Consider the following 115,343-nt stretch of genomic DNA (forward strand, 5'->3'; position numbering starts at 1 on the left):
CGCGGCTTCCGCATCGAGCTCGGAGAGATCGAGTCCGCCTTGCGGCGGCAGCCCAACGTGAAGGACGCGGTGGTGACGGCCATCGAAGACGCCGGCCGAAAGCGGCTGGTCGCGTACGTCGTGCCCGCCGCCGGCGCCGTCACCTCCGGGGTTCGGCTCGAGCATCTGCAGACCTGGGAGACCGTCTACGACGACACCTACAGCCCACCCGACGCCGACCGCTCGTCCCGCCTGGAGGACGATTTCAGCGGCTGGAACAGCAGCTACACGGGCAGGCAGCTCCCCGAAGAGGCGATGCACGAGTGGGTGGACACGACGGTGGCGCGCATCCAATCGCTCGCCCCCTCGCGCGTGCTGGAGCTGGGCTGCGGCACCGGGCTCTTTCTGTTGCGGCTCGCCCCCGGCTGCGAGGTCTATCACGCGACCGACATTTCGAAGGTCGCCGTCGAGACCCTACGGCGCGAGGTTCGTGCGCGAGGGCTCGCGCACGTGGAGCTCACACAAGCCGAAGCCAGTGAGCTGGAAGGTGCTCCGGGATCGTATGACGTCGTCGTCCTGAACTCGGTCGTCCAGTATTTCTCGAGCATTGAGTATCTGGTCGCCGTCCTCGAACGAGCCTGGCGCGTGCTCCGGCCGGGGGGCGCGATCTTCCTCGGGGACGTGCGCAGCTTGCCGCTCCTCGAGCTGTTCCACACCTCGGTGGAGCTCGCGAAAGCTCCGGCCACCCGATCGAGCGCCCAGCTGCGGAGGCGCATCCGGCACGCGATGGCGCACGAGAACGAGCTGGTCCTTCACCCGGCGTTCTGGAGGACCGTGGAGCGTCACGTCCCGGGGCTCGTGTGCGAGCGCATCCTAAGCAAGCGGGGCCGCCACCACACCGAGCTGAATCAATTTCGTTACGACGTCGTCCTCCGTCGCGAGCCGACCGCCTCCACTCGCGGACCGCGGCGAACGAGCTCGGCCACGCTGGACGAGCGCGAAGGATCGATGCTCGCGCGCGGCGAGCCGAATGTCGAGGACATCCGGTACGGTCTGGAGGCGGAGCGGCCACCCCGCCTCCAGCTCCAGCGGGTGGCCGATGCGAGGCTCACCCGGGACGTTCGGGCGCTCGAGCTCCTCGCAACGGCGGAGGAAACGACGACCGCCGGCGATCTGCGAAAGATGCTCGATGAGGGCGACGCGGGCGCGGCGCTCGATCCGGAGTTTCTCTTCGCCCTGGGCGACGATCTCGGATACGAGGTGGACCTCGTCGCGCGCGACGATGCGCCCGGCTATTTCGATGCACGATTTCACGCTCGCAGCGTAGACGGCGCGGGCTCCCCCGAGCGTGCGGCGGCCGAGATCCGCGTGGCCGACGGGCCCGAGGCTCGGCACCTCTCGAACGAGCACGACGTACCGACGGGCGATTACGCCACCCAGCCCCTTCGCCAGCGGCTCGCCGCCGCACTGGTCCCCACCTGGAAGAAGGGGATCAAGCAGACTTTGCCCGACTTCATGATCCCCTCGGCGTTCGTCCTCCTCGACGCCATCCCGATCAGCGCCCACGGAAAGGTCGAACGCTCGGCGCTGCCCGCCCCCGCGGAGCTCTCCGAGACCGAGGTGCCGTACGCGGCACCTCGCTCCGCCGCGGAGAAGACGTTATCCGAGATCTGGTCCGAGCTCTTGGGGGTGGAGTCGGTGGGGATCCACCATAGCTTCTTTGCGCTCGGCGGAGACTCCATCCAGACCATTCAAGCGATCGCCCGCGCGCGGCAGCGCGGCCTGAACTTGACCGTCGAGCAGCTCTTTCGAAACCAGACCATCGCCGAGCTGGCAGGGGAGCTCCAAACGGTGCCGCCCATCGCAGCAGCGCAGAGCCCGGGGGCGACGGCCGAAGAAGGGCGGCGAACGCACTTCGCGGACGACGTCGACCTGCCTGCCTCCGTCCAGGTGGAGGACGTCTATCCAGCCTCGCCCATGCAGGCCTACATGCTCGACCGGCTGGAGAACCATCCGGAGGCCGGGCTCTACTCGCTGTTCGTCGTCTTTTCCCTGCGCGGCCCATTGGACGTCTCCGTGCTGCAACGCGCCTGGCAGAGCGTCCTCGAGCGGCACCCGGCCTTGCGAACCACGTTCGCAAAGGGGCGGTCGGGCGGGTACATGCAAATCGTTCACGCGCACGCCGAGCTTCCCATCGACGAGCACGATTGGCGCCATGTGCCACCCGCCGAGTTCGAGGCCAAGCTGTGGACCTATATCCTCGCGGGCCGCGCGCGACCTTATTCGCTCGATCAATGCCCGCAGATGCGCGCCGCGGTCTTTCGAGCGAAGGACGACCTCGATTGGTACGCATTCCCATTCAATTACGTTCAGCGCGACGGCTGGAGCACGATGGTCGTCATGAACGAGGTGTTGGCGTTCAGCACGGCGTACGCCAATGGACAACAGCTGGTGCTCGATCGCGCGTCTTCGCCCCGGCAGCACATCGAGCGACTGCTGGAGGTCCAGCGGCAGGACGGGGGGGCGACGGAGGACTTCTGGCGCAACAAGCTCCGAGGTTTCCGGGAGCGAACGAACCTCATCGATCGAATGGGCGGGCTGAACGGCGAGGCCCCCGAGCCCACGTTCGCCAAGCAGCATATCGTGTTCGACGCCAATCTCAGCGAGCGCCTCGGCGCGCTCGCGCGCGAGGAGAAGCTCACGATCAACGCGTTCGTGCACGCCGCCTGGGCGACGCTCTTGGCCACGTACACGGGCCGGGAGGACGTTCTGTACGGCGCCATCGTCTCCGCCCGATCGGCGCAGATCCCCGGCATCGAGGGGATGGTGGGCCTCTTGAACAACATTCTACCGGTCCGTCCGCCGCCGCCCTCGCCCTTCGATACCTTGCGCGCTTGGCTCCAGGCCATGCAGGCCGATTTCCTGGAGCTCCGCCGCTACGATCATACGCGCATCGAGGACGCGAGGGCGTGGAGCGAGCTGCCGGAGGGATCCCCGTTCTTCGAGAGCTACATCGCCATCGAGAACCTCCCCGGCACCAAGGACCTGATCCCGGGCGAAAGTTTCATGATTTGCCCGGTCCAACTCGATTTTCCACTTCGTATCGAGTTCTATCCGGGCGTGAGGCTGGCGCTGGTCGTCCATTATTATCGACGCTATTTCCGTGACGACGCGGTAACCCGGATCATTCACGACTTCGAACGGACGCTCGCGATCCTGGCGAACGGTTTGGACCAATCGCCGCGCGCGCTTTCGGCGCGCTGATTCGATATCCAAGCTCCCGCCCTGGCGCTCATGACCAAATCAAAGTTACGCACCTTGACCGGCCAATTGGTGTTGCTATAGAGATTGTTCAACCCATTCCGGAGGGAACGATGAACTCCAGTGCGGGAAGTGATTCATTCGAGCAAGCAGGGCGGGGCCGCCGCGGGCTCAAAACGGTGCCCACGGTAAACCCGTGGGATCCGAGGAACCTGATTGCGTTTCGGCGCGACACGCTCGATTTTTTGACGAAATCGAGGGCGCGATACGGCGATATATTCAAATTTCACATTTTCGGCCACCCGATGATCATGATCAATCACCCGGACTACGTCGAACACGTCCTGGTGCATCGTGCGGACAAGTACACGAAGCAGTCCGCGTTCATCTTCGAATTGACCGCGCCCGTTCTCGGCAACGGGCTCATTCGAAATCCTGGCGGGCCGGCGTATACACGCCAGCGCAATATGATGCAACCGACCTTCCGCCCGAACACGGTCCCGTTGTTCGTGCAGAACATGATCGACGAAACGGTCCTCATGATGGACCGCTGGCGGCCGCTTGTCGATACCGATCGCGTCGCCAACATCACGGACGACGTGGGGCAGACCGCCCTCCGGATCGTGACGCGCTCGCTCTTCAGCGCCGACGTCGGCGAGAGCGCCCGCGATTTCGAGCTGGCTTTCGCCGAGGCGAACAACGTGATCGGGACGTTCTTTCGGCGCCCGCTCTCGATGCTGGGCCTGCGGAGGAAGAGGTTGCGCACGGCAACGGAGCAGATGAAGTCCTTCATCTCGGCGTTCGTGGAGCGGCGGATCGCGAACCAGGAGGTCAGGGACGACCTCTTGGGCATGCTCATGCGCGCGACGTACGAGGACGACGGCGCGACCATGAGCATGAAGCAACTGCACGACGAGGTGTTGAACCTCGTCATCGCGGCGTTCGAGACGACCACCAGCGGGATCTCGTGGGCGTTCTACCTCATCGCCACCCACCCCGAGGTCGAGCGCCGGTTCCTCGAGGAGATCGACACCAAGTTGCAAGGTCGCGCGCCCACGTACGGCGATTTGAACAAATTGACGTACACGAGAATGATCGTGGACGAGACACTGCGGCTGTATTCTCCCGCGTACCAGACGATGCGTCGGTCCGTCGAGGAAGACGATATGCACGGATATCGCATTCCGGCGAACATGGATATTTATCTCAACAGCCACGTGACGCACCGGCACCCGGCGTTCTGGGACGATGCGGAGAAGTTCGACCCCGAGCGGTTCACGCCCGAGAGGAGCGCGGGCCGGCCGAAGCACGCGTATTTTCCGTTCGGCAGCGGTCCGCGTGTCTGCATCGGCAAGTACTTCGCGTTGGCCGAGCTGCAATTGATACTGGCGACCGTCGCGCAACGTTTCCGCTTGGTGGTGCCTCCGGATCAAGCGCCGATGGAGGCGGAGCAGCTCATCACCTTGCATCCAAAAGACGGTGTACGTCTCCTCGTTCGATCCCGCTGAGGGTCGTCGGCGCGCGCTCGTCCACAACGAAGCTTTTCTCGATTCCAGAGGTGTCGACATGGAAGACGTCCCGGAGCGTATTTTTTCGATCTTCGAACCGCAGACCAATCCTTACATCGAAAGCGCGCGCGCGCACTTGGACGATTGGGTTGCGGAGCTTCGTCTGGTACGCAAAAAGGCCTCCGAACAGCGCTTCGCGCGCGCCGATTTCGCCGGATTCGCATCGATCACGTATCCGAGCGCCGACGAGGCGGGCGCGCATTTGATCAGCGACTGGTTCGCGTGGCTCTTCCTCGTCGACGACGAGTTGGACGACGGTGTCTTCGGGCGCGACCTCGAGCGCGTCGAACGGGTGATGGGCGACATCATCGCAACCCTCCGCGCGACGGACGAGCCGGCGGCGGGGCCTGGCGAAGGGCCGCGCGCCGGGGCGGTCGAAGCCCTCGCGGATCTCTGGCGACGCACCATCGTCGGGACGTCGCCGAGCTGGCGCCGCCGCTTCGTTCAGCACGTCTTCGAGTGCTTCGCCGCCGCCTCGTGGGAGGCGAAGAATCGCGTCGAAGGACGCATCCCAACCGAACGAGAGTACATCGACAAGCGTCGTCACACCGGCGCGATCTACGTTTGCATGGACCTCATCGAGGTCGTCGAAGAGCTCGAGCTCGCGAGCGAGGTGTGCGAGAGCAAGGTGTTCCAGGAAGCGCTCGACGCCGCGTGCAACGTCGTGTGCTGGACGAATGACGTTTACTCGCTCGACAAGGAGCGGGGGCTCGGCGAGTACCACAATCTGGTGTACCTCGTGGAGCACGCGCGCGGTCTTTCGACGCGCGAGGCGGACGACGCGGTCTGGTCTGCCATCGCGGCGGAGGTTCGGTCGTACCTGGAGCGAGAGCAAGAGCTCTTCGCGGCCTTCCCCGAGCACGGCGCGGCCCTCTCGGCCTATGCGGCGGGGATGCGTTCGTGGATGCGCGGCAACTACGATTGGTCGAGGAAGACGTATCGTTATCGCGATCCGCGCGAGGAGCGCCCCGAGCAACCCGCGGTCTATCTGGAGCCCACATTGACGGGTGGCGCATGATCACGGCCAGTCCGGTGCGCGAACACCCGCATTTGCGGGTTAACCTGGAGACCGCTGCCGCGCTCGTCGAGCCCAGCGTGCGGGCCGCGGTCGACCGGCTGCCGGATCAGGAGAAGGCCATTGCGGGTTATCAATTCGGTTGGTGGGATCGAGAGGGAGTTCCAACCCCGGGGAACGGCGGAAAGGGCATTCGGCCGGCGCTGGTGTTGCTGAGCACCGCGGCTGCTCGCGCGGCCATCGAGCAGGCGATCGGCGCGGCCGTTTCGATCGAGCTGGTGCACAATTTCTCTCTCCTGCATGACGACATCATGGACGGCGATATCAAACGTCGAAGCCGTCCGAGCGCATGGCTCGTATACGGAAAGAAGGCCGCCCTGCTCACCGGCGACGCGCTGCTGGTGCTGGCCTTCGACGTCTTGGCCGAGAGCTCCGGGCACCGGTCCGTCGCGGCCATCCAGCTCCTGACGCAAACGCTGCTCGAACTCGCGGAAGGCCAAAGCATGGACCTGGCGTTCGAGGGCCGCGACGACGTGGAGATCCTCGAATGCCTCACGATGGCGGGCCGCAAGACGGCATCTCTGACGAGCTACGCGTGCGCGATAGGCCCCTGCATCGCCGGCGTCGATCCGGTCACCATCCGGCACCTGCAGGGGTTTGGCTACCATCTCGGCCTCGCGTTCCAGCTCATGGACGATGTGATCGGCATTTGGGGAGACGAAGAGAGGGCGGGCAAGCCCGTGGGCTCGGATCTCGCGGCGCGAAAGAAGACGTTGCCCGTGGTGGCCGCGTTGACCTCCACCGGATCGGCGCGCGATCGATTGATCGATCTGTACAATCGCGCGACGCCGTTCAGCGCTGACGACGTTCGCTCGGCCGCCCTCCTCGTCGAACAACTTGGCGGGCGGGCTTGGGCCGAGGCCGAAATGCAACGGCAAGTGGGTATCGCCGTCTCTCATTTGCGCGACGCGAGCCTCGAGCCGGCCATGGCCGACGAGCTAGCAACGCTCGTCCAACGGATCATCCGGCGCGATCGATGACCCGGAGCAATGGAGGTTACGAGATGAACCGCACGTCCCCCCCGATCGGCAGCAAGACGAAACGCCCGCTCGGGCTATGCCTCGCCTCGAGCCTGGTGAGCGCGTTCGCGCTCTTCGTCGCATGCGATGACGACGCGCCCGTGGTCCGGCCCGACCCGGCGCCGAAGGATGCCGCCACGACCGATGTCCAGCCAGCGCCCGACGCGGCCACTTCGTCCGACGTCACCGTCGCCACCGACACCGGACCGATCATCGGCACCGAGTCGAACGGCGTCCGGACCTTTCTCGGGATCCCGTACGCCGCGCCGCCGGTGAACGCGCGCCGGTGGAAGGCGCCCGAAGCCATCCGCTGGAGCGAGCCGCGCCCCGCGAAGTCCTATGGCCCGCGCTGCTTCGGCGTCTCGCTCCTCGACTCGAGCGCCGTGCGGAGCGGAGCATCGGAGGATTGTCTGTCGCTCAATATCTGGTCGCCCGCGGGCGCGTCGGCCAAGCCCGTGCTGCTCTGGATACACGGCGGCGCATCCATCGACGGGACCAGCGGCGACGGCCCGGGGGGCGGATATCCCGGCGCGACCCTGGCGAGCACGGGGGACGTAGTGGTGGTGAGCATCAACTTCCGCCTCGGAGCGCTCGGCGTCCTCGCCATTCCCTCGGCCGACGGCGGCGGCAACCTCGCGCTGCTCGATCAGCAGCTCGCGCTTCGGTGGGTTCAGCGCAACATCGCGGCCTTCGGAGGCGATCCCGCGAAGGTCACGATCGCAGGCAACTCGTCGGGTGCGCAGGCCGTCTGCCTTCACGGCACCATGCCGAGTTCGCAGGGGCTCTTCCGCGGGCTCCTCGCGCAAAGCGGAAATTGCGACGGCGTTCAGACGCGCGCGCAGGCCGCCGCCACGGCGACCCGCCTGGCCGGCGCATGGGGGTGCACGGGCTCGCGCGGCGCGGGCACCGAGGATGGCGGCGCGGCGCTGGACGAGGCGTGCCTCCGCGCGCTCCCAGCCGAGACCATCGTGCGCGGAAACACGTCGAACGCATTCTCCTCCATCGTCGACGGCACCTTGGTGCCGGTGTCGCCGCGCGCGGCGCTGGCCGCAGGCACCTTCGCGAAGGTGCCCATTCTCACGGGGTTCAACGCCAACGAGGGCCTGTTCTTCACGGACGGCGTCTTCGGCGCCCTGCCGCTGGTGTCGCCCTCGGACTACACCACGGCGCTCCAGCTCGTCTTCGGACCGCTGGCGCCCGTGCTCGAAGGTGAGTACCCCCTCGCGCAGTACGGCGGCGATCCGAGGACCGCCTTGGCGGCCCTGATCGGCGATGGCACCTTCGAGTGCGGGACCCGCCACCTTGCCGCCTCGAGCAGCTCCCCCGTGTTCGCATACCGGTTCGATCACGCGCCGCAGCTCGCGACCTCGAAGCCCGTCCTGGCCATGCACACCGTCGAGCTTCCGTTCGTATGGGGAGCGCCGCTGCCGTGGACGTGGTGGCAGCAAACGAGCGCCGGCGTCCCGAGCACCCCGCCGGAGCTCGAGCTCGCGCGCCGCGTGAAGAATTATTGGACGAGTTTCGTTCGCACACAAAACCCGGCGGCGGCCGGCGCGCCCGAGTGGCCCGCCTGGTCCGCCTCCTCGCCGCGCACCATGGTCCTCTCGGACTCGGCGCGGCTCACAGAGCTCCCGGCCAACGCGCATTGCGCGTTCTGGGATCGCCTGAACGGAGGAACGTGATGGTAGAGCGCACAGGGCTAAGGTCGACCTCGCCCCACGACGGCGCGCGGCTCGCCGCGATCGGCACATACATTCCGCCACGCCGGCTCTCGAACCTGGAACGAGCCGCCCACTTCGATCTCGACGCCGAGTTTCTACGAAAACGACTGGGCGTGCTGGAGCGCTCGGTCAAAGAGCCATCGGAGGTGACGAGCGATCTCTGCCTGCGGGCCTTCGACGATCTGACGAAGAAGACCCGCATCGACCTCGATGTCGTGCGCCTCGTGTGCGTGGTGACACAGAACCCCGACCGCAGGATCCCGCACGTGGCGGCCATCCTACACCACAAGCTGGGGATGCCGAAATCGTGCATGACGTTCGACGTCTCGCACGGGTGCGCGGGCTACCCGCACGCCGTCGCCATCGTCTCCTCCCTGCTCGACACGTTCGGGTTCCGCGATGCCCTGCTCTTCACCGGTGATCCGTACTCGGACTTCGTCGACCCCGAGGACAAAACCACGGCGCTCATCTTCAGCGACGCCGCGACCGTTTCGTACATCTCGCGCGACCGTCCGGGCTACGTCCTGATCGATGGAGACTTCGGCACCGTCCCCGGCAGCTCCACGTGCTTGGACGACCACGACGGCCGCCTGTTCATGGATGGCCGCCTCGTGTTCTCGAACGCCGCGCGCGAGGTCCCGCCGAGCGTCCAGCGCGTGCTCGCGCGAAACGCGCTCACGACCGCCGACGTCGGGTGCTTCTTTCTGCACCCGGGCTCCAAGTACGTCGTGGACTTTCTGCGCGGCACGCTCTCGCTCCCCCCCGAGAAGGTACCGTTCGTCATCGAGGGCTACGGAAACACCATATCGTCCTCGATACCGCTCACGATCGAGGAGCACCTGCGGAGAGCTTCGACGCCGCCGCCCGCTCGTGTCGTGATGAGCGGGTTCGGCGTCGGCTTCACGTGGGGGACAACTTTGATGGAATATCGAACCCAACGGAGTAAAAATGACGAGTAGAAATCACGTGACACGATTGTTCGCCGCCGCCGAAATACACATTTCGGAGTCGGAGCTCGACGACAGCCGGCCGCTGGCCCAGCAGGGCTTCGATTCGCTGGACATGGTCAACCTGCTCTTTCAAATCGAGCAAACGTATCAAGTGTCGATCTCCCCCGAAGACGCCAGTCATTTACGCTCCATCCGCGATCTCGTCGACTACATCGCTGCGCACGGAAACGCCGGGGCCACGACATGACGGGTTACCGCACCGAAGCGTGGGTCCTTCGACGAGGCGATGGCACGAAGACCCTCGGGCCGCTCCTGCGCGAGACCATCACGATTTCGCCTCTCTCCCCCCAAGAAGTGCTGATCCGGCCCATCTATGGCTGCTGGGAGGGCAATATGGATCACGCGGTGCGAAGGAGCCCCGTGGACATTTGCACGCTCCGGGGTGAGGACGCCGTCGTCATCGGAAACGCGGGCGTGGTTCAAGTCGTCGAGGTGGGCAGCGCGGTCACCACCGTTCGCCCGGGCGATCGCTGCATCGCATTTTGCAACGGAACCTGGGACGCCTACGGATACACCATGCGCGCCTTCGGCTACGACGATCCGGGCACGGTGGGCGTGCTGGCCAAGACCACCAAGTTCCACGAGCGGCAGCTCGTCACGATCCCGCAGTCCTCGCAGTCGCCCCGCTCGCCGCACGACGCGCGCCGCGAGCTCCGCCAGTGGGCCGGCTTCTCCCTGCGCTATGTCACGGCCTGGGCGAACTGGCGCGTGGCCCTCGCCTGCTGGCGATCGCAGATGGCCGAGTGCCCTCCGAGCGACGCCTTCGTGTGCGCGTGGGGCGGCGGTGTCTCGCTGGCCGAGCTGGTGCTCGCGAAATCCATGGGGTTCAAGGTCGCTATGATCGCGTCGACGCCTTCGCGCCTGGCGCTGTTGAACGAGCTGGGGATCGCCCCCATCGACCGCAGCGCTTGGCCCGAGGGCCACTTCGAGAAGGAGTTCTTGAAGATCGTCGACGAGAAGAGCGGAGGGCGCGGCGTGGACATCTTCGTCGACAACCTGGGGGTCTCGTACAAAACCACGTTGAAGTCGCTCGCTCGGCAGGGCGTCGTCACCACCTCCGGGTGGAAACACGGCATGACGCTCGCGTACTCGCGCGCCATGGAGTGCATCGGCCGCCACATTCACGTTCACACGCACTACGCGCGCTACGAGGAGGGAAAAGACTCCGTCCGCTACGCCAGCGAGAACGATTGGCTGCCGCCCGCCGACGACGCGGTCACTGCCTGGGAGCAGATCCCCGAGCTGGCCGAAGCCTACGCCCAAGGGCACGTCGATTCGTACTTTCCCATCTTCGCCGTGAACGAAGACCTCGCATAGCTGCTTCGGGAGCAGCCCTCGATGGGGTTCGTTGCGATATCGTGTCATCCAGACGCAGCATGCCGGCGCACCCCATGGACGATCCATCCGATCGGGTCCAGTTCATCCATCCATCGACGTCTTCCGATATCACCGCGCGGGGCGCCACCAGGGAAGACCGCCAACGAGCAGCCAAACTTCGCCCTTGTCGTTCACGCGCGGAATGGCCCTTGACCTCAAGTCTACTCGAGGTCCTACGGTCCGAGCATGACCATGCACGCCATTCGCCTTCACGCTTTTGGACCGGCCGAAAATCTACGCTACGAGGAGCTGCCCGCGCTGAAGCCCGGGCCCGGGCAAGCTCGTATTGCCGTTACGGTGGCGGGGGTTCACCGCATCGACACGGCGCTTCGTGCGGGGGGCCGAAGGATGGCCTTGCCCTTGCCAGAGCTCCCGACGATCCCCGGGCGCGAGGTCGCGGGGATCGTCGATGCGCTCGGAGAAAACGTCGATTCCAGTTGGCTCGGGCGCCGGGTGGTCGCACACCTGGGGCAAGGTGGCGGCGGCTACGCCGACCAGGCCGTGGCCTATGCAACGTCGTTGCATGCGATTCCCGACGCTCTCGACGATGCGGCCGCCGTGGCCATGATTGGCACCGGCCGCACGACCATGCGGATCCTCGATGGAGCACGCCTCGTGCCCGGCGATGTGGCCTTGGTCACCGGCGCGACCGGCGGCATCGGCAGCTTGCTCGTTCAAGCGGCCATCCACGCGGGTGCGGCCGTCGTAGGCGGGGCGTGGGGCCCGACCAAGGTCGCGGAGGTCGCGAAGCTCGGCGCCACGGTGGCCGTCGACTACAGCGATCCCGCGTGGCCCGACGCCGTGCGCCGCGCGCTCGGGGGGCGCGAGGTGAGCGTCGCGTTCGACGGCATCGGCGGTGCGGTGGGTCGCCAGGCGCTGGAGCTGCTCGGCGCCGGCGGGCGCTTGATCCTGTTTGGAGCGATCGGGGACGAGCCGACGAAGCTCTCCGCTTCCGATTTGTTCGCGCGCAGCTTGACGGTGACGTCGGCGATTGGTCCGGCGCTCGCCAAGATGCCCCCTGCCGCGCTCCGGGCGCTGGAGGAACGGGCGCTCGCCGCCGCCGCCGAGGGCAAGCTCGTTCCCCGCGTTCACCCGCCCTTCCCGCTCGAGCACGCGGCCGAGGCGCACCGCGCCATCGAGAGCCGCGCCACCATGGGAAAGACCGTGCTCGCGGCGCGCTGAAGACGCACGGCGCGTGTTGCCGCGCACCATACGCGGTCGTACGTTTTTCGCGATGCGAATCGCCGCGGAGCTCGCGCTCGGTGCTCTGGTGGTCGCGAACGGCGGCGGCTGCGGAGGCGCGCCGCCGCCCGTGGACCGTGAGGCACGGGCGCGCGATGCGCGCGAAACCACACCTCCGCAGGCGACGTGCGCATCGGAGCGATCCTCGGAGCGCACCGGGTCGACGGCGACCGCGTGCGCGTGCGGCGATGAAGCGACATGCGTGGCCAAGTGCGAGGGCGGCTCCGCGTCCGACTGCTTTACCCTCGGCGGCTGCTACTCCGGACTTGGCTTTGCGCGCGATCCCGCCAAGGTCGCGACGTACTCGGCCCGGGGGTGCGAGCTTGGCTCGGCGAGCGCCTGCACCAACCTCGCCAAGGCGTACGCGAGCGGCTTCGGCGTGCCGCGCGATCCAGCCCGCGCCGAGCAGCTCTTCGCGAAGGCCGCCAAAGGTCATCGGACCGGATGCGACGCGGGCGTGGCCGGCGATTGCTACATGCTCGGCTACGCCTATGAGCATGGCGAGGGCGTGCCGCGGGAGCCTGCGACGACGGCAAGGTTGCGGCAGCGGGCGTGCACCCTCGGGCACACCGCGTCGTGCTTGCTCCTGGCGCTGGACGCCAAAGCCACGGGAAACGCGGACGACGCGGTGCGATGGTTCGGTGCCGCGTGCGAGACCACGTGCACGGGCTGCGACGACGTGCGCGACGCCCTCCTCCAAGGCGTGCCGGCGGCCCGGCGCCTGCTCCAACGATGGCAGGGCCGCTGCGATGCGGGCGAGCAGCCCGCGTGCCGCGCGCGCGCGACCGTGCGAACCGACGCGCCTTCGCCGTCCGGGCGCCGCTGAATCGAACGCGGCGGATTACGGGGTGAACACCCGCGCGAGGACCTCGCGATCGCCCTCGCCCGTGGCGCCGGCCATGCCGCAGGTGACGAGGCCGGTGTCGATGGGCTCGCACTCGGCGCGCAGATCGGACTCGCTTGGATCGGCCAGCCGGCTCGCGGCAATTCCTTCGGATTGAAGCGCGGCGGCGACCATGCGGGCCCTGCGCGCGCCCAACTCCCGATTGTACGTGATGGGATCGTCCTTTGGCCCCTCCGGCGAGGCGCGCCCGACGAGCTGCACGACCCGCGCGGGATCGGCCTCGAGCTTGCGCACGAGCTCGTCGAAGTTCGCCTTTCCGCTCGACGTGGTCGCCGACGTGAGCGCGCTCGCCGACTCACCAGGGCCCGGTCGATCCTGACGAAAGAAGATCTCCGTAGCCTCGGGCAGCTTGGAGGTGGGCTTTGGCGGCTGCGGCTGCGGAGGAGACGTCGGTGGTCCTGGCGGTGCGCCGAGGAGGCTGCACTGGTTGAGACCAAACGGAAACTCGGGCGGGAAGCAGCATTTGTTGCCGAGGAGCGTGCGCTTTCCGGGAGGAGGGCAAAACGCCTGGGGCAGCGGGACGGGCGGCAAGTCCGACGCCTTTTTGCAATGCCCTTCGGAGACCACCTCGTCGGGCTTGCAGCAACGGAAGTCGAGGGCGCCGACCCGGTCGCTCGGGCAACAACTCTGCGCGCTGTCGACGCTCGTTCCCTCGGGGCAGCACTGACCTTCGAAGCCCTTCGAGCCTGCCGCCCGCCAGCCGGGCGGACACGTCGCTTTTGGCTTATCGGATTTTTTGTCGCAGCCGAACACGCGGCATACGGCGCTGCAGCCCGGCAGGTCGATCTTGGAGCAGAGCCCCGCCGCGTCCGATCCGCAAACCCGCTGGCCCAGGAACGTGACGCAGAGATCGGGCTTCATATCGAGCGGTCCGCCGAGCCCCTGCCGCTGCACCGTGCCGCCGGCACCACCCGCCTGCTGCACGACGTGCGTGAGCTCGTGCGCGACGAGCCGGCGCCCGGCGGGGGTGTCGGGCGCATATTCATTGGCGCCAAAGACGACGTCCCGACCGAGGGTGAACGCGCGCGCGCCCAGCGCGGAGGCGGCGTCGTTGGCCGCGCGCCCGGCGTGGATGCGCACCTGCGAGAAGTCACGACCAAACCGCGACTCCATGAACGACCGCGTCGATGGGGCGAGCGGGGCGCCTCCGCCCGCGAGCGCATTCGGCACGAGGGTTTCTGCGTCAACGCGCGCGGCCGGGCCTTCGTCGCTGGGTTTGCGCTGGATCGCGCGCGACTCCTCCTCGCATTTGGGACAAGCTCCTTGCCCGCCGCTGCACGCGGCGCACGCCCGCTGGACATGCCCGCCGGATACCTGCCCCCGCACATTTGCGTTCTCGCTCCGCGAGATGGCATCGGCGACCCGGTCCGCTTCGCGCTCGAACGCATCATCGACCGCGCCGACCTTCAACTTCGCTTGCAGCACGCCCTTGCCGTGCTCCTTCCGGCCCGGCACATCGCATGGCCGCAGCGCAAATGCGCCCCCGGCCCGGGACGTGAACGACGTGGCAGGCGACTTCGATTTCGGAGCAAGCATGCGATGGCTGGACATGGCGAAACCCATTCCTAGGAGACGTGCTCGAGGAGCCGATGGACGCAGCGGCATCTCGAACGAGCGAGGCTCACCTCACCTGAACCCGGAGCACGTTCGACTGAAGATCGGGACCGAGCCGCCAGACGATGTCATGCGTCCCCGGTCGTACGAAACGATACGTGGTGATCTCGTAATGAATGTCCACGATGGGGCTCGGCAATGTCAAACCATCGTAGTCGCGCGGGACCAGCGGATCGCCCCCGGAAGGCGCAGGTGCGGGCGCGGTGGCCAGCGAGCCATCGACCCATTCACCCACCACGGGCTTGGGCCCCATGACATAAGCCGTGTGCCCGGTGCCGACGTACTCCACGGCGTGAATCACGTGGACCGTTTCGCCGGCCGCATAAGGACGCTCCGCACAGAGCAGGGTGAGCCGCCTCCCTCCGGCGACCGCTCCCTTATCCGGCCACCTCGGATACGCGCGCGCCAAGGCCACGTCCTCGGCGGGGGCCTCGACGAGCCGATCCCCCTCGCGCACGAAGAGCGTGGTCGCAGGCCCCATCGGCGCACTGGAATCGTTCGGACGGTGCGTGGACAAGGTCGAACCTCCTCGAAGATCGGCCACTTGCGGCGGCCTCTCGGTAACGCGATGCCTTTGGCACGCTCCTGCTCCAAACACCACCAACAACGGAAACACCCGAACGACGAACCCCATCCGAAGAACGAGAAGCTTCACGACCAAGCCGGAGCGCACGAGTCTCACACCAACTGTGGCTCCGATTCGCGACCGGCGCCAGCGGCCGATGCAATCCCATTGGCTGTGACGGCCGCGCCGGCCTTGGTGGTGGTGATATGCATCCGAACGCCCGTGGCGGTAGGTATCGGCAGGACGACGCGACCAATGGTAAATCCCGAATTTCGCATGGGGATATCGCGCACCCCCGTGCGATTGTCGAGGAACATTTCCGTTTGGTTCGCGACGCGCATTCCGGGCCCGGTCAGCGCAGCCACGGGGGTGGAATGCGTATCCGTCAAACTGCCGCCGTTTGCCCCGATGTAACCCGAGTTGGTCGCGCCAAGCCCCGAAAAGACCCCCGTGCTCAGGATGTATTGAACCTGCTCGGAGATCTGCGCCTCATCGAGGTCGGCGAGCCGGCCGCTGTCCGAGCTCCACGTCTGGGTGACCACCATGCCGCGGGTCGCGCCCGTGAGCGGCGTGTGTCCGGAGAGCGCCATGTCCTGCGGTATCGCCGCGACCGAAAAGCTATTGCCAACGGCAAGTTGGGTGCCCGCCCACCGCACGACCAAACGAAGATTTCCCGCGCTGCCCGGCGCCGTCTGCGCCGTGCCTCGAAGCTGGACGGTGCCGCTGGCGCCCATCGTCGTGGTCGCGGCCCCGTTGACCGTCACGATGCCATTGGTGCCACCGGATCCGTCGACTGCGATGTCCACGTCCCTCATCGGAATCCTGAGATTGGCGATCGCGATCGACACGGGAAAGTCGACATTCGGCGGAATCCGATCGGGCGCCATCGCGGTCGGGGTGCTAGCAGCACGAACACGGGTGCCAATGGTCGCCGTTGGGGATCCCAATGTCGCAGGAGCAGGTGCAGGCGCGGGCACAGGTGCAGGTACAGGCGCAGGCGCACCCCCGCCCCCACCGACCCCGGTGGCGCCGCCTCCCCCCACCGGTCCGAGAACGGGCGGGGGCGGAACTTGCTGGTCGAGCGCTGCCTCCGTCGTTTCGTTCTCCGGCCCAGCCGCCGCCCCACCTTGTTGAAAATCCGAAGCGCGCGGCAATGCGCGAACGCGGCTGAAATCGTAGCCCCCCGCGCTCTCCCGTACATTGACTTGCGCAGGGGCCGACGCCGCGGGCGCACGGTGGCGGGCCTCGGGCGGGGAGGCCGCATGGTGCGCGGGTGCAATGGGCATCGAACGCGGTGCAGGCGCGTGCTTTCTGGCGAATTGACTCATCGCTTCCTCCCCCGTAGGCCGAGATTACGAATCGGCTTTCCGTGATCGCGCGTCATATCGTCGGGATACAGCGGATCGGACATATCGAATCCCCAGGTGCCGGCGTCGAATGTCTCGACATCGAATCCGACGGCGCGGAAATCGCGCGCGAGCTCCTCGGCGCTCCACATATTTTGATGAGACTGAAGCGGATTGTCGCGCACGCGGTCCTCCGGGGTAAAAAGGGTGGACCGCATGGACCGAAAGGACAGCTGCCCGGTCACGTATTGGCGAATCACCGCGTCGGCGTCCGTTTGGATGACCACCACGGTGCCGCCCGTCCGGAGCTTGCGGTGGAGATCGTTCAAAAACGGCACGTAACGGGTCACGGGCACATGCTCGAGCGTATGCACCAGCAAAAACTCGTCGACGTCGCCATCCGCGGGGTGAAGCGCATCGAGATCGAGAATATCGCAGGGGCGATCGGCCCCCGGCGCGAGGTTGACGCTCACATAGCCCGCGCGCGGTCCGGTGCCGCCCAAGTCGTATTTCACGGTGGCTCCTCGTTCGCGCCCGAATACCTGTTTCCTCGTCCATCCCTCGGGGCTGGTCGCGCCGTTCCACCAATGCTTGGCATAAGCCCCGGGGGTGGGCTGGTGAAGGCGATGCGTCTCCCACCAGCCAATGGGGTAAAAACAATGCTCGGGGTGAACTCTCACGTCCGAGCGATGGCGCGCGAGCTCCGTGAGGAGAACGGGGCCCGTCACCTCATTGGGCTTTGCGTTGGCGGCCGCCGGGCCGACCTGGCGAAGGCGCGCGAGGGCCTCGCGCACGAAGAGCGCCGCAAAGGGATGGCCCGGCGTGCACCCCACGACGGAGGGGCACAAAGTCTCCGCGCTCTCGCGACCGCAAAAAAAGCCGTCTTCGAGCAGATCGTCGAAGGGCTTCAGGCACTCCACGTCCGTGTCGGCGTAAATTCCCCCGTGAACGCGGAGGAGCTCGAAACGCGCGACATCGCTCTTGACGACCACGGTGTAGCGGGGATCCGCGAGCAAGGCGCGCACGTCCTCGGCGATGCCCGCGCCGAGCTCCGTGCGCCAGAAGTGCAACGTCCAATCCGGGTGATGCTCCAGCCAGCTCGTGCGAAATGGGTGAAAGCTCGCGCGAAAAGGATCGTCGCCCGGCCAGACGTGGTGAATCTTTTTGGGGATCATCCATGATCTCCAATGTTGGTGCCCAAGCTCCCGTCCTGCGCCACCAGATCGCGGCGCGGCGCGTAGAATTTGAGCGACGGCATCATGCGAATGTAATAATCGTCAATGGGCCTGTCGAGCGAATCGGCCTCCTCCAACAAGCGATCGATGGCGGGCAAGCGCAAGATCGACATGGCCGTTCCCCATGTCGCGACCAGCCGGCAGTGATGCGGGCCGAGCACCTCGGGCGGCTCGCGGTGCCAGCGGCCCGGTAAGAGGAGCACGTCCCAATCCTCGGGGACCTCGCCGACGAACGCGTCGAACGCGGTCGCAAAGTCGTCGACGAGCACCAGATCGTCCTCGACGATGACGCAGGGCGCGCGCCGCGCTTGCGCTTGCTTCAGGAGCGCGAGGTGGGACAAATAGCAGCCGACCGCGCCCTTGCGGACCCAGTCGGGGCGTTGGCTGGTGAGCTGGAGGCGATGCCCATCGAATGCCTGAAAGCGACGGGCCTTCGTCACGCCGATGCGCTCGAGCTGCGCGCGCGCATGCGCCAGGCGATCCGGGCGCCGATCGAGGCTGATGATCCACCACTCGAGGCGCTCGAGGAGATCGCGCGCCGCGAGGCTGGGACCGCGATGGACCATTCGCTTGGTGCCGAACCGACGCAAGGACCGCGCACCCCATGCCGTGAACGGCGCCGCCAGCATGTTCAAGGGCCTCCAGCCGCCGTCCTCGACGTCGGGGTTGTTCGCCCACTCGTGATCGCAGTGGGTGATGAGCACGTGACGGAACGATGCCAGCGCAGGCTGCGCAAGGAACGCGAGGACCGTTTGGTGGCTCCAATGCTGGAGCACGTCCTTCACGATCAACAGATCGAACCCCGCGTGGGGTTGGAGCTCCATGGCGTCGCCCACCGCGAACGCGAGGTTCGGAAAGCGGGCGCGATTCGCCTGGACGAGACGCCCGACGACGTCGATTCCAAGATACCGCGCCCCCTTCCAATCGATGGCCGCAGATAAACCCCCGTCCCCGCACCCGAGGTCGAGAACGCTGCGGATGCCGCGTTCGACGATGAACTGCTCGATGAACGCGCGGTAGGCGCGGGTCGCCTCGAGGGTGGAGCCGGCGCCGGCCCCCTCCCCCCACCGCCGATCGTCGTAGGCGGTCGCAAAGATGGCTGCGTGATTGGCAAGCATGTGAAAGTCCGTCCGGTCCTCGTTTTTCAATTCCTGACTTGCGGAGGTTGCCGCCCCACCGCGTAAAGAGCGCGGGATCGTCGAGCCCTTCGCCGGGGCCGTCCTTGTCGAGGAGGCGCTTCGTGCGCGCCGGCAAGGTCTGCGCGCCGTTCCGTTGCTCGTCAGTTGCGGCGCTTGCGGCGCGCGCGCCAGCCGATCATCCCCAAGGCCATCGCGAGCCCCACCACGGGAGGCCCGCTGCTCTGCCCACCGTGAGCGCCATGGCAGCCGTTGTCCGGCGGGATGAAGTCCGGATCGCAGGGATCCCCTTTGCCGTTGCCGTTGGAGTCCGTCTGGTCCGGATTCGTATCGACAGGGCAATTGTCGCAGGCGTCGCCGATGCGGTCGCCGTCGCCGTCTTCCTGCCCGGGGTTGGCGATGACGGGGCAATTGTCGTTCTTGTTTGGAACGCCGTCGTTGTCCTTGTCCGGATTGCCGGGGTTGTTCGGGCTGGTCTTCACCACGCCAATCGAGTCTTGAACCGCCACCTCGAGACCGGACAAGTCGGGAAGTACGTTGTAGACTTTGCTCTTCGACACGCTCGCGAGCTCCTGCAGCGGCCCCGGTGTCTCGAGGATCGACGCGACCTTCAGGGTGGCGGAAGGTCTGTGCACGTTCGGGATCATGGAGACCGGAACACCGGGGTACTGCGGCCGCGGATTCCTCCCCGGGATCAGGGATTCGCTCAGGCTCGGGCCCAACGAGGGTTCGGTGACGAACGTGAGCCCAAAGAAGCTCGACGGTCCCTGCGGCGGTGACGCCAACGTTTGCAAGACCTTGTTCCTGCCTGGAACGAAGGGCGCCGTCGTTTGATGCTGCGCCGCGGGGATCGGATAATCGGGCTCCGCGTCCGTGTCGTGAAAGCATGACACGGCCGGCGATCCGCAGACGTCCGGGAACGTGAAGTGATAGACGACCAGGGGAAGGATCGGATCCGCCAATGTCGGGTGGAGCGAGGCTTTGGCGAACTCGCCGGGATCGGAGCCGTTGATGGGCGCCGTGAGATCCCGCTGCTCACCGTCCACCAAGACTTGATAGATGGCCTCGTATTGGTCTTCGGGATTGTCGATTCCATCTCGTTGCACCAAGCTCCCGAGCGCGGTCTGGAGATCGAGCTTGCTGGTCGTAAATCCCGTAGCAACTTTGTAGGCATAATCCGTCGAGGCGCCGAAGGGCGCGAACGGATAATCGGCGTGGCTCACCACCGCGAACTTCGATTGCGGAAAGGCCGCCAGCCACAGATCGACCAGGTTGGGGATGGCGTCTTTCCACCCCGGGAGCAAGGCGCCCGTGCTGCCGGTGACGTCCATGATGAACACCACGTCGAAGCCCGTTCCCGTGTTGACGGGCGAGAGCGTCCACCCGATGTCCTGCAACACCTGCAGCGCGACGCCCGGGTCGTGGTTGGCCCCCGTGTACTTGGCCGACATCAACTGGTTCGGGAGCACGCTGTTGCTGAAGTTGTCGAGGGATCGCAAGGTCGCCGCGGAGTTCGAGAAGAAGAAGCCATCATTGGCGATGGCCGGATTGGGGCCGTGCATGCGCACATGGCCCCCGGTGAGGCCGCCCGTCACCGGCACGGAGCCGATGGCCGCATCGACGTTGGGACCCGACCAGACCAAGCTCGGCTCCGAAACGCTCGCGTTCGCGCGCTGCGCGTTGCTCATGTTCGGAAAGGCGGGGACCGCCGCGCCGACCTGAAAGAGGTGCGCCGAGTAGATATCAATGTCCGTCGCCGCCGGGGCCGGGCTCGGGTTGGGCAGCCCGACGTTCTTTGCGCCCGTCGTGGGGTCGACATACGACTTGAAGCCGAGACCGTGCGCGAGCTCGTGCATGGCCACGGTCACGAAGTCGATCTGGCCCGCCGGCGGATTTCCGTCGAAGCCATAATACCAAGGCCCCACGTTGCAGGTCCCGAACCCGTCGGCGTTGCTGTTGAAGACCGCGTGAATGTCCGATCGCGCGAGGTCCAAGTCGAAGCCCGCGATCGAGTTGGCGAGCGCCTGCGGATAATACGTGTCCGGCACCGGGGCGCCGGGGAAGTTCTTGTGCGTGGTGATGGGCGCGGCCGATCCCAAGTTGGTCGACGCTGCCCCGGAGCCGCAAGGCAAGGGGTCGAAGTTGGCGTCGATGCGCAGGGTGACCGCCCGAAGCGGCGATTGGCCGGCGAGCCGATAGGCCCATTGCAAGGCGGCGAACCGGATGGCGTTCAAGCGCGCGCCCCCCAAGGTCGTCGCAAAATTTCCCCCTACGGGGGCGAAGGCGGTGCTGTCATTGAGCCCCTCTCCGGCGCCGTCGCTGTTGTTGACGACGACGTTCACGAGCGCATGGGCCGCGCGCGAGCCCGTGAGGCAAAACAGGATCGTCGCGAGCGCGGCGATCGAGCGCAAGAGTCGTTGCCGACCGTTCTTTGCGCGATGAATGGAGTACATGATGATTCCCTTTCGTCCGAGTCGATTTGTCTGAATGGAGTCGCCGCTCGCTCAGAGCTCGATCGCCACGAGCTCGCGAAGCGTATTGCCGGTGCATCCGTTGATCGTGATGCCGTTGGTCAGGATGTTCCACTGCACCGTGACCGTGTAGGTGCCCGTCTGCAAGAACAGGAGCCTCTCCAACGTGATCGCGCGCATCTCGATGGCCGCCGCAGACGGCGCGAGGAACCGCTCTTGGCCGGATGCCACGACATTGCCGTTCACCAAAATTCGAAATGCGATTTCGTTCGATGCAGCGGCAGCGGTCGCCGGACCTGTGCCCTGCATCTGAAATTTGATGGCCACGGGGACCGTGGTGCCGGCAGGCGCGCTCGCCCCCGCGGAGATGGGCACGGAGACGGTCATGTCCTTCACCAGCACCGGCGTGGTCGAGGTGGTGTTGATGGGATCCGTCCCCGACACGGTCACGCGGGCCTTCTGATCGCGAACGCGCCCGTTCGCGCTGGCGCTGAGGATGTCTCCTTGGGATACCTGGAGATTTCCCTGGCTGACGGCGAGCGATCCCGTCAACGTGCCACCCGTGAGCGCCAGGGCCCCAATCGACGCCGGCGTGATGGCCGTGATGCGCGCGCACAGCAAATCCAGGGCGGCGGCGACATTGGTCGGGCCGCTCAGGTTGAGCAAGCTGGTGCACGGCCCCGAGCTCGTGTACGAGACCTGCCCCGCGTTGGGGGTCGCGACCTGCGAGACCCTCTGGCAGAGCGCCTCGAGAAAATTGGTGATGGTCGGCGGCGACAATGGCGCTGGCGGAGAGATGCTCTGCAGCAGCTGCGAGCACTGCCCCTGCGGGTTGGCGGCCGAGTACACGATGTCGTCCGACGTCAACGCCGTGAGCCCGGGGAGCCGCTTGCGATAATCGAAGACCTTCGGATTGAAGGTGGCTTGCGGCGTCAATGCCAAGTTGACGAGGGCGAGCGCCGCGTAGTGGTGCTCGGTCCCGCGCCGCAGCGAGGCCGGCGACGGCGGGGATTGGTTGGTGATCGTCGTGCCCACCGGGAACTCGATGGAGCTCGAGCCGCCCCCCGTCCGCGCGGCGATGAGCCAATGGTCCCCCGCGGCATACGTGCCCGGCTGAAACTGCACCTGAATGCCGTTCTCCAACGAAACAACCGCGCCTGCCGTCGCCGCGATGGGGGCCGACGCGATATCCCAACGGCGCACCTTCGGGTGCCTCGAGGGATCCGTAAAAGGAGGCACGGGGACATTGCCTGGATTCGCGAATGTCAGGCTGGTGCCGCGGATGGCCGTGAGCTGGAAGAAGAGCGGGTTGCCCTGCGAATTGCCTTGCGGGTTGCCTTGCAACGTCGATTGCAGATCCGTGGTGTCGTCGCTCAGCTCGATCCATTGGCCGACGGCGAACCCGTGCACATCGTCCACGGGCGGGCTTTGCAACACGACGATCCCCGTGCTGCCGCTGCTGGTCACGCTGGCGATGGGCGCCACCGCGGCCCCGTTGTCGCGGCTCCACTTGAAGGTCGGCGCCGGGCTCGGGCCCGTGGGCGGAAGGCTGCCGCCGTTGTGGATCTCCACGCGGTAAAGCTGGTTTTGCACGCCGGTGAATCCACCGCTGCCGCTCACGTCGCAGGGCGAGGCCGACGGCGCCGGCGCGGCGAGGCTGACCACCAGGGCCCCCAGGTTCGGCGGGTTCACGAGCGCCTGGAACGCGGGCAAGGACAGCGGCGGCGGCGCGGTGGTCGGGAGGGTCGCGCTGGTGTCGATCGGAAGGAGCCGAACTTGCGCGACGGTTTGCGAGCGGGTGGCCGTATCGGGTCCTCCCAGCGCCAGCTCCCGGATCGAGGGATCCTCGATGGCGGAGATGCTTCGTTGCCAGACGTCCAAGTACACGAGGTAGTTGCCTGCGACCGTCGGCAGCAGCTTGGTCGGATCGGGCAGCCCCGTGGCCGGTGTCGGCGCGGGCAGATCGGTCTGCGACTTGAAGGTGTACTGCCCCCGCATCGGGCTGCTCTCGCAGAGGATCCCGTCCACGTACGCTCGCCCGGCCTGGATCAGCAGATCGTCGCGCCCCGCGGAGACGGCGATGCCGAACCCGGAGTTCGACGCCGTGAGCGCGGCGTTGGCTGGGACCGGAACGGCGGCCCCGAGCCCGCTCGCCGGCGCGAGCCCCGCATTTTGCCCGAGGAGATCTCCGGAGGAGATCGTGAGCAGGTAATTGACGATGTCCACGAGCTCGTTCCAATCGGCGTCGACCTGCACCCGCCCTTGCTGCAGGCAGACGCCGTGGTACCGCTTGCGGGCCTGGAACGTGTCTCGACTCTTGTCGCCCTTCATAATCGTCTCCTTAACGAATCAACGGAAAGGCGGAGAAGGTCCCCACCTCGAGCCCGAACCGCAAATACTCGGCGAGCGCCGCCTGCAAGTTGCTATTGCGCTTTGGAATTTGCAAAAACCGATACGCGCCCATCTCGCTCCCATCGCTGCCGCCCCCCGCGATCTCCAGCGGGCACGCCGCGCCGAGGCGCGCGTAGTCGGGGGCGCCGTAGCGGGTCGACGAAAGGACCGGCAGCACCCGCGCGAGCACCGCGGCCGCGCCGGGATCGGCCGGGGATCCGAGCTCCGCGAGCGCGAGCTGGGGCTGGCACCGAAAGGGACGCGGCGTGATGGAGCCTTTGGGGAGGAAGGAGAAACGAACGCATCCCTGCTGCGTCCTCTGCACGATCAACGGGGCCGTGAAGATGCTGTCCTCGACGGTGGTCACCGCGCCCGCGGCAGCCCCGCCGAGCACCGTGGTCTCCTTCATGGCGAGCTGCGCGATCCGGAGCGCCAAGCCCGCGCCCGGCGGGCTCGCCGCGCTATCCCCCGCGTCGATCACGCTGTCTTCGATCGCGAGCGAGCCCGCGGTCGCAGAGCCGAGGATCGGCCCCGCGATCGCGCGCCGCACGACCACGCCGACCTCGCCGTCTCCGAGCAGCTCCACGCTCGGGGTCCCCGGAAAGCCCGGGCCCCCGTCCGGCAGGAGGGTCACGCCAGGGACCAACGTCGTGTGCGCGATGGCCAGCTGCGATCCGTCTTCGGCCGTGACGCGGAGCTGCGCCGCGATCCAGAGCCCCTCGAGGGTGAGCCGGGCCCCCGGACCCAAGGTCACGTTCCAGATCGGCGCCGAGGAACCCGCGGCGGTCGCGACCAAGAGCGGCCGCTCGGGGCCGACGCGCGAGGCGCGGATCTGGAGATGGGCGCCGGCGGGGACCTTCACGTCGCGGAGCGCGTACGTGAAGCTGTCCCCGAGCTCGAGGATCTGCTGCACTGGGGTCGTCGGCGGGCTGAGGGCCGCGCCGTTCGTGTACGTCTGGAGCGCGGTCGCGAGCTCCGTCAGCGGTACATCCACGGCGGACGGCGCCCGGGGTGCGGGCGGGATCGGCTGGACGACGGCCGACGAGAGCCCCTCGTCGCCGGCGATCCGGGCGTACGAGCCGCCGCCGATCTCCGCGGGCGCGCCATGGAAATACGTGACCAGCAGCCGCGACGCGGGCGGCGCCGCCTCGGGCAGCGCGATGCGTCCCGACGCGGGGTCGATCGCCAGAAGAGTGCCGTTGGGCGGGGATCCGGCGCTGGGCCGATGCCACGTCGTCAGATTGCAAATGGCGATTTGCTCGGGGCGTACGGCGGTATCGTTCAAGGTAAATCGAAAGAGCCGGTTCAACGCGCTGGCGTCCAAGCTCGCGGCGTTCGGATCGACCTGGCCGAGCGCCCGCAGCGCATCGAGCCTTCGGGCGAGCGGAACGCGGCGCAGCGGTCCAGGGACCTGATCCTCCGATTGCCGGACATCGAGCCGCGCCGAGGTGTCGCGCGGGTTCCAGAGCGCCTGGTCCGCCCCCAGCGGGTTGACGCGAAAGAAGCCGGGGGCCGATCCCGGCGGCGAGCTCGCGTCGCGGGCCACAGTCGCCATGACCTGCTCGGCCTTTGCGCTGCGCAACGTCCAGAGAAAGACGCCGACATTCGAGATGTTGTAGCGGCCTTGCCCGCGCGCGATCGAGCGAACGTCCACGCTGTACGGGCCGCGCTCGAAAGGACCGCCCACGAGCTCCAGGGCGACGCTGTCGCGGATGGTGGCGGTGCCGAGCGCGCTCGCGCGGACGTGGCCCATCGGTTGCGTGGTGGCGAGGAGCTGGAAGTACTCGACGGCCTTCGCCGGCCAGCCGCTCACGTCCTGCGCCACCCGTTCGAGGGTCCCCGCCGTCCCTTTGCGGCGGCGCAGCCCCAAGGTGTTCGCGATGTACGCGCGCAAGGTGAGCCCTTCGCCGGCGAACGGGTGCGCGAGCTGCACGCCCAGCGCGTCACCGATGTACGGGACGACCCATTCGTCGCAGGTCTCGATGAACCAATTGTCGTAAAGCTGCCGGATGTCCCCCGAGACCGCGTCGAGTTGTTCCTCCATGACGGCCAAGAGGGCGCGCAGCGCCTCCCCGCCCTGCGCGTCGCGGCGCCGGTAAACGGAGGGCAGCAAGGCATACAGGCGTTCGCTCGTCGCTTGGCTCATGGTGGTACGGCCCTCGATTGGGGGTTGCCGAGCGCCAGCACCAGGGCTTGCGCTCGAACGATGGTGCTGCCGTCCGCACCCAGGTGCGCGGGGGTCGCGGTCAAGGCGGTGCGGCGGGTGATGGGATCGCCTTCCGGGTGCAGCTCCGTCAAGGTGGCGGCGACCACGCCGGGCACCCGCTGCACGATGCCCACGATCTCGGCCTCGGTGATGCGCCCCCCAAACGCGCGGCCGCTCACGGCGAAGGCAGATCGAAGCGCGCCGTTCGCGGCGGCGAGCACCCGCGAAGGCTCGAAGTCCGGATCGACGATGACGTCCACCCCGAGCACGAAGGGCAGCGGATCGTAGGTGTCGACCACCACCGCGAACGAGGGATCGGCGACGGTGTCGATGGCTTGGCGCAGCCGGTCGAGGAGCGGTGAGGCGACGTCCACGGGGTTGCCCTCGAGATCCGCCACCGTCACATGCGCCACCCGGTTGCTCCCGACCCCGAGCAGCACCGCCCGCGCATTGCCGACCCCCACGAACGCCCGCGCGAAGTCCTCGGCGTCTTGAACGGAGACCACGCGGCCCGACGCGCGAAGGTTGCGCGGGGTCGCGGTGCGCGCCTGCTCGAGGCTCGCCGGCGGCACGCCGCCCGTGGCCGGCAGCGGGTTGATGACCGAGCGGATCCCGATGGGCCGCGCGAGCAAAAGAGAGAGAGCGTTGGCCCTCACATTGCCCTCTTCACCCAGGCCCGTGCGGTACGTGGCCACGATGTTCTCGACCCCGGTCGGCGGCCGTGCGCCGGAGATGCCATCGCCGAACACGACGGCGGCCTGCCCGCCGTCGCCGATGCGAACGATGTAGCTCGCCTGCCGCGGACCGAGCCCGAACAGCGCCGGCTCTTCATGCCAGAGCACATCGTTCACCCGCACCTCGAGCGAGCTCCGAGCGCCCGACACACCGGTGCTCGCCACATACGTGAGCGGCGGGCGCTTGAGCGCAAACGCCAGGTTGGGCGCGGGGCCGCCGCTTCCGAGCACCTCGCCCGCGACCGTCTCCCCGTGCGTGGCCGGGACGACGTTCGCGAACAAGGTCAATGTCGCGCGGTCGTATTCCAGGCGCGTGGGCGAGGGCGCAGGCGCCGCGGGCGAACCCGAGCCCGGCAAGGTCGCGAGCAGAAGCCGCGTGAACGCCGCGCCCCGGTCGGTGACATCGAGCGGCGCATCGAGGGTCACCACCTCGCCGACCACCGGATCCTCGACCCCCGCCGCGATGCGCGCAAAGGGCCCGCGGGGCTCCTCGGCCGCGTCGACCTCGAGCTGCTCGCCATCGAGCCGCTGAAGCCTCCAACGAACGGCCGCCTCGGGCGGGCTGGTGCTCGGATCGTTCGCGCCGGTCGGCCGCGTGGGCGCGAGCAAGATGAAGACGTCCCCGCGGTCGACGAGGTTCTTCGTTCCGCCGCTCGGTGGCTGCGGCTGCGGCTGCGGCGAGGCGAGATCGGCCATCGCCCGCACCCGGATCCGTTTGCCTGTCAGAACGAGGCGCTGGCCTGAGACGAGCCCCGGGATCCGCTCGGTGAGATCCAGGGTGCGCCGCAAATCGGGCGCGCCCGCAGGCGCCGGCGCAGGAAACTGGATCGGCGGCGCGAGCGCCGTCGGGCGGTGTCCCAGCACCAAGGGCTCGCTCTGCGCCCACACCACGGTGGTGCGGATGCCGACCGGCAGCGAGCTGGCGCTCGTGGTCGCGCGCACCCGGGTGACCCGCCCGTTGATGCCGAAGTCGGCGCGCGCGACGACCGTCGTCGCGGGAGCGGTCGCCGTGCCCGCCACCTTCAGGAGCGCCTGCACGGGCGCCGGTTGCCCGTTCGCCTCCTTTGCGTTCGGGTCCACCAGAACGAGGAAGCTGCCCTCGACGATCTGCGGATAGACATTGTCGAGATCGACCAGGACCACACCGCCGCTCACGGTGAGCGGCGACGCAAAGCTCGCGAGCGGCGGATCCACGGGCACCTGCGTGCCGGTGGTCGCGTCGCCGAACTGCGCGCGCGTAATGGCCGGGAGCGTGCGCCAATCGGGCGCCGCATGGCCGAACAGGGACGCGCGCTGGCGCAGCACGAAGGCTTGAATGGGGGCGGACAACTGCACGGGCTGCGCCCACGCGAGGAGCGTCTGCGTCCGGACCGTCGCCGACAGAGGCCCCAGCTCACGGGTGGGCGGGGCGCTCAATGGATGGAGCTCCGTCTTGCCCGTCGGGTCCAGCAAGAGGAGCATATCGCCTTTGGCGATCTGCAACGGCGGGGCTCCCGGCGCGTCTTGAACGTACAGACTGGTGGCGCCCTGCGCGAGCCCGGTGGACTCGGGCGAAAAGCTCACCGTGGCCAGGGGCGCAGGCTGAAGGAGGTTCCACTCGGATCGGAGATCGGCCGCCTCCGTCGTCTCGAAGAACTGAGGCTTCTCATGGTGCCCCGGGACGCTCATCACCTTGGTGCCGGCGTCGACCTTCGCGGTGCCGGGCAGCCCGCCCGGTGTCTCCACGGTGAAGACCAAGTCGGCCGCCGCCGCCAGGCCGGTGCTCAGCTCGTAGCCGAGCGCCCGCGCGATCTCGAGCACCGATCGGCGCTCGGTGGACGTGCGCAGGTAGCCCTCGTTCGCGATGCGCTCTTGGTAGAACGTGAGCACGTCCAGCGCCGACGCCCACGCATCGAGCAGCGCGATCGTGGGGTCCGTGGGATCGCGCGTGGTCAGCGCCGCGAGGGGCCGGTTCGGAGGGCTGCCCGGCGGCGCGAGGTCGAAGAGCGGCAGGCGCCGGATCATCGCCTCGAAGAAGCTGCCGTACGTGCCCACGCGCACGCGCAGCGCGGGCTGCCCGGGGGCGTTGGCGATGGCGGGCGCGGCCACCGCGTCCGTTTGCCGGCAGCAGCCGCACGTCCCCTGCGCGGTGAGGTCGGGCCCGAGGACGTCGCTCACGCGCCCCCCTCGAGGACGAACGTGATCCTCCCGTTTTGCGGTTGATTGATGTCGTTGTCCACGCGAATGACCTCCGACGGTGCGACGGGGATGACGCCAAAGCTCGGATCCCCCGGCGCGGCGGTGGCCCGATCCGTGCGGCGAAACACGAAGGGCAGCGCGCGAGGCGCCGCATCCGCCGCGCCGGACGTATCGATCGAGGCCACGCCGGGGACCGAGGTCGCCGTCGCCAGGACCTGGCTCAAATAGAGCGGCTGCCCCAAGGTAAAGTTGTCCGGGTGAAAGAAGCCGCGCCGCTGATCCGGCAGGGTCCCCGCGCCAAAGGCTTGCCCCAAGGCGGCGGCCACGTCGGCGCGCAGGAAGCCTTGCGCCACGCACACGCCGAGCACGATCTCGAGCGGAACGGTCTTCGCCGGTTGGATCACGAAGTCCTGCCCGGCCATTCGAAACGGCTCGAGGATGGCGGCGAGCTCCGACCGAAACGCATCGTCGGCCGGGCGGCCGCCGAAGCGCTCGACGGCGATGAAGAAGGTCGACCAGCTCCCCGTGAAGCGGCGCACGGCGTGAGCCCTCTGCACGTCGGGATGAAGCTCGGCGGCGGCGGCATAGTCCGCGGCGGTGACCGCGCGCCGCTGCACGCGAAACGCCTGCGGCGCATCGAGCCGCACGTGATCGAGGGTCTCCGGCGCGGTCCCGCCCGCGGCCGGCAGCGGATTGGTGACGGTCAGGCCCGCGCTGACGAGCGGCTGCGACGGCAAGACCAGCCGCGTGATCGCGTCCGCCCCCACGTTCCCCGCAGGACCATTGCCGACCCGGTACGTGGCGGTGAGCTCCCCCGACGGCCGGCGCCCGAGCGTTCCATCGCCAAAGCGCAGCACGGCGATCCCATCGTCGTCCGTCTCCACCACGAAGTCCTGCGACAGCGCATCGCTCTCCAGCAGATCGCCGCGAACCTGCCAGGGCCCCGTCTGCGTATCGACCAGAGCGATGGCCGGCGCGATGCTGCCACCGCGGGGCACGACCACGGCCGCCGAGGCCGGCGCCCCCGCGTCGAAGGGCACCGTGTGCCCGTCGGCGCTCTGCACCTGCACCTGCCAACTGAGCGGCCCCTGGGCGAGCGCGGGGCGAAACGGTGTCCCGTCCGCGACGGGCGGCAACCCTTCGACGATCGTCTGGCCATGATCGGCCAAGGCCACATTTCCCAGCGCCACGCTCACCGATCCGGCAGCGGTTTGGCTCGATACGCAGAGCGGAAATGGGAGCGCATCCTCCGGTGCCCACGCGATGTCCACCACCCGCTGCGGCAGCCCGGAACCGCCCTCCGTGTAGAGCGGGTCCACATTGGGCACGATGCTCGTCAACCGCACGACGTGCCGGTGCCGCGGATCGGCGTCCTCGGGCAGACCGCTCAGGGGCCCCACCACCTCCTGAAAGATCACCAGCGCGCCCGGCGCCCAGCGCCCTGCCCCCACGAGAAACGCGAGCGCGCCGCCCGTGTCCTCCAGGGTGGCGCGGGTGGCACCGGCGGGCAAACAGCACTGCGCGTCCCCCCACGTGTAGAGGCTCACCCGATTGAGGGCCGGATACACGGTCAAGGCGTGCATGGTCTCGAAGACCTCCCCGCTCGCCGTAGCCATGGCCAAGCCGCCGCGGGGCGTCGCCGCCGTCGCGAAGCTCGGCCCGGGGATCGCAACACCGCTGCTCCCCACCGAGGGCGCCACCCGGAACTGCACGAAGGCGCGCGCGTTGCTCCCCTCGCCCATCGTATAATCGAGCAGCCGCGCATGGCGGCGCACGGAGATCCGCCGGCGCGCCGTGCCCAGATACGCTTCGTTGGCGACGGCGTCTTGAAAGTAGCTCGCCTTGTCCGCGGCGTGCGCCAGGAGCTCGACCAAAACGACGGACAGATCGGCCGCATTGTCCGTGGTCAAATCGGGCGAGACCACCGCCAGCCGATCGAGCATGAGCTGGCGAAAGCCGAGATAGTCCTTGGTGAGGTAATCGAGCTCCGGCGCCGCCGGCACGGTGGGCTCGGGGCACGGCGGGGCCACGCAATCCAGCGCGCTCGGGCAGGCCGTCTTGAACGAGAAGGAGACGGTGCCGAGCTGGATATCGAACGAGGGCGCGGGCGGGCTCGCGGCCGGCGCCGCGAGGGTGAGCTCGTACGGTGAAAAATCACCGGCTCGGTCGGTGACGACCACGAAGGTGGCATCGCGCTGCGAGGCCGGAAGCAGCCCCGCGGCTTGCAGGATCGACGCGACGGCGGCGAGCGCGGGCGGCGGCGCAGCCACCAGCTCCGTCGCGCGAAGGGCGAAGGCGACGATGGGCTGAACGCTCACCCCGCCGCGCAAGGTCACGTCGCTGGCCGTGAGCGCGCTACCGCTGGGGGGAGCCGGCAAAGGTCGAAAGGTATGAACGAGCAGGATCCGCTGCCGAAAATCCACCGCCGGAGAGCCCACGGCGGCGAGGGCCGCAAGATCGCACACCTCGAGGTAATCGATGCCGTTCAGGGCGCTCGGGCCGGGCGCGAGCCCTCGAAGCTTTTGGCGGCGCGCCGCGTTCTGGCAAAAGTAAACGTTCGACATGGCGGATCATCCCGACTGCACGACGTGCACGATCTGCGGTTCTTGCGTGGCCCTGATGACGTAACGAATGGTGATGGTCAGCGCCGCGTCGTCGCTCACCACGTCGACCGCCTGGATCACCGCCAGGTCCGCGAGCCATTGGGTGAGCGCCCCCTGAACGACGAGCTGCGTGGCGGAGGCTGCGAGATCGCCGTTGGGCGCAAAGACCAGCCGGGCCGCGTCGCTCCCGAAGGTGGGGCGATTGACCCGCTCCCCCAACGACGTAAACACCACCTGCTCGATGAGCTGTCGGATCCGATCGGCGGGGTTGGCCTCGGCCGTCCTCCCGCGGCGATCGAACGAAAATGGAAATCGCATGGTGGTCATTGGGCCTGTACTCGCAATTGGGTAAGGACGATCTGGAGCGGCGTGCCCGACGCCGTGCAAATGGCTTGGCTGTCCTGCAAGAGCAGCGGCACACCCCCGGCGGTCACCCGGACCGCCCCGGTGATCCACTGCGCCGTCACACACGGCGGCGCGGGGCTCCCCGTGAGTCCGCAGCCCGCCACCACGTAAGGGCCGCTCTGCGTGACCACCGGTTGCCCCGAGACCGTCACCCGCGGAAAAGGCACCGCGGGCTGCGCCTGCCCCCCGTGCATGCACATGACCGTGGCGCCTACGGAGAGAACATTGCCGGGCATCAGATCACCGTCAGCGCCCCGCTGTTGATGTCCACCTGGGGCCCCTGCATTTTGATGACTCCCCCCTGCCCGTCGTTGATCTCGATGCCCGTCGGCGTAATGGCGATCTTCTGGCCCGCGGCCGTGGAAATCGTAATACCCGCGATGGATCCGGCGTCGGTGAGCTCGAGCCCCGACGAGGACAATTTCAGCTTGTGCCCCTCGGCCGTCTCCAGGGTGATGCCCCCGATTTGGGGCGTATCGTCGAGCGTGATGCTCGTGCCCCCCTCGGTCTTGATGATGAGCTTCTTGTAGAGCGGATCGAGCGGCACTTCGGCCGGCGAGCCCCACATCCCGCCCGTCCAAATGGGGTAATCCGGATCGCCCTTTTCGAACTCGATCCACACCAAGGATCCCACCGGCGGAATGACGTGAAAGCCCATGGCTTGTCCGGCAAAGGGCAAACAAGGCTTGGCCCAACCGCTCTCGCTGTCGCCGAGGACGTCGTTGACCTTTGCGCGCACGCGACCGAGAAAGAGCGGATCTTTGTTGTCGCTGACGAGCCCCTGGTATTTTCCGAAGAAAGGCGACTTCACGGTGGCACCGCCGGCAAAAGGGATCCCGTGCCCTCGCGGGTGAGGGTGAAATCCTGCGTATATTTGGAGTGGCGAACATCGATTTGATGCGTGACGCGCTGCACGTAATAAAGGCCGTCGTACGTCCGGCCCGCGCCGCGCACCCCGACGGGTCTTCGGATGTGGAGCACCGAGCCATAGTGCGCCGTATCGACCTGCCCGGTGCCGGTGACCGACGGCGGCGCCGTGCTCACGGCCGACACGCTGGCGCTCAGGGCGAGCCCGGGGCTCTTGTTCCCCGCGTCCCGCAGGAGCACCTTTCGCGCGGCCGGGGTGGGGCTGCTCGACAGCGGCGGGATCCGCAGGGACGGGAGCGGCGGGATGGGCAAAACCGTTTTGGTGATGGGCTCGAAGAACGTGCCCGAGGGCGCGACCGGCGCGAGCCCGTCCTGGGTAAAGGAGAGCGACGCGACATTGCTCCCCATGCCGCTATCCATCGACAGGGCCGGCTGCGGGAGGCCGAGCCGCGTCTCCGGTCCAAAATAGGCCGTATTGGCCAGGACGGAGAGCGAATCGATGTAAAAGACATAACCATTGCGGTGCGCCAAGCGATGGATGAAGGCGAGATCCGTCTCGGCTTGGCGCGGGATGCGCTCGAAGGGAATGGGGATTTCGCTGGTGGGCACGGTCACCGGGGCGAGGGCGAGCGCCGGGTAGCCGGCCAGGATTCGCTGCACGATGGCAAAATCCGGCATGGCCGGGAACTCGGCGTTCTTCTCCTCCAGGTCGAGGAGGGTCATCAAGTCCGTTCCGGTCACCACCAGCCGCGAGCGGCCCGGCTCCTGATCGGGGATGTGCTGCTGCAAGGTAATGACACCGTCGATGAGAACGTCCGGGACGGCCCCGAGCAGCGCCACGATCACGACCCGATTGAGCACCCCGGTGGCCCCGGCCGCCGTCAGCGCATAATCGAGCGATTTGTCCTTGCCGATGCTGAACGTGAGCGTGAAGCCATCGCGCCCGCCGGCGTGGCGGACGACCCGCACCTCGGTGAGCGCGCGCACGACCTCGGCCGGGGCGGGCACCGGAATGGTGGCCCCCATCAGGAGCAAAAGCCGTATGCCCAATCGATCGACGAGAAATCCCATGGCCCCTCAGCGCAGCGGCAACACGATGGAGATGGAGCGTCCGAGCGCGATCAGCTCGTCGGGGTCGAGGACGCCGTTGGTATCGCACAGCCGCCAGAACTGCAGCGGATCGGTGAAGAAGACGGCGGCCAAATTGTCGATCCGATCGGCCTGCGTGATGGTGTGCCGCATGAGGGTCACCGCCCCCGTCTCCGGCGGGATGAACCGCCGGCGCAAATAGCGAATAGGCCGGGTCTGCCCGTCGACGGTGACGTCGATGGTCGCGGTCTCCAAGCTCGTATAGCGGCTGCCGGGTCCAATCATCGCGCTCTTCCTTCCCTGCCTCGTCGTTGCGTCGTCCCTGTCACGTTCCCGTTCTTCGCGATTCGGCCCTCAGCCGAAGCTCGCCCCCACGCTCACGGATCCCGCGCCGGTCACGGCGCCCACGCCATGGATGGTGGCCATGGCCTCTTTGAGGACTTGGTGGGCCAAAAAGGCCGCCCCGCCCACGCTCGCCAGGCCCAAATCCCGGTAGGTGAGCACCTCCATGGTGAGGTTGACGGTCGCCCGGATGGGGTTGAGGTTCGAGTCGAATGCTCTTTCGTGAATCTGGATTTGCGTCAGCCGAATGGGCACGACGCGCTTGAGCCCCCAGATGAAGAACGTGAGCGGCGCCGACGGGGGGATGATCTCGATGATGCCAATCTGCGCCAGCACCTCATTGGCGATCATCAACGCGCTCTTGGGGTACAGGAGCATTTCGAGGGAGGCGAGCACCGGGTGAAGGCCCAGGGCGGAGGCGACCGCGCCGCCCTTGTCCAGGTCGTCGATGGCGCTGAACTCCACCTCCGCGCCGATGGTCTCGCGCGGCGGCCCTCCGATGCGGAGCACCTCGTCCTGATTGCGCTGCGCCGAAACGGCGGTCGCGGCCACGGTGCGGTCGAGGTTCTCGGGGTTGTATTGAAAGGGGATGATGCTCGCCACCGGGTTGAACGGATCCAAGCCGACGATGGCCCCTTTGAGCAGGCGCGGGCTTCCAGGCAACGGGTTCATGTTCGTCTCAATGCTCCGTGAATGGTGCGTGCAAGCCGCTCCCCGAACGCCGCCGACGAGCCGCCGGCGGGAAGGCGCACCTCCAGGGGCCCGAGGCGCGCGGCGCCCTCCGTTCGGATTCGGTCCGGGGGCTGCGCGGCGAGGAGCCGGTGGAGCTCGCGGCGAAGCGCGCGCTCCACCGCGTCCGTGGCGATGCCGGGCACGCCGTGGATCACGATGTCTCCAATCGCCAGCTCGAGCTCGGGCCGATCGTTCATATCCATCCCGCGACCTCCGCGTCGGCGAGCTGGCGCTCCAGCTTCTCGCACTCCCGGCGCGCCGCGCGGAGCACGTGCGCCATGGTGATCGCGCTCCCCTCGGCGGCGGCGAGGAAGGCGGCGTTGACCGCGATGTTTTGAATGTTGCCGCCCGCCAGATTGAGCTGCGCGAGCCGCCCCATGTGCAGACCGGAGATCGGCGCCCCTTTAGGAAACGCGCGCTCCCAAATGCGCGCGCGCTGCTCCGCCCGCGGAAATGGGAAGTGCTCGACGAACCGAAGCCGGCGCATGAACGCGCTGTCGAGCGAGGCGTACATGTTGGTGGTGAGGATGGCGAGGCCGCCGTACGCCTCCATGCGCTGCAGGAGGTAGCTCACCTCGACATTCGCGAACCGATCGACGCTGTCCTTCACCTCGGTGCGTTTGGCGAACAAGGCGTCGGCCTCGTCGAACAGCAAAATCGCGCCGCTCTCCTCCGCCACATCGAAGATGCGGCGCAGGTTCTTCTCGGTCTCCCCGATGTACTTATCGAGCACGCGGCTGAGATCGACCCGCCACAGATCCAGCCGGACATGGTTGGCGATGACCTCCGCGGCCAACGTCTTGCCGGTGCCGCTGTCTCCGTAAAACAGCGCCGTGAGGCCGAGCCCGCGCGCGCCCCTTTGGCCGAAGCCCCAACGTTCGTACACCTTCGTCTTGTGGACCAGGTGCGCCGCGATCTGCGCCAGCCCCTCTTTGCGTCCTTCGGGAAGAATCAAGTCATCCCACCCCACGTCGGACTGGATCCGCTGGACCAAATCCGACGTATGCGAGCGCCCATTCCGGCGGCAGATCTCCCAGAGCCGCGCGCCCGCCGATCCACCTCCGAGGTCGCTCGCATGAAAGGCGGCCGCGGTGGAGCGAATGGCGCCCGGGCCAAAGCGAAAGTGCCCGACGACCTCGTCGACCGCTTGCGGCTCGCGCTCGATGGCCGCCCCAATGTGGGCGCGCCAGAGCCGCCGCTGGTCTTCGGGACCCAGCGGCTCGACATCGACCCGCACATCGGGCCGCGGGAGGTTCGAGAGCGGCCGGGCGCGCGCGATCAGCACCGGCATGCGCATGCGCGCCATCAACGCGCGCGCCGCGCGTCCTTCTTCCGGCTCGTCCTCGTCGATTTCAATCAGGAGCGCGGCGCCGGCGAGGGCGAGCTCGCGATCGATCAACCTCGCGAACATGGCTCGCTGCGCGACATCGCATTGCGCATCGGCGCCGCGAATCGCATAGAGCAAGAGCCCCGCGCCGGCGCATCCAACGGCGGCGATCGCGCGCTTGCCGTCGGGATCGGGGCCGCCGAGTTGAAGGATCGGCCGCGCGCTGCCGCCCGACCAGAGCGCGCGGATCGTTCGGGCGAGGCGCGCGTAATCGGCGGGCAGGTCGTATTCGGGCTCGGGGACGGGCACGAGGTGCCCCAGCAGACGCGAATCCAGGCTCGCGAGGCCGAGCAAGAAGAAGAGGATCCGTTCGTCGATGCGAAGCGGGCTTTGAACCGGATCCTCGGGGCGATCGAGCTCGATCAAATGGTGGAAGCGAAGCGGCGACGCGGGCGTGGCGGCCGCCCAGTGCGGGGACGGCAGCGCGCGAAACGCGAGCTCGAAGGTCGCCGCGACGGGCCCGTGCGCCGCGCCGTTCCCGCGAAGTTCGGCCAGGAACCCGGGGCGGAGCTTGGGGCCGGCGGCCAGGAGCAGAACATCGCGCTCGAAGGAGGACAGGTCGAAGGTGGCGACCAGGGACTCGAGGGTCCCGCGTGAGCCGAGGTGCGCGTGGGCCTCTTCGAGCGCGTCCTCGGCGCGCGCGAGCATGGACGCGATCGTCTCGGGGCCGTGCTCCGGCTCGGGATCGGGATCGGGCCTCGCCTCGGGGCCGACATCCAGACCGTGAAGGAGCCGAAGCCGGAGCACCTCGAGGGACGCGTACAAGGCACGGCGATTGAGCTCGTGCCACGAGGGTGCATCCGCGGCTTGCGGCCTCGCGGGCTCGGACGAGAGGAAGGATTCGCCCATCATGGGATCGCGACCTCGGGTCCGATGCTGGGAGGGCTCGTGGGGAGAACGACCGGCGGGCTCTCGGCGCCGTCGACCCGCAGGCGCACGGCGTACGTTCCACCGGCCACGTCGTGGAATGGGAAGTCGAGCTGCGCGCTCGATCCCGGCGGCGAACCGAACGAGCTCGGATCCAGTGGAAGAACGATACCCGGCGTTCCTGCGAGCGAGGGGCTCTTGGGGTTCAAAAGGAGCTGGACGGTCTGCGCGCCGGTCGCCAGCGGCGTAACCGATACCCGGATGGTGCCGGAGAAGCGGCCGTTGGAGGTGGGCGCGACCCCGTTCGTTCCGATGGTGCTCATCTGCGGACGGAGAAGGAACGCGAGCGGATTGGACTCCACCGTCGACAAGGTCGTCGCCGATGGAAATGCGCCCGACGCGCCTGACGCGCCTGACGCGCCTGATGCGCCTGACGCGCCTGGTGTGGGCGACGCGACCTGGACGCCGTGCGCCCCGGCCAAGAGGTTCGACGGCAAGACGAATCGAAGGCGATCCTCCGCGCGCGACACGATGACCGGGGCGCTGGAGGCGGCCCGGTTGCCATCGAGGACGACGGCCAGCTGCGCGTCGCCTAACCCCGTTCCGAGCAGCTCGACCTGCGATCCGGCGACGATGGCGCCAAACAGGGCCGGCTCCGTTCCGACGACCTCGTCGAGCGCGACCGCGCGCATGGGGTGGATCGACAGGTTGGTTCGAAGAACGGGGAGCGCCGTCGTCCCCTGCTCCGGGCTGTCGAGCAGGATCACGGATGCGACATAGAGGACCGAGAGGGCGTACTTGGTCTGCAGAAGGATGGACCAGAGCTTGGACATCTCCTCCAACGAGATCTCCGCCTCCGTCAGCCGGACCCTCTCGATGCTGCTGGCCAAATCGGATTGCCCCATGAAGGCCGTGGTGGTGGACGCGGCGAGCGAGGCGAGCGTCTGCGCGACGATGCCGGGGGAGAGCACGGGTTGCGCGTTCAGGGTGCGCACGGCCACGCCCAGCAAGCGTTGGGGCTCCCACACCGTTTGGTCCCCGTAAAAGCTAATGAGGTAATGCAGATCCAGCGCAGCTTGCGGCGGGGTCACCGTCATGCCCGAATCGTCGCGCGAGGGCAGCGCCAGGTTTCGCATCTGCGCATTCGGCGAAACGCGGTAAAGAAAGACGTTCGCGCCCGTCTTGGCGTCGCGCTCGGCCGGGTTGAGGGTGGTAACGGTCGCCCCGGCGAGCGGGTCGGCCGCGTTCGACGTAAAGGCGCTCATCAGCAAATTCTTGAGGGTCGCCGTGACCGTCGCGACGGCTAGGGAGTTGCTCACCGGGCTTTCTCCTCGAGTCGTTGCAAATAGGTGTCGAGCGGGTAGCTGGTGGCGGTACGCACCGCCGGCTCGGGACGCGTCTCCGCCGTCACCGCGCGCACCTCGATGCGTCCAATCTGGATGGCAATGCGCGGGGGGGAGAGGTCGGCGCGTGCGCGCGTTCCGGTCAGGTCGAAGGTGCCATCGCGCGGTCGCGGTGGATGCGCCACCATCGATGCTGCCGCCCGCGCTCGCTCGTAGACCGCCGTGCGCTCACGTTCGTGCTCCGCCGCGGGACCGCGTTCGTGGATCGCCGCGCGCTCCCGCTCGCGAACCGCCGTGTGCTCGCGCGGGTGAACCCCCGTGTGCTCACGCTCGTGGAGCGTCGCGTTCTCACGCTCGCGGAGCGTCGCGTTCTCACGCTCCTGGAGCGCCGTGTTCTCACGCTCCTGGAGCGCCGCGTGCGCGCCTTCGTGCATCGCGGCGGGACCGCGATCGTGGATCGCCGCCCGCTCTTCCTCGTCTTGAATCACTTCCCGGTGCGCCCGAAGCGCGGCGCTCTCCGTCCCAGCGGATTTGCGCACGGGAGCGCGCTCATGGACGACGGGGGCGTCCGCCGTGGGCACGGCGGGCTCGTCCACCGCGACCGGCTCGTCGATGGCGGATCCATCCGATACCCGCTCGGGAAGGGCTCGATGCGTCGCCAGCCCGCGCGCCATGCTCGCCGCCCTCCTCGCAACGGGCTCGAGGCTCGCCCCCTCCGTTCGCCGCGCGCCGGGTACCGAAACACCCGCGTCGACGGCGACCAGCACGGCCGCATTCTCGACCCGTGTCACCTTCGACTCGGGAGCCGCCCCCGTTGAAGGAGGCTCCACCGCCCCCCCGCGCACCTCGAGACCACCAACACCGCGCAAACCACCGCCCTCCGGAGCATCACGATCCGCCGCTTCCCGCGCAGCCCCGCGCGCAACCACCGACCCGCCACCGGCGCGAAACGCCTCTTCACCGTCCGCCGCCGCCGAGAAAGCCGCGGCAGCGCCCCCCACACGCTCCGGCACGGCCACATCCCATTCGCGAGCCGCCTCCGCCTCATAACGCGAGCGCGTCCGCTTGCGCAGGCTCGATCCCTCCCCGAGCGCACGCGAAGCCAGGGCGAAAAAAAAGCCGCTCATGCCTCGGCGAGCTCCAAATACATCCGCCGCCGCCGCCCCGACATGGCCAAAATACTCGCTTCACTCCAATGGTACGCGCGGGCCAAGGTCGCGACATCGATCAGCAATCGCCGCGCCAGCCCCGCAAATTCCGACCAGACAATCTCCGAAATATCGAGTCGCGAATGCCAGCGGTGCGAACAATCCGGGCAATCCAACTCCATTTGCATCACCGCCAGCGGCTCGCGCCGATCCAGCTCGTGCTCCAGCGCCTCGAGCATCGCCTCGGAGAGCGCGCCACCCACCCACTCCGAACCATCTGCACCCGTCAACCGCACGACGCACCGCCTCAGCAAAAACCTTCGGGCATCCTCCACGTCCCCGCAGCCCCCAGCTGCCTCCAAATCGGCGCCGTCGAGGAGCCTGAAATGGATGATCACCCCCTCGTGCTCCAGCCGATACGACGCGCCATCGTCCACCACGGGCCCCGGCCGCGGAAGATCGCGCGCGTCGAACGCGATGACGACGGCTTGCTCGCACCTTGGGCACGCGCCCTCGAGCTCGAGCGTCCTCCCAAGGTACCGTTCCCGCAGCGCCAGGAGCTCTTCCTCGCGACGGCCGATGCTCCATCGTGCGAGCTCTTGCCGGGCGATTTGCGGGTGGGCGAAGGCGAGCAGGAGCAACGCGCGCGCGGGGTCCGAGCGCGCGGATTCGCCCTCCTCCCATAACCCCAGCAGTGTTTCGGCCGGGAGCAAGATGTCACGCGCCCGTGGGGATGACGAAGACCGGCTCGGCCGGCTCGCCGAACGTGAGATCGCGCGACCAGCCCTCGCACTCCAGCTTGATGTGCTGAATGGCAATGGCGTTGGCGTTGGCGTCCAGATCGGGGAGGGCCTGGTATTCCGAAACCCAGCAATGCCAGATGTTGTAGGCGAGTACTTTCTGACCCGCCTCGTTCAGGAGGGCAATATAGATGTTTCTGCGAAAATCTTGAAGGGACGACTCCCGGCCAAGCCCTTGATCGAGCAGCCATACGCGCCCGGCCCACGTCTCGAACTCGGTATCGTGCGTCACGCCGCGCTCCAAGGTGATCGCATCGTATTTGGTGCGACCGGGGGCCTTGAAGGTCGTGCTCTGCTCGCCCCCTTCCCGGTACTCGATGACCTCGGTGGTCCTCTTTAGACCGCTCACCTTGGACATGCCCGCAATGGCAGGTCCATTTGGATTCCAAAACACCTGAAACTTGAAATTGGCGTAAGGTGTACGCCGTTGCGTCTTTGGATTGAACTTTGCCATGACTCTCCTCGGGTCTCCTCAGGTGGCAATCTGGCCGGCGATCTGCTGGATCGAGATGATGACGAACTCCGCCGGCTTGAGCGGCGCGAAGCCGACGATGACATTCACCTGGCCCAAATTGATATCGTTCTGCGTCGTGGTGTCGCCGTCGCACTTTACGAAGTAGGCGTCGCGCGGGGAGGCGCCTGCAAAGGCCCCCTGGCGAAAGAGGTTTTGCATGAACGCCCCGACATTCAAACGAATTTGGGACCAGAGCGGCTCCGCGTTGGGCTCGAAGACCGCGAACTTCGTTCCTCGGAACAGGCTCTCCTCGATGAAGAGCGCCAGGCGGCGCACCGGGATGTATTTGTAATCGTCCGCCAGCGCGTCGGCCCCGCGCAGGGTGCGCGAGCCCCAAACCACCGTCCCGATGATGGGAAACGTGCGCAATGCGTTCACGCCGAGCGGATTGATTTGGCCGTTCTCCGCGTCGGTCATGGCAACCGCGAGCCCTTGGACGCCGCCAATGCTCGCATCGACCCCCGCCGGGGCCTTGAAGACCCCCCGGGTCAAATCGGTGCTGGCCATGATCCCCGCAATCGCGCCGCACGGCGGAAAGGTATCCAAGCGCCCTTTGTTGAGCGGATCGGCCTGGATGAGCCTTGGGAAGAAGACCGCCGCGTTGCGAGCGTCCAAACCCGAAAAGTTGCCGAGGGCCGCCAAGCCACCGGGAGGGCCGGCGACGATGTTGGCCACATTGTTCCCCGTCGCCGGGGGGTTCCATGCGGTGGGCGGATCGACGATGAACAGCGCGCGCCTCTTGACGCAATACGACGCCGCCGCAGGAATCACGCGGGCAGGAAGGTCGCCCCCGCGTGTATCGGGCGGAATGCAAAGAAGGTTGAAGAGATCGGCGTCCTCGAGGCCGAAGATTCCGCTCCGGGTGTTCGGGTTCGTTGGAATGTAATCGTTCGCGCCGAGCGGGTTGCCATCGTTTCCAATATCCGCCGGCGCGCCCGAGTTCAGGGCCGTGGGCGCAAAGATGGCATTGGGCGGATTGGTGGCCGTCGACGGGGGCACCAAAAATTGCGGAAGCTCGGTCAACGACTGGCTTTGCAGCAACGCCGCGGTGGTCGCCGACACCCGGAGATACGCCGATTCGCTCGATACGGCGCTACCGGCCCCGATGCTCCCGAGCACCTTGTCGATCCGTCGCGGCGAATCGCTGGTGCCAAATGCAGGGACGCTGAGGGTCAGGTTGCGGATCCGCTCGACCTGCGTGGGGGTGCCGGTCACCGGATCGGGGAGGTACACGGCCAGATCGAAGACGACGAAGAGCCGCGGATCGAGGGCCGGCGGGGAGCCGGTGGGCGTGGTGGGGATACCGGGCGGGGCAAGGCCGGCGGCGATGATGGCATTCCCGTCGGTTTGCGGGATGAGCTGCACCGCGAGGCCCGTGCCCCACGATCCAGGCGATGCCGCTTGCAAGATGAGCGGCCCGGCGCCGGAGGGCGGCGAGCCATTGACGGGGAACGTCAATCGCGTTGCCCCGTCGGGGTTGGTGGAGCCCGGCGGCGGGCCTTCACGATAATTGTAAAGGCGGACGACAATGGCTTGTCCCCCGCCGTTTGCAAAGAAATCGCGAACGGCATAACTGACTGGGAAGTTCGCTCCGAGCCCGCCGAACACGCGCCCGAAGTCGCCGAAGCTGTTCAGGGTCACGGGCTGGTTGATCGGACCGGTCGCCGTGCGGCCCAAAAAGGCGGCGATCGCAGTGGCAACGGGCGTGATGGTCCTTACGCCACTTGGAATTTCTTGCACATAAACACCGGGATAGGAGACGGCGACGCTCATCAGTCCACTCCTTGGCAAGGCGTGCTTGGGATAGCGGGGCGGCATGAATGCTGCGCGCGATTCGGCGCCCGCCCGAGAACGCGCCTGCACATTGCTGATCCTATGACGGACCTGCCCACCTTTCTTCCCGCGCCGCCGCTTCTTTTTTTCTCTGCTTTTTCCTCCTTCGAACGGTGCATTTTTGCAACGTTGCATCGTCGAAAATTTAGGCGGCTCGCTTCACCGGGAAGATTTGCGTTCGGCAACGTCCATCCAAAGAGAATGGCGCCTCTCGTCAGCTGCATCATGCCCACGCGGGATCGGCGATCGTTCGTCCCGCGCGCGATTCAGTGCTTTTTGAAGCAAGAATACGAATCGACCGAGCTCCTGATCCTCGACGATGGCGACGACCCCGTGCGCGATCTGGTCCCCGCCGATCATCGTATCCGTTACATCCGAGGCGAGCGCGTGCAGAGCGTGGGCGCCAAACGAAACGTCCTCTGCAACGAGGCGCGCGGCGAGATTGTCATCCATTGGGATGACGACGATTGGTATCCATCTTGGCGCATCCGTCGCCAGGTCGACGCGCTGCGCCTTCCGGACGCGGTCATCTCCGGGACGAGCACGCACTACTTTTGCGACGCGTCGTCCGGTCGCACATGGCGTTATCAATATATCGGCGCCGGCCCCTTCGTGACGGGGGCCACGCTCGCCTACCGAAAATCGTTCTGGGAAGCGCGCCGCTTCCAGGACGTTCATGTCGGCGAGGACACACGCTTCGTCGAGGCCCCCTTGGCGGGACGGATCGTCGATCTCGCCCTCCCGTCCCTTTGCGTGAGCACCATCCACCCCAAGAACGTCTCCCCCAAGCTCCCCTTCGGCACCGCGTGGGTCGCCGTCGAGCCCGCGATCGTCCAAAGCTTGCTCGCGGAAATGCCGCTGGGCGCAGCCGCCGAGGGAGCGCTCGTGAGCTGCATCATGCCGACCGCCCATCGCCGCGCCTTCGTGCAGCTCGCGCTCGAGCTCTTTGCCGCGCAGGACTACGCGCGGGCGGAGCTCATCGTGGTCGACAGCGGCGATCCGGTCGAGGATCTCTGCGAGGGGATTTCACGGGTGCGTTATGTCCGAGCGCCGCGGGGGGCCACCATCGGAGCGCAGCGCAATATGGCCTGCGAGCACGCGAACGGCGACATCATCGTTCATTGGGACGATGACGACTGGTATGGTCCGGCGCGCCTTCGGAGGCAGATCGAACCCATCGCCTCGGGCCGCGCGGACGTGACGGGGCTGGTGAACCAATACACGTTGAACCTCGCCGACGGGAGCTTTTGGACGATGAGCGAGCAGCTCCACGAGCGCATGTTCGTGGGCAACGTTCACGGCGGCACCTTGGCGTACCGGCGCGCGCTGCTCGCGGACGGCGTCCGCTACCACGACGTCAACCTGGCCGAGGACGCCGCGCTGCTCCGGCTCTTGCTCCGCGCCGGCGCGCGATTGGAGCGGATCGCGAACGACGGGATCTTCGTCTATGTCCGGCATGGGCGCAATGCCTGGACATTCGACGCGGGCGCCTTCCTCGATCCAGCGGGGTGGTCGCGCATCGATGCCCCCTCGACCCTGAGCGCCGACGTGCTCGAACGCTACCTCGCGCTCGGAGGCCAACGCGCCGCCACCGCCGTCGTTCACGCGCGCACCCAGGCTCGCGAGCACGCGCACGCCCAGGATCGCGCAAACGAAGCGCTCGACTGCCTGGGAAACACGGAGATCGAATGGCCGCACGCACCGAAGGAGCTCGACCGCTGCGTGGCCCTGGTTGCAAACGAGCGTTACGCCGAGCTCGTCGAAAGCGCCTTGGCGTCACTGGAGCGCTTCGGCGATCTTCCGGAGGTGGGCCGCGTTCTCTTCGTGGAGGGCCACGCGCCGAGGTGCGAGGCCATCGCAGCCCGTTACGGCGCGTGCATCGTAAAATGCCGAACGCTCCGCGGCCATCCGCCCTCCCTGAAGGGCGTCCTCTATTCGATGGCGCGCGTCGTTCGCGCGCGTCAGTACTTGTGCCTCGACGCCGATGTGCTGGTGCTGGCCGGGCTCCGCCCCCTCTTCGAGCAGCACGCGGCCCTCCCCAAAGGCCATGTCCTCATTGCACCCGAAGCGACGCGACACGCTGTCGCGACACTGGGGCATGCGCTTCAATCCGTCTATATGGCCACACCGCACGAGGTGGAGTCGCTCGTTGGATCGCGATCCGCCATCGCCGCCGAGCCCCATGTGATCAACGACGGCGTCTTCGTGGCGGATGCGGATGCGCTCGCAAAGGTCGATGACTTTCTGCGCCGCGCCCCGCTCCTTCGCGAATGGGTGGGGGCGCGGGGCGATGTTTGGTGGAGGCAGAAGGCGGCCCTCAACATCGCCCTCGCCGCCGATCGCGCCATCGCACCCTTGGACGCAACGTACAACATGCAACTGCACATTCACCCCGTGGAACACGATGCACGCACCGGGGGTGCCATGTCGCGCGGCGCCATGTCGCGCGACTCCATTCGTGTGCTGCACTTCAACGGAGCAGGTCGCCGTCTCCACGCGGGGTGGAAGCAGCTCGTTTTGGGCTAAAACCGCTCGCTGCTCGAGCCACGCGCGCTGTCGGCGGCGGCCCCGCCCAGCTCGCGCTTTTCCACATACGCCGCACGCAAGAGAAGGCGGAGCTTACTTCGCGCGCGCGCGATGCGTGTCCCGACCGTCGCGACAGAGAGCTCGAGCCGAATGGCAATATCCTTATAGGAGAGTTGCTGAAACGCAAAAAGAACGTACGGTTCGCGAAAGCGGCGAGGAAGGAGCGGCAATGCTTGCCGCACATCCTCGATGCTCACACAGCTCCACGAGGGAGGCGGCTCCTCGATGTTCTCGGTGTCCTGGATACCCTCGATTTGGTCGAGGAGCGAAAGATCGAAACTTCGCTCTTTGGAGCTCCGCCGCCGCTCATCGACGAAGAGCCGAAAGAGCACGGTGCGCAGCCAAGCCCCTACATTCTCGGGGAAATCCGAGCCGTCCTCGCTGCCCTCCCAAAGCGCGCGGACCAGGGTCGCGTGCACCAAATCGTGCGCTTCGGAGCCGTTTCGCGTGAGCCGTTTCGCATACTCGAGCAGAGGGCGATATTCGGCAATTAAAGCCACACTGGTCGCGTCGTTGGCCAAGACGCCCTCCCCCGCCCTATCTAAACTGCAAAATAACATATACGACGGATGAGTGATGTCAATGAGGTCTTGCGTCTATTTGTCAAGACCCTATTAAGAAAGCGGGAGAAAGTTCGAGTGGGTCGAAGTCACATCTTTCTCGAGAGAGGACTTTCAACCGTATTGATTGCCATGGCGGTATCGCGGGTGGGCTGCGGGAACGAAACGTTTTTCGCAACGACACCGAATACTCAAATGGACTGCGGCGTCTCTAGCGGGAGCGGTGTATGCGCGGCCGACGCGGCTCTTCCACCCCCGGTCGACGCAGGGCAGGATTCGCCCGTCGATGCCGACGCGGGATCGCGTGGAAACGGGACTGGTAAGCTCGTGTTGTTCGGTGGCACCGGAGGTGGTGACACGTTGGGTGACACGTGGCTCTTCGATGGCAGCTCATGGGTGGCATTTCAAGGAGCGGGTCCCCCGCGTCGCTCGGACAGCCCTGCGATGGCGACCCTTCGCGGAAAGGCCGTGCTCTTCGGCGGCGCCATTCGGGCCGAGGGTGGGCCCATCATCGGCCCCGACGGAGGCCGCTTTCACACCGAGATCGCCGACGATACCTGGGTGTTCGACGGCATCGTATGGATCCACGTCGCCGCGAAGCCGGCGCCACCCGGCCGTGATTCCGCCGTCATGTCCACGCTCGACGGCAAGCTCGTTCTCTTTGGCGGTCAGGATCGCAACGCGGCTCCTCCCGCCTTCGTCGACACCTGGACATTCGACCTCGCGGGGTTCGCAACGGGGTGGATCAAACAAACCACCAGCGCCTGGCCCGTCTCCCCAGTGTCCGCGTCGATGGCGCCGCTCCAGGGAAAGCTGGTGCTGTTCGGCGGCTCCAGCGACGCGCCGCAAGGCTCCACGTGGATCTACGACGGTGCGAGCTGGGCCAAGCTGGATGTGAGCGGCCCGCCCGGGCGCTTCGGCGCATCCATGGCGGCGCTCGAGAACCGGCTCGTGCTCTTCGGTGGGTTCGATAAGAGCGCGTTCAAGAACCTCGATGACACATGGACATTCGACGGAACCACCTGGGCTCGCGTCGAAGGCCCCGGACCTTCCGCGCGCACCCACGCCGTCATGGCACCGTTGAACGGGAAGCTGGTGCTGTTTGGCGGCTTCGATGGACGCGATCAGAACGACACATGGACGTTCGACGGCAAACGCTGGGCGAAGCACGACGTGCCGGGGCCACCGGGACGATGGTGCGCGGCGATGACCGGGATCCAGCCGCCCGTCGCGGCAAGCGCTGGGAGCGCGCGGGCCGCCACGCGTTGATCTTCGCAAAATACGCAAAGATGTGGGGCGGACGTCGCAGCTGAATCGGGCTATATTTTGGCCAATATTGCGAATTTGCGAATCTTGCGATAGCTCTTCGAACGATGTCGAAGGCATTCATGGGTGTCCGACTTCGGCGCCTGCGCGAGGAGCGGCACATGAGCCAGATCGCGGCGGCGCGCGCGCTCGGGCTCTCGGCGAGCTACTACAACCAGCTCGAGAACGACGAGCGGCCGCTCACGGTGCCCGTCCTGCTCAAGGTGAGCGCCGTCTTCGGCATCGACGTGCAGGTCTTCTCCGAAGAAGAAGAAGCGCGCCTGATGGCGGACATCCGCGAGGCGCTGTCGTCGTCGGGATCCGAGGAGCACGTCGCCGCCGCGGAGCTGCGCCAGCTCGCGAGCAGCATGCCGAGCGTGGGCCGCGCGCTGGTGACGATGCATCGACGGCTTCGAGAGGCCATCGATCGGGCGGACGCCATGGCCGATCGGCTCGGGGGTGCGCGCCATTCCATGCCGTCGCTCCCGCTCATGCCGTTCGAAGAGGTGCGCGACTTCTTTTACGCGCGGCATAACCACGTCGACGAGCTGGACACCGCGGCCGAGTCGCTGTTCCACGAGGCCAAGCTGCGCATCGGCGACGTCGCCGCCGGCCTCGAGGAGCGACTCGCATCGCGGCACGGCGTCGAGGTCGTCATCCGCGAAGACGCTCCGAACATGCCCTCGCCGCAACGAAGGTACGATCCGCGCACGCGCCGCCTCGCGCTCACCCGCCACCTTTCACCGGGCCAGCGGGCGTTTCAAATGGCGACCCAGGTCGCGTTCCTGGAGCTCGGCGCGCGAATCCAACACGTGGTCGACGAGACCCGCTTCTCCAGCGACGAGGCGCGCGCCTTGGCGCGCATCGGGCTGGCGAACTACATCGCCGGCGCCCTCGTCATGCCCTACGGTCCGTTCCGAGAGGCTGCGGAGAGCCTGCGTTACGATATCGATTTATTGCGGCAACGCTTTGGGGTCGGGTTCGAGGTCACCTGCCACCGACTGAGCACCTTGCAGCGGGCGGACGCGCGTGGGGTGCCGTTCTTCTTCATTCGCGTCGATCGCGCCGGCAACATCTCGAAGCGCCAGTCGGCCACCGACTTCCACTTTTCGCGGGTCGGCGGCACATGCCCGCTCTGGAACGTCTACGAGGCGTTCGCGCAGCCGGGCCGCATTCTACGGCAGCTCGCCCAGATGCCCGACGGCCGTACGTACCTCTGGATCGCGCGCACCGTCTCACGCGGACACGGCGGTTATGCCGCGCCGACCAAGACCTTCGCCGTCGCGCTCGGATGTGACATTCGACACGCACACCGGCTCGTCTACGCAAAGGGCCTCGACCTCGACGACCCCAGCGCCCCCACGCCCATTGGTGCAGGGTGCAAGGTATGCGAGCGCACGGCGTGCCCGCAGCGAGCCTTCCCGCCGATTGGCGGGAAGGTCGTCGTCGATGAGAACGAGCGGCGGCTCGAGCCGTATGCGGTATTCGCGCGGGATGGCACGGGCGAAGGACCATGAGTCCATGAAGGTCCAGGCGCCATTGTCCTTCCAACCGGTTTGACCTATTCGAAATGATATGTGATTTGCAAAACGCACGGAGGCGTAGGTTGGGGGTACGTCAATTGCTCTGCGCGGCTCTCCATGAACCGTCCTTGGCTCGGGTTCGTTCGGGATCGACGCGGGGTTTCATCCGTCGAGTATGCGCTGCTTCTGGTGGGGATTTTGCTCGCGGTTGCGGGTGGATACCGGATCCTCGGTGCCACCAATTCCAAGGCGGCGAGCACGACGACGGCTGTGCTCCTGGGCGGCAACGCGACCGTTGCCGGCAACGGCGGTGGTGGGGTAACCGGTGGAAACGGCGGGCCAGGTAGCACCAGCGGCCCCGTCTGCGACGGCCGCGGATGCAGCGTTCCGGGTGGCAATTGCTTCGTGGCGGGGACTCGGGTGGCGACGCCCTCGGGAGAGCGTCCCATCGAGAGCCTTCACGTCGGTGATTGGGTGCTTGCGCGCGGCGAGCTCGATGGCGCCGTCACCGCGCGGCCGATCGTGAGCACCTTCGTCCGCGCGGCGCCTTCGCTGGTCGACGTTCATATTCAAACCGTCGAGGGCGATCGCGAGAGCATCCGCTCGACCCCCGAACATCCGTATTGGACACTCGATCGCGGGTGGGTGGGCGCCGGCGAATTGGCGGCTCATGAATCGTTGCTCGATCGCGCCGGGCACGAGGTGCGCGTGACGAAGGTGGTGCCCATCGCGCAGGAGGCGAGCGTCTACAATTTCGAGGTCGGTGTCGACCATACCTACTTCGTCGGGCGCACGGCGCTGTGGGTTCACAACCAGTGCGGAGGTGGTACGGGCGGCACCGGGGGCACGGGCGGCACCGGGGGTACGGGCGGGACGGGTAGCACGCCGCCGGTGCCGTCAACGGGGCCCGTGTTGAGCAACTCCGGTGGGTCGACCCCTTCGGGTGCGCCGCCGAGTACGACGACGCCAGGAACGTCGGGCTCGGGTGCGCCGTCCGGTTCCAGCGCGCCGCCGAGCACGACTGCGCCGGCAACATCGGGCTCCAGCGCGCCCGCAGGCTCCGGTGCCCCCGCAGGTTCCGCCGCCCCCGCGGGCTCCAGCGCCCCGCCCAACCCCCCGCCGCCGGCGACATTTCCACCGGGAACCGCGCCGCAGCCCATCCCGCCGGCGGCAGTGGCCGACCTTCCGTATATGAATACGAACAATACGTTCCGCCAGGGGCGCTTTACGTATTACAGCCACGACCCCAGGACCGGCGAACAATGGGTCGGCGGAACGGTCTTCACGAACAACCGCCCCAATGGCACCCGATTGCCCACGACCACGGCAAACGGCACCCCCATTACCTATCGAGAGTACGATATTCATCCCCACACATGGGGCGTGAACCGAGGCGCCGAGCGGGTCGTCATCGGCAGCGACGGGCGCGCGTATTACACGAACGATCACTACCAAACCTTCACGCAGATGTGATCGTGCGCCGTCGCCCGAGCGATTGACCTCGGAGCATCGTTGGCCACATCGGCGGATGAGGTCCCCTCCCGACCTCCCGCTTCGACAAATTGCAAATTCTCCTGACCGCGGTGTCGAAATCGAAGGGGGTGGTGCGACGAGGAGGTAACTCGCTCGTTTTCAACGCTCTACGGAACAGGAGAAACCGCCATGGGAAACACCGTCAAGCTTCACCGCATCCTTCGCACCACCCCCGAGAAGGTCTACCGCGCCTTCACCGAGGCCGACGCGTGGGCGCGCTGGCTGCCGCCCAACGGCTTCACGGCAAAGGTACACCACATCGAGCCGACCGTGGGTGGCACCTGGCGCATGTCGTTCACCAACTTCACCACCGGCAAGAGCCACTCGTTCGGCGGCACGTTCTTCGAACTCGTCCCCAATGAGCGCATCCGCTACTCCGACAAGTTCGACGACCCGAGCTTGGCCGGCGAGATGCAGACCACCGTCACCCTGAAGAAGGTGGCGTGCGGGACCGAGCTCACCGTCGTGCAGGAAGGCATCCCGAGCGTCATCCCCACCGAGATGTGTTACCTCGGCTGGCAAGAGTCGCTCGAGCACCTGGCGCGGCTGGTCGAGCCCGAGATTACGGACTAACGACCACCCCACCCGATTGCGATGTTTGCTCGCCAGACCCCGGCGTCCGTTTTCGCCGGGTTCATGGCGGAGATCCGGCGCGTTTCCCGCTGCGCTCGCGGCGCATCAGCGCCCGAATGTTCGGAGGCGCCGCGTGCCCGGCGACGAACAGCTTGCGAAACCAGCGCCGCGCCGGATCGCCATCGTGCCTCCGCGGCCACAGCGCCACCACCTCCGCCGCCTCGAGCGCGAGCGGCGGCGCCATGACGCGCAGCCCAAAGAGCTCGCGCGCGCGGTGGGCGACGGAGCGCGCGATGGTGCAGATGCAGTCGGACGACAGCACCGCCAGCGGCGCCGATACGAAATGCGGAACGCGAAGCACCACGCGGCGCGTCTTTCCGAGCTTGGCGAGCGCGCGATCGACCACACCGTCTCGCCTCCCCTCGATGCTGACGAGCACGTGCCCGAGCGCGACATACGTCGCCAGATCGAGCTTGCGCCCGATGGCCGGATGGTCGCTCCGCGCGATCACCGCGAACGGATCCCGGTACAGCGTCATTTTGCGCAAGCCCGCCGGTGCGCCTGGGAACGACGCGCCGAGGAGCGCCAGATCGATATCGCCGGAGGCGAGCGAGGCGACCGCCTTTGGCGTGACCCGCTCGATTTCGAGGCCGATGCCGGGCGCGTTCGCCGCAAGGTACGACAGCACGTGGGGCAGCATGGTGAGCTCGAAGTAGTCCACCGTGGCCAGGCGAAACGTGCGCTGGGCGCTCTTGGGATCGAAAGGCTCGGGCTCCGTGACCGCCTGCGCCAGCCCGTCGAGCGCCCTCGGCACGCGCGCGAGCAATTGCACGGCGCGCGGCGTGGGCACCAAGCCGCGCCCCTCGGGGACGAGCAGCGGATCGCCGAAGACCGCCCGGAGCTTGGCGAGGGAGTGGCTCATCGCCGATTGGCTGACGTGGAGCCTGCGCGCCGCCGCCCCCACGCTCCCCTCGACGAGGAGCGCTTCGAGCGCGGGGAGGAGGTTCAAGTTCATGGCGCGGACATCGAAATTGCTCATGTTGTACATGAGATAGAATCACTTTTCGTCATGGGTCGAAAGCCCGAGCTCGAGCCATGGCGACGCGCGACATCGGCGCGATGATGACGGGGGGCTCCGCTCAATGCGTCGCCACGACGCCGAACACCGCGGGGGGATCGGCGTCGACGATGGGCGGCCGCGGTACCCCTTGGGGAACGTTGATCAGGATGCGCCCGATCGATCCGCCACCGAGGCGTTCAAACAGGTCAAGGCGATCCCCAAGGGCGTCCACCTCGGAGGGAGCCCTCAACTGACCTCGCTCGATTTGAGCAGCATCGAGACCATCGGCTGGCAATTCGAGCTCTACAACTTGCCGGCGCTGCGTTCGCTCGAGGGGCTGCGCGGCCTGACCCGAGTCGAAGGCGACTCCATGACAATCTGGGGAGACTCGGGCTTCGCAAACCTCCAAGGGCTCGAGCACTTGACCACCGTCAAAGCCCAACTGCGGATCTCGGGGGGAATCTCCGAGCTCCGAGGGCTGGATAATCTGACCACCGTGGGGCCCCTCTACGTGGGCGACACCACCAACCTGCGTAGCCTGCGCGGCCTCGACAAACTCGCTCGAATCGAGGGGAAATCGGGCTTCTCGACCTCGACCGAAATCCGGAACAACGCGGCCCTGACCGAAATCGGCAGTTTGAATGCGCTCACCTACATCGAAACGGCGCTCGACATTTCCAACAACCCCAAGCTGACGCACCTCGCGGGTCTGCACGGGCTGACGTCGGCTCGGTACATCTATTTGAAGGCCAATCCCGCGCTGACGAGGCTCGACGGGCTCGATGCGCTCGCCGAATCGACCAGCAGCATCTACATCGCGGGAAACAACGCCCTCACGACGCTCGAAGATCTGCGCGCCCTCACCCGGGTCAACTATGATTTCACGATCGCGGAGAGCTCGCTGACCAACCTTGGTATGACCGCTTTGACCTCGGTCGGGACCTTCACCGTGAAGGACTGCGCGGCCCTCCCGAATCTGGACGGCCTCGAGGCGCTGCGTTCGGTCGGTCTCGACTTGTTCATCGAGAACAACGCGTCGCTCACCCGCACCGACGGGCTCTCGCACCTCACGTCCGTTGGAACGGGTTACTACCTCGGCCATTTCAACGTCCGGAAAAACCCCGCCTTGCCGGAGTGCCAACCCGCCGCCATCGTCGCGACCTTGCGGGCGAACGGCTACAAAGGGACGGTCGATATCAGCGCGAACGGCGGCGCGGGCACCTGCAATTAGGCGCCGCCGGCGGTCAGGGACCGCGCATCGAAATCGCTCATATCACCTATGAGATGGAATCACTTTTCGTGATGTGCCCTCGCCCCCAAGCTGTCGGCCATGGAAACGAATGTCGTCGATGCGATGGTGACCGGGGGGACGGGGTTGATCGGGCGCTGGCTGCTCGCCGAGCTCACACGCAAAAGGCACGTCGCCGCCATCGTGCGGCGCGCCGAGGACCGAGCCCCGGAGCTCCGGGCGTTCGTGGACGGCCACGGGGGCGATGCGCGACGGCTCACCGTGGTCGAGGGCGACGTGGAAATACCGGGCCTGGGGCTCGATTCGCCCTTCGACGCGGTGCGCGACGTGTTTCACGTGGCCGCGCGCTTCGCGTTCCGGCTCGATCCCGACGAAGCGCGGCGCGCCAATGTCGACGGAGCGCTGCACGTGGCGGAGTGGGCCCGCGCGCGGCCCCACTTGCGCCGGTTCGTGTACCTCGGCGGCTACCGCATGATGGCGCCATCGAGCCCGCTGCATGGCGCCTCTTGGCCGCTCTCCGAGGCGGAGCGCGCGCACCTCTCGCACCTCTCTCACCTCTCTCACCTCTCTCACCTCTCTCACCTCTCTCACCTCTCTCACCTCTCTCACCTCTCTCACCTCTATAGCCACCACGGCGCCTACGAAGCTTCGAAGCACGAGTCGTATCGGGCCATCCGCGGCTTCGCGGCGAGGTATGCGCTCCCATGGACCGCCGTGCACCCGAGCAGCGTCATCGGCGACGCGCGAACGGGGGAGACGACCCAAACGACGGGCTTCGGCGATCTCGTGGCGCGCCTCTGGAATGGGCAGCTCCCGGCGCTCGTGGGATCGCCGCGCACCTTTCTGCCCCTGGTCACCGTCGACGACCTTGCGCGCTTCTTGGCGACGGTCCCCGAGCGGAGAGAGACCGAAGGGCAAGACCTTTGCGTGCTCGATCCCGCCACCCCCGAGCTGCCGGATCTGGTGCGCGGCATCGCCCGTCACCTGGGCGTTCCGGCCCCGCGCCGCATCCTGCCGAAAGGGCTCGTCCGAGCGTTGCCGCGCGCGCTCACCGGCATCGAGCCGGAGAGCCTCGGTTTTCTCTCCGAAGAGCGCTACGACACCACCGCGGCCGAGGCGCACGCCAACGCCGTCGGCCTCGAGCGGCCACCCATCGCGACGAGCGTCGCGCGCTGGGCGGATTTCCTCGTCTCGACCCGCTTCGGCGACGATCCCCGCGCGGACCGAGGCGCCTTCCGCCATGGCACCTTCACCGTCGGCGATCCACGCACCGCCGAAGTCCTCTATTTGCACGGGCTGCCCTGGAACGGCGATGCTTGGAAAGCCGTCGCCGATCGGGTGAGCGCGCCGCATGCACGGATCGATCTGCCCGGCCTCGGCCGCTCGGCGCCCGCGGACCTCGACGACCTCGTCTGGCTCGAGCGGCTCCTGAACGAACGCGACGAGCCCATTCTCCTCGTGGGGCACTCCCTCGGCGCGGCCATGGCCGTGCGGTATGCGCACGCGCACCCGCAGCGCGTGGCCGGCTTGGTCCTCGTCTCCCCCGCGTTCCTCCAGCGCCGGGCGGATCGGCTCCTTCGCATCCCGCCCGCCGTCTCCCTCCACCTCCGGCGCGCAAAGCTCGCGGAGCTCGCGCACCACCTCGTCCCCGAGCTCGGGGCAGCGCGGCCCCCGCACCCGGCCGTCGCCAGCGCGCGCATCGATCTGCAACGAAAGGGCGTCTCCGCGCGGACCGCCAAGGCCCTGGCGCGGGCCTCCTGCGAACACGTCCGGCAAACCCTTCGCGACCAGCTGGAGTCCCTCCCCGTGCCCGTCACCGTCGTTTACGGCGATCACGATCCCCTGCTCGTCGCGACCCGCCACCCCGTTCACGCCATCGAACGCGCCGGCCATAGCCCGCATGTCTCGCGCCCCGAAGCGGTCGCCACCTTCATCGAGGCCGCGCGGGTCGGCCTTGCGCTGCGGCGCCCTTCGAAACGTCACACGGCGCTGGCCGGACACGCGGTGGTGTCCGTCGTCGAGCGGTAAGACACCCTGAAGCGCGAGGCGCCGCCCAATGGCCGCTTGGCTCGCGTGCAGCTTGCGCTCGGCCGCACCGACGCTCCCCTCGACGAGGATCGCCTCGCGCGCGGGGAGCACGTTCGGGTTCAGCCTCCCGCGCGCCAGCGCAGCGCCACGGCACCCGCGAAGTCCCCGACGTGGGAGAACCCGGCGAGCACGAGCGACGCGCCGTCGCGCAGCTGCCCCGATCGAATCGCCCGGTCGAGGGTGATGGGGACGGCGGCGCCAAACAGGTTTCCGCACTCTTCGAACGTATGCATATGGCGCTCGGGCGGCAGCTCGAGGGCCTCGCGCCAGCTGCGGAGGAACGCGCGATTGGGCTGGTTCGTGATGAGCGCGTCGATCGAGCTCGGCGCGATACCGCTCTTCTCGCACACGCGCCGAACCGCCTCCGGCACCAGGCGATTGCCCCGCGCGATCACGTCGGCGACGTTCCCCTCGGTGAACCGCAGGCGCATCTGGCTCGTCCCTGGCTCCCAATACTTCCGCTCGTTGTCGAGCGTGACCCCCATCTCGCCGGCGTGCTCGGGGATGTGCACGCAATCGATCGCCAGGATGGGCGACTCGTTCGACGCCGTCAGGTACCCAACGCCGCAGCCGTCGCCGGGGATCGCCGCCTGCGCGAGCTTGCGCACCTCGCTCTGCACGAACACTTGCCCCGCCATGTTCTGCACGTTGCACACGAGCGCAGACTTCGCGTCGCCGCGGGCGATGAGCTGCCGCGCGATCTTCATCATGTGCACGAACGACACGCAGCTCGCGTTGTGCACGTCGAGCAGCCATTCCGGTTTGCAACCAAGGCGCCGCGCGATCTCCACGCCGCACCCCATGACCGGGCAATCGGGGAGCTGCGTGTGCACCAGGAGCACATCCACCTCGCGCACGGCCGCGTCGCCCAGGCGCTCGCGGAGCGGGGCCACCGCCCGCTCGACCATATCGACCGCCGTCTCGTCGGGCGCGACGTGGTGGCGGTAAGCGGGAGCGCGAAACATCGGACCGTTCCGCAGCTGCGGATCGAACCCGGGATAGTCCGCGTAGAACTCCGCGCCGACACGTGCCTCGGGAAGATAGCTGGCGACGTCGATCAAGCTGACGGGGTTCATGCGGCGCTCCTCGCCCGCGCGTGCAGGGGCTGCCCGTGCGCATGCCGATGCTCCACGATGGCTTTGAGGTTCCCGAGCTCCACCGTGTGGCCGGCGTAGAACATATCCCAATAGGCGCCCACCCACGCGCGGTCCGGGGGTGCGAGCTCCGGATGGGGGTTGCGATCGTAGTTCGGGTGCCGGCAATTGGTCCACGTGACCACGGAGCCGCGTTTGCCGAGCACGAGCTCCGCGGGGATGACGCGCATCAGGTAGATCATCCAGAGCTCCTCGCCTTGATCCCACGCGCAGTGGTAGTCGACCGTCATGGCCTCCGGATTCGCGGCCACGCGGCAATAGATCTTCGTGCCCACCTCGAGCGTGTCGCGGCCGACGTAGAGCCCGGGCTCGTCGGTGGGCTCGAAATCCCGCGTGCTGAACGTCCACTCCTCGAGGCAGTGCACGTCGGCCAGATACTCGAAGACCGCGCGCGGCGGCGCATCGATGTAATCTTGAATCGTGCAATACCGTTCATAGAGCATCTGGTGCGAATAGGCCGATTGGGTCATCCCCATGATTTGGGCGATGAGCGCCTCTTTGGTGGTGGTCTCGCAGCGATGGATACCGGGTATGTCATTCAACGTAGAGAGGAATGTCTCGTTCGGGTTCATCGGTGATGCCTTTCTCGGGTGGGTCTTCGCCGCACGCGGCCAAAAACGGCGCGAACGGGGGGATCTCGTCGGGGTCCAAATCCAGGGCAACGAACGCCGGACCGCGCGTGCCGTTGGCGCGGACGAGCGCATGCCGGAGCTCCGCCACGCTCGCGGCCTCCGTCGCGGCCAAGGTGGGAAACATCGCCGCGATACCGGCCCCGATGTGCGCAGGTCGGAACCGGTTGAAGCTGTACGCGCCGCCGTAAAAGAGCTCCTCACGCGTGGCGCACATCGCGTGCGCATTGTTGTTGAGCACCACGAACGTGACGGGCGCGTCGTACTCGATCGCGGTGTGCACCTCGAGCCCGTGCATGAAGAACGAGCCATCGCCTGCGAGCACGTACGTGCGCCGCCCCGTCCCCAACGCGGCGCCGATGCCCGCGCCGAAGGTGTAACCCATGCCCCCCATGCCCAGGGCCACCACGAACCGGCCATCGCGCGGCGCGGGCAAGAGGTGAACGGCGGTGGCCGCCGCGTTGCCCGCGTCGACGAAGACGTGCGCGGCCGCGGGCAGCGCCGCGGCGATGGCGGCCACGGCATCGCGGTACGACGGGCCCGTCGCCCGCGCGCCGCGCTCCTTCACCCGCGGTAAGGCCGTGGGCGGTACGAACGGCGGCGGCGCGGCGGCGCGCACCCGGGGCGTGAGGCGCTCGAGAGCGCGCCGGAGCTCGGCGCGCAGCGGACCGGGAATGTGCACCGATGGGTTTCCGGACACGAACGGCGGCTCGGGATCGAAGCAGACCAGGGGCTTGTTCGAGATCGCAGCGTCCAGGCCGGCGCTGGTCATCCGCGGCGCACGTGTCCCCACGAGCACACAGAGCGCCGCGCCCCGCAGGTGCGCGAGCACGCTCGGATGGCCCATCACGCCCGCGACGCCGACGAAGCGCGGGTCGCGGTTGTCGAAGACGTCCTTGGCGTCCGGCGCGACGGCGACGCGCGCATCGAGATCGGCGGCGAGACGGAACAACTCATCGCGCGCATTGGCGCGGGCGACCCCCTCGCCGGCGAGGATCAGCACCCCACCCTTGGACTGCCTCCCATGCTCGAGCAGCGAAAGCGCTCGGGCGCGCGATGCATCTCCGTCCGCCCAGTCCAGAGGCTCCTCGTCGGGTGCCGCGGCGACGGCGAGCGATCCTGCCTCGAGGGTCGCTTGCTGCACGTCCTTGGGGAGCAAGAGCACGGCGGGGCCCGGCAAGCCGCCCCGGGCCGCGGCGATGGCGCGGGGTAGCACGTCGACGATGTCCTCCGGGTTCTCCACGCGGGTGCAGAATCGCGCCAGCGCGCCGAACAGACGCGCGGCATCGAGGCTTCCAGCGCGCCCGCTCGAGTCTTGGAAGGCGCCGCCGCCCTCGAGCGTGGTGGGTGGCTGCCCCACGAGCGCGAGCACCGGGATGCGCGACGCCGCGGCCTCGGCGAGCCCCGGTACCAGGTTCATCGCGCCGCCGCCCGAGGTGGCCATGACGACCCCCAGGCGGTTCGTCGCGCGGCTGTACCCGTCGGCCATGGTCGCCGCGGAGAGCTCGTGCTTGGCGACGATCGCGCGAATCGCCCCGCCGTCGCCGTGCTGCGCGCGGAACATTGCGTCATAGAGATCTTCGATGTTCGCGCCGCCAACCCCAAAGACGTGCTCCACACCATATGCGCGCAAGACGTGGACGATAAAATCGACGACACGGGGCTTCATAGCGCACCCGGGCCGGCCATCGCGACGGTCCATCCATCGCGCGACACGGCGAAATGACGATTGGACATACTCATTTCCACGTCTACTATTTTAAGATCGAATCCGTGACATAAATTAAGACGGATTCGTTGTTTTAATGACCGCGCCCGATCGCGCACCTTTCTTCTCTTTCGCAAAGCGACGATCGCGCCATCACGTGGCGCGACAATGAAAATTCACACCTCCACGAGGATCGTGTCGCGCGTTCGTTACGCCCATCGCAAAAGCGAAGCCAGGCGCAAGAAACGCGGAGAATGTAACCTTACGTGTCGCCCGAGGGATCGATTCATTCGGGGCCGGCGCCCCTCGTTTCGCGTGATGGACACGTCTTCAAAGCGGCGATCGACCAAGCGGGAAGTGCGGGTGCGATCTGGACGATCGCGTCCATGGAATCACAGGATCGCACCCGTGCCATCGGCTCTATCACCGCCCTTCTCACACCTTGGCACGTACCGTTTCTGCGCCAGAGTGTACCACCGTGCTCGATACGAGTGTACCAGTCGGCGATCGCTGTACCAAAATGGTACATCGAGGTAGCTCCCTGCGAAGAGAGTCGCCCGCGAAATAGGTATCCCTCCGAGAGAGAGGCATATCCGCGAAAAAGGTGCCGACATATCCATGGCGCGATACGTCGCCCGAGACTCGTGCAAAGAAATGGCCGATCGTGGCGAGCGCTGCCCAATCCTATCGCGGCGCAAACGCATCGAAATGACTCAAGTGACATATGAGATAGAATGCCTCTTCGTCATGTATCCAATGCGCCAAGCTCTCGGCCATGGCTACGAGTTCGTGGATGCGATGGTGACGGACAGGACGGGATTGATCGAGCGCGGGCGGCTCGCCGCACGCGTGGGATCGAAGCGCACCTTTCTGCTCCTCGTCGCCGTCGATGACCTCGCGCGCTTCCTCCCGCATCTCCCGCGCCCGCAGCGGTCGCCACCTTCATCGAGGCCGCGCGGGTGGGCCTTGCGCTACAGCGCTCTTCGAAACGTCAGGTTCACACGGCGCCGGCCGAGCAAGCGGTGGTGTCCATCGTCGAGCGGTAAGACGCCATGGAACGCGAGGCGCGAGGGGCCGCCCCACACGACGACGTCGCCGTGATCGAGCGGAACGCGGCGCGGTCGATCCGAGCGGGTCGCGCCGCCGAAGAGGAAGGTGGCGGGGAGCCCCAAGGAGACCGAGACGATGGGCGCCGAAAAGTCGCGCTCGTTTCGGTCTTGGTGCAGGGAGAGCCGGGTGCCGGGCTCGTAGCAGTTGATCAAGCACGAGTCGGGGGCGTAGCCGGGAAAGCCCGCGACGGCTGCGGCGCGCACGGCCAGATCCGCCAGCAGCGCGGGGATGCGCGGCCAGGGGCGGTCCGTCTCCGGATCGGTGGGGCTATACCGGTAGCCGGTGAGATCGGTCACCCAGCCCGCCTGGCCGCAGTTGGTCATCGCCACCGACATGCGAAAGCCGCCCGGGGTCACCATGCGCCGAAAAGGCGCCTCGGCGACCACGGACTCGATGGCGCGGAGGTCATTTTCCTCCGATTCGTTCACGAACCCACGCAAAACCACGGCCCCGGGCGCGAGCGCCTCGCGGTGGGGGGCGGCGTTGGGAAACGTGTCGAACAGGCCGAGCGTCACATCCCGAGTATAGCGTCGCGGGAGAGCTCGCGGAGGGTGCGGGTGACCTCGCGCAGCCTTTGCGGCCAGCGGCCCGTTCGATAGCGCACCCCGTGGGCCTCGCACGCGGCGCGAACGCGGGGCGTGATTTCCCGCAGGCGGTTGGGTGGAAAGGTGGGAAACAAGTGGTGCTCGATTTGCCGATCGAGCGCGCCGCAGAGGATCGACACCACGTGCGGAACGTCGAAGTCGTGCGCGCCTTCGGCCTGCATCGCATACCAAGCGCCCCGGCCTTTGGGGCGCTCGTCGGGTGGGAACTCGGTGGCGCCCACGTGGCCGCAGTAAATGGTGGCCGCCGCGTACACATCGCGGCCCACCTCGGAGAGCACGTTGCCGAGCAGCGTCTTCCAGAAGAAGGGCCCCGACAAAAGAGGAAGCAGCACGTACTCGCGCCCGTAGTAGCGCGCGAACTTGCGAAAGGCGGCGCGGTGGGCCGCGCGAACGCCCTTGGCGCTTCGGTCGTGCAGGATGGCGGGCTCCTCGCGACCCCAGTGCACGTCGAGGAGCCCCGTGACGTGCAGGTTGATGGCGCCGGCGAAGCCGAGCCAGGTCGCGAAGTTGCTGAGCGGCTGGTGCCGAAAAATGGGGCGGTAGCTCACATAGGCGCTGAGGCGCAGGCCGCCGAAGTCGAGATCGGGATCGCGCCCCAGCACATTGGCGTGCTGATGGTGCTTGCCATTGTGATGGTTGCGCCAGCTCCTCTCGTCGATGGGCGCCTTCCAGTAGAAGCTCTTGGCGCGGTACCGTTCGGCGCCCTCGAGCCGATCGTAGGTGCCGTGCAGGCTGGTGTGGCCGATCTCCATCAGCTCCAGCACCTTGTGGAGCCACAACGCGGCCACCCCCGCGCCAAAGCTCAAAGGGTCCAGGCTGACGAAGATCAAGCCGCGTCCCAGGATCTCCGCCGCCCGCGACACGCGGCCGATGCGGCGAATATGGGCGACGTCTTCGGGTCCCAAGCGCGCTTCGACGTCGTCGCGCAGCGCATCGAGGGTTCGTGCAAAGGAAGCAAAGCGCTCGTCGTCGGTCGCAAATGACATCTGCATCGTGGCTACACCTACGAGACCGAGGCGAACGCCGGCGCGCTCGTGTTGGCGTCGAGCCATGCGATCAGCTGCGCCTCCACCTTGTCCCGATCCGGCTCGTGGAGCAGATCGTGATAAAGCTCATCGAAGATCACCAAGGTCTTGCGTTCGGAGCGCGCGCGCTCGTTGAGCTGCCGGCTGCCATCGGGCGAGGTCACCCGATCCGCGCCGCCGTGCATGATGAGGAGAGGGACGGTGAGCTCCTCCATGCGCTTTTGAATCCGGTCGATGGCGTTGATCAGCTCCTTGGCCGTGCGCGCCGGAGCCGCCGCTTGGTGCACCAGCGGATCGTTCTTGGTGGCCTCGACGACCGTGGGATCGCGCGAAAAAAGGCAGGGATCGAGCTTGTACACCGCCGCCTTGGGCGAGAGGGCGGCGGCCATCTTGGTCGCCAAGGTGGCGAAGCCCGAGAGCGCGCCCTTCAAAGCTGCGCCGCTCAAGACGATCCCGGCGATATCGGGTTTGCGGGTGATGGCATACAACGTCACAATCGAACCGCCGATATCGTGCCCGAACATGAAGATGGGGAGCCCGGGCTCCAACCGACGCACGCGCTCCACGAAAATTTCGACGTCCGACACGTAATCGTCGAACTCATCGACATACACGCGAACGCCCTCCGAGCGCGCGTGCCCGCGCAAATCGAACGAATGAACCGCGTAGCCTTGCTCGACCAAGTGCCATGCCACCTCGGCATAGCGGCCGCTGTGATCTTTGAGCCCGTGCACGATCACGAGCACCCCCTTCGGCGGCGTGCTGGGGCGCCACGACTGCTCCGAGAGCTTCGTATCCCCTGCCCCGAGAAAGGTCCCTTCGCGATGTTCCATGATGTTCGTTCATCCCCTCTCCCGCGCGTCCGCCCCAGGTTCGAGGTAGGGATGAGCGCGCGGCGCGATGGTTGGCTCAGCGAGGGCTCAGGGAGCGAGCGCTTCGCGATGGCTCACGTCGCCATCGAATGGAAAGAGCCGTCAATCTGACGCCGTGTTGGTAGGTCGTCAAGTCGCGACCAAGTTGCCCTCGTTACCATCGACCGTCGTCTCAGCGACCGGCGGAGCTCGAGCCATGAACGGTTCGGCGCTCTAGGTCGGTCACCGCACCATGGGCACATCGTCGATACCTTTGTACAGCACATCGATCGACACCGCGGCCTCGCAAATTTCGAATGTGCCCGATTCGATGTACTGCCAGATCCACCCGTCGCGCCCGCGGCGATAGACTTGAACGAACTTCTCGGTCTGCGAGACCAGAACGTATTGCTGGAGGGATGCGAGGGTCTCGTAGGCACGCAGCTTGATTCCTCGGTCGACGCGCTCCGTCGTCGGTGACAGAATTTCGACGACTGCACGTGGGTTCACGATGGCTCGCCCTTTCACCTCATCAAGGCGCGGAGGCTCGCAGGTCACGACGATGTCGGGTCCAAACGCCTCGTCGGTTTCCTCGCAATAGACCCCCATGGGCCCGAACACGGTGCATCTCCCGGCAAAGGCCGTTTCCAAGCAGGTGATCAGAGACGCCATCAAGCGAGCGTGCCTCGGCGAGGCCTGGTTCATCGCCACGATCTGCCCGTCGATGAGCTCGTAGCGGCGGTCTCCCGGAAGTTCCATCTCGCAGAACTCCGCGTAGGTGGTTCGCAAGGGCCGCACGGCTTGGCTCATGTCCGATCTCCTGTCGCGAAAGATACCATGAATGCGAACGACGGGAAGAAGTTGCCCTGAAGCGCCGGCGTGAGCGAAAAGAAAGTCTGGCGCAAAGCCCCATGCCAAAGCCCCCGCCCCGCAAACCCCAGGCTGGTAGCGCTGCATCGCACGGCGCGCGCGACCCACGCGACCAGGTGCGCCACCCTCGCGCGAAGGCGCCGCGCGGTGCGCCCATCATCGAAGCGGTGTTCAACGCGACCTTCGAGGAGATCCTGCGCGTGGGCTACGGAGGCCTCAGCATGGAGGAGGTGGCGGCGCGCGCGGGCGTGAACAAGACCACCGTGTACCGGAGGTGGCCGACCAAGGTCGATCTGGTGCGCGCCGCGCTGCTGTCGCTGCCGCCTCAGTTTGGCCCGCTGCCCAACGAAGGATCGTTTCGCGCGGACGTCCTCGCGTCGACCCTGACGATGGCGCGCTTCTTTCAGACCTTGGCCGGCCGCGCCATCATGCGCTTCGGCCTCTTCGAGATGGGGGCACCGATGCGGCCCGAGTTTCAGGAGGTGCGCGTCGCGTTCGATGTGCACGGCGAAACGCACGGGCTCGAGGCCATCGTCAACCGTGCCATCGCCCGCGGCGAGCTGCCGCGGAGCTTCGATCGGCGCGTTCTCATCGATGCGCTGTTTTGCACCGTGGCGCTCCTGTGCCTCTCCCCCGCCCCCGAGGAGCGCCCCGACCAGGACTTCGTGGAGCGCCTGGTCGATGGGCTCCTCATGGGCCTCATTCCGCGGACCCGTCCGAGCGAGCCGGCTCCGAAAGAGCCGGCCAAGGAGCCTCCGCGCGCGCGCGCCGCTTCTTCCCGAGGCGGCTCGCCAGATCGTCGAACAGCGAGTACACCACCGGCGTCGCCAGCAAGGTCAGAAGGAGCGAAAGCGTCTGCCCGCCGACGATGACCCCGGCGATGCCCCGATTCAAGCCGCTCCCGATGCCCCGCGAGACGATGAGCGGCAGCATGCCGGCCACGAAGGCGATGGTCGTCATCAAGATGGGGCGAAGCCGGTCGCGGTTGGCCTCGAGGATGGCCTCCTCCCGGCTCATGCCCGTCTTGCGCAGATGGTTCGTGTGGTCGACTTGGAGGATCGAGTTCTTCTTCACCACGCCGAAGAGCACGAGCAACCCCAGCGCCGAGAAGATGTTCAAGGTCTGCCCGAAGATGAGCAAGGAGATCAGCGCAAAGGGAACGGTCAGCGGCAGCGAGATCAGGATGGTGACCGGGTGCAGCCAGGACTCGAACTGCGCGGCCAGCACCAGGTACATGAAGATGAACGAGGTGGCGAAGGCCAGGATGAACGCCCCCGCCGCCTTGCCCGTCTCCTTGGAGTTTCCGGCCGCCACCGCGCGATAGCCCGGCGGCATATGCAGATCGGCCACGACGCGATCGAGCGCCGCTTGAATCTCGCTCTCGGTGTGCCCCGGCCCCACGTTGCACGAGATGGTCACTTGGCGCTGCCGGTTCAAGCGATCGATCTGGGACGGCCCCGTGTCGGCCGCCGCCTTGATCACCGAGTCGAGCGGGATGGCCGTGCTCACCTTGCTCGAAGGCACCGTGATGAGCAGCCCCTTTTCGTCCACCCGGTACTCACGCTCGGCGCGCGCGCGGATGTCGTAGTCCTCGCCGTTTTCGCTGTAGGTCGAGACCTTGAGCCCGGCGACCAAGAGCTGCAAGGTGGAGGCGACGTCGGACACGTTCACCCCCAGGTTGGCCGCCCGATCGCGGTCGACCGCCAAGCGCAGCTCTGGTTTGCCCACGATGAGCGTGGTGCTCACGTCCACCGCGCCCGGCGTCTCGCGCAGCTGGCTCATGATGCGCTGCGAGTACGCGGTGAGCTTCGCCAGATCGGGCCCCACGATGGCGTACTGGATCACGCCCGAGGAGCTCCCGAAGTCCGACACCTCCGCCACGTCCAAGATGAGCTCCTTGGGCTTTTGCGCCAGCACGTCGCGGCGCACCCGGTCCATCAAGATGGTCTGCGACTCGGCGCGGTCCTTGGGATCGGCCAGCTTCACGTAGATGTTGGCGAGGTTGGGCGTCTTGGCCCCGTTGTCGCCGATGGACATCAAGGTGTGCTTCACCCCCGGTAGCTCCCGGATCTCGCGCGCGATTCCATCGGCGATGATGCGGGTCGCCTGCACGCTCGTCCCCTCTTTGGCGCGCACGTGCACCTCGAACTGCGCGTTGTCGTCCTCGGGCACGAAGCTCGATGGCACCGCCTTCGCGAGCGGAATGCACGAGCCCAAGGTCAGCCCGCAGAGCACCACCACCACCCAGCGGTGGGACATGACCCAGCGAAGCACCACCATGTAACCGCGCTCGATGGGCATGTAGACCACGTCCACCAGCCGCTCCAGGATCGGCTTCTGGCGCGGCTCCTTGGGCTGCTCGGATGCATCGGTTTTTCCCTGGGGCTCGGCTTCGAGCCAGCGCGCCGAGAGCATGGGGGTCAAGGTGAAGCTCACGATGAGCGACACCAGGATGGCGCACGCCATGGTGAGGCCGAAGCTGCTGAGGAAGCGCCCCACGATGCCGCCCATGAACGAGACCGGGATGAACACCGCGAGCAAGGACAAGGTGGTCGCCAGGACCGCGAGCCCGATGTCCTCGGTGGCCGCCACGGCCGCTTCCATGGGCGACATCTTCTTTTCGGTGATGAAGCGGAAGATGTTCTCCAGGACGACGATCGCGTCATCGATGACGATGCCCACCGCCAGCGCCAGGGCCAACAGGGTCATCATGTTGAGCGTGAAGTGCAGGAGGTACATCAAGACGAAGGCCCCGATGAGCGACACCGGGATGGCGATGGCCGAGATGACCGTGCTCCGCGCGTTGCCGAGGAACGCCAGGACGACCACGGCCGCGAGGATGGCGCCGAGCAAGAGGTGCTCCTTCACCGCGTCCACGCTGGTGCGGATGGTCTCCGAGTTGTCGCGCACCACCACCAGCTCCGAGCCTTGCGGCAGCGACTTTTGAATCTCGCCCAGGCGCTCCTTCACCGCGTCGACGACCTGCACCGTGTTGACGCCGGTCTGCTTGCGCAAGGAGAGCACCACCACCCGCTTGCCGTCCTGCGAGGCCCACGTCGTCTCGTCCTGGCTCCCGTCCTCCACCCGCGCCACGTCCTCGACCCGGGTCGGGTGGTCGTTGGACTCGCGCACGATGATGCGCTTCAGCGCGTCCAGGCTGGTGACCTTGCCCTCGATGCGCAAGGTGAGCTGCTCCGGTCCGCGCTCGATGGCGCCGCCGGGGACCGTGAGGTTCTGATTTTGAATGGCGCGCTGCACGTCGACCGCCGTGAGGCCGAAGGAGCGGAGGGCCACCGGATCGAGCCACACCTTGATCTCGCGCTTGGTGCCGCCGACCACGTTGACCTGGCCCACGCCGGAGATGCTCTCGATCTGCCGGCGGATGCGCTTGTCGCAGAGCTCCGTGACGTCGCGGATGGTGCCGGGCGCCGAAACGGTGACATAAAGGATGGGTGCGGCGTCAGCATCGAATTTGCTGACCACCGGCGGGTCGATGCCCTTGGGCAGGTTCGGCAGCGCGTTGTTCACGTGGTCGCGCACCTCCTGGGCGGCCACGTCGGGATCTTTGTCGAGGTCGAAGGAGATGACGACCTGCGAGACGCCTTCGTTGGACGTGGAGCGCAGCTCGTCGATGCCGCCGATGGTGTTGACCGCCTCCTCGATCTTGTCGGAGATCTCGCTCTCGATCTCCTCGGGCGCGGCGCCGTTCAAGGTGGTGGTCACAGCCACCACGGGGAAGGAGATTTTTGGATATTTATCGAGCCCCAGCGCGGTGTAGGCCACGCCTCCGAGCACGATGATGGTGAGCATCAGGACCCAGGTGAAGACGGGCCGGTTCACGCAGATTCTTGCGAGCCATTGCATAAGGCACCCTCACTTCACGCGATCGCCGTCGGACATGGTGTCCGCGGGGTGGAGCACCACCGGCTCGTCCTTCGCCACGCCGTTCTCGGCCTCGACGACATCGCCCTGCTCGACCCCCACCTTGATGATCCGCAGGCCGAGCCGCCCGTCCTTCACCACGAACACGCTCTTCTCGTTGCCGGTGGCGAACACGGCGCTCTTCGGCACCACCAGGGCGGGCTTCTCGCCCAGCCGCAAGCTCACATTGACGAACATGCCGGGCAAGAGCTCCCCGTCCGGGTTGGGCACCACCGCCTCCACGATGAGATCGCGGGTGGTCTGCCGCACCTCGCCGCTTCGGTAGCGAACCGCGCCCGTGAAGGTCTTGCCGGGCACCGCGGCGGCCGAAAACGTGACGATTTGCCCTTCTTTCACCATGGCGATGCGCGGCTCGGGCACGGTGAGATTGAGCCGCAGCGGATCGCCGACGACCAAGGTGGCGACCTTGGAGCTGGGCTGCACATAGTCGCCCACGCTCACCGAGCGCTCCGCCACCACGCCCGCGAAGGGCGCGCGGATGGTGCCGTCCCCCACCGTGATCGCGGCCTCGGCGACCTTGGCCTGCGACACCACCAGGGCCGCCCTCTGCTGCTTGCACTCCGCCGATTGCTTGTCGTACTCCTGCCGGGTGATGGCGCCGCGGGCGAGCAGCGCGTCGTAGCGCGCGCACTCGGCGTCGGCGCTGTCGAGCTGCGTCTTCACCTGCGCCACGCTGGCGTTCGCCTGCTGGAGCCCGACCTTGGCCGTGCGGATGTCGAGCTGCGCCAGCGGCGCGTTGAGCGAAATCTTCTGCCCGCGCTCGACGAAAGTCTTGACCACGCGCCCGCTGGCGTTGGCCGTGAGCTCGGAGCGGAGCTCGGCTTGCAGCGTGCCCGTGAGCGGCAAAATATCGGGCATCGGCCGCTCGATCACGGGCGCGGTGTCGACCGCGATGCGCGGCGCCTCCTTTTTGCTGTCGCCCGCCGGCTCTTTGTTGCCACGGCAACCATCGAGGGCGGGGATCAAGCCGAGCGTGATGCAAAGGACGAGAGCTGCAGGGTTCTTCATCGGGATTCCTCGGTGGCGGTGCGGCGCCCGGCGCCGGCGGAGCTGCCGGTGCGGCGCGCGCTCAACCGCAAGAGCGCGCGGGCGTATTGGAGGTCGGAGTCCGCTTGAACGCGCGAGACCTCCGCGCTGAACAGATCGCGCTGGGCCTGCACGACCTCGAGCTGGGTCGCGACCCCGCTCCCATAGCGGACCCGCGCGAGATCGGCCGCCAGGGTGGCCGCGCCCACTTGTGCGCGCGCTGCGCGGGCCTTGGCGATGCCGGCGCGCACCTGGTTCCATGCCTGGTAGATGGCATCGGCGGCCGCGCGCCGCGTCTTGTCCTCGCGCGCTTTGGCGGCATCGACCGCGGCGTTTTGGGCGCGCACCCCGGGGCCCAAGGTGAAATCGAGCTTCCAGGTGGCGGTCGCTTGAATGGTATAAATCGAGCTTCGCCCGGCGAACCCGGTGGCGTTCGTAAAGCGATTCTGCGCCTGCGCGGACAAGGTCGGCAGCCAATCGGCCTTGGCGGCGTCGCGGCTCTTCGTCGCGGCCTCCGTATCGAGCACCGCCGCCCGCACGGCCACCAAGTCCTCGCCGCCCGAACCGAGCCACACCGCGAGGGCCGCCTCCTCGTGCAGATCGTCCTCCGGAAACCCCGCACCCGGCTCGGGGTCGATGCCGCTCAAGGTCTCGAGCGATCTCCGATCGTTCACCAGGCTCTGACCGGCGGTGGCCATGTCCTGGCTGGCCTTGGCCACGTCGGTCTCGGCGCGCTGGAAATCGAGCTCGCTCGCCGTGCCGAGCTCGCGCCGATCGGTCACCAGCTTGCGGTTGCCCTCGGCGGTGTCGAAGCTCTTCGTGGCCGACGCGAGCACCGCCTCGTCGGCGAGCACTTGGTAATAGAGGCGGGTCACGTCGCGCTCGACCGTCAGCTCGGTTTGATCGCGCGACGCCGCGGCCGCGTCGCGGCTCACCTTGGCCGCGCTTCGCTTCATCCACGCGCCCACGTCGACCAGCGGCACCGCCAAGGTCACATAGCCGTCGAGCTGATTCTTCGGCTGGATCGTCAAGCTCTCCCCGGTGGGCGCCTGAAACACCGCCTCGTATTGATTGTGCACCCAGGTGCCCTGCCCCGTGAGCGATGGCAAGAGGCGCCCGGTCGCGACGTCGAGCTCGGCCCGGCGCTGGCGCAGGGTGGCGGCGGCCTCGCGATTGTCGGGGTTGGTCGCGCGCGCACCCGCGAGAAACGTCTCCAGCGGCTGCAGCGCGTGCGCCAAACCCGATATCGAGAGCACCCCTGCGCCCATCGCCCCTGCGATCGCGCGCGCGAGCCCGCCCCACCGACGAAACCTCATTCGAACACCTCCACAAAACGTGCGTGCGATGTGCACGCGATAAAGTTGCGATGCAGGAGCGGAGCAAACCGCAGCCGGCTCATGGTGCGCGCTTCTTGGTCTCCAACGCGCGGTCGCCGCGCCAACCGGACGGCCCGACCCAGAGCCGAGCCCCGAAGAGCGCCACCGGCGACAGGTATTTGTCGGTCACCGAGTCGCCATCGATGAACACTTCGTAGCGGCGCCAAACGGCCGCCGACGCGTACACATCGAGGTGAAGCAGATCCGCCAGGCGGAAGGTCATCTTCGGCCCCACCGTGACCGTGGAGTATGCGAGCTGCAGATTGTCGCGGCCGTACTTGGTCCCACTCAGGTGAAATCGATTCCCTTCGAGGGTGCCCCGAACGCCGACCGTGAGCCAAGGCGACGCGCGGTACTCCACGTTGAGCAGCGCGGGGACGAAGCCGCGCACGCGGGTGCGATCCGTGATTTCCCAGTTCAGCGCCACGGCGGGGACCGGCGACAGGGTCCCCGTTTGCCGGTTGTACGAGACGCCCGCGCCCAAGGAGAACGTATCGCTGAATTTGTAGAGGCCCATGCCGGTGACGTTGAACTGCAAATCATCGATGGAGACGCGGCTGTCGAAGTCCGAGGCCAGACCGGCGCCGACGGAGGCGAGGATCATGAGCCGCGGGGTGATCATCTGAATGCCGGTCAGGCTCGCCACCGGCGCATGCAAGGCGCCGATATGCGGGCCTCGTCCATCGCGCTGCTGGAAATCGAGCAGCTCGTACGCGAGCCCGGGGATGAGGATCGTCCCCTTGGCAAACCGGATCGGATAGCCCGCGCGCACGCGGAAGACCTGGAGCCCCACCTGCGCGCTCGGGTTATTGGGCGCCGCCGCGTACGGGTAGCGCTCGTAGCTGACCGAGGCGACGGAGTCGCCGACTTGGGCGCGCGCGCTGCCCGCGACGAGAAAGATGGCGAGCGTCGATCCGCCTAGGCTCTGCTTTCGCATCCGCCGGTGTAGCTACGCCACCGGATCCGAGTTCGCAACGAAAAGTTGCGATGTTAGCAAATAAAATTTGCAGTAATCGTGTGCAAAACGGGGGGCAAACCGGCCCCCAATGACTGCGTGCCCGGCTGCGGACACTTCGTTCAACTTTTCGTGACCCTTCCAGGAAACTTCATGAAACACGGACCATCGCAGGTCCGCAGAACGGGCTCATCACTTTGCGGGGGCCCAGGGGTTGCTGCGCCAGCCTTCCGATCCGAACCAGAGACGCGCGCCGAGGCCGACGACCACCGGCAGATACCCGTCCCGCTTGGATGTCCCATCGACGAAATACTCGAAGCGGCGCATGGGGGTGGCCGACGCATAGAGATCGAGGTGCGTCGAATCCGACAAGTTGATGGTGGCTTTGGGGCCGGTCTGGATGGTCATATACGAGAACTGCACGTCTTTTTGACCGTCTTTTTGGCCGCCGAGGTGAAACACGTTGCCCTCGAACGCGGCGCGAAGGCCGACCGTGAGCCACGGCGTCGCGCGGTAGTCCACATTGAGCACGGGCGCGCCGCCGCGGATTCGAAAGCGCTCGCTGGGCTCCCAGTTCACGGCGATGATGGGCGCCGGAAAGAACATGCGCGTCTGGCGCATGTACGCGACGCCCATCCCGAGCGAAAACGAGCTCGAGAACCGGTACATGGCCGCGAGCGAGACGTTGAAGGCGAGATCGTCGACCGACACCTTCTCCTGAAAATCCGAGGCCAGACCCGCGGCGACGGCGCCCGCCACCACCACGTGATCGCCGATCAATTGCGTCATGGCGAGGCTCGCGGTGGGCGCGTGCAGGGGATCGGTGGGGAGCCCGCGGCTCGTGGCCTTGGGAAAATCGACGAGATCGTAGGAGAGGCCGGGGGAGAGGATGGTCTTCGGTCCGAGCGGGATGGGGTATCCAGCGCGAAATCGGAACGTCTGAACGCCCATCGAATCCTTCGTATCGCTGGATTTGGGCTGCTCGAGGCCGAGGGTGGTCCGCTCATACGTGAAAGAGACGGTAGAATCGGCCATTTGCGCGCGCGCGCTCTTCGTTGCACAAACCACGGCAAGCGCCGCAAACGCGGCAAAAGTGATCTTCGACATTGGCAAATCGCCCAGCGGTAATGGCAATATCGCGACTCGATAGCGCGATATCCGCGAATTGAGTTGGCGAAGCGGCTCTCAAACCGCTCCGAAAGGCTTCGGGGGTCAAGTGCCCGCCTGCGCACGTTTCGTTCAACGTTTCGTGGCCGCCCGTCGAAAATCGCGCCGCACCGCTACTTTGCGTGCCGCTCCGCTACTTCGTGTGCCCGAAATGCGCGGGTCAGACGTCGCCGGCGGAGGCCGGGGCCGTCAGCTTCAGGCCGATGACCGCGATGAGCAGCAGGACGAGAAAGAACACGCGCCCGGGGGTCACCGGCTCGCGCAGTAGGATCATCCCGATCACGGCTGCACCAAAGGCACCGATACCGACCCAAACCGCATACGCCGTTCCGATGGGTAGGGAGCGCGCGGCCATGGATAACAGAATCATGCTGCCCACGAGGGTCACCACCGTGAACACGGTCGGCCCGAGCTTCGAGAAGCCATCGCTGTACTTCAAGCCGATGGCCCAGCAGATCTCCAACAACCCTGCGATGACGAGATAGACCCATGCCATGATGACGCGCTCCTTGTTCGGATCGCGTCGTCTTGTCTTGACCGGGTACGGCGCACCTCGTCCGGGCAGTCGGGGAGCCGCCTGCACCCCTTTTTATAGGCCGTTCTGGCGTAAGGGGCAACTCTTCGCAAAACTGTCGGGCGCGGCACTCCTCGCGAACGCGTCGGGCGCGGCGCTCCTCGCGAACGTGTCGGGCGCGGCGCTCCTCGCAACATGTCGGGCGCGGCGCTCCTCGCCAACGTGTCGGGCTCCTCGCAACATGTCGGGCGCGGCGCTCCTCGCCAACGTGTCGGGCTCCTCGCAACATGTCGGGCGCGGCGCTCCTCGCCAACGTGTCGAGCGCGGCTCTCCTCGCGAACGTGTCGGGCGCGGCGCTCCCCGCGAACGTGTCGGGCGCGGCGCTCCCCGCGAACGTGTCGGGCGCGGCGCTCCTCGCGAACGTGTCGGCGCGGCGCTCCCCGCGAACGTGTCGGGCGCGGCGCTCCCCGCGAACGTGTCGGGCGCGGCCTTGATTTGGAACCGATCGTATCCTAATGTTGGTCGGGCATGGCGAGGCCGCGCGAGTTCGAGTTCGAGGAGGCGCTGCAGAAGGCCACCGAGGTCTTTTGGAGCCTCGGCTATGGCGGCGCGTCCGTGGACGAGCTCATCAAAGGTACCGGCCTCGCCCGCGGCAGCCTGTACAAGGCGTTCGGCGACAAGCGCACCTTGTTCCTGATGGTCATGGATCGCTATGTCGACCAGCGGCTCAGGCTCTACTCCAAGGGGCTGTTCCAGCGCCCCGGTCCCATCAAAGAAGCCATCCGGCAGACCATGCTGGATCATGTCAAACGGGCCACGGGACCGGGAACCGAGCGCGGTTGCCTGGTGACGAACACCGCCACCGAGATCGGCGTCCGCGATCCGGACGTCGCTCTCCTGCTCGCGCGCATGTTCCGGCGCATGGAGGAACTCTTCGCGGAGGCCATCGCGCGCGGAAAAGCCGCGGGGGAAATCGCGGCATCGAAGGACGAACGGGCGATCGCACGCTTTTTGGTCCTCACCACGCAAGGCGTGCGCGTGATGAGCCATATGCGGCCCGATCGCCAGCAGCTCGTCCAAGCCGTCGAAATGGCCGTTTCCTTGCTCTCGTGAGCTTTCTTTGACCAATTTGGAACCGATCGTCCCCTAACCGCCCAGTTTGGAACCGATCGTTCTCTAACGTCCACATTTGGAACCGATCGTCCCTAACGTCCCAGTTTGGAACCAGTTATCCCCTAACCGCCCAGTTTGGAACCAATCGTTCTCTAACATCCACATTTGGAACCAATCGTTCTCTAACGGCCATGACGCCGAGCGGGTCGGTCGCCCTGACGGTCTGCCCCCCACAATTTGGAACCAATCGTCCCAGTTTGGAACCAATCGTTCCCTAATGTCCACAATTTGGAGCCAATCGTTCTCTAACATGCCCCGCGCCGCGCGCGGCCAGGGGGCGAGCCAGCGCTGCGCTCCGTCGATTGAGCGCCGCATAGCACGACGCCGAGCGGGTCAGTCGCCCCGACGGTCTGCCCCACAATTTGGAACCAATCGTCCCCCAACCGTCCCAGTTTGGAACCAATCGTTCTCTAATGTCCACAATTGGAGCCCATCGTTCCCTAACATCTCCCCGCGACGCGCACGGCCAGGGGGCGAGCCAGCGCGGCGCTCGCTCATCGATCGAGCGCCGCATAGCATTGACGCCGAGCGGGTCGGTCGCCCTGACGGTCTGCCCCACAATTTGGAACCAATCGTCTCCTAACCGTCCCAGTTTGGAACCAATCGTTCCCTGATGTCTACAACTTGGAACCAATCGTTCCCTAACGTGCACGACGCCGAGCGGGGTCGGTCGCCTGAGGGTCTGCCCCACAATTTGAACCGATCGTCCCCCAACCGTCCCAGTTTGGAACAATCGTTCTCTAACGTGCACAATTTGGAACCAATCGTTCCCTAACGTGCACGACGCCGAGCGCGGCCGGTCGCCCTGACGGTCTGCCCCACAATTTGGAACCAATCGTCCCCCAACCGTCCCAGTTTGGAACAATCGTTCTCTAACGTGCACAATTTGGAACCAATCGTTCCCTAACGTTGTCGAATTTGGAACCAATCGTCCCCAAACGCCACGCTTCGCCCCATTTGGAACCAGTCGATTCCTAACGCTGACCGCTGGCCGCCCACCCACCACAAAAAAAGGAGCCCGCACCATGCCCCAACCCACGTCATCACCCACGAGCCCAACCCCCGAACGAACATTGCACGGCAAGAGCGCCATCGTAACCGGAGGCGCCACCGGCATCGGCAGGGCGACCGTGCTGCGCCTGGTCGACGCGGGCGCACACGTCGTTTTCAGCTACAGCCGCTCCGCCCGCGAAGCCGAAGAAACGGAGTCCTTGGCCCGAGGACGCGCAGGATCCGCGCGTGCCATTCGAGCCGACGTGCGCGCCCCAACCGCCATCGCAGCCATGGTGAACCAAGCCGTTCACACGCAAGGCCGGCTCGATCTCCTGGTGAACAACGCGGCCGTGAGCCCCCCGGTGCCCGCGCAATCCCTGGGCGACCTCGACGCATTCACCGACGAGCTCTGGGACACGGTGCTCGCCGTGAACGTGCGCGGCGCCTTTGCATGCGCCCGCGCCGCCGCGCCCCATCTGCGCGCCGCGCGCGGCGCCGTCGTCAATGTGGGAAGCATCGCGGGCCTCACGGGCGAGGGCTCTTCCCTCCCCTACGCGGTCTCCAAGGCCGCGCTGCACGGCTTGTCGAAATCGCTCTCGCGCGCCCTCGCCCCCGAAGTGCGCGTCTCCTGCGTGGTGCCCGGCTTCGTCCGCACCCGATGGTGGGACGGCCGCGAAGACGTCGTCGAAAAGGTTCGCCGGCGCTCGCTCCTCGACGAACCCACCCGACCCGAGGACGTGGCGGAGCTCATTTGCAACCTCGCGCTGCAACACGGGCTCACCGGGCAGCTCATCACCATCGACGGCGGACAGACGGTGTGACCATGGCGCCCCTCGATCCCCAACCGCAAACCATCGTCCTGCGCGCCGCACGCCTCCTCGACGGCAACGGCGCAGAGCCCCTCGCAGACGCCGCCCTCGTCCTGCACGGCGAAACCATCACCGCCGTCGGCCCGGCGCACACGGTGCCCATCCCGCTCGGCGCGCGCGTCATCGACTATGGCGACAAAAGCATCATGCCGGGCCTCGTCTCGAACCACGCGCACGTCGGCTTGGTCGACGGCGTCGACGTCGGCGCACGCTTCTACACGCGCGCCAACATCCTCCGGCAGCTCCGCCAGTACGAGGCCTACGGCGTAACCACCGTCACCTCGCTCGGCCTCAACGGCCCCCTCTTTCGCGCCCTGCGCGAGGAGATGCACGCCGGAGCGACCCCCGGCGCGGATCTCTTCGGGGTCGAGAGCGGCGTGGGCACCCCGTGCGGCGCACCGCCCGCGAGCATGGTCCCCGTCGGAGACGACCAGCTCTTTCGCCCCGACACCCCCGAAGAAGCGCGGACCGCCGTGCGCGCGATGGCCGCCCGCGGCACCGATCTCGTCAAAGTGTGGCTCGACGATTTTCGCGGCACCGTCCCCGTGAAGATGCCGCCCGCCGTGTACCGCGCGGCCATCGACGAGGCGCACGCGCTCGGCCTCCGCGTGGCCGCACACATCCACGATCGCGAGGACGCACGCGCCATCACCCGCGCGGGCGCCGACATCCTCGCCCACGGTGTGCGGGACGTACCGGTGGACGCCGAGCTCGTCCAATGGTTGGCCGAGCATCGGGTCTGGTACATCCCGACCTTGAGCCTCGACGAGACCACCTTCGTCTTCGCCGAGCGCCCCGAGTGGACCCTCGAGCCCTTCGTGGAGCGCGCGCTTGCGCCCGCCGTTCGCGCGCGGATCGACGATCCCCAGTGGCGCGAGCGCACCCTCGGCGAGCCCCGATCCGCGTTCGCGCGCAGCTCCCTCGCCATGAACCTGCGCAACGTGAAGACCTTGTTCGACGCCGGGATACCCATCGGCTTCGGCAGCGATTCGGGCGTCACGCCGCTTCGATTGTCCGGCGCGAGCGAGCACCGGGAGCTCGGCTTGTTGGTCGACGCGGGCCTCACGCCGCTCCAGGCCATCACCACCGCCACCAAAAATGCCGCGGCCCTGCTGGGGCTCACCGATCGCGGCGTGCTCGCGGTCGGAAAGAAAGCCGACCTCGTCGTGCTCGACGGCGATCCCTCGCGCACCATCGCCAACACAAAAGCCATCGTCGCCGTCTGGCATCGCGGTAGACTCGCGAGCGGCCGCGTCGAGACGTTCGAGTCTTTGTCGGAGTAGCGAACAGCGCAGCAGTACCCGTCGAGGAGCAGGCGCGACCATCTCAGTCCGTTCATCCGCTGAAAAAAACGGAGGCCCATGAGCACCGAGAAACCACCCCACTCCGACGCGCTCGTCTTCTTCGGTGCGACGGGCGATCTGGCCTACAAAAAGATCTTCCCCGCGCTCCAGTCGCTCATCCGCCGCGGCCGGCTCGACGTGCCCATCGTCGGCGTCGCCAAGTCGGGGTGGAACCGCGAGCAGCTCGTCCAGCGCGCCAAGGACAGCCTGACGGCCGCGGGCGTGTTCGACGAGGCCACCTTCGCCAAGCTCGCCGCGCAGCTCCGCTATGTCGACGGCGACTACGCGGACGCGAGCACATTCGCGCAGGTGCGCAGCTGCCTCGACGGCGCACAGCGCCCCCTTCACTACCTGGCCATCCCCGCGAGCATGTTCCCCACCGTGGTCGAGCAGCTCGCGAAGTCGGGAAACGCCACCAACGCCCGCGTGGTGGTGGAGAAGCCGTTCGGGCACGATCTGGCCTCCGCCCAAGCGCTCAACCGCACCCTCCACGCGGTCTTCCCCGAGCACTCGATCTTCCGCATCGATCATTACTTGGGAAAGGAGGCGGTCCAGAACATTCTCTATTTCCGGTTCGCCAACGCCTTCCTCGAGCCGATTTTGAATCGGCACTACGTCGAGAACGTGCAGATCACCATGGCCGAGTCCTTCGGCGTGAAGGGCCGAGGCAAGTTCTACGACGAGACGGGCGTCATCCGCGACGTCGTCCAGAACCACCTCCTGCAGATCGTGAGCTACATGGCCATGGAGGCGCCCTCGAGCACCATCCCCGAGGCCATCCGCGACGAGCAAGCGAAGGTCCTGCGCACCGTGCGCCCGCTCGATCCCGACAACTTGGTGCGCGGCCAGTTCAACGGCTACCGCAACGAGCCGGGGGTCAAACCCGATTCGTACATGGCCACCTACGCGGCCCTTCGCTTGTACGTCGACTCCTGGCGGTGGCAGGGCGTGCCCTTCTATGTGCGCGCTGGCAAGTCGCTGGCGAAGACGGTGACCGAGGTCATGGTCGAGTTCAACAACCCGCCGCAGGTCGTCTTCAAAGAGCCGGCCCCGGGCATGGGCAACTACATCCGCTTTCGACTCAGCCCCAACGTGGTCATCGCCCTCGGCGCGCGCGCCAAGGAGTACGGCGATCGCATGGTCGGAAAGCCCATCGAGCTCTCCATCGTGGAGGAGCCGGCCCAGGGCACCGAGGGTCGCATGGATGCGTACGAGCGCCTCTTGGGCGACGCGATGGCCGGCGACGCCACCTTGTTCGCGCGCCAAGACGTGGTCGAGGCCGCGTGGGCCATCGTCGATCCCATCCTCCACGGACCGAGCCCGATGTACCCGTACGAGCCGGGAACCTGGGGGCCGAGCGAGTCCGATCGCCTGGTGGCCGACGTCGGCGGCTGGAACACGCCCACCTGAGCCAACGTGGGCGTGTAGCTCCAGGCACAGCTCTTTTGCCCCGGCGCGGGCTATCGCGACCGCCGCGCCGCCCGCATCTTGGCTCGCATCATGAGCACACAGAAAAAAGTCGCCCTCGTCGTGGGGGCGAACGGGGTCATCGGCAAAAACCTCATCGACCACCTGAGCACCCTCGAAGGCTGGGACGTCATCGGCCTATCGCGCCGCGGCGATCGCTCGAGCTCGCCCCGCCTCCGGTACATCGCGGTCGATCTGCTGGACGCGAACGACACCCGTGAAAAGCTCTCTGGCCTCACCCAGGTGACCCACGTCTTCTATGCCGCCTACCAGGATCGACCGACCTGGGCCGAGCTGGTGCCGCCCAACCTGGCCATGCTCGTCCACGTGGTGAACGCCATCGAGCCGGTGGCGACGCGCCTCGAGCACGTCAGCTTGATGCAAGGCTACAAGGTCTACGGCGCCCACCTCGGCCCCTTCAAAACGCCGGCGCGCGAGACCGATGCGGGCCATATGCCGCCCGAGTTCAACGTCGATCAGCAGAACTTCCTCGAGGCGCGCCAAAAAGGAAAGGCCTGGAGCTGGTCCGCCATCCGCCCCTCGGTGGTCGGCGGCTTTGCCTTGGGCAACCCCATGAACCTCGCCATGGTGATCGCGGTCTACGCGTCCATCTCCAAGGAGCTGGGGCTGCCCTTGCGCTTTCCGGGCAAGCCGGGTGCCTACGACGCGCTGCTCGAGATGACCGACTCGGGGCTCCTTGCGCGTGCCACCGTTTGGGCCGCGACCGACCCACGTTGTGCCAACCAGGCCTTCAACATCAACAACGGCGATCTTTTCCGCTGGAGCGAGATGTGGCCAAAGATTGCGCGCTTCTTCGAGCTGGAGGTCGCGCCACCCCTGCCGATGTCCCTCGACGTGGTGATGGCCGACAAAGGACCGCTCTGGACCTCCATGATGGAGAAGCACGGCCTCGTTCACCCCTACGAGGACGTCTCGTCCTGGCGCTTTGGCGACTTCGTCTTCTCCTGGAACTACGACATGTTCGCCGACGGCTCCAAGGCGCGGCGCTTCGGCTTCCACGAGCACGTGGAGACCGAAGCCATGTTCTTCCAAATCTTCGAAGATTTCCGGCGCCGCAAGGTCATCCCCAAATCGGCCAGTCGCTTACCCGTCCGGAGAGGCCCCGACCTGTAGCGCTGCTTTCCTACCCCATCGAATCAGGAAAAACGCAGCACCAGGCCGGCGATCCTATTTCGTTCTGAACGATTTCCGTTCGCCCCGACCTGTAGCGCCGCCTTCCTACCCCATCGATCAGCGCGCAGCGCCGGGACGGCAACCCATATTTCGTTCTGAACGATTCCGTTCGCTCCGACCTGTAGCGCCGCTTTTCCTACCCCATCGAATCGGCAGGAACGCAGCGCCAGCCGGGCGCGATCCCTATTTCGTTCTGAACGATTCCGTTCGCTCCGACCTGTAGCGCCGCTTTTCCTACCCCATCGAATCGGCAGGAACGCAGCGCCAGGCGGGCGCGATCCGTATTTCGTTCTGAACGATTCCGTTCGCTCCGACCTGTAGCGCCGCTTTCCTACCCCCATCACGTCAGAGGAACACAGCGCCAGACCGGCGCGATCCCTATTTCGTTCTGAACGACTCCGTTCCCTCCGACCTGTAGCGCCGCTTTCCTACCCCCATCACGTCAGAGGAACACAGCGCCAGACCGGCGCGATCCGTATTTCGTTCTGAACGATTTCCGTTCGCCCCGACCTGTAGCGCCGCCTTCCTCCCCATCGAATCGGCAGGAACGCAGCGCCAGGCAGGCGCGATCCGTATTTCGTTCTGAACGATTTCCGTTCCGGGTGAGCGGTATTCCCGATCGTCAGGGACCGACGAAGATTTTAGACACGATGAATGGAAGCTTGAACGTGGTCTCCGTGACCGCGTCATTGGTCAGCGGCGTGCGCTCCTGCTGATTCGATACCACGACCAGCGGCGATATGCCCGCTATCGGCGGCAGGAACCCGAGCGAAGATGGGAAATCGAAGAGCTCTGGATCGTCGGCGACCACCTGCTTGCGCCCCGTTTCGACGTCGATGCGAATGACGCGCAGCTTCAACGGGTCGGCCGCGTAAAGCCACCGATCGAACCGGTTGTACGGGTTGAAGGTGAAGTCGAGCAGCTCCTCGACCTGAAGATTCGGAGCGGTCGGCGCGACGAGTCGAATATCACCCGCCCGCTGGTACGGCGGCCGCCCATCCCGCAAAATCCGAAGCGGGAATGAATATAGACCACGCGCGCACGTCGAGTGATAGTACACGGTGCCATCGCGGACCGCGAGCGGCGCCACCCCCGGCATGGTCGACCCGGAGAAGAGGAATGGGTATCCATTGACCTCGATCTTCGGCATGGTCGGGCAGTACGCGAGCTTGGCAATGCGATCCGGACGGTCGAATGTCCTCGGTACGATCCCCGGAACGATCGAACCATCGCGCTCCACCACCCAGATGCTGCCTAGAATCGAGTCAGACAAAAGGTAGCGGCCATCGTCGAGACGAACGAAATCTTCGGCAAAACCCACCAAGACGCTCGTGAACCGAATGTCCCGAATGCGCGTCGCGGTAAAGTTGTGGTGCCGATCGACGCGGTAGGTAAACTCGTGAAGGGTCGGCTTCGTCGGCTCGAAAGGATCCGGTCGGGGAAGCCCTCCCGCCGCGAGCACCGTAATTCGGCCTTCGCCGAGCGAATGCATGATGAACGGAATCGAGAAGCCCTCCGGAGGCGGAGGCAGCTCGCCCAGCTTCTCCCCGGTGAACCGGGAGAGCGCGACGATTTTACCCTCGAGCGGCTGGCCGACGAAGACGACCTCTTTTCCTCCGGCAACCCCCGCGATCAGCTTGTCCGAATGTGCATAGTCGACAGCGATACCGACCGCCCTCTCGTCCGTACCTCGTGACGCGAGAGACGCCGATGTCGATGGCTGCTCTGTACTCCCCGATGTCGGGTTGTCAGACGCTTCACCGCACGCGGATAGCATCCAACCCACGAACGACAGTGCGACCCACTTGGATGGCATCATAGCTAGCTAAGCCTCCCCCTTAAACTGGAATGCTAGGTCCACAATGTATTTGGTCCAGATGTCGTAATAACTATTTGAATTTTTCCAGCAGTGCGTTGGTGCGCCTACTACACCAAGGTCGTCGAAGCTCTAGCAGAGAGGAATGTGTCCCGCGCGCGCCCTTCACGCCTTCGAAGCGGCGTACGCCACGGTGCCCGAAACCGACCAATCTCGTGCGCCGAAAAAAATTTGCCCGTTTTCGCTCGGACGGGTGTTGCTTTCTGACATTTTGGACGAAGACTATAAACTTATCAAGAGTTACGGCGTATACATGTTATGACGATGATCGTTTACGTTGATCGCTATTCGCGGTGCGAGATAGATGCGCATTGCACACGACGCGATCTCCCATTCCGCGATCCTCCATTCTGTATCGGCACCTGCTCCGGCATCTGCACCAGCATCCGTACCAGCACCTGCATCACGCGGTACCGCCCGCGACGCGGAGAGCCACCCTAAAACGTCGGCCCACCGCAAGCAGCGGTCCTCTGATCCGAACGTCGGCCGCCGCAAGCGACGGTCCTCCGGTCCGAACCCGCCGTCGCAAGCGGTCGTTCGAACGTCGGCTCGAGCCTGTTCGAGGCTGTCCAAGGCCGTTCGAGCCTGTTCTTACCTGTCATACCCGACGGGTCTGACCGAGTCTGAACCGAAAGTCAGCTCGCGAGGTCACGTAAGACGCGGCTGCATTTTCTTTGCGAGGTCGAGTTGGCTCCGGACATCTTCGGTGAAGGCGAGGATCTTCTCGCTCGGACCGACGGCAACGTAGTTGCGCATCCATTTGAGGGCAGACGTGACGTCCGAAAAGAATGCAGCTTCCACCTTGCGTGAAAACAGCAAGAGCATCCCGGAGAGAACGCTGCGGGTAATCGCTGCCTTGAAGCCCTCACCTTCGATCACGGCGGCGGTGCATCGCAGATGGTTTCCCTGCCCCACGACCATTTCGATCGACGCTCGCCGCAAGGTCTCGTCCGGAGGCTTCGCGGATGGCTCGATGATGCACAAGAAGCCGACGCCCTCGGGCTGACTCCGCGCAATGTGTGCGAGTCCGGCTTTCTGCCGTTCGAAGCGAGCGTGCGTGACGTCTCCCCTCCAGATGACCACACACAGGCGCCCCAGTTGTGCCACAGCGAGACCGTCATCCACGTAGAGGATTTGTCCCTCATCGGCTCGTTGTTGAAACGCGCTGGTCATGCCTCACCAAATTGTAGAGAGAATCACGAATGCTCTTAGAGCATTGTTTCTGCCGTGTCCGAGGGAAATTATGACAGGGTACGCGCCGACGCATGTTATCCCGCAAATCGAACGCGTCCTAGCAGATACCGAGAGGGCCGGGCTCATCATGCAGACGGCGGACGACGCCGCATACGCCGGCCGACACGTTCAGGTCGATGGCGTGGAGCTCCTCAATTTTGGCGGCTGCAGCTATCTCGGGCTCGAGCAGCGGACCGAGCTGAGAGACGGCGCGATCGCAGCCATTCGCCGCTATGGCACGCAGTTTTCGTTCTCGCGAGCGTACGTCCAGTCGCCTCTCTACCAGCAACTCGAAGCAGCGCTCGATGCGATGACCGGAGGCTTTGCGCTGGTCGCTCCATCCACGACATTGGCCCATATCGCCGCCCTGCCCGTCCTCGTCCAACCTGGCGATGCCGTGCTCGTGGATCTGCTCACCCACGCGAGCGTACACGTCGCGAGCGGATTGCTCGGATCGACGCCCGTTACGTCCGTACCGCACAATGACATCGATCGACTGGACCACAAGATTGCACGGCTCGCGAACAAGTATCGCCGCATCTGGCTGCTGCTGGATGGGCTCTATTCGATGCATGGCGATTTCGCACCGCTCGAGCCTCTTCGCGCGCTGATGCAGAAGCATCCCGCGCTTCATCTGTATATGGACGACGCGCACGCAACGTCGTGGCTCGGAAAACATGGGCGCGGTTGGGTGCTCGACAACCTCTCCGAGCGAGACCGGGTGGTGGTCGCGCTCTCCTTGAACAAGGCATTCTCCGCCGGGGGGAGCGCATTGATCCTTCCAACGGCGCAAGCGCGTGCGACCGTGCGCCGCTGCGGGGGGCCCATGCTGTTCTCCGGTCCCGTGCCGCCGCCGATGCTGGGGGCCGCCGTCGCCTCCGCAGAACTGCACCTTCGCCCCGAATTTTCGGACCTTCAGCGCGACGTGATGGAGCGCATCGACCTGGTGCTCGCGCTCGCCGAGCAGCTCGGGGTTCACTTCGTGACCGAGGAGCGGAGCCCCATCTTCTTCGTCCATTGCGGCCATCTCGGCGCGATGGTTCACCTCACCCGAGCGCTGCGGACGCGAGGGATCTATGTAAGCCCCTGTCCGTTCCCCTCGGTACCTACGGGGCAAGAGGGGATCCGATTCACGGTTTCGCGACACAACACGGAGGAGGACATCCGCTACCTCATGGAGGCGCTGTCCATCGAGAATCGAAAGCTCCACGAGGGGCAGGAGAGCGGCACGATCGCCATCGAGCACGGGCTCCCGCCCGATCCTATCGAGACGCCAGTTGCGTCCTGACGTCTTCGATGAAGGCCGCGGCCTTCTCGGTCGAGTCGATCGGGATATGGCTGCCCATCCATTCCACCGCGCTCGGGACATCGGCAAACGGCGTGGCCGGCGTACGGTGCACGAACAAGGTCGCAATTCCCAAAAGAACGCTGCGGGTCAAGGCGCCCCAAAAGCCATCGCCTCCAATCACGGCGGAAATACATTTCAGCCGATCGCCGTGCGCGCGGAGCATCTCCGTCGATGCGCGGCGCAGGGACTCGTTGGGAGGCTTGGTCCCCGCCTCGATGATGCAGAGAAAGCCGGCGCCCTGCGGGTGACCGCGCATCACCTCCGCGAGCCCCGCCGCTTGCTTTTCGAATTTGGGCCGCGTGACCCCCTCGCGCCACACCACGAAGCTCAAACACCCGTATTGACCCACCGCGACCCCATCGCCGCAGTGAAAGACGCGCATCTCGGCCGCCACCGCGCGGGTGCTGGGCTCCTTGCGGATCGCACGCTGCGGCTCGCCGCCCCGGCGTCGGGGTGATGTCGTCAACCCAGCCGCCTTCATGGTGGGGACCGCATCGGCGTCCGCCGCGACCGAAACGGCATGCGCGGGCCTCGCGCGCCCCTGCGATGAGACGGTGTCCCCGCGCATGGACGCATCGACCCGCGTGTCGGGCTCGCCCTGTGGCTTCGGCTCCGGTAAATCCGGCCGCTCCGTCGGCTGACGCCGGAGATCGTCGCTCAGGGGCGACAGTTCGGCCGTGATCTCCGCGCGCACCTGCCCGACGATGGTGGAAAAAGGCTCCCCCAAGGCGTCCTCGAACGCCGGCCCCAGCGCGCTGCGCATCTCGCGCGCGGAGCTCCAACGATCGCCGCCGTCGAACGCGAGCGCTTTATCGACGAACTGCACCAGGGCGCGCGGCAAGCTCGGGACCACCGTGGCCACCGAGCGGGCGCTTTTTGTTGCTGCGGCAACCAAAAGTGCCCCTCGGCCGTCCGTTCGATGGACGAACTCACCCGAGAGCAGCGTGAAGATCGTGGCGCCGACGGCCCAGCAGTCACTGTGCGGACCGATGGCCTTTCGGTCGCCCATCACCTGCTCGGGCGGCATGAACGCGGGCGTGCCGACCATGTGCCCCGTCGTGCTCACGCTCGCGTCGCCGTCGAGGCTCCGCGCGATGCCGAAATCGAGCACGCGCACATGGCCGGTGTTGGTGACGAACAGATTGTCCGGCTTGATGTCGCGATGAACGATCCCCTTGGCGTGCGCGCTCGCCAACACATCGAGCGCATCCGACACGGCCATCGCCACCTCGGCCAGGGGCAAGCGGCGTCCGCTCGCTCGGTCCCAACGCGCGCGAAGCGGCTCCCCTTCGAGCAGCGGCATGATCAAAAATGGACAGCCCGTCTCGTCCACATCGTCGTCGAGGATGGGAACGGCGCCAGGGTGCCCGATCCGATTGGCCACATAGGCCTCGCGGCCGAAGAGCTGGCAAATCTCGGGCTCACCCGCAAAGCACTCGAGCAAAAACTTGATCGCCACCTTGTGCCCATTTCGATGGGTGGCTGCATACACCGCCGACATCCCACCCACGCCGATCAGCCGCTCGATTCGGTACTTTCGTTGGACGGTGGTCTCGAGCCGCGCGAGCACACGCTCGGAGGTCCATGGGCGCAAGGTCGGCGCGGACATACGTAGCTCTCGTCCCTTCGTTCCCTTCGTCCGGAGCCTTTGGCATCATGAAGTGGCGCTTCCGGCCGTGTCAAGGAACGCCTCGGGATGAGACGGCGCGCCGCGGCACCGGTCATTCTGCTGTCGCGGTACAGATGTCACTTCGACTCGGTCCGTCTTTCGTCGTGCGGCTGCGATTCGCCGTTGCGCTTTTTCCGAATACAGAATTGAATTCAGACGATGAGTCACGATCTGGTTGCCGACTTCGCGCGATGGGTGGCTGCGGAGGACGTGCGGCTCGTCGGCATGGCGCTGATCTCGGTGGTCTTGGTCTGGCTATCGGAGAAAGCGCGGATGGTGCGGATGGATCGGTACCGCTGGGCACGCGGGCACTCACGCGATGCGCGCACGCGCATGGAGCGCATGACCCCAAGCATGCCCCGTTCGCCCCGTGAAGCGCTCAACGATTCCATGGCGTGAATCGACGTCCCACGTGAGCCGAGGTGCTGCAAGGAACGGCGGAGACAGCGCGGGTGGCGTGCTCATCTCGCAGGTGAAGCCCGAGGTGCCACGGGGTGTCACCTTTTGCTCGCCCCGCCCACCAAAGCTAGCAAGCTGACCTACGACGGTTCGCGCATTTTGGCCGGGTGCACGGCACATTGAACGAAGATGACGTTCGCCCACGTCTCGATGGCGCTCTTGGTCGCCTGCCTGGCGGTGCCGCTCTATGCGAAGCCCATCTCCGGGGCGAGCAGCACCCCGCGCAAACCGCCCGCGCCCCTCGAAGCGCGCCGCCCAAAGCCTCCGCGCCCGGTGGAAACCGTGCGCGTGGCGGGCAACTATTGCACGGAGATCGAGCAGCGCTGCCTGCGGTGGCTGCCCAACACGAAAGAGGTCGTCAGCCACGAGCCGCTTCGGTGCGCCGAGTTTGCTCCCAGCGTGTGCAAGGGGCAAACGCGCCCGATGACATTCGAGATCGATCGCTACGAGTACCCGGGCCGAGCGGGGGTGCGACCGCAGGTGAATGTCACGTGGGTGCAGGCCGGCGCATTGTGCGCCGCGCGCGGCAAGCGCTTGTGCACGGAGGAAGAGTGGACCTTGGCCTGCGAGGGCGATTCACTCTGGCCTTACCCGTACGGGCTCGTGCGCGATGCCTCCGCGTGCCACATCGACGAGCCGCTTCGGCCCTCCGCGCACCAGGGCTCGCCCGAGCGCAACGCGCGCGTGGGACCGCACTGGAAAATGCCCATCGACCAACGCGAGCCATCGGGCAAGCGCCCCGCGTGCGTGAGCCCGTTTGGCGTGTTCGACATGACGGGCAACGTGGATGAGTGGGTCGATGGGCACGCTTCGGGGCATGCCTCCTCATCGATGGGTGGCTACTGGGGCCCGGTGCGCAACCGCTGCCGTGTGGTGACCCGCGCGCACGACGCCAAGTTCTCGTTCTACCAGACAGGGTTCCGCTGCTGCCGCGACGTCCCGTGAGCGCGTGAGCCCGCAAGGCCGAACGCCCGCAAGGCCGAACGCCCGCAAGGCCGAACGCCCGCAAGGCCGAAGCCCAAAGCCCGAACGACAGAGCGTTGCAGCTTCCGCGACAGAAAACGCAAAGCGCTGTAAGAAGGGCGGGACGGACGCGTTGCTTCGTCGTGAAGTTGCTGAACAGAACCTCTCGGAGATTCTCCATGCCCTCGATTTCGACGCTTGCCAAACTCGGTCTCTTCGTTTTCGCCCTTCCGCTGGCCGCTGGCTGTGCCAACAACGGCGAGGCGCAGCCCGCCGCTTCGCCGTCGCAGACGTCCATCCTGGTGGTCGGAAAAGGTGAAGCGCACGCCAAGCCCGATATCGCGCACATCAATCTCGGGGTCGAAGAGCGCTCCGCCACCGTGTCCGAAGCGATGCAGCGCAACACCACGCAAATGAATCAGCTGGTGGCCGCGCTGAAGAACGTGGGCATCGCCGAAAAAGACATTCAAACGAGCAACTTCAATGTTCGTTTCGAGCGCGAGCTCAACACGCCGCCTCCGCCGTATCCGATGGAATCGGCCGTACCCGCGGCGCCGGCCAAGCCCCTCCCAGCCCCCACGCCGGCCCCCGGCTCCTCCAAGGGCCCGAAGGTGACGGCCCCCGGTCGCGGCGCCCCCGGCACGGCGGCCGCCGCGGCTCCGGCCGCAAAGACGCCGGCCGGCTTTTACGTGGTGAGCAACAGCGTGGAGATCACCGTGCGCGACGTGGCGCGCGTGGGCGCCGTGATCGATGCCGCGGCGGCCGCCGGCTCGAACAACATTTGGGGCGTCAACTTCGAGCTCGAAAAGAAGGACGCCGTGGAGGGCGAGCTCCGTCAAAAGGCCGTGGCCGACGCCCGCACCCGCGCCGAAGCGCTGGCCAAATTGAGCGGCGTGCAGCTCGGCCCCATCGTCTCCGTGAGCGAAGTCGTCTCCGGCCGCGACGTCCCCGCCCCCATGCCGTACGCGGGCGCCGCCAAGATGGAGGCCGCGAGCAGCACGCCGGTCGAGGCCGGGCAGATGACCTTCCACGGCGATATCCAGGTCATCTTCGCGATCAAGAAGTAACGCGCGAACGAAGCCGGGCGCGCACGAACCGCGTTCATGAGCGACTGCGCGCGTGCAGCGGCCCGAGCGGCGGCATGCGCGCGGTCCACCGTGGATCCGCTCGGCACGAAAAAGTTGCTCTTGACGGCTCTTCCCTGTTCTCCACAATCGGCGGTTGGTGGCATCCCCCGGAGGAGAATCGAACGGCGAGCTCTCGGCGAAGTTGGAGACGGCGCTGGTGCGCGAACTCATCGCCGTGTGGAAGCAGATCAACGCCTCGTATTTTCGGCAGGCGCTCTCGCCTCCGACCATCGAGCTCACGCGCTCCGAGACCGTGCTCGGTCGCTGGACGCAGGGCACCCGCACCCTCGAGATCTCGCGGCCGCTGCTCCTCGCGCAGCCGTGGGGCATCGTGGTCGAGGTGCTCAAGCACGAGATGGCGCACCAGTACGTCTCCGAGGTCCTCGGGGTCGCGGACGAGACGCCACACGGGCCCGCCTTTCGCGAGACCTGCCGCCGCCATGGCATCGACGCGCGCGCCGCGGGCATGCCGGAACGAGCCGGCGCATCGAAGGCCGATCCGGCGTTTACCGACGCGCGCGAGGCGCGGGTGGTCGAGCGGATCGCGCGCCTGCTCGCCCTGGCCGAGAGCCCCAACGAGCACGAGGCGCAGGCCGCGACCTTGGCCGCGCAGCGGCTGATGCTCAAGTACAACCTCGAGTCGCGCGCCGTCCCGCGTGACTACGGCTTCAAGCACGTGGGCAAGCCCTCGGGGCGCGTGGGCGAGAGCGATCGCATTTTGGCGATGGTGCTCGGCAAGTATTTCTTCGTCGAGGTGATCTGGGTCCCCGTCTACCGGCCCGCCGAGGGCAAGCGCGGCAGCGTCCTCGAGATCTGCGGCACCCCCTCCAACTTGGCCATCGCCGAGTACGTCCACGCGTTCCTGACGCACACCTCCGAGCGGCTCTGGCTCGAGCACCGCCGCGCGCATGGCATCGAGCAGAATCGCGATCGGCGCACCTTCCTGTCGGGGGTCATGGCTGGCTTTGCCGACCGGCTGGCGCGGGAGGCGAGCACGCACAAAGAGGCGGGGCTCGTCTGGGTGAAGGACGGCGATCTCCATGGCTATTTCCGGAGGCGCCACCCCTATATCCGCAACGTGCGCTACGCCGGCAACCGCAAGAACGAGACGTTCTCCCACGGCCGCGAGGCGGGGCGGCGCATCATCCTGCGGCGCGGCGTGGAGGCACCCAGCGCATCGGGTGCATCGCGGCTTTCGTCGGGTGAGGGCGTTCGCCTTCTTCCCCCGCGCCGCGGTTCGTGATGGAAGTCGATCTAGGATGAAGTTCGCACGAACGGCCGCCGCCGGCCTCGCGTTTCAGGCTCTCTTTCTCACCGCCACCCTGAGCACCTCCGCGCAGGCGGACGAGGGCATGTGGCCCTTCAACCGCATCCCCAAGGAGCGCTTCCAGAAGGATCGCAACGTCGCCTTGAGCGACGGCTGGCTCGATCACGTGCGGCTCTCGAGCGTGCGCTTTCGCGGCGGCTCGGGATCGTTCGTCTCCAAAACGGGATTGGTGCTCACCAACCACCACGTCGGCGTCGATTGCATTTCCAAGCTGAGTCGCGCCGGACGAGACTACGTGGCGAACGGCTTCATCGCCGGAAAAGACGGCCCCGAGGCGCGCTGTCCCGATGTCGAGCTCAATGTCCTCTTGGCCATCGAGGACGTGACCGACAAAGTGCGCGCCGCGCGCAAGCCCGAGATGAACGACGCCGAGGCCAACATGGCCATCAAGGGCGCCATGACGCAGATCGAAAAGGGCTGCGCCGATCGGCCCTCGGGCGAGCGCGTGAAGTGCGAGGTGGTGACCCTCTACGCCGGCGGCAAATACGATCTGTACACGTACAAGAAGTACACCGACGTTCGCCTGGTCTTCGCGCCCGAGCAGAGCATCGCCTTCTTCGGAGGCGACACCGACAATTTCACCTATCCCCGCTACAACTTCGATATGGCCCTCTTTCGGGTCTACGAGAACGGCCAGCCGCTCGCGCCCAAAGATTGGCTCGCCTGGAGCCCGTCCGGCGCCAAAGACGGCGAGACGGTCTTCGTCAGCGGCCACCCCGGATCCACCGGCCGCCTCCTCACGATGGCGCAGCTCCAGACCTACCGCGACCAGGTGTATCCCTATTCGCTCGATCAATTGCGCACGGAGCGCGATCGGCTTCGGGCCTACGGAAAGCAGAACCAAGAGGCCGCGCGCCAAGTGGCCCTTTGGATCAAGCGGCTGGAGAACAGCATCAAGTCGACCAACGGCTTTCTCTTGGGGCTCGACGATCCGGCGCTCATGAAGAAGAAGGCCGAGGGCGAGGCCGCGCTGCGCAAGGCCATCGAGGCCGATCCCAAGCTCAAACAGAGCCATGGAACGGTGTTCGACGAGCTCGCGGCCATCGCCAAGAAGCAGACCGAGTCCTGGAAGCGTTACACGGTGCTGGAGACCGGATCGCGCGCGCAGGTGCTCGGCATCGCGCGCAACTTGGTGCGCCTCGCCGCCGAGAGCGAAGTCCCCAACGAGAAGCGCCTGCGCGAGTACAACGAGTCGAGCCTGGAGTCGCTGAAATTCCGGCTCGTCTCCCCTGCCCCCATTTACGGCGAGGTCGAGGTGGTGCTGGTGCGCGCCTGGCTCGAACGCGCGGTGCGCGACTTGGGGGCCGCCGATCCGACCGTGCGCGCCCTGCTCGCCGGGCGCACCCCGGAGCGGGCCGCGCGCGAGACCATCGCCGGCTCGAAGCTCTTCGACGTGAACTTCCGCCGCAAGCTGATCGAGGGCGGAAAGCAAGCCATCGCCGAGTCGGCCGATCCGGCCATCGCCATGATGCGGGCCCTCGATCCGGAGGCGCGCGCCGTGCGCAAGCGCTACGAGGACGAGGTGGAGGGCCCTTCGCGCACGGCGGGCGAGCGAATCGCGCAAGCCTTGTTCGCGGTGCGCGGAACCAGCGTGCCGCCCGATGCCACGTCGACCCTTCGCCTGAGCGTCGGCACGGTGAAGGGCTTTACGGAGCGCGGAAAGGCCGTGCCGTGGAGCACCACCTTCGCGGGCCTGTACGGCCACGCCACGGGTGTGGCGCCCTTGCAATTGCCGGAGCGCTGGCTGGCGGCGAAGAGCTCGCTCGATCCCAACGTACCGTACGACTTCGTCTCCACCAACGACATCATCGGCGGCAACAGCGGCAGCCCGGTGCTGAACGAGGCGGGCGAGATCGCCGGCCTTATTTTCGACGGCAATCTCTCGTCCCTCCCCAATCGCTTCGTCTACGGCGACGTCACCCAGCGTGCGGTGAGCGTTCACACGGCGGGCATCGTGGAGGCGCTCAAGAAGGTGTACGGCGCGGACGCACTCGCACACGAGCTCACGGACCGCTAGCGGGAGCTCACGGATCGCTAGCGGGAGCTCACGGATCGCTAGTGGTCGCCAACATCCTCGGTTACTCTAGCGGTCCGAGGCTTCCGATTTCACTAAAGCTTTACGCGACTCGCGGCCAGGGCGCTCTAGAGGTAGGCTAGTAGGATACTTTGGCACAGCAAGTTGACTCAACCGAGCTCCCGGAGGGGATGCGTTTACTCGATCGGTACACGATTATCGATCGCATCGGCAGCGGCGGAATGGCCTCCATCTATCGCGCGATGGATGAGCGCCTCGATCGAGTCGTCTGCGTCAAGCTCCTTCGGCTCGAGCTCGAAGGATCCGGCAGCACCAGCGGCCGGAGCGTGTACCAGGCCACCTATTCGCATTTTTTGCAGGAGGCGCTGACCCTCTCGCGCTTGATGCACCCGAACACCCTGCGCATCTACGACTTCGGGTACCTGGCGCAGAGCGGCCGCCCCTTTCAGATCAGCGAGTTCCTCGACGGCGGCAACCTCGAACAGCACGTGCGCTCGCGCGGCGCATGCGATGCCGAGGAGACGGCGGCCATCCTCGAGCGCATCTCGGGAGCGGTGGGCGAGGCGCACCAGCATCGCATCATCCACCGCGACATCAAGCCCTCGAACATCTTGTTCGCCCGGGTCGGCGATTACTTGATGCCCAAGCTCGCGGACTTTGGAATCGCCCACTCGAGCGTGGTGAAGCGCGCCAAAGTCGGGCGATCCACCCACGCCCGCGGCGGCGATCTGGTGCCCGGCGGCTTCGAGGACGAGACTAGCGACCAAGTGAGCGCGGTCACGCTCTTCTCGCCCCGATGGGCCTCCCCCGAGCAGCTGGCGGGATCGACGCAAGGCCCGGAGACGGACATTTATGCCCTGGGCTTGGTCGCCGTCTACATGCTGGCCGGGCGTCCCATCTTCGAGGGCAACGACGTGCGCGGCACCTTCGCCGATCGCATCCGCGGCGACGAGCTGGTCACCCGGCTGCTCTCGCAAATGGACACCATCTCGGAGCCCACCCGCAAGGCGCTGCTCAAGGCCCTCTCGGCGTTCCCCGAGAAGCGGTATCGCAGCTCGCTCAGCTTCTTCGATGCGCTCCGCCGGACCTTGATCGGCGCGCGCCCCGCGCGTCCGCCGGCGGCGTTTCCGTGGAAGAAGCCTCGGGCGGACATCACGATGTCGGTGGAGTTCCAGGTCCCGGCGCTTCAGGAAGTCGCGAATGTGCCGCCCCCCGAGCGCGCGGTCGACCTCGGCAAGGCCCGCGCGCGTTTGGTCGATGTCGATGAGAAGCTCGATTTGACCATCCCCAGCCCCAAAGGCAGCGACGTGCGCTTCCGCGTGAGTTTCCTCCCGCTGCACGAGCGCAGTTTCCGCATCAATATCAAGGGGTTGAACTGCTTCATCCGAACCTCGGGCGGCCGGCCGACACCCGCCATTGCCACCGATTCGGACGGCGCCGCCCATTTCATCTCGACGGGGTGGGAGGAGCTCGGAGAGATCGCTTGGTCGTTTGGCCAGGTGGCGTCCGGCGTGGATGGGGGAAGAGTCTTTCGCTTAGACGGCGGCGATATGGTGGTACCCTCTTCCCAAGCGACCCAATCGGTGGCCCTCTTTCTGGGATCCGAAAGGGATGTGATCATCCTATGCCGGAAGAGTTAGGAGAGTCTCGTTCGTGAGCCAAAGGAACGCGCCGCCCGTGCCGCCGTCGAATCCCGGGAATCCCGCTGGTTCCGCGCCTTCCGCGTCTCCCATGACCGACGCGGCCGCGGCCAAGCAAGGTCCGGAATCGCGCAAGGATCCGCGGCGGCCCGAGGCGGTCGATGCGCGCGAAGCTGCCCCGCCGGGCACGAACAAGCGCGTCGGTTTCCAGCGCCCGAACACGCCCACCACCCCGTTCTCGCCCACCAACGCGCTGCATCAAGCGCTGATGTCCGGGGCTATCGCGCAGTCGCCGCAGGCTTCTCAGGCGAGTCAGGCTTCTCAGGCAAGTCAGGCGAGCGGCGGACGCCCGCCGTCCTCGAGCCCGCGCCCTCCTCAAGTGGCGCCGGTGGCGCAAGTTGCGCAAGCCGCCCCGATGGCGCAGCTTCCGCAGGTGCCGGCGGTACCGCAAGGGCGCCCCTCGACGGCGGCGCCGATGGCGATGGCTTCGTCCACGCCGTCGACCTCGGGCGCCTATGCGATGAACGCGCGCGCGCCGGGCCATGCCGCGGCCCCCGCCAATGCCGCGTACGCGGCCCAGCCGGGTTACGTCCCGCAGGCGCAGGCTTGGACGCAGCAGCCTGCGGTCGCCATGTCGGCCGCGGCGGGCGGTGCGCCTCCCGCGCAGGCGCCCGCGAACTTTGCAGCACCGTCGCAAGTGGGGCAGAGTCCCGGGGTGACCATTGGCGTGCACGCGCATGCGCCGCAGCAGTTCCGCGCGGCCCACGCGCACGTCGTTCGAGGACGTGCGTATGCGTTCGTGCTCGATGCGCAGGGCAACCCCATCGAGATCGGCTCCGGGCGCTTCGGCAAAGTTTATTTGGGCGAGGAGCGCTGGCTCGATTCGAAGACGGATTTTCGGCGCCAGGTGGTCATCAAGATCCTTCAGAAGGGCGTGAGCGACGAGGACTTGATGCGCTTTCAGCTCGAAAAAGAGCTGCTGGAGCGCGTGCAAGGGCACCCATCCATCGTGGAGCTCTTCGCCTCGGGCGAGGGTGAGGATCCCGAGTTCATCCCGGCCTCGATTCGCGACAAAGTCGAGTGTGAGTTCGTCATCCTCGAAAAGCTGCAGATGTCGCTGGAGGAGCGGCTGAAAGGCTCGCGCTCGAAGGGCGAGCAGGACGATCTGCTCGCCTGCAGCATGAACGAGCGCGTCTTCCGGGTGCTCGACTACATGATCCCGATCGCGAGCGCGGTCGAGTTCGCGCACCTGATCAAGAACCTCAGCCACCGCGACATCAAACCGGCCAACATCCTCATCGGCCTGCCCGATCCCAATCTGCGTGGATCCACCTTGGAGGTGCGGCTGGCCGACTTCAACGTCTCCAAGCTGCAGGACGAAGAGATGAGCATCGGGATGACGCGGATGAAGAGCGTCCCCGGCACCCTCTTTTTCCAGAGCCCCGAGCAGGAGACGAACATCATCGAGCTCTTGGTCAACGTGACCCAGGGCTCGACCGAGGTCGAATACTTCGAAGATTTCTACATTCAAATCGCCAAAAACGACACGTTCTCGCTCTTCAACCGCGGCGAGCAATACCCGATCCTCTACGCCGATCGCGCCAAGAAGAAGATCCTGCTCGGGCGCCCCTGGCGTGAGCACGGCGAGGCGAACGTGCGCGCCAAGATTCAAAAGAGCGTGGGCCGCCCCGCGGACATCTACTCCTTGGGCGCCCTCTTCTACTATTTGATCTCGGGCGCCTACGCCAACCCCAAGACGCTCTACGACAACTTCCACAAGTTCATCGAGTACGAGCGCCCGGACGAGAACAACACCATCGAGGCGTACCTCGCGCACGAGTACTCGGTCATCAACTCGATGCGCGCGCCCAAGGCGGGCGACACCAACGTGGCCCCCGCCGACCGCTTCTTCTCGTACAAGCACTACTTGGACGGCAACGGAGAGCTGATCGACAGCCACGTGATGCGCATCATCGCCAAGTGCATGATCCGCAACAAGCCCGATAGCTACTGCCAGGCGCACGATCTGGATACGCGCGGCATCAGCGATTTGGTGCAGGAGCTCATCGATCTCTACACCGTATTCGGGGTGCACCCGATGGCCCGCCCGCAGAATTTGGCCCGCATGGCGCGCGCCAGCGGCGGGCGGGGGGCGCTTTTGCGGTCGCTCGATCGCTTTGGCAACCGCCTGCGGTGGATGTGGCTGTCGTTGCTCCAGGCGTTCCGTTCGAAGAAGTAGTCGATTCGTTTCGAGGATATTTCCGAGGCGGTTCGTTTCGTATTCCCCGGGCGGTTCTCACGGCCTCGCGGAGCCGTGACGACGCGGTTTCGTTCGTCTCCCCTCCCCGGCTCCCCCTGGAGGGAGGGAGCGTGACGGTGGTTGGCGACACTTGGTATTGCGGTGGAGCGCATTCGAAGGAAAGATGGATTGATGGCAGACGAGCAAACTCGGACGCAAATCGAGCACGCCGATGGCCGGGTGGAGCTCCGTGCCGGCATCGTCCTCGACGACCCGCGTCTATATAACGAGGATTTGGCGCCGACGCAGGTCGCGCGACGCACATGGACGACGTACACGTATGCCGCGCTCTGGATATCCATGGCGCACTGCATTCCGACGTACATGCTGGCGTCGGGCCTCATTGGCGCCGGGATGAATTGGTGGCAGGCGCTGGTCACCATTTTGGTGGGCAATGCCATCGTGCTGGTGCCCATATTGGCCAATTCGCACCCGGGGACGAAGTATGGAGTGCCGTTCCCCGTCTTCGCCCGCGCGGCCTATGGCGTGTTCGGCGCCAATGTGCCCGCCATTTTGCGCGCCATCGTGGCGTGCGGGTGGTTCGGCATCAACGCGTGGATTGGCGGGCAGGCGCTGCAGACCTTCTTTCGCTCGCTGTGGGCGGGGTGGCCCGCGGCGCTCGGGGACGCGCCGGTGGGCGGTCATTTGATGACCGAATGGCTCAGCTTCGGGCTTTTTTGGTCGCTGAATATCCTGATTGCGTACCGCGGAATGGACTTGCTCCGCAAAGTGGAGAACCTGGCGGCGCCCTTCGTGCTGGTCATGACCGCGGCGCTGGTGGTGTGGGCCATCGATCGCGCGAACGGGCTTGGAAAGATTATGAGCGACCCGGGCAAGTTCCCGACTTTTGGGACCTTCTGGCCGGTGTTCGTCCCCAGCGTCACGGCCATGATCGGCTTCTGGGCGACTTTGTCGCTCAACATGCCGGATTTTACGCGGTTCGGGCGCTCGCAAAAGGAGCAGGCGGTGGGCCAGGTGGTGGCGCTGCCCACCACGATGACCGTCTTTTCGGCCATGGGGGTGCTCATCACCAGCGCCTCCACCGAGATTTACGGAAAGCCCATTTGGGATCCCGTGGAGCTGGTGGGCCACTTCGAGTCACGCGTGCTGGTGGCCGTCGCCATGTTCACCATCGTGGTGGCCACCCTGAGCGTGAACATCGCGGCCAACATGGTCTCGCCGGCCAATGACTTCGCCAACATCGCCCCCAAGTCCATTTCGTTCCGAACGGGCGCGCTGATCACGGGCATTTTCTCGGTGCTGATGATGCCGTGGAAGCTCATCGCCGATCCCGAGGGGTACATCTTCAAGTGGCTTCTGGGCTACTCCGGCGGCCTGGGCGCCATCGCGGGCGTATTGATTTGCGATTATTGGTTCATCAAACGCACCCAGCTCGAGCTCGCCGACTTGTACCGCCGCGAGGGGCGTTACGCGTACGGGCCGCCGGGGGGTCTGGGCACCAACTGGAACGCGGTCATCGCCACCTTCGTCGGCTGTTTTCTGGCGTGGATCGGCCTCCTCGTTCCCGCGTTGCGCGATCTTTTCGACTACGCCTGGTTCGTGGGCGGCGCGAGCTCGGCCGCCTTGTACGGGGTGCTCATGCGACGCGCCAAGCCTTGACCCGCGGGTGCCCGAGGTGGCATCCCTTTTTGGACCACAAAGCGAGGGGCCGAAATGCCGAGAAACGTCAAAGTCGGTTTGATTCAGATGGCCACACCGTTCGATCCCGCGTGGAGCGTCGAGCGGATCAAGAAGGACGCGCTCGAGAAGCACCTGCCGCTCATCGAGCAGGCGGGCAAGAGCGGGGTGCAGATCCTGGGGCTGCAGGAGATCTTCAACGGTCCCTACTTCTGCCCCAGCCAAGATCCGAAATGGTACGACGCGGCGGAGAGCTGTCCTGGTCCGACCACCGAGCTCATGGCCGGCTATGCCAAAAAGTACGACATGGCCATGGTCGTGCCCATCTACGAGCGGGATCTCCCTGGCGTCTATTACAACACCGCCGCCATGATCGACGCCGACGGCACCTACCTCGGCAAGTACCGTAAGAACCACATCCCGCACACCAACGGCTTCTGGGAAAAGTACTTCTTCAAGCCGGGCAACCTCGGCTACCCCGTCTTCAATACCCGCTACGGCAAGGTAGGCATCTACATCTGCTACGACCGTCACTTCCCCGAGGGCGCCCGCCTCCTCGGCCTCAACGGCGCCGAAATCGTCTTCAACCCTTCGGCCACCGTCGCGGGCCTCTCACAGTACCTCTGGAAGCTCGAGCAACCCGCCCATGCCGTCGCCAACGGCTACTTCGTCGCCGCCTCCAACCGGGTCGGCACCGAAGCCCCTTGGAACATCGGCCACTTCTACGGCTCGAGCTACATCGTCGACCCCCGCGGCAACTTCCTCGCCATGGGCTCCGAAGACAAAGACGAGCTCGTCATCGCCACCGTCGACCTCGACCAAATCGAAGAGGTCCGCAAAACCTGGCAATTCTACCGCGACCGCCGCCCCGAGACGTACGGCGACATGGCGAAATTGTTGTAATCTACAAACAAATTCGCTCCCCACCACGCTTGCACGCGCGATGGGGAGCGAAACGTTGGCTACGTGAAAATCAGCCCGCCTTGCCCGACGCGCTGCCGCTCGCCGAGGCGCTGGCCTTGACATCGACCGACACCTTGACGTTGGCCTTCACGCTGGCCGCTGCATCGAGGGCGCCCTTGAAAGGGGCCGCGACGCAGCCTGCGAGCTTGGCGGCTGCGGTGAGGCCGCCGCTGGTCGCCGGCCCCCCCCTTCCTCGACTCAGGCGTGCCCTCACGTATATGAGCCATCCTGCCCCTCCTCGGGTGAGGATGACGTCCGTAGCCCGCCCAACCGCGGCCACGCGCATCGTTCGCGCTTGCTATCGAACCGGCGAGGACGATTCGTCGAGACAACTCTCGGCAGGCGCTTCGCGAGGGCTTACCTTGCAACCGCGGGGACCGAAGCGGCGGCGGGGCCCTTCGCCCTCCTTTGAATCGCCATATGTGTACTTAGGTGAGCTCGATAATATTTATAGATTTATAAATCGATCTTAAAATCACTCTTACTCAAAAAAGGGGGGCGTAAGGATTGACTTGGACGCTTTTAATGCCAACCTACCCTCGTCTGAGGTGTTCGATGGCAGAGACAGACGGCGCAAATATCCAGCAGGTGAGAAAGTTGCGGAAACTGTACCGGGAAGACCCCGCGGCACGTTCACTTCTCGACTATCTCGCCGGAAAGTCCCCGAATGGGCGCCTAACGACCACGGTCGATGAACTGCTCTTAGAGATTCAGCGAGCACCTGGGGGCGTGTCGCGCGCGCAGCTGACAGAGGTCTTGCGCGAACTCGATATGATCGGCTGCGGACAATACATCGTCGGGCGTCATGGGCATCCAAGCCGCTTCCTTTGGAGCGTGGAAATGGTCAGCGTTGGTGCCGCCGCTGCAAGAAAGCGGGATGAGATCATAGCGCTAACGGAAGACACCAGCGACGAGGATGACCGCGACGAGGGCAAATCCATGAAGCGGCACGTCTACAATCTTCGTCACGAATTAGCCGTCGAGCTCCAGCTACCTTCCGATCTCACCCCCGCCGAAGCGTCGCGGCTTGCCAAATTTATAGAAACGTTACCGATCGTTTGAGGGCGATCCGGCAGGAGAAAGGGCTTTGTCGAGGGCAATCGCATCCAGATCATCCGCGTCGCAGGCACCGTGGCGAATCCATTTCTTCCGCCGCCACCGAGAGGACGATCCCGAGCAAAGCATTCCGGCTCGTGAATTTCTCGCACACTGCCCCGAGAAGGTGCGGGCCATGATGTTGGCGGTGGTGAAAGCGGTTGCTGAAGCACCTCCGCCGAGGTTCAGCGGCGGCGGCAGGTGGGAAGCCATGCACGATCAAATGGCGGGCTTCTACGAGGTCCGTGTCGACGGCCCACAACGCAGTCACTATCGGCTTTTTTGCTTCCTCGATCGCGATGGGGCGCAGGTTGGCCTCGGAGGACCGAGCCTCGTGCTGGTCACCGGCAAGAAGAAGGCTTTCATGACATTGCTCTCGAAAGCCGACTACGCGGAGGTGCGACGGCTCGGGACTGAATTTCGTGCACGGGTACCTCGCTCGGTCGCAACCTGACGCACCGTTCGACCTTTGGGCGCGCGCGCGCGAGGAGCCCTCACGACTCGTAGGGTACAACCGACCGCAGCGATGACGCGAACGACCGTTTCGAGCGTCGGGTTCGGCTCCTCCGCCGTGAACAGTCGTCGGATGATTTCCGGCCGGACTCCCGCCGCTCTGGCGAGCTCGGCTTTACTCATGCCGTGCTCTTGCCGCAGTCTGTCGATCTCACGCACGATCCGATCGACTGTGTCGACTTCCGCGCGTGCTTCCCCGTAGGCACGAGCAAACGACGGCGAACGCATCTGCTCATCGAAGAATTTATCGAATCCGGTCTGAAGCGCGCGCCGAGCCATGTGTGACTTATAAGTCACGCTCAGGGTGAACGCTACCCGCCAAATCCCAGGATAGTCCGAGCACGGTCACCACCCCATCCCACCCGTGGCGCGATCGGGAGCGAACTGCCCGAAACCTACGGGGACATGGCGAAATTGCTGTAATCGCGCTCGACGCGCCACGAGACCAGAGCCGCTACGGGCGGCTCCGGTCTTCCAACTGGCTCTCCCGAAACCCTTTAAAATCGCGCACGTTCGCCGGTAGCGACGAGCGACACGATGTTCGTGTCGAGCAGTATTTCACAAGGATACCTTGTGGGCCTTGCTCGCATCGCGGATCCGTCGAAGGGATCTTCGTCGATCTCTACGGCGGTCGCCTTCCAAGCGCGGAACTTGGCGAGGGCCGACGAGCGCTCGGGAATCACGACCTCTTCTCCGTTTCGAGCCGCGCGAAGAAGCTCGTCGAGAGTCTCGCGCGCCTCGCGGGTCGTGTAGCGCTTCACTCGTCAAGCGTGGAGCGAATGTCGATATACGTCAAGTCAGCGTATCTACACGTTAAACCTGAACCCCAAGCCCCATCCCACGTCTCTTTGGGAGACGTGAGATGGGAGCTCGCGATTCCTAGGTCGAAATCAGCCCGCCTTGCCCGACGCGCTGCCGCTCGCCGAGGCGCTGGCCTTGACGTCGACCGACACCTTGACGTTGGCCTTCACGCTGGCCGCTGCATCGAGGGCGCCCTTGAAGGGGGCCGCGACGCAGCCTGCGAGCTTGGCGGCTGCGGTGAGGCCGCCGCTGGCCATGCCCTGGGCGCTGCCCTGGAGGCCTTCGATGACGACGCTGACGTTGGCGGCGGTCTTGTTGGCCTGCTTGGCTTGACCTTCGGCGATCGTCAGGATGGCGGGGAGGTTCTTCTCGAGGGCCGCCTTGAAGGCGGTGGCCGCGGAGGCGTCGGCCGAGCCGTCGACTCGCACGATGACTTGCGCGGGCTTGCACTCGAGCTTGCCGCTCACTTCGGCGTCGCAGTGGGCCTTGCACTCGGCGCTCATCTTCGGCGGGGTGATCTCGCCCGTGCACTTGGGCTCCTTCATCTCCACCGAGCAGCTGCCGGTGCAGGTGCCCTCGCACTTGGCCTTGGCCTTGAGCTCGCAGCTGCCGTTGCACTTGCCGCCGCAGGTTCCCTTGGCGTTGGCCGAGCAGGAGCCTTCGCACGTGCCGTTGCAGGTGCCGCCCTTGGAGTCTTTGCCGTCGCACTTGCCGTTGCAGGCGCCGCCGCAGGCTCCCTTGAAGGTCGCCTCGCAGCTGCCCGAGCACGTGCCGTCGCACTTGGCCGCGCCCTTCATTTCGCAGGTGCCGGAGCACTCGGCGTTGCAGGAGCCGGAGAGCTTGCCCGGCTCGCACTCCACCTTCGCGCTGCCCGGGGTGACGCTGGCGTCGCACTTGGCGGCGCAGTCGGCGACCACGTTCATGCTGGCTTCGCAGCGCGGCGGGGTGGTGTCGACGGCCACCTTGGCCTTCGCGCCGAACTTCGCCTTCACGCCTTTGATGGCCTCGGCCGCAGCCTTGCAGGAGTCCTCACCGGACTTGAACTCGCCCGTGATGCCGAGGTCCTTGGCCAGACCGCCGCAGGCGACCTTCAAGTCGCCGTCGAGCTTGGCCGCGAAGGCCTGGATTTCAGCCGACGCTTGCAGACCGGCCTTGAGCTTGGCGGCGTTTTCGGCCGCCACGCTGAACTCGTTGACGAAATCGACCTTCGCGACCGCATCTGCGCTCGACAGGTCCGGGCAGCCGCCTGCTCCGCCGGGGATGGCGCTGGTCAGTCCACCCGGCGCGCCGGGTGCTCCGCCGCCACAGTTCATGAGGACGGGCGCAGCGAGCCCGCAAACGAGAAACGACAACGAGGAGGCTTTCCGGAGAATCGAGCGTGCCATGAGTGTGCCCTTCTGGATGGATCCGTTTTGTTGACTGGAAACGGCCACGGGCTCGAAGAGGTGTTTCAAGGACTTCAAGGGCGTTAACAAAAGCCCAACTTGCAGCGTTACAATCCGAACGTTGACCTCTTGACGAACCGACCGTCCCCCTTCTTTCCGACGTACTTTCCGTCCTCAATTATCACGTTGCCGCGGGAAAGAACATACGACGCTCCGCCTGTGACTTCTTGACCCTCGTAGGGGGAGTAATCGACCCGCATGTGCAAGGTTTTCTGGCTGAGCACATGCTTCTTGTTCGGGTCCCAGACCACCAAGTCGGCGTCCGCCCCAACCGCGATGGTGCCCTTGTGCGGGTAAAGACCGAAGATTTTTGCGGGGGCCGTGCTGGTGATCTCCACGAATCGGTTCATGGAAATGCGGCCCGTCCGCACGCCGCCGTCCCAAAGAAGATACAGACGCGTTTCGATGCCCGGCATACCGTTGGGCACTTTGGCGAACGATTCGCGGCCCAGCTCCTTCTGTCCTTTCATGCAGAACGGACAGTGATCGGTCGAAACCACTTGCAAATCGTTCGTCTTTAGGCCCCGCCACAGATCCTCTTGCATCGCCTTGGGCCGCAGCGGCGGTGTGCACACGAACTTGGCCCCCTCGAACGCACCGTACTCACCTTCGCGCCCGAGGTCGTCGTCCGAGCAAAAGAGGTACTGCGGACAGGTCTCGGCGTAGGCGGGCAAGCCGCGGTCCCGGGCCTCCACCACCTTCTCGAGCGCGCGCGCCGCCGAGAGGTGCACGATGTACACGGGGGAGCCCGCCATCTCGGCCAGGCAGATCGCGCGGTGGGTGCCCTCGGCCTCCGCGATCTGGGGGCGGGTCAGCGCGTGGTACTTGGGGGCGGTGTTTCCCTTGGCGATGGCTTGGGCGATCAGGATGTCGATGGGAATACCGTTCTCGGCGTGCATGCAGATGAGCGCGCCGATCTCGCCCGCGCGCTGCATGGCCCGAAAGATCATCCCGTCGTCGGCATAGAGGACGCCGGGGTAGGCCATGAAGAGCTTGAACGAGGTGACACCTTCGTTGACCAGGGTGCCCATTTCGGCCGCGGTCGACTCGTTCACGTCGGTCATGATCATGTGGAACGCGTAGTCGATGGCGGCCTTGCCCTCGGCCTTCGCGTGCCAGGTGTCGATGCCTTTGCGCAGCGCATCGCCCTTGGTTTGAATCGCGAAGTCGACGATGGATGTGGTGCCCCCATAGGCCGCTGCGAGCGTGCCGGTCTCGAAGTCATCGCTGGACGTGGTGCCGCCGAACGGCATGTCCAGGTGCGTGTGCGCGTCGATGCCACCGGGAAAGACGTATTTGCCTTTCGCGTCGATGGTGCGATCGAAGGTGATGGCCGGCGCCGCGCCAGGGCCGAAAATCGCGGCTATCTTTCCATCGACAACAGCAAGATCCGCTTCGTACGTGTCGACAGCCGTGACGACAATACCGCCTTGGATGAGTGTTCGTCCCATGTTCTCCATCTTACAACGATATCCGGGAGCGCGTCTGTCAGCTTGACCGGCCCATTCGCGAATGCGACAGTTGCGGGCAGTGAAAGGACCAACGTGAATTCCCTTTTAGAGCTTCTTTCACGGCTCCCCGCGGAGCGCGACGAACTCGAACTTCCGGACAAAAAGCCGACCTATTCGGCAGCGGAAGCGAAGGCGGAGGCCGACCGATGCCTCTACTGCGCCGACGCGCCCTGCATCAAGGCGTGCCCGACCGAGATCGACATTCCAACGTTCATCAAGAAGATCGCGACCGGCAACGTGCGCGGCAGCGCAAAGACCATCTTCGAGCAAAACCTGCTCGGATACTCGTGCGCGCGCGTCTGCCCGGTCGAGGTCCTCTGCGTGGGCGCATGCGTGTACAATGCATGGCACCGGGAGCCGATCGCCATCGGCCGCCTGCAGCGCTACGCAACGGAAAAGGCGACGGCGCACGGCGAGACGCCGCTTCTCGCGCGATCTTCGGGAGCGTCGCGAGCGCCGGACGGCGCAGACGAAGCGTCATCTCAGGCCGGCGGCGCGCGCAAAAAAGTGGCGCTGGTCGGCGCGGGGCCGGCGTCGCTCGCCTGCGCGGGCTACCTGGCGCTCGAGGGGCACGACGCCGTCATTTTCGAGAAGCGAGCGCTCCCCGGCGGGCTCAATACGACGGGGATTGCGCCGTACAAGCTGCACGCGCAGGACGCGCTGCATGAAATCGCGTGGGTCGAAGCGCTCGGCGTGGCGATCCAAACCGGCGTCGAAGTCGGAAAAGACGTGCGCGGCGAGGACCTGCTGCGCGACTATGACGCGGTGTACCTCGGCGTCGGGCTCGGGGAGGACACCAAGCTCCGCATCCCGGGCGAAGATGGCCCGGGTATTTATGGCGCCACCGCGTGGATCGAAGCGATGAAGCTCGCCCGCGCGCAAGGGACCAGCCCCAAGAACGCGCGGGTGCTCGTCATCGGCGGCGGCAACACGGCCATCGACGTGGCGCGCGAGTGTGCGCTGCTGGGCGCGGCCGAGGTCACCATGGTGTACCGGCGCGACACCGCTTCGATGAGCGGTTATGCCCACGAGATGGAGGGCGCCCGCAAAGAAGGCGTTCGCTTGGTGACCCACGCGACCCCCGTGGCCTTCGAGCGCGACGCTTCGGGCGCTTTGACGGGTTTGCGGGTGTCGCTCAAGAGCGATACGCAGGGCGCGCCGGGAGAACAGGTGCTCGCGTGCGATATGGTGGCCGTTGCCATCGGTCAATCGAAGATGCACGCCATCGCCGCGGAGTTTCCGGGGGTCACCGTCGACGGGCGCGGCTGCATCGTCGCCGATCCGGCCACGGGGGCGACGGGGAATCCCAAAGTGTTCAGCGGCGGCGACTGCATCAACGGCGGTAAAGAAGTGGTCAACGCGGTGGCCGATGGCCGAAACACCGCGCGCCATCTCGAACGAACCTGGGCGGGCCCGCGCGACGCGAGGAAAACATGGCCGACTTGAGCATCGATTTCGCGGGAATCAAGAGCCCGAATCCCTTTTGGCTGGCCTCGGCGCCGCCGGCCAACAGCGGCGAGCAGGTCATGCGCGCCTTCGACGCCGGCTGGGGCGGCGCGGTGTGGAAGACCTTGGGCGATCCCATCGTCAACGTGTCCAGCCGCTTTGGCGCGATCGATTACGCGGGCCAGAAGGTGATGGGCTTCAACAACATCGAGCTCATCACCGACCGGCCCTTGGAGGTGAACCTACGCGAGATCCGCGAGGTCAAACGCCGCTATCCGAAGCACGCGGTGGTGGTGTCCTTGATGACCGAGACCCGCGACGACTGGCGCGTGCTGATTCGCCGCTGCGAGGACGCCGGGGCCGATGGCCTGGAGCTCAACTTCGGCTGCCCGCACGGCATGTGCGAGCGCGGCATGGGCTCGTCGGTGGGCCAGGAGCCCAAGCTGCTCCAGGAGATCACCGCCTGGACCAAGGAGTTCGCCAAGACGCCGGTGCTGGTGAAGCTCACGCCCAACATCGGCGACATCCTGGATCCGGGCATCGCGGCCGTGCGCGGCGGCGCCGATGGTCTGGCGCTCATCAACACGATCAAGAGCATCATCGGGGTCGATCTCGACCGGCTGATCCCCGAGCCGCGGGTGGGCGTCGCCTCGACCAACGGCGGCTACTGCGGACCGGCGGTCAAGCCGATCGCGCTGCACATGGTGGCGGCGCTGGCGCGCGAGCCGAAGATCACCGTCCCCATCAGCGGCATCGGCGGCATCTCCAACTGGCGGGACGCGGCGGAGTTCATCGCCTTGGGCTCCACCAGCGTGCAGGTGTGCACCGCGGTGATGCACTACGGCTACCGCATCGTGGAGGACATGATCGACGGGCTCTCGAGCTACCTCGACCAGCACGGCATGACGAGCGTGCGCGAGCTGGTGGGGCGCGCGATCCCGGGCTTCCGCGAGTGGGGCGAGCTCGATCTCGGCTACCAAATCGTCGCCCGCATCGACGCCGACAAGTGCATCGGCTGCCAGCTCTGCGTCGCCGCCTGCCGCGACGGCGCCCACCAGTGCATCTTCACCGGGCCCGACGATCAAACGCGCCCGCCGCAGGCCCACTTTCCGGGCACCGCCCCCGCGCCGCGCCCCCAAGTGATCGGGGCGCTCGCCGGCGATCGCGTCCCTTGGGTCGACGAGCCCGAGTGCGTCGGTTGCAACCTCTGCGCGCTCGTATGCCCCGTCCCCGGGTGCATCACCATGGAGCAGACCTCGGGCGAATCGGGCGATACCTGGAACCGCCGGGTCAGCGAGGGTCGCGACAAGGTTCCGGGCGGAATTCACGACGGGTGAACCGAGGGTCGACGGGCGAACGAATCAACCGCAAGGGCGCCAGCGCCGCTACGAGAGAAGAAAGCGAAGCCAAACCTCGTACCCAAAAAACCTAGCGGCCCTTGCGCGTGAACCGAGGGTCGACGGGCGAACGAATCAACCGCAAGGGCGCCAGCGCCGCTACGAGAGAAGAAAGCGAAGCCAAACCTCGTACCCAAAAAACCTAGCGGCCCTTGCGCGTGAACCGAGGGTCGACGGGCGAACGAATCAACCGCAAGGGCGCCAGCGCCGCTACGAGAGAGAAGAAAGCGAAAGCCAAACCTCGTACCTAAAAACCTAGCGGCCCTTGCGCCCTTGCGGTTTTCCCTCTCTTCATACCGGGACGCCGAAAAAGGGCGTTGAGTGATTCTCTCCTCGAGCCGAGGCTCGCGCTCGGATTTACGTGCGCGCCAGGCGCTTGGCGAGCTTGGGGAACAAGCGCAAAGCGTTGCCGCGACCGATGGCGGCGCGCGCGGATGCATCGAGGGCGGGATATTTCACGACGGGTGAACCGAGGGTCGACGGACGAACGAATCAACCGCAAGGGCGCCAGGGCCGCTACGAGAGAGAAGAAAGCGAAAGCCAAACCTCGTACCCAAAAACCTAGCGGCCCTTGCGCCCTTGCGGTTTCCCTCTCTTCATACCCGGGCGCCGAAAAAGGGCGCTGAGCTCTCTCGTCTCCTCGAGCCGAGGATCGCGCTCGGATTTACGTGCGCGCCAGGCGCTTGGCGAGCTTGGGGAACAAGCGCAAAGCGTTGCCGCGACCGATGGCGGCGCGCGCGGTTGCGTCGAGGGCGGGATCGGACATCAGCGCCGCGGCGTTTTCCTCCACGACCTCGGCCGGCACTTGGTGCCAATCGGTGCCATAGAGAATATGGCTCGCGGAGGCGGCGGCGAGCTGGGTGGGCGTGGCGTAAGGGGACATGGGGGCCGCGGTGTCGTAGTAGAAGCGGCGCAGGTAGCCGCGGACCTTCTCCGGATCGAGCCCCTGCCCCGGGCGCCTTCGCGCAGACGAGATGCGCGAGCCGATGTACGGCAGAAAACCGCCGCCGTGCGGCAGGATGATGGTGACATTGGGGTAGCGATCCAGGGTGCCCGCGAACATCATCCGCAAGGCCGCGCGCGAGGTATCCAACATGAAATCGGCGATGTGGCCCGGAACGCCCTCCATCTGCGGGCCCGGTAGAAAATCGGGGTGCGTCATCACCACCGCGCGCCGCCGATCGAGCTCCTCGAACAGCGGATCGAACATGGGATCGCCCAGGTACGCGTGGCCGAAGTGGTTCATGAGCAAAAAGCCGTCGGCGTCCAAGCTGTCGGCCGCGTACGCGAGCTCCTCCAAGGCGGTGCTCACCCGCGCGAGCGGCAGATAGGCAAAGAAGCCAAAGCGCTTCGGGTACGTTCGGGTCAACTCGGCGAGCGACTCGTTCAAGATGCGAACGCCCTCTTTGGCCCTTCGGTCGTGATCGAACATGGCGCTCGGCGCGGGCTGCGACATCACGCCGGCTTGGATGCCGTGGGTGTCCATCATCGTCACCGTTTCGTCCAGGCTCCACGTCGCCCACGGCGGCAACGGGGACGGCAGGAGCTTCTCCTTCGCCAGCCAGTCGCGCATCGCATCGGGCAGCACATGATGGTGCGTGTCGATGCGCCGTCGCCACGCGCCCAGCTCCTCGGCCGTGCCGCCGTTCGGGTTCTCGCCCGTGTCCGCGTTCCCATCGCTGCATCCCGTGGACGCGACGGACGCGACGGACGCGACCGACGCCACGGACGCGACCGACGCCAGCGCGCTGCCCGCCGCCGACGTGGTGATCCCGGCCATCGCCGCGCGCAGAAGGGTGCGCCGGCCCACTGTATCGTCGCTCGCTCCAACCTTGCGATCGTCTTCGTCGCGATCTCGGTCCATCGATGTCTCCCAAAGGCAGGTGTTGCTCGAAGAATGCCCGCTGTACGCGGGACACCGTGCACTTTGCGGAACCGTGCGAACAGGCGCCAATGGACATTCGCTATGTCCGAGCATTCACCGCGTGAATGATCGCTTCGCGCGCGAGGCAGCCTCCGACGCCACCGCGAAAATGCGCTCGCGCAGCCACGCGTGCTCGGCCGCGTGCTCCGTTCGATCGTGCCAAAAGAGACTGTGCTCGACCGGCGGCACCTCGATGGGCGGCGGGAAGGCGCGGAGCCCCAGGCGGCGAAGGTGCACGTGCGCGAGCGACGCGGGCAGGGTGGCGACGAAGTCCGTGCTCGCGACCGCCAGCGGCGCCACGTTGAAGAAGGCGACCTTGAGCCCCACCCGCCGGCTCGCCCCGAGCTGCCCGATCGCCTTGTCAACCGTGGAGGGCCCGCCCACGCCGCCCGGCGACACCACCACGTGCGGCAGCGAAAGGTACGTCTTCAACGTGAGCCGCCGCGAGACGCGCGGGTGCCCCCGCCGCACGATGCACACGAACGGATCGATCAAGAGCGTCCGGCGATGCAGCCCGCGCGGCAGCTCCGTGTCGCCCACCGGCAAGAGCGCGGCATCGGCGCCGCCGGAGAGGACGGCGTCCCAATCCGCATAGCGAAAGGGCGGCTGCAGCACCAGATCGACGAAGGGCGCCTCGGCCGAGAGGCGCCGGGCGAGCGGCACCAGGACGGCCGCCTGCATGTAGTCGTTGGTCACCAGGGTAAAGGCGCGCCGCGTTCGCTCCGGCGCAAAAGGCGGCGCCGGATCGAGCGCGTCCCCCAGCTCGCCGAGGATGCGGTGGAGCGGCGCCGCCAGCGCATGGGCGCGCGCCGTCGGCACCAGCTTTCGCCGGACGCCGGGCACCAGGATCGGATCGCCCAGCAGCCGGCGAAGGCGGCCGAGCGCGTTGCTCATGGCCGGCTGGCTCAAACCAACCCTCCGCGCCGCGCGGGTGACGTGCTGCTCCACGAGCAGCGCGTCGAGCACCACCAGCAAGTTCAAATCGATGCCGCCGAGATTCACGGCATGAATGCTATCGGCGGCGTCGAATCAGTTCCAAAAATCGATGGCCAGCGGCTCGTCGAACGCGTGCAGCCGCTCGGAGCTCTCCGTGGGCTCGATCACCGAGCTCTCGGCCGCGCGATTCGGCTTGTAGCTATGCTGCGCGGACGGAAACGAACCATCGCGCACCTCGGAGACATAGTCGGAGACCGCCTTCACCACCGCCGGCCCCAGATCCGCGAAGCGCTTGGCGAACTTGGGCGACTTTCCGCCCGTGAGGCCGAGCAAGTCGGTACAGACCAGCACTTGTCCGTCACAGATCGGGCCGGCGCCGATGCCGATGGTCGGGATGGAAAGGGCGTTGGTGACCCGCGCCGCGACGTCCGGCGGAATGGCCTCGAGGACGATGGCGAAGGCGCCCGCTTGCTCGAGCGCGCGCGCGTCGGCGAGCAGCCGTTGTTCGGCTTCGCTCCCCCGCCCTTGCACCTTGAAGCCGCCCATGGCGTGCACCGTCTGCGGCAGGAGGCCCACGTGGCCCATCACCGGGATGCCCGAGCGGACCAGCCGATACACGTGATCGGCGAACTCTTGGCCCCCTTCGAGCTTCACGCTCTCGAAGAGCCCCTCCTTCATGAGGCGCCCGCCGCTCTCCACCGCCTGGGCGGGCGAAACTTGGTAGCTCATGAACGGCAGATCGCCGACCACGTGCGCGCGGGGCTGCGCCCGCTGAATGGCGCGGCCGTGGTACGCGATCTCCTCCAAGGTGACGGGAATGGTGTTCGGCAGACCCTGCACCACCATGCCCAGCGAGTCGCCCACCAGGATGGCGTCGACCCCGGCCTCGTCCACCAGGAGCGCCATGGTGTAGTCGTAGGCGGTCACCATGGCGATGGCCGCCTCGCCGCGCGCGACCTTTCGACCTCGAAGATCCGGAACGGTGATCTTGCGCGCTGCACCCTCGGCGCCACCGGCCTTCGGCGCACGATTCCCTGCATTTGAGTACATGATCCTCCGGGTCGCGGCCGGTTCTGTATCCCCTTCGGGAATCGGTCCACGCCTGAGGAAAAAGCTAGCGTCGACCGGGTCAGGTGTCGAGGTAGAACCTCGTGCTAACGTCGCGTACCCGAGAGCCGTTAGACCCCGACCAGGCCATGAAAGCATTGCCGTCATCTCATTTTTACAAGTATTCCGCTGCCTTCGCGCTGTTGGCGCTGGCCGCCGCCGCATGCGACCGCGCGCCCTCCTCCGAGGGTGCCCGCGAGTGGACCCCCACCGACCACGACCGCATCGAGGAGCGCGGGCGCTTGCAGGCCGGCATCCAAGCCGCCCCCGCGCCACGCGGATCGGCCGCGCCCGCGGCGAGCGGCGGCTCCGGCGGCGATGATTCGGTCGTCGAGCTCACCTGGCAGAACCAATGCGTCGTATGCCACGGGCGCACGGGCCATGGCGACGGCCCCAACGGCCCCATGGTCCGGGCGCCCGATTTAACGCGCGAGGAGTGGCAAGCCAAGGTGACGGACGCGGAGATCGGGGCCACGATCCGCACTGGCAAAAACCAGATGCCCCGCTTCGATCTCTCGGACCGAGTGGTAGCTGGGCTCGTTTCCCGCATCCGTGCAGCACGTGGACGCTAGCCCTCCGGACTCCCCGACCAACCCGCCGCCCGCGGACCGGCCGAGCACGGACCCGCCGCCTCCGGACCGGCCGAGCACGGACGCTCCGGTCGAGCCTCCGGCTGGACCGCGGAGGCGATCGGGCATCCTTCTCCTATTTGGGGCTATCTTGCTGGTGGGCGGGTTCTTGGTCGCCCCCCAATTGCCCAAAGATCAAACGGTGCACGTCGTCCTCGGCAACGGAGCCGCACGCGTGAAAGAACTGCAGATTCGCTATTTTGGACCTCTTCCTACCGATGTCGCCCACGGAGCCGGTGCGGCAGGTCGCAGCGCTGCGCCCAGCGCAACCGCCGGATATTTTGCGCGCGAGGCCACATTCCGGTACGGCCAAGATGTGCACGCCCCCCGTATCGTCGACCATGCCCCGCGCTTGGTGGACGGCGACTACCTCGTCGAAGTCTCTCTCGTGACCGATCACGGCAACGGCCCCGTCCAACCCGTCCAACGTTATGTGCATTTATCGGGCGAACGAACCACCTCGATCGACGTGGTGACGGCGCTGGAGGCGCGATGAAATCGCCCGAGACCCGTGCGTTTGGCGGCCCTTCGTTCGCCGTCGAGGTGGTGGTGACCGTCCTCTCCGGCGCCAGCAAAGGCACCACCCTGCCGCTCAAGGGAAAGATCCGGGTCGGCAAGGCGCCCGACAACGAGCTGGTGCTGCTCGACGACACCGTCTCGCGCCACCACTGCGAGCTCACGCGCACCGTGGCCGGCGTGCTGGTACGCGATCTCGAGTCGACCAACGGCATCGTGGTCTCCGGCGCGCGGGTGACCGAGGGCATCTTTCCGCCGGGCACCATCTTGCGCGTGGGCGAGGTGGAGATCGGGCTTCGTCCGGCGCCGCAGAAGATGGACGTCCTGCCGAGCGAGGCGCAGTCCTTCGGCGGCGCCATCGGCCACAGCGTCGCCATGCGCACCATCTTCGCGGTGCTCGAGCGCATCGCCCGCACCGACGCCACCGTGCTGCTCGAGGGCGAGACGGGCACCGGCAAAGACGTCCTCGCCCGCGGCATCTGCAAGGAGAGCCCGCGCGCGAGCAAGCCGTTCACGGTGGTCGACTGCGGCGCCGTGAGCTACTCGCTCATCGAGAGCGAGCTTTTCGGCCACGAGCGCGGCGCCTTCACGGGCGCGGTGACCACGCGCCAGGGCGCCTTCGAGCTGGCCGACGGCGGCACCGTCTTCCTCGACGAGATTGGCGAGCTCCCGCTCGATGTGCAACCCAAGCTCTTGCGCGTGCTGGAGACGCGCGAGTTTCGTCGGGTTGGCGGCAACAAAACGCTGGCGGCCGACGTGCGCGTCATCGCAGCGACCAAGCGCAACCTCGAGCGCGAGGTGGCCGGCGGCAAGTTCCGCGAGGACCTGTACTTCCGGCTGGCGGTGGTGCCCATCACCATTCCCCCGCTGCGCTCCCGGCGCGACGACATCACGCCGCTCATCTTCCACATCTTGAAGAGCGCAGGCGCCACCGATCTGGTGCTGCCGAAGGACTCCCTCGACTCGCTTTTGGCGCACGACTGGCCCGGCAATGTGCGCGAGCTCCGCAACGTGCTCGAGCGGGCCATCTACATGGTGAAGCCCACCGGGGGCACCGAGCTCTCGGCCATCACCTTCCCGCTCTCGACGGCCTCCCCCGAGGGCAGCCCGTTCCAATTCGAGCCGGCCAAGAGCTACCGCGAGACCCGCGCCAAGTACGACGCCGACTTCGAGCGCCGCTATGTCAAATGGCTGCTCGGCCGCCACCACGGCAATGTGAGCGCCGCCGCCCGCGAAGCGCGCATGGACCGCAAGCACCTGCACGATATGGCCAAGAAGCACGGGCTGCGCGGCGAGAGCGAATCGTGACCCACGCCGAACGCGGCGGCGCGGCCGAACGTGGCGGCGCGGCCGGACGTGGCGGCGCGACCGAACGCGGCGGCGCGGCCGGACGTGGCGGCGCGACCGAACGTGGCAGCGCGGCCGAACGCGGCGGCGCGGCCGGACGCGGCGTCGCGACCCTCGCCGATGTCGAGGCCATCGAAGCCGAAATTCCGAGCGATCTGCCCGCGAGCACCTACGAGATGATCCAGCGCGGCGCCGCCCTGGATCCCGACGCGCCCGCCCTCTCGTTCTTTCTGCGCACGGGCGATCACCGCCAGCCCGAGACCTGGAACTACCGGGAGCTGGTCGCGCGCATCACCCAGACCGCCAACGCCTTTCATACGCTCGGCGCCGACGCGAACACGGTCATCGCGCTGCTCCTCCCCAACCTCCCGGAGATGCACTTCGCGATCTGGGGCGGCGAAGCCGCGGGCGTGGTGATGCCCATCAACCCGCTGCTCGAGCCGGCCACCATCGCCGAGCTGCTCGACGCGGCCGGCGCGTCGATCCTGGTGACCCTGGCGCCCTTTCCCGGGACGGATCTCTGGCCCAAGGTGCAGACGATCCTGCCGCGCGTGCGCGCGCTCCGGCACCTGGTGCTGGTCGACCTCGCCCGCCGCGTGCGCGGACCGAAGCAGCTCGGGGCCCGGCTCCTCCAGAAGCGCGAGGTGCTGCGCCAGCACGGCGTTCGCGGTGTGCGCGGGGCGGTGCCCCGGGCGGTGCGCGTGCACGAGCTCTGGCGCCTGCTCCGGCGCGAGCCGGGGGACCGGCTTCGCAGCGGGCGCCGGATCGCCGCGGAGGACCGGTCGTCGATGTTCTGCACCGGCGGCACCACCGGGCTGCCGAAGATGGCGGTGCGCCACCACGGCAACGAGGTCGCCAACGCGTGGAGCACGTCGACCATCCTGGGCCACAGCGTGGGGGCGCGCAAAAACTTCTTCTGCGGGCTGCCGCTCTTTCACGTGAACGGCGTGCTGGTCACGGGGCTGGTGCCGTTCTCGCGCGGGGGCCACGTGATCCTCGGCACCCCGCAAGGCTACCGCGGCGAGGGCGTGGTGAAGCGCTTCTGGGAGATCGTGGAGCACCACCGCATCCACTTCTTCAGCGGCGTGCCCACGCTCTATGCGTCGCTCTTGCAGGTCCCCACCGGCGACCACCGGGTGGACTCGCTCGAGTACGGCTTGTGCGGCGCCGCGCCCATGCCGGTGGAGGTGCTCCGCGAGTTCGAGGAGCGCACGGGGCTGAAGATCCTCGAGGGCTACGGCCTCACGGAGGGCACGTGCGTGAGCAGCGTGAACCCACCGCTGGGCGATCGGCGCCGCGGCTCGATCGGGCTTCGCCTCCCGGGGCAGCTCATGAAGACGGTGCTGCTCGACGACCAAGGCCGCTACGTTCGCGACTGCGCCGACGACGAGGTGGGCCTGATCGTGATCGCGGGCCCCAACGTCTTCGACGGCTACGCGTCGGCCGAGCACGAGCTCACCAACGCGCGCATCTTCCCCGATCTGGGTGACGGCCGCCGCTGGCTCGACACGGGCGATCTGGGCCGGCGCGATCGCGACGGCTATTTCTGGCTCACGGGTCGCAAGAAGGATCTGATCATCCGCGGGGGCCACAACATCGATCCCGCCATCATCGAGAGCGCGCTGCACCGCCACCCCGCCGTGCAGCTGGCCGCCGCCATCGGACGCCCCGACGCGCACGCGGGCGAGTTCCCCGTGGCGTACGTGCAGCTCAAGTCGGGCGAGCGCGCCTCGGAGCAGGAGCTCCTGAAGTTCCTCGAGCCCGAGATCTCCGAGCGGGCGGCGATGCCCAAGGCGATCCGCTTCATCGAGGCGATGCCGCTGACGGCCGTCGGCAAGATCTTCAAGCCCACGTTGCGGCGGCGCGAGGTCGAGGACGCGCTGTCCACCGCGCTGCGCGAGAGCGGCGTCGATCTGGTGCGCCTCGAGGTGACCGACGACACGAGCCGCGGCCTCTCGGTGCGCGCCGAGCTGCGCGGGGCGCCGCACGAGGCCAACGCGGCGCGGGTGCTCGGGCGCTATCCCTTTCCGTTCTCGCTCGTCTGAGGGAGCGAGGCGGCGAGGCGCCTTCAGAGATCGCCCGAGAACGAGAACGCCAAACCCGCGAGCGGTACGGCCGCGGGGCTCGACTCCCCCGTGCGAAAGCGATGCGCGAGGTACCACTGGAGCACCAGCGACACGCTCGCCGTGTCGAGCACGCCACCGCGTCCCTCGAAGAACGTGTACGACCCGAGCGGCCCCACGCGGGACGTGGGGCTATCGTGCGCATCGCGCGGCTCCCCCGGCCCGAACGCGCCCCTTGGGTACCACGTCGCCACCAACGTGTGCCGCGCGCCGATCAACAGCTTCGGCGAGAGGAACACGCCCAGATCCGAGTCGTTCTGCAGGACCCAGCCGCGCCGGTAGACGACGACGTCGGAGGTGGGATCGTAGAGGACGCGATCGCCGCCGTGCAGCTCGGCGTGCACGTGGGTCGCGCGCACGGCGGAGCGCACGAAGAGGGCGCCCAGCTTCGCTTGAAGCGACGCGTTCAAGGTGAGCTGGTGCACGAACAGCGCATAGCTCCCGCCGGGACCATCGTTGGGCGCACCGAGAGCGCTGCTGCCGTAGTGAGCGCCCGGCGACGGATACGATTGCGCCACCCCGAACGTATCGAGGTAATACACCGGGTTGTACGCGACACCGAGCGA

General features: G+C 66.6%; 89 protein-coding genes and 1 pseudogene (2 of these 90 cut by a window edge). 41 read left to right on the plus strand and 49 right to left on the minus strand.

From position 1 onward, the window contains the following. The 10 genes from LZC94_20470 to LZC94_20515 all read left to right on the plus strand — a co-directional run. Positions 1 to 3,243, plus strand: the 3' portion of a protein-coding gene (locus tag LZC94_20470; protein ID WXB19588.1) for an amino acid adenylation domain-containing protein. It extends 2,748 nt beyond the left edge of the window; the window shows 3,243 of its 5,991 coding nt (coding positions 2,749–5,991); the start codon falls outside the window, past its left edge; the stop codon is at positions 3,241 to 3,243. A gap of 110 nt (positions 3,244 to 3,353) precedes the next feature. Further along, a complete protein-coding gene (locus tag LZC94_20475; GenBank protein ID WXB19589.1) occupies positions 3,354 to 4,748 on the plus strand; it encodes a cytochrome P450 in 1,395 nt (464 codons plus the stop codon). A 58-nt stretch (positions 4,749 to 4,806) separates the two neighbouring features. Next, complete coding sequence (locus LZC94_20480) at positions 4,807 to 5,826, plus strand: hypothetical protein (protein ID WXB19590.1); 1,020 nt, start codon at positions 4,807 to 4,809, stop codon at positions 5,824 to 5,826. Continuing rightward, the gene (locus LZC94_20485; protein ID WXB19591.1) at positions 5,823 to 6,863 is read left to right on the plus strand and encodes a polyprenyl synthetase family protein; all 1,041 of its coding nucleotides are present in this window, start codon (positions 5,823 to 5,825) and stop codon (positions 6,861 to 6,863) included. The genes LZC94_20480 and LZC94_20485 overlap by 4 nt, the downstream gene beginning before the upstream one ends. Before the next feature lie 23 nt (positions 6,864 to 6,886). Beyond that, positions 6,887 to 8,584, plus strand: a complete 1,698-nt coding sequence (locus tag LZC94_20490) for a carboxylesterase family protein (protein WXB19592.1) — start codon at positions 6,887 to 6,889, stop codon at positions 8,582 to 8,584. Next, positions 8,584 to 9,582, plus strand: a complete 999-nt coding sequence (locus LZC94_20495; GenBank protein WXB19593.1) for a ketoacyl-ACP synthase III — start codon at positions 8,584 to 8,586, stop codon at positions 9,580 to 9,582. Before LZC94_20490 ends, LZC94_20495 begins: the two co-directional genes overlap by 1 nt. Continuing rightward, positions 9,572 to 9,820 (plus strand): acyl carrier protein, encoded by a 249-nt coding sequence (locus tag LZC94_20500; GenBank protein ID WXB19594.1) that lies wholly within the window; start codon positions 9,572 to 9,574, stop codon positions 9,818 to 9,820. The genes LZC94_20495 and LZC94_20500 overlap by 11 nt, the downstream gene beginning before the upstream one ends. Next, a complete protein-coding gene (locus LZC94_20505) occupies positions 9,817 to 10,950 on the plus strand; it encodes a zinc-binding dehydrogenase (protein WXB19595.1) in 1,134 nt (377 codons plus the stop codon). The genes LZC94_20500 and LZC94_20505 overlap by 4 nt, the downstream gene beginning before the upstream one ends. Positions 10,951 to 11,196: 246 nt before the next feature. After that, a complete protein-coding gene (locus tag LZC94_20510; GenBank protein ID WXB19596.1) occupies positions 11,197 to 12,192 on the plus strand; it encodes a zinc-binding dehydrogenase in 996 nt (331 codons plus the stop codon). A 52-nt stretch (positions 12,193 to 12,244) separates the two neighbouring features. Then, positions 12,245 to 13,078, plus strand: coding sequence for a sel1 repeat family protein (locus LZC94_20515; protein WXB19597.1), 834 nt, complete (start codon positions 12,245 to 12,247; stop codon positions 13,076 to 13,078). Between the two features lie 15 nt (positions 13,079 to 13,093). Here the strand turns inward: LZC94_20515 and LZC94_20520 are convergent, their stop codons facing one another. The 23 genes from LZC94_20520 to LZC94_20630 all read right to left on the minus strand — a co-directional run bounded on the left by LZC94_20520 (position 13,094) and on the right by LZC94_20630 (position 42,902). Then, positions 13,094 to 14,707 (minus strand): DUF4157 domain-containing protein, encoded by a 1,614-nt coding sequence (locus LZC94_20520; GenBank protein WXB19598.1) that lies wholly within the window; start codon positions 14,705 to 14,707, stop codon positions 13,094 to 13,096. 70 nt (positions 14,708 to 14,777) lie between these two features. Beyond that, positions 14,778 to 15,287 carry a hypothetical protein gene (locus LZC94_20525; GenBank protein WXB19599.1) on the minus strand — a complete coding sequence of 170 codons (510 nt, stop codon included), beginning with the start codon at positions 15,285 to 15,287 and terminating at the stop codon, positions 14,778 to 14,780. Between the two features lie 161 nt (positions 15,288 to 15,448). Continuing rightward, entirely contained in the window at positions 15,449 to 16,663 is a 1,215-nt protein-coding gene (locus LZC94_20530) for a hypothetical protein (protein WXB19600.1), read from the minus strand. After that, positions 16,660 to 17,856, minus strand: a complete 1,197-nt coding sequence (locus tag LZC94_20535) for a hypothetical protein (protein WXB19601.1) — start codon at positions 17,854 to 17,856, stop codon at positions 16,660 to 16,662. The genes LZC94_20530 and LZC94_20535 overlap by 4 nt, the downstream gene beginning before the upstream one ends. Then, positions 17,853 to 19,034, minus strand: coding sequence for a methyltransferase domain-containing protein (locus LZC94_20540; GenBank protein WXB19602.1), 1,182 nt, complete (start codon positions 19,032 to 19,034; stop codon positions 17,853 to 17,855). The genes LZC94_20535 and LZC94_20540 overlap by 4 nt, the downstream gene beginning before the upstream one ends. A 161-nt stretch (positions 19,035 to 19,195) precedes the next feature. Continuing rightward, positions 19,196 to 21,505 (minus strand): thrombospondin type 3 repeat-containing protein, encoded by a 2,310-nt coding sequence (locus LZC94_20545; protein ID WXB19603.1) that lies wholly within the window; start codon positions 21,503 to 21,505, stop codon positions 19,196 to 19,198. Positions 21,506 to 21,556: 51 nt separating this feature from the next. Next, positions 21,557 to 23,854 (minus strand): DUF6519 domain-containing protein, encoded by a 2,298-nt coding sequence (locus LZC94_20550; GenBank protein WXB19604.1) that lies wholly within the window; start codon positions 23,852 to 23,854, stop codon positions 21,557 to 21,559. Positions 23,855 to 23,864: 10 nt separating this feature from the next. Continuing rightward, positions 23,865 to 26,060, minus strand: a complete 2,196-nt coding sequence (locus LZC94_20555) for a phage tail protein (GenBank protein WXB19605.1) — start codon at positions 26,058 to 26,060, stop codon at positions 23,865 to 23,867. Continuing rightward, positions 26,057 to 29,011 (minus strand): hypothetical protein, encoded by a 2,955-nt coding sequence (locus LZC94_20560; GenBank protein ID WXB19606.1) that lies wholly within the window; start codon positions 29,009 to 29,011, stop codon positions 26,057 to 26,059. The genes LZC94_20555 and LZC94_20560 overlap by 4 nt, the downstream gene beginning before the upstream one ends. Next, complete coding sequence (locus tag LZC94_20565) at positions 29,008 to 31,596, minus strand: putative baseplate assembly protein (GenBank protein WXB19607.1); 2,589 nt, start codon at positions 31,594 to 31,596, stop codon at positions 29,008 to 29,010. Before LZC94_20565 ends, LZC94_20560 begins: the two co-directional genes overlap by 4 nt. A gap of 6 nt (positions 31,597 to 31,602) precedes the next feature. Further along, entirely contained in the window at positions 31,603 to 31,962 is a 360-nt protein-coding gene (locus tag LZC94_20570) for a GPW/gp25 family protein (GenBank protein ID WXB19608.1), read from the minus strand. Continuing rightward, the gene (locus tag LZC94_20575) at positions 31,959 to 32,276 is read right to left on the minus strand and encodes a DUF4280 domain-containing protein (protein WXB19609.1); all 318 of its coding nucleotides are present in this window, start codon (positions 32,274 to 32,276) and stop codon (positions 31,959 to 31,961) included. The genes LZC94_20570 and LZC94_20575 overlap by 4 nt, the downstream gene beginning before the upstream one ends. Then, positions 32,276 to 32,851, minus strand: a complete 576-nt coding sequence (locus tag LZC94_20580; GenBank protein ID WXB19610.1) for a phage baseplate assembly protein V — start codon at positions 32,849 to 32,851, stop codon at positions 32,276 to 32,278. Before LZC94_20580 ends, LZC94_20575 begins: the two co-directional genes overlap by 1 nt. Then, positions 32,848 to 33,978: a hypothetical protein gene (locus LZC94_20585; GenBank protein ID WXB19611.1), complete on the minus strand. Its 1,131-nt coding sequence runs from the start codon at positions 33,976 to 33,978 to the stop codon at positions 32,848 to 32,850. The genes LZC94_20580 and LZC94_20585 overlap by 4 nt, the downstream gene beginning before the upstream one ends. Before the next feature lie 6 nt (positions 33,979 to 33,984). After that, entirely contained in the window at positions 33,985 to 34,281 is a 297-nt protein-coding gene (locus LZC94_20590) for a LysM domain-containing protein (protein WXB19612.1), read from the minus strand. A gap of 69 nt (positions 34,282 to 34,350) precedes the next feature. Continuing rightward, positions 34,351 to 35,010 carry a hypothetical protein gene (locus LZC94_20595; GenBank protein ID WXB19613.1) on the minus strand — a complete coding sequence of 220 codons (660 nt, stop codon included), beginning with the start codon at positions 35,008 to 35,010 and terminating at the stop codon, positions 34,351 to 34,353. Further along, positions 35,007 to 35,273, minus strand: coding sequence for a hypothetical protein (locus LZC94_20600; protein ID WXB19614.1), 267 nt, complete (start codon positions 35,271 to 35,273; stop codon positions 35,007 to 35,009). The genes LZC94_20595 and LZC94_20600 overlap by 4 nt, the downstream gene beginning before the upstream one ends. After that, complete coding sequence (locus LZC94_20605; protein ID WXB19615.1) at positions 35,264 to 37,309, minus strand: ATP-binding protein; 2,046 nt, start codon at positions 37,307 to 37,309, stop codon at positions 35,264 to 35,266. Before LZC94_20605 ends, LZC94_20600 begins: the two co-directional genes overlap by 10 nt. Further along, on the minus strand, positions 37,306 to 38,643 hold the full coding sequence (locus LZC94_20610; protein WXB19616.1) for a DUF4255 domain-containing protein: 1,338 nt from the start codon (positions 38,641 to 38,643) through the stop codon (positions 37,306 to 37,308). The genes LZC94_20605 and LZC94_20610 overlap by 4 nt, the downstream gene beginning before the upstream one ends. Beyond that, positions 38,640 to 39,794, minus strand: coding sequence for a hypothetical protein (locus tag LZC94_20615; GenBank protein ID WXB19617.1), 1,155 nt, complete (start codon positions 39,792 to 39,794; stop codon positions 38,640 to 38,642). Before LZC94_20615 ends, LZC94_20610 begins: the two co-directional genes overlap by 4 nt. Next, complete coding sequence (locus LZC94_20620) at positions 39,791 to 40,528, minus strand: hypothetical protein (protein WXB19618.1); 738 nt, start codon at positions 40,526 to 40,528, stop codon at positions 39,791 to 39,793. Before LZC94_20620 ends, LZC94_20615 begins: the two co-directional genes overlap by 4 nt. Before the next feature lie 4 nt (positions 40,529 to 40,532). After that, complete coding sequence (locus LZC94_20625) at positions 40,533 to 41,069, minus strand: phage tail protein (GenBank protein ID WXB19619.1); 537 nt, start codon at positions 41,067 to 41,069, stop codon at positions 40,533 to 40,535. An 18-nt stretch (positions 41,070 to 41,087) separates the two neighbouring features. Beyond that, positions 41,088 to 42,902 carry a hypothetical protein gene (locus LZC94_20630; protein ID WXB19620.1) on the minus strand — a complete coding sequence of 605 codons (1,815 nt, stop codon included), beginning with the start codon at positions 42,900 to 42,902 and terminating at the stop codon, positions 41,088 to 41,090. Positions 42,903 to 43,187: 285 nt separating this feature from the next. Between LZC94_20630 and LZC94_20635 the strand changes: the two genes are divergently transcribed. Further along, on the plus strand, positions 43,188 to 45,488 hold the full coding sequence (locus LZC94_20635; GenBank protein ID WXB19621.1) for a glycosyltransferase: 2,301 nt from the start codon (positions 43,188 to 43,190) through the stop codon (positions 45,486 to 45,488). Here LZC94_20635 and LZC94_20640 read toward each other — a convergent pair. Then, positions 45,485 to 46,069, minus strand: a complete 585-nt coding sequence (locus LZC94_20640; GenBank protein ID WXB19622.1) for a sigma-70 family RNA polymerase sigma factor — start codon at positions 46,067 to 46,069, stop codon at positions 45,485 to 45,487. The genes LZC94_20635 and LZC94_20640 overlap by 4 nt on opposite strands. 399 nt (positions 46,070 to 46,468) lie before the next feature. Between LZC94_20640 and LZC94_20645 the strand changes: the two genes are divergently transcribed. From LZC94_20645 to LZC94_20660, 4 genes are all read left to right on the plus strand, one after another. Further along, positions 46,469 to 47,377: a hypothetical protein gene (locus tag LZC94_20645; protein ID WXB19623.1), complete on the plus strand. Its 909-nt coding sequence runs from the start codon at positions 46,469 to 46,471 to the stop codon at positions 47,375 to 47,377. A gap of 119 nt (positions 47,378 to 47,496) precedes the next feature. Further along, a complete protein-coding gene (locus LZC94_20650; protein ID WXB19624.1) occupies positions 47,497 to 48,930 on the plus strand; it encodes a short-chain fatty acyl-CoA regulator family protein in 1,434 nt (477 codons plus the stop codon). Positions 48,931 to 49,053: 123 nt separating this feature from the next. Then, positions 49,054 to 50,409 carry a Hint domain-containing protein gene (locus tag LZC94_20655; GenBank protein ID WXB19625.1) on the plus strand — a complete coding sequence of 452 codons (1,356 nt, stop codon included), beginning with the start codon at positions 49,054 to 49,056 and terminating at the stop codon, positions 50,407 to 50,409. Positions 50,410 to 50,598: 189 nt separating this feature from the next. Beyond that, positions 50,599 to 51,042 carry an SRPBCC family protein gene (locus tag LZC94_20660; GenBank protein WXB19626.1) on the plus strand — a complete coding sequence of 148 codons (444 nt, stop codon included), beginning with the start codon at positions 50,599 to 50,601 and terminating at the stop codon, positions 51,040 to 51,042. Positions 51,043 to 51,103: 61 nt separating this feature from the next. On the opposite strand, the gene LZC94_20665 is transcribed toward LZC94_20660, so the two are convergent. Then, on the minus strand, positions 51,104 to 52,081 hold the full coding sequence (locus tag LZC94_20665; protein WXB19627.1) for a LysR family transcriptional regulator: 978 nt from the start codon (positions 52,079 to 52,081) through the stop codon (positions 51,104 to 51,106). 169 nt (positions 52,082 to 52,250) lie between these two features. Between LZC94_20665 and LZC94_20670 the strand changes: the two genes are divergently transcribed. Together LZC94_20670 and LZC94_20675 are read left to right on the plus strand one after the other, a co-directional pair. Beyond that, positions 52,251 to 53,333 (plus strand): hypothetical protein, encoded by a 1,083-nt coding sequence (locus LZC94_20670; protein ID WXB19628.1) that lies wholly within the window; start codon positions 52,251 to 52,253, stop codon positions 53,331 to 53,333. Positions 53,334 to 53,432: 99 nt separating this feature from the next. Beyond that, positions 53,433 to 55,379: an alpha/beta fold hydrolase gene (locus LZC94_20675; GenBank protein WXB19629.1), complete on the plus strand. Its 1,947-nt coding sequence runs from the start codon at positions 53,433 to 53,435 to the stop codon at positions 55,377 to 55,379. A 119-nt stretch (positions 55,380 to 55,498) separates the two neighbouring features. Here the strand turns inward: LZC94_20675 and LZC94_20680 are convergent, their stop codons facing one another. The 7 genes from LZC94_20680 to LZC94_20710 form a co-directional block, all read right to left on the minus strand. Then, positions 55,499 to 56,515, minus strand: a complete 1,017-nt coding sequence (locus tag LZC94_20680; protein ID WXB19630.1) for a hypothetical protein — start codon at positions 56,513 to 56,515, stop codon at positions 55,499 to 55,501. Beyond that, positions 56,512 to 57,165, minus strand: coding sequence for a hypothetical protein (locus tag LZC94_20685; protein WXB19631.1), 654 nt, complete (start codon positions 57,163 to 57,165; stop codon positions 56,512 to 56,514). Before LZC94_20685 ends, LZC94_20680 begins: the two co-directional genes overlap by 4 nt. Further along, positions 57,128 to 58,891, minus strand: coding sequence for a thiamine pyrophosphate-binding protein (locus LZC94_20690; protein ID WXB19632.1), 1,764 nt, complete (start codon positions 58,889 to 58,891; stop codon positions 57,128 to 57,130). Before LZC94_20690 ends, LZC94_20685 begins: the two co-directional genes overlap by 38 nt. Positions 58,892 to 59,901: 1,010 nt before the next feature. After that, complete coding sequence (gene alkB / locus LZC94_20695; protein WXB19633.1) at positions 59,902 to 60,555, minus strand: DNA oxidative demethylase AlkB; 654 nt, start codon at positions 60,553 to 60,555, stop codon at positions 59,902 to 59,904. After that, positions 60,552 to 61,637, minus strand: a complete 1,086-nt coding sequence (locus tag LZC94_20700) for a fatty acid desaturase (protein WXB19634.1) — start codon at positions 61,635 to 61,637, stop codon at positions 60,552 to 60,554. Before LZC94_20700 ends, alkB begins: the two co-directional genes overlap by 4 nt. 11 nt (positions 61,638 to 61,648) lie before the next feature. Further along, on the minus strand, positions 61,649 to 62,503 hold the full coding sequence (locus LZC94_20705; protein WXB19635.1) for a lysophospholipase: 855 nt from the start codon (positions 62,501 to 62,503) through the stop codon (positions 61,649 to 61,651). A gap of 261 nt (positions 62,504 to 62,764) precedes the next feature. Further along, the gene (locus LZC94_20710; protein ID WXB19636.1) at positions 62,765 to 63,331 is read right to left on the minus strand and encodes a Uma2 family endonuclease; all 567 of its coding nucleotides are present in this window, start codon (positions 63,329 to 63,331) and stop codon (positions 62,765 to 62,767) included. A 281-nt stretch (positions 63,332 to 63,612) separates the two neighbouring features. Between LZC94_20710 and LZC94_20715 the strand changes: the two are divergent. Beyond that, positions 63,613 to 64,014 (plus strand): annotated as a pseudogene (locus LZC94_20715) (TetR/AcrR family transcriptional regulator). 76 nt (positions 64,015 to 64,090) lie between these two features. Here the strand turns inward: LZC94_20715 and LZC94_20720 are convergent. The 6 genes from LZC94_20720 to LZC94_20745 all read right to left on the minus strand — a co-directional run bounded on the left by LZC94_20720 (position 64,091) and on the right by LZC94_20745 (position 72,353). After that, positions 64,091 to 67,231 carry an efflux RND transporter permease subunit gene (locus tag LZC94_20720; GenBank protein WXB19637.1) on the minus strand — a complete coding sequence of 1,047 codons (3,141 nt, stop codon included), beginning with the start codon at positions 67,229 to 67,231 and terminating at the stop codon, positions 64,091 to 64,093. A gap of 33 nt (positions 67,232 to 67,264) precedes the next feature. Beyond that, complete coding sequence (locus tag LZC94_20725; protein ID WXB19638.1) at positions 67,265 to 68,341, minus strand: efflux RND transporter periplasmic adaptor subunit; 1,077 nt, start codon at positions 68,339 to 68,341, stop codon at positions 67,265 to 67,267. Continuing rightward, a complete protein-coding gene (locus tag LZC94_20730) occupies positions 68,338 to 69,675 on the minus strand; it encodes a TolC family protein (protein ID WXB19639.1) in 1,338 nt (445 codons plus the stop codon). Before LZC94_20730 ends, LZC94_20725 begins: the two co-directional genes overlap by 4 nt. Before the next feature lie 79 nt (positions 69,676 to 69,754). After that, positions 69,755 to 70,672, minus strand: coding sequence for a DUF6268 family outer membrane beta-barrel protein (locus LZC94_20735; protein ID WXB19640.1), 918 nt, complete (start codon positions 70,670 to 70,672; stop codon positions 69,755 to 69,757). 210 nt (positions 70,673 to 70,882) lie between these two features. Next, positions 70,883 to 71,797, minus strand: coding sequence for a DUF6268 family outer membrane beta-barrel protein (locus tag LZC94_20740; GenBank protein ID WXB19641.1), 915 nt, complete (start codon positions 71,795 to 71,797; stop codon positions 70,883 to 70,885). A gap of 220 nt (positions 71,798 to 72,017) precedes the next feature. Then, positions 72,018 to 72,353: a multidrug efflux SMR transporter gene (locus LZC94_20745; protein WXB19642.1), complete on the minus strand. Its 336-nt coding sequence runs from the start codon at positions 72,351 to 72,353 to the stop codon at positions 72,018 to 72,020. Positions 72,354 to 72,899: 546 nt separating this feature from the next. Here LZC94_20745 and LZC94_20750 point away from each other — a divergent pair. From LZC94_20750 to LZC94_20770, 5 genes are all read left to right on the plus strand, one after another. Further along, positions 72,900 to 73,484, plus strand: a complete 585-nt coding sequence (locus LZC94_20750) for a TetR/AcrR family transcriptional regulator (protein ID WXB19643.1) — start codon at positions 72,900 to 72,902, stop codon at positions 73,482 to 73,484. A gap of 1,085 nt (positions 73,485 to 74,569) precedes the next feature. After that, on the plus strand, positions 74,570 to 75,358 hold the full coding sequence (locus tag LZC94_20755; GenBank protein WXB19644.1) for an SDR family oxidoreductase: 789 nt from the start codon (positions 74,570 to 74,572) through the stop codon (positions 75,356 to 75,358). Positions 75,359 to 75,360: 2 nt separating this feature from the next. Continuing rightward, entirely contained in the window at positions 75,361 to 76,689 is a 1,329-nt protein-coding gene (locus tag LZC94_20760) for an amidohydrolase family protein (protein ID WXB19645.1), read from the plus strand. A gap of 78 nt (positions 76,690 to 76,767) precedes the next feature. Next, on the plus strand, positions 76,768 to 78,159 hold the full coding sequence (gene zwf / locus LZC94_20765) for a glucose-6-phosphate dehydrogenase (GenBank protein ID WXB19646.1): 1,392 nt from the start codon (positions 76,768 to 76,770) through the stop codon (positions 78,157 to 78,159). A gap of 90 nt (positions 78,160 to 78,249) precedes the next feature. After that, a complete protein-coding gene (locus LZC94_20770; protein ID WXB19647.1) occupies positions 78,250 to 79,350 on the plus strand; it encodes an SDR family oxidoreductase in 1,101 nt (366 codons plus the stop codon). Between the two features lie 682 nt (positions 79,351 to 80,032). Here LZC94_20770 and LZC94_20775 read toward each other — a convergent pair. Together LZC94_20775 and LZC94_20780 are read right to left on the minus strand one after the other, a co-directional pair. Further along, complete coding sequence (locus LZC94_20775) at positions 80,033 to 81,229, minus strand: hypothetical protein (protein ID WXB19648.1); 1,197 nt, start codon at positions 81,227 to 81,229, stop codon at positions 80,033 to 80,035. A 705-nt stretch (positions 81,230 to 81,934) separates the two neighbouring features. After that, on the minus strand, positions 81,935 to 82,459 hold the full coding sequence (locus tag LZC94_20780; protein WXB19649.1) for a hypothetical protein: 525 nt from the start codon (positions 82,457 to 82,459) through the stop codon (positions 81,935 to 81,937). Positions 82,460 to 82,607: 148 nt separating this feature from the next. Between LZC94_20780 and LZC94_20785 the strand changes: the two genes are divergently transcribed. Then, positions 82,608 to 83,807, plus strand: a complete 1,200-nt coding sequence (locus LZC94_20785) for an aminotransferase class I/II-fold pyridoxal phosphate-dependent enzyme (protein ID WXB19650.1) — start codon at positions 82,608 to 82,610, stop codon at positions 83,805 to 83,807. On the opposite strand, the gene LZC94_20790 is transcribed toward LZC94_20785, so the two are convergent. Next, the gene (locus LZC94_20790; protein WXB19651.1) at positions 83,782 to 85,476 is read right to left on the minus strand and encodes a serine/threonine protein kinase; all 1,695 of its coding nucleotides are present in this window, start codon (positions 85,474 to 85,476) and stop codon (positions 83,782 to 83,784) included. The two genes, LZC94_20785 and LZC94_20790, sit on opposite strands and share 26 nt — an antisense overlap. A 219-nt stretch (positions 85,477 to 85,695) precedes the next feature. Between LZC94_20790 and LZC94_20795 the strand changes: the two genes are divergently transcribed. From LZC94_20795 to LZC94_20835, 9 genes are all read left to right on the plus strand, one after another. Then, on the plus strand, positions 85,696 to 85,935 hold the full coding sequence (locus LZC94_20795) for a hypothetical protein (protein ID WXB19652.1): 240 nt from the start codon (positions 85,696 to 85,698) through the stop codon (positions 85,933 to 85,935). Positions 85,936 to 86,124: 189 nt separating this feature from the next. Beyond that, positions 86,125 to 86,940, plus strand: coding sequence for a formylglycine-generating enzyme family protein (locus LZC94_20800; GenBank protein WXB19653.1), 816 nt, complete (start codon positions 86,125 to 86,127; stop codon positions 86,938 to 86,940). 197 nt (positions 86,941 to 87,137) lie between these two features. Continuing rightward, the gene (locus LZC94_20805) at positions 87,138 to 88,025 is read left to right on the plus strand and encodes an SIMPL domain-containing protein (GenBank protein WXB19654.1); all 888 of its coding nucleotides are present in this window, start codon (positions 87,138 to 87,140) and stop codon (positions 88,023 to 88,025) included. A gap of 157 nt (positions 88,026 to 88,182) precedes the next feature. Further along, positions 88,183 to 89,328, plus strand: coding sequence for a DUF2786 domain-containing protein (locus tag LZC94_20810; GenBank protein WXB19655.1), 1,146 nt, complete (start codon positions 88,183 to 88,185; stop codon positions 89,326 to 89,328). Positions 89,329 to 89,344: 16 nt separating this feature from the next. Further along, positions 89,345 to 91,429, plus strand: a complete 2,085-nt coding sequence (locus LZC94_20815) for a S46 family peptidase (GenBank protein WXB19656.1) — start codon at positions 89,345 to 89,347, stop codon at positions 91,427 to 91,429. Between the two features lie 188 nt (positions 91,430 to 91,617). Beyond that, positions 91,618 to 93,087 (plus strand): serine/threonine protein kinase, encoded by a 1,470-nt coding sequence (locus tag LZC94_20820; GenBank protein ID WXB19657.1) that lies wholly within the window; start codon positions 91,618 to 91,620, stop codon positions 93,085 to 93,087. A gap of 91 nt (positions 93,088 to 93,178) precedes the next feature. Further along, positions 93,179 to 95,326: a protein kinase gene (locus LZC94_20825; protein WXB19658.1), complete on the plus strand. Its 2,148-nt coding sequence runs from the start codon at positions 93,179 to 93,181 to the stop codon at positions 95,324 to 95,326. A 192-nt stretch (positions 95,327 to 95,518) separates the two neighbouring features. Continuing rightward, on the plus strand, positions 95,519 to 97,006 hold the full coding sequence (locus tag LZC94_20830; protein ID WXB19659.1) for an NCS1 family nucleobase:cation symporter-1: 1,488 nt from the start codon (positions 95,519 to 95,521) through the stop codon (positions 97,004 to 97,006). Positions 97,007 to 97,060: 54 nt separating this feature from the next. Further along, positions 97,061 to 97,927: an acyltransferase gene (locus tag LZC94_20835; protein WXB19660.1), complete on the plus strand. Its 867-nt coding sequence runs from the start codon at positions 97,061 to 97,063 to the stop codon at positions 97,925 to 97,927. Between the two features lie 70 nt (positions 97,928 to 97,997). On the opposite strand, the gene LZC94_20840 is transcribed toward LZC94_20835, so the two are convergent. Continuing rightward, a complete protein-coding gene (locus LZC94_20840) occupies positions 97,998 to 98,201 on the minus strand; it encodes a hypothetical protein (GenBank protein ID WXB19661.1) in 204 nt (67 codons plus the stop codon). Positions 98,202 to 98,542: 341 nt separating this feature from the next. On the opposite strand from LZC94_20840, the gene LZC94_20845 reads away from it, so the two are divergent. Then, positions 98,543 to 99,049 carry a hypothetical protein gene (locus LZC94_20845; GenBank protein WXB19662.1) on the plus strand — a complete coding sequence of 169 codons (507 nt, stop codon included), beginning with the start codon at positions 98,543 to 98,545 and terminating at the stop codon, positions 99,047 to 99,049. A 169-nt stretch (positions 99,050 to 99,218) separates the two neighbouring features. Further along, positions 99,219 to 99,536: a hypothetical protein gene (locus LZC94_20850; GenBank protein ID WXB20394.1), complete on the plus strand. Its 318-nt coding sequence runs from the start codon at positions 99,219 to 99,221 to the stop codon at positions 99,534 to 99,536. On the opposite strand, the gene LZC94_20855 is transcribed toward LZC94_20850, so the two are convergent. The 3 genes from LZC94_20855 to hydA all read right to left on the minus strand — a co-directional run bounded on the left by LZC94_20855 (position 99,470) and on the right by hydA (position 103,292). After that, a complete protein-coding gene (locus LZC94_20855) occupies positions 99,470 to 99,718 on the minus strand; it encodes a helix-turn-helix transcriptional regulator (protein ID WXB20221.1) in 249 nt (82 codons plus the stop codon). The genes LZC94_20850 and LZC94_20855 overlap by 67 nt on opposite strands. 767 nt (positions 99,719 to 100,485) lie before the next feature. Further along, a complete protein-coding gene (locus LZC94_20860; GenBank protein ID WXB19663.1) occupies positions 100,486 to 101,781 on the minus strand; it encodes a hypothetical protein in 1,296 nt (431 codons plus the stop codon). A 107-nt stretch (positions 101,782 to 101,888) separates the two neighbouring features. Beyond that, positions 101,889 to 103,292, minus strand: a complete 1,404-nt coding sequence (gene hydA / locus LZC94_20865; protein WXB19664.1) for a dihydropyrimidinase — start codon at positions 103,290 to 103,292, stop codon at positions 101,889 to 101,891. Positions 103,293 to 103,385: 93 nt separating this feature from the next. Here hydA and LZC94_20870 point away from each other — a divergent pair, with 93 nt between their 5' ends. Beyond that, complete coding sequence (locus tag LZC94_20870) at positions 103,386 to 104,798, plus strand: FAD-dependent oxidoreductase (protein ID WXB19665.1); 1,413 nt, start codon at positions 103,386 to 103,388, stop codon at positions 104,796 to 104,798. Beyond that, positions 104,786 to 106,135, plus strand: a complete 1,350-nt coding sequence (gene preA, locus LZC94_20875; GenBank protein ID WXB19666.1) for an NAD-dependent dihydropyrimidine dehydrogenase subunit PreA — start codon at positions 104,786 to 104,788, stop codon at positions 106,133 to 106,135. The genes LZC94_20870 and preA overlap by 13 nt, the downstream gene beginning before the upstream one ends. 724 nt (positions 106,136 to 106,859) lie before the next feature. Here preA and LZC94_20880 read toward each other — a convergent pair. From LZC94_20880 to panB, 3 genes are all read right to left on the minus strand, one after another. Then, entirely contained in the window at positions 106,860 to 108,059 is a 1,200-nt protein-coding gene (locus tag LZC94_20880) for an amidohydrolase (protein WXB19667.1), read from the minus strand. A 114-nt stretch (positions 108,060 to 108,173) separates the two neighbouring features. Further along, positions 108,174 to 109,121, minus strand: a complete 948-nt coding sequence (locus LZC94_20885) for a LysR family transcriptional regulator (GenBank protein WXB19668.1) — start codon at positions 109,119 to 109,121, stop codon at positions 108,174 to 108,176. 27 nt (positions 109,122 to 109,148) lie between these two features. After that, positions 109,149 to 110,105: a 3-methyl-2-oxobutanoate hydroxymethyltransferase gene (gene panB / locus LZC94_20890; protein WXB19669.1), complete on the minus strand. Its 957-nt coding sequence runs from the start codon at positions 110,103 to 110,105 to the stop codon at positions 109,149 to 109,151. A gap of 146 nt (positions 110,106 to 110,251) precedes the next feature. Between panB and LZC94_20895 the strand changes: the two genes are divergently transcribed. The 4 genes from LZC94_20895 to LZC94_20910 are packed head-to-tail and all read left to right on the plus strand — an operon-like array spanning position 110,252 to position 114,699. Further along, complete coding sequence (locus tag LZC94_20895; GenBank protein ID WXB19670.1) at positions 110,252 to 110,734, plus strand: cytochrome c; 483 nt, start codon at positions 110,252 to 110,254, stop codon at positions 110,732 to 110,734. Continuing rightward, positions 110,724 to 111,287 (plus strand): hypothetical protein, encoded by a 564-nt coding sequence (locus LZC94_20900; protein ID WXB19671.1) that lies wholly within the window; start codon positions 110,724 to 110,726, stop codon positions 111,285 to 111,287. Before LZC94_20895 ends, LZC94_20900 begins: the two co-directional genes overlap by 11 nt. Further along, positions 111,284 to 112,615 (plus strand): sigma 54-interacting transcriptional regulator, encoded by a 1,332-nt coding sequence (locus tag LZC94_20905; GenBank protein WXB19672.1) that lies wholly within the window; start codon positions 111,284 to 111,286, stop codon positions 112,613 to 112,615. The genes LZC94_20900 and LZC94_20905 overlap by 4 nt, the downstream gene beginning before the upstream one ends. Beyond that, the gene (locus tag LZC94_20910) at positions 112,612 to 114,699 is read left to right on the plus strand and encodes an acyl-CoA synthetase (protein ID WXB19673.1); all 2,088 of its coding nucleotides are present in this window, start codon (positions 112,612 to 112,614) and stop codon (positions 114,697 to 114,699) included. The genes LZC94_20905 and LZC94_20910 overlap by 4 nt, the downstream gene beginning before the upstream one ends. Before the next feature lie 23 nt (positions 114,700 to 114,722). Here LZC94_20910 and LZC94_20915 read toward each other — a convergent pair whose 3' ends face one another. After that, a protein-coding gene (locus LZC94_20915) for a hypothetical protein (protein ID WXB19674.1) crosses the window boundary here: on the minus strand, positions 114,723 to 115,343 show its 3' portion. 411 nt of this gene lie beyond the right edge of the window; 621 of the gene's 1,032 nt are visible here — the last part of the coding sequence; its start codon lies off the right edge, out of view; its stop codon occupies positions 114,723 to 114,725.

It is taken from the genome of Sorangiineae bacterium MSr11954, assembly GCA_037157815.1.
In the GTDB taxonomy this organism is placed as follows: domain Bacteria; phylum Myxococcota_A; class Polyangia; order Polyangiales; family Polyangiaceae; genus Pendulispora; species Pendulispora albinea.

Bases quoted from the DNA above. Each gene is read 5' to 3' on its own strand.
- LZC94_20475 (WXB19589.1), top strand. From the start codon at position 3,354: ATGAACTCCAGTGCGGGAAGTGATTCATTCGAGCAAGCAGGGCGGGGC.
- LZC94_20480 (WXB19590.1), top strand. From the start codon at position 4,807: ATGGAAGACGTCCCGGAGCGTATTTTTTCGATCTTCGAACCGCAGACC.
- LZC94_20485 (WXB19591.1), top strand. From the start codon at position 5,823: ATGATCACGGCCAGTCCGGTGCGCGAACACCCGCATTTGCGGGTTAAC.
- LZC94_20490 (WXB19592.1), top strand. From the start codon at position 6,887: ATGAACCGCACGTCCCCCCCGATCGGCAGCAAGACGAAACGCCCGCTC.
- LZC94_20495 (WXB19593.1), top strand. From the start codon at position 8,584: ATGGTAGAGCGCACAGGGCTAAGGTCGACCTCGCCCCACGACGGCGCG.
- LZC94_20500 (WXB19594.1), top strand. From the start codon at position 9,572: ATGACGAGTAGAAATCACGTGACACGATTGTTCGCCGCCGCCGAAATA.
- LZC94_20505 (WXB19595.1), top strand. From the start codon at position 9,817: ATGACGGGTTACCGCACCGAAGCGTGGGTCCTTCGACGAGGCGATGGC.
- LZC94_20510 (WXB19596.1), top strand. From the start codon at position 11,197: ATGACCATGCACGCCATTCGCCTTCACGCTTTTGGACCGGCCGAAAAT.
- LZC94_20515 (WXB19597.1), top strand. From the start codon at position 12,245: ATGCGAATCGCCGCGGAGCTCGCGCTCGGTGCTCTGGTGGTCGCGAAC.
- LZC94_20520 (WXB19598.1), bottom strand. From the start codon at position 14,707: ATGTCCAGCCATCGCATGCTTGCTCCGAAATCGAAGTCGCCTGCCACG.
- LZC94_20530 (WXB19600.1), bottom strand. From the start codon at position 16,663: ATGAGTCAATTCGCCAGAAAGCACGCGCCTGCACCGCGTTCGATGCCC.
- LZC94_20535 (WXB19601.1), bottom strand. From the start codon at position 17,856: ATGATCCCCAAAAAGATTCACCACGTCTGGCCGGGCGACGATCCTTTT.
- LZC94_20540 (WXB19602.1), bottom strand. From the start codon at position 19,034: ATGCTTGCCAATCACGCAGCCATCTTTGCGACCGCCTACGACGATCGG.
- LZC94_20545 (WXB19603.1), bottom strand. From the start codon at position 21,505: ATGTACTCCATTCATCGCGCAAAGAACGGTCGGCAACGACTCTTGCGC.
- LZC94_20550 (WXB19604.1), bottom strand. From the start codon at position 23,854: ATGAAGGGCGACAAGAGTCGAGACACGTTCCAGGCCCGCAAGCGGTAC.
- LZC94_20555 (WXB19605.1), bottom strand. From the start codon at position 26,060: ATGAGCCAAGCGACGAGCGAACGCCTGTATGCCTTGCTGCCCTCCGTT.
- LZC94_20565 (WXB19607.1), bottom strand. From the start codon at position 31,596: ATGTCGAACGTTTACTTTTGCCAGAACGCGGCGCGCCGCCAAAAGCTT.
- LZC94_20570 (WXB19608.1), bottom strand. From the start codon at position 31,962: ATGACCACCATGCGATTTCCATTTTCGTTCGATCGCCGCGGGAGGACG.
- LZC94_20575 (WXB19609.1), bottom strand. From the start codon at position 32,276: ATGCCCGGCAATGTTCTCTCCGTAGGCGCCACGGTCATGTGCATGCAC.
- LZC94_20585 (WXB19611.1), bottom strand. From the start codon at position 33,978: ATGGGATTTCTCGTCGATCGATTGGGCATACGGCTTTTGCTCCTGATG.
- LZC94_20590 (WXB19612.1), bottom strand. From the start codon at position 34,281: ATGATTGGACCCGGCAGCCGCTATACGAGCTTGGAGACCGCGACCATC.
- LZC94_20595 (WXB19613.1), bottom strand. From the start codon at position 35,010: ATGAACCCGTTGCCTGGAAGCCCGCGCCTGCTCAAAGGGGCCATCGTC.
- LZC94_20600 (WXB19614.1), bottom strand. From the start codon at position 35,273: ATGGATATGAACGATCGGCCCGAGCTCGAGCTGGCGATTGGAGACATC.
- LZC94_20605 (WXB19615.1), bottom strand. From the start codon at position 37,309: ATGATGGGCGAATCCTTCCTCTCGTCCGAGCCCGCGAGGCCGCAAGCC.
- LZC94_20615 (WXB19617.1), bottom strand. From the start codon at position 39,794: ATGAGCGGCTTTTTTTTCGCCCTGGCTTCGCGTGCGCTCGGGGAGGGA.
- LZC94_20625 (WXB19619.1), bottom strand. From the start codon at position 41,069: ATGGCAAAGTTCAATCCAAAGACGCAACGGCGTACACCTTACGCCAAT.
- LZC94_20630 (WXB19620.1), bottom strand. From the start codon at position 42,902: ATGAGCGTCGCCGTCTCCTATCCCGGTGTTTATGTGCAAGAAATTCCA.
- LZC94_20635 (WXB19621.1), top strand. From the start codon at position 43,188: ATGCCCACGCGGGATCGGCGATCGTTCGTCCCGCGCGCGATTCAGTGC.
- LZC94_20650 (WXB19624.1), top strand. From the start codon at position 47,497: ATGGGTGTCCGACTTCGGCGCCTGCGCGAGGAGCGGCACATGAGCCAG.
- LZC94_20655 (WXB19625.1), top strand. From the start codon at position 49,054: ATGAACCGTCCTTGGCTCGGGTTCGTTCGGGATCGACGCGGGGTTTCA.
- LZC94_20660 (WXB19626.1), top strand. From the start codon at position 50,599: ATGGGAAACACCGTCAAGCTTCACCGCATCCTTCGCACCACCCCCGAG.
- LZC94_20665 (WXB19627.1), bottom strand. From the start codon at position 52,081: ATGAGCAATTTCGATGTCCGCGCCATGAACTTGAACCTCCTCCCCGCG.
- LZC94_20675 (WXB19629.1), top strand. From the start codon at position 53,433: ATGGAAACGAATGTCGTCGATGCGATGGTGACCGGGGGGACGGGGTTG.
- LZC94_20680 (WXB19630.1), bottom strand. From the start codon at position 56,515: ATGAACCCCGTCAGCTTGATCGACGTCGCCAGCTATCTTCCCGAGGCA.
- LZC94_20685 (WXB19631.1), bottom strand. From the start codon at position 57,165: ATGAACCCGAACGAGACATTCCTCTCTACGTTGAATGACATACCCGGT.
- LZC94_20690 (WXB19632.1), bottom strand. From the start codon at position 58,891: ATGAAGCCCCGTGTCGTCGATTTTATCGTCCACGTCTTGCGCGCATAT.
- LZC94_20700 (WXB19634.1), bottom strand. From the start codon at position 61,637: ATGCAGATGTCATTTGCGACCGACGACGAGCGCTTTGCTTCCTTTGCA.
- LZC94_20705 (WXB19635.1), bottom strand. From the start codon at position 62,503: ATGGAACATCGCGAAGGGACCTTTCTCGGGGCAGGGGATACGAAGCTC.
- LZC94_20710 (WXB19636.1), bottom strand. From the start codon at position 63,331: ATGAGCCAAGCCGTGCGGCCCTTGCGAACCACCTACGCGGAGTTCTGC.
- LZC94_20725 (WXB19638.1), bottom strand. From the start codon at position 68,341: ATGAAGAACCCTGCAGCTCTCGTCCTTTGCATCACGCTCGGCTTGATC.
- LZC94_20730 (WXB19639.1), bottom strand. From the start codon at position 69,675: ATGAGGTTTCGTCGGTGGGGCGGGCTCGCGCGCGCGATCGCAGGGGCG.
- LZC94_20735 (WXB19640.1), bottom strand. From the start codon at position 70,672: ATGCGAAAGCAGAGCCTAGGCGGATCGACGCTCGCCATCTTTCTCGTC.
- LZC94_20740 (WXB19641.1), bottom strand. From the start codon at position 71,797: ATGTCGAAGATCACTTTTGCCGCGTTTGCGGCGCTTGCCGTGGTTTGT.
- LZC94_20745 (WXB19642.1), bottom strand. From the start codon at position 72,353: ATGGCATGGGTCTATCTCGTCATCGCAGGGTTGTTGGAGATCTGCTGG.
- LZC94_20750 (WXB19643.1), top strand. From the start codon at position 72,900: ATGGCGAGGCCGCGCGAGTTCGAGTTCGAGGAGGCGCTGCAGAAGGCC.
- LZC94_20755 (WXB19644.1), top strand. From the start codon at position 74,570: ATGCCCCAACCCACGTCATCACCCACGAGCCCAACCCCCGAACGAACA.
- LZC94_20760 (WXB19645.1), top strand. From the start codon at position 75,361: ATGGCGCCCCTCGATCCCCAACCGCAAACCATCGTCCTGCGCGCCGCA.
- zwf (WXB19646.1), top strand. From the start codon at position 76,768: ATGAGCACCGAGAAACCACCCCACTCCGACGCGCTCGTCTTCTTCGGT.
- LZC94_20770 (WXB19647.1), top strand. From the start codon at position 78,250: ATGAGCACACAGAAAAAAGTCGCCCTCGTCGTGGGGGCGAACGGGGTC.
- LZC94_20775 (WXB19648.1), bottom strand. From the start codon at position 81,229: ATGATGCCATCCAAGTGGGTCGCACTGTCGTTCGTGGGTTGGATGCTA.
- LZC94_20780 (WXB19649.1), bottom strand. From the start codon at position 82,459: ATGACCAGCGCGTTTCAACAACGAGCCGATGAGGGACAAATCCTCTAC.
- LZC94_20785 (WXB19650.1), top strand. From the start codon at position 82,608: ATGCAGACGGCGGACGACGCCGCATACGCCGGCCGACACGTTCAGGTC.
- LZC94_20790 (WXB19651.1), bottom strand. From the start codon at position 85,476: ATGTCCGCGCCGACCTTGCGCCCATGGACCTCCGAGCGTGTGCTCGCG.
- LZC94_20795 (WXB19652.1), top strand. From the start codon at position 85,696: ATGAGTCACGATCTGGTTGCCGACTTCGCGCGATGGGTGGCTGCGGAG.
- LZC94_20800 (WXB19653.1), top strand. From the start codon at position 86,125: ATGACGTTCGCCCACGTCTCGATGGCGCTCTTGGTCGCCTGCCTGGCG.
- LZC94_20805 (WXB19654.1), top strand. From the start codon at position 87,138: ATGCCCTCGATTTCGACGCTTGCCAAACTCGGTCTCTTCGTTTTCGCC.
- LZC94_20815 (WXB19656.1), top strand. From the start codon at position 89,345: ATGAAGTTCGCACGAACGGCCGCCGCCGGCCTCGCGTTTCAGGCTCTC.
- LZC94_20820 (WXB19657.1), top strand. From the start codon at position 91,618: ATGCGTTTACTCGATCGGTACACGATTATCGATCGCATCGGCAGCGGC.
- LZC94_20825 (WXB19658.1), top strand. From the start codon at position 93,179: ATGACCGACGCGGCCGCGGCCAAGCAAGGTCCGGAATCGCGCAAGGAT.
- LZC94_20830 (WXB19659.1), top strand. From the start codon at position 95,519: ATGGCAGACGAGCAAACTCGGACGCAAATCGAGCACGCCGATGGCCGG.
- LZC94_20835 (WXB19660.1), top strand. From the start codon at position 97,061: ATGCCGAGAAACGTCAAAGTCGGTTTGATTCAGATGGCCACACCGTTC.
- LZC94_20845 (WXB19662.1), top strand. From the start codon at position 98,543: ATGGCAGAGACAGACGGCGCAAATATCCAGCAGGTGAGAAAGTTGCGG.
- LZC94_20850 (WXB20394.1), top strand. From the start codon at position 99,219: ATGATGTTGGCGGTGGTGAAAGCGGTTGCTGAAGCACCTCCGCCGAGG.
- LZC94_20855 (WXB20221.1), bottom strand. From the start codon at position 99,718: ATGAGTAAAGCCGAGCTCGCCAGAGCGGCGGGAGTCCGGCCGGAAATC.
- LZC94_20860 (WXB19663.1), bottom strand. From the start codon at position 101,781: ATGGCACGCTCGATTCTCCGGAAAGCCTCCTCGTTGTCGTTTCTCGTT.
- hydA (WXB19664.1), bottom strand. From the start codon at position 103,292: ATGGGACGAACACTCATCCAAGGCGGTATTGTCGTCACGGCTGTCGAC.
- preA (WXB19666.1), top strand. From the start codon at position 104,786: ATGGCCGACTTGAGCATCGATTTCGCGGGAATCAAGAGCCCGAATCCC.
- LZC94_20880 (WXB19667.1), bottom strand. From the start codon at position 108,059: ATGGACCGAGATCGCGACGAAGACGATCGCAAGGTTGGAGCGAGCGAC.
- panB (WXB19669.1), bottom strand. From the start codon at position 110,105: ATGTACTCAAATGCAGGGAATCGTGCGCCGAAGGCCGGTGGCGCCGAG.
- LZC94_20895 (WXB19670.1), top strand. From the start codon at position 110,252: ATGAAAGCATTGCCGTCATCTCATTTTTACAAGTATTCCGCTGCCTTC.
- LZC94_20905 (WXB19672.1), top strand. From the start codon at position 111,284: ATGAAATCGCCCGAGACCCGTGCGTTTGGCGGCCCTTCGTTCGCCGTC.